This window comes from Acrocarpospora phusangensis, from assembly GCF_016862995.1.
GTDB classification, from domain to species: domain Bacteria; phylum Actinomycetota; class Actinomycetes; order Streptosporangiales; family Streptosporangiaceae; genus Acrocarpospora; species Acrocarpospora phusangensis.
On the sequence record NZ_BOOA01000043.1, the window covers coordinates 1 to 80,947 of the forward strand.

Below are 80,947 nucleotides of genomic sequence, written 5' to 3' on the forward strand. Positions count from 1 at the left end.
CCGCCACAACCCCACCCGCCCCCACCACCGAATCCACACCCGCGACAACCCCACCGGTTCCCATCAGCGACTCCACATCCGCCACAGCCCCTCCCGTCCCCACCCGAGACTCCGCACCCGCCACAACTCCACCCGTCCTCACCGGCGATTCAGTCGGCCTTTTGCTCGATCTCCCATTCGGGTCCGTGAATTCAATCCGCACAATCCGAGCCTCCGCTACTACGCGCACACCGGAACTGCCCGCACCTGGGCGAATTTTCGGATCATCCGAGAGCACGATCTCGGCTCGAACAACCGCGTTCCGATCTGCCAACTCGGCCACCGGCCCTGCCGAAACGCCATACACCTTCATCGCCACGACACCCGCCGCGATCCCCGCACAGCAAAGGCTGCCGACGGCGAAATTCCACCATCGTCTATCTATCCCGGCGCGCGCCCCGAACCAAGCAATCCAACCCCCGGCCGCCAAACAAATGATCCCTACGACGGCCCCCGTCACCGGTGTGCGCCCCAGCAGCACCAACGCGACAACCCACACAGCCACCGCCGGCCCGAGCAACACCAGCGAATGACCAGACTCGACAACCTCAGGCTCAGCCTCGGGCCGCGCCACTAGAACGCCCCCTTCATTCCAATCGAAGGAGCCACCGAATGGCTCCACAAGTGAGCGACGTGATCAGGAAGCTCGGCCCCAGCCTGGTGCAGGCGGTCGTCCGAGCCTGGTGCGGGCGAAACGTCGACCTAGAACTGGCGGGACGTCGATCCCAGGAACTCGCGGGACGAGAACGCCGCCGAGATCCTGTCGCGTACCCTTGCTGAGGCAGGGCGATTGGGCGGCCAATGCGAACAGTGGCCAATATGAAGCCGGGCTGATTACCGAAAATCCCTATCCTTGGGAACCTCTAACAGAATGAAGCCGGTCGCTCTTGGCACCGGTGCGGCGAGTGGCGTCACATGCGTTGGCGGCGCAAGATATCGGCGAGCGGCCAGCGCCTCGGGTCATTCTGTTAGGCGCGCTAAGAGCACCCAGCCGAATGATCCATGGTCGCTGGTTCAATCCAGATTCGTCACTTTCACCGTAATCCAGATTTAGCGCTAGTGCGGGAGACTGGCCCCTTCGTCAAGGATGCCGGATAACGTCCCTTCACACGGGCGTCTCCCCCATCGTCCGCGTCCCCGGACTCGACGCCGGACTCATCCAGCGCGTCCTCGAGGAGCGACTACCTCAGGTCATTCTGTTAGGTGCTCTAGGAACACTCAGCCATATGATCCAGGATCGCCAGTTTGATCCAGAGCCGCTGCTTTCCACCGTAATCCAGATTTGGCGCCGGTGAGGCGGGCGGCGTTGCCTGCGTTAACGGCGCCGGATAACGGCGAGAATCTGATGTTTGATCGGCTCCAACAGGCGCCCCCGAAGCCTACCTGTCGGGCTACGGGGAGACTTTGTCTTTGAGTTCGGCGTATTTGCGTTCGCCTATGCCTGATACCTCACGTAATTGTTCGACGGTTTGGAAGCCGCCGTGGGTGTCGCGGTATTCGATGATGCGTTGAGCGAGGACTTCTCCGACGCCGGGGAGTTGTTCCAGTTGGTCGGGGGTGGCCGAGTTGAGGCTGAGGATGTTGGTGGCGGTTGGGTCGGAGGGTGAGGCGCCGGGAGGGGATCGGAGGCCGACGATGATTTGCTCGCCGTCTACGAGGCGGCGGGCCAGGTTCAGGGTGCCGGGCTCGGAGCCCTTCTTCATGCCGCCGGCTGCGGTGATGGCGTCGACGACTCTTGAGCCGGTGGGCAGGGCCAGCACGCCTGGGTCGCGAACCTTGCCGGTGACGTAGACGGTTACGCGGGATGTGGGCGATGGGGTGATGGGAGTCGTTTCGCCGGCAGGGGTGGGTGGTGTCAGCGGCTCGGGAACGGGTTGCGATCGCCAGGCGTAGATTCCGGCGACTACGGCGGCCAGCACTCCGACGAATATCAGGAGTCGGGTGCCCGGACGGCCCGGGTCGAATCGTTCGCCATTGCCCAGCATTTCGCGGAAGCGCCTTCCGAGTGTTTGACTGCTGCTCTCCCACGTATGACCGCCGCTCTCCCGCTCGGCGGCACGGTGCAGGTGGCCTACATGTGCGCCCCCCGCTGTCACGTCGAGATCGTCGTCCTCGTGCGGCTTCGCTGAAGGGAAGCGGTCATCGTCGTCCCACCTCGCTGAGGGTGAGCGGTCAGCCTCCACCGGGTTGGAGTAAGTCGATCTCGGGGTGGGTCCGTCGTAGGGCCGAAGCCGATGCGCGGGGTCGAGGTGGCGTGATGGCTCTCGTGATGGCTCTGGGATGCCAAGTGCTGCCGGAAGGCCGAACGAAGGAGGTGGCCCTGCCGCCAAGGGCGCTAGGTAAGCGGAGGAATGTGGATCGTGGTGGACGGTTACGGCCGCGGCCACGGGTGCCGGGTTGGATTGGGCGGAGGCAGGACTTGCGGGGTCTTGAGATGTTGTGGGGGGATTGTAGAAAGGCGTGGTCGGGATCGCGTGGAAGGGGCGGGTAGTCAGCCGGTGAAGGCGGACTTCTATGGCGGCCTGGTCGGCCTTCTGATTCTCCCTGGTTCCCACGGCTGTGACATTAGGAGTCTGGGCAGCCGGACGAAGGGGCCGAACGCAGTTCTGTGGATAGAGAAGGGATATCCACAGAACCAGTGATGTTCAACGTGCCCATTGGAATGGGCCAATCGCCGGTTCCCGCCGGGTTCTCGTCGTTATCCGGCGCCGTTAACGCAGGTGACGCGACTCGCCGCACCGGCGCCAAGAGAGCGGCCCGCTCATTCTTGCGAGGACCCCACTAGCCCTGTCATGACCCATTTTGCTCTGTTAAAAGCATTTGCCCGTTCGGAGTCCCTATCATCCGTTCAGAGTTCGTATCGTCCGTTCGGAGTCCCTGTGGTCCGTTCGGAGCCCCTGTGGTCCACTTGATGTCCCTGTGGTCCGCTTGAGGTCCCTGTGTACCGTTCAGCGTTCCAGGGTTCGTTCAGGCCCTGGGGATCGTTCACACCCCGGGGGTCGTTCACGCCCTGAGATTCGTTCACGCCCTGGGGGTCGTTCAAGGTTGCTGGGGTCTGTTCACGGTTGTCAGGTGGGTTCAGAGGTTGCCGGAGAGATGGTTACGGAGAGCATGCCTGGGCCGGTGTGGGCGGCTATCGCGGCGCCGGCTTCGGTGATCGTCAGGTGGTTGAGGTTGGGGATGCGGGCGCTGAGGCGGGTGGCCAGGGAGGTGGCGTGGGTGGGGTTGGACAGGTGCTGGATGGCGACGTTTACGAGGGTTTCGCCGGCTGCGGAAGTCGCGAGGTCTTCCAGGTGAGATAAGGCACGGGCGGTCGTACGGACCTTTTCGAGGAGGGCGATGGAGCCGTCGGCGAGGTGGAGGAGCGGCTTGATGGCGAGGGCGGAGCCGAGGAGGGTGGCGGCGGGGCCGATACGGCCGCCCCGGCGGAGGTGCTCGAGGGTGTTGACGTAGAAGAAGATCCGGGTCCCCTCGGCGCAGGTACGGGCGGCGGCAGCCACCTCGTCGAGGGAAGCGCCCTGGGCGGCGGCGCGGGCGGCGGCGAGGACGGGGAAGCCGAGCCCCATGCCGATGGACCGACTGTCGATCACTTCGACGGGGATCCGGGCTTCCTTGGCGGCCAGCCGCGCGGCCTCGTACGTACCCGACATCTCTCCCGAAAGATGGACCGACACGACTCCGGTAGCCCCACGGGCGGCCGCACCCTCGTACGCGTCCCCGAAACGTTGCGGGGCGGGACGGGACGTTGTGACGGGTGTCCACTCCCGCAACGCCGCCGCAACCCCCTCAGCGTCGATCTGAGCGCCGTCGTCGAACTCCCGCCCCCCGATGATCACCTGCAACGGCACAACGGAAATCCCCCACCGCTCCACCGCGGCAGGCTCCAGATAAGCGGACGAATCCGTGACAACAACAACCGACATGTCGCGAGATTACCCACCAGAAGCCGGACGGCTCACTGAACAGGCGTGCCCCCGCGCCAGACCCGGCGAGGCTTGAGACCGAACGCCCACGCGAACGCGCCCTCGTGGTCGGCGTCCCACTGCACGATGTCCGCCAGCCGCCCGGGCGCGAGCACACCCCGGTCAGGAGCACCCAGAACCTGGGCTCCGCCGAGAGTCGCGGCCCGGAGCGCGTCGCCCACGCTCATCCCGAACGCGGCCACCGCCAGGCTGATCACCAGCGACATCGACGTGATCCCGCAGTGCCCCGGGTTGTGGTCGCTGCCGAGCGCGATCGGCACACCTTGCCCGATCAGGCGGCGCACCGGCGGGAGCGAGCCGCCGGCGAGGGCGGTGCCCGGGCAGACCACGGCGGGCACGCCGTAGCGGGCCATCAGCGCGATGTCCTCGTCGGTGGTGTGGTGAAGCAGGTCGGCCGAGGCGCAGCCCATCTCGGCGGCCAGCTGCACGGCCCCGCGCTTGCTGTACGCCCCCGCGTGCACCCGCGGCAGCAGGCCGACGTTGCGCCCGGAGGCCAGCACCCAGCGCGCCTCGTCGGGGCTGAAGTGGCCGTCGTCGCAGTACACGTCCACGCTGTCGGCCCCGGCCGCGGCGGCGTCGGCGCACCAGGCGGCGACGGCTTCGACGTAGTCGCGCTGGCGGCCGAAGTACTCCGGCGGCACGACGTGGGCGGCGAGGAAGGTGACGTGCACGCGCGGCATCATGGGTTCCTTCTCCAGCTCGCGGAGAAGGCGCACGTCGGCGAGTTCGCCGTCGCGCGTGAGGTGGTAGCCGGTCTTGGCCTCGACCGTGGTGGTGCCGCTGAGCAGCCATTCGCGCAGCCGCTCGCGGACGCCGTTGCAGAGCGTCCACGGGTCGGTGCCGCGGGTCACGGTGACGGTGGAGCCGATGCCGCCGCCGGCGGCGGTGATCGCCGACACGGAGGAGCCGCCCGAGCGCATGGCCATCTCGGCGTAGCGGTTGCCCGCGTACACCGGGTGGGTGTGGGCGTCGATCAGGCCGGGCGTGACGAGCGCGCCGCCGAGGTTCTCCACATGGTCCACGTCGGTGATGTCGTCGACGACGCCGGGCACCGACTGCGGCAGGTCGGCCGCGCGGCCGACCCAGGCGATGCGGTCGTTGTGGACCAGGATCGACGCGTTGCTGCACACGTCATGGCCGGTCCAGAGGCGGCCGATGTTGGTGAGAAGGCGAACGGTCATCCGACCACCATCCGTGACGACGCCCGTGAGGACGTCGCGGAAGCCCAGCTCGTGGGCGCCGCGCCCGCTGGGTCCGCTCCGTGTCCGGACGTCATTGGGGGGTCTCCTGCTCTCATCGCGCACCGGGTTGTGCGATGACCGGATCGCCGTGAGGGTCGCCTCGGCGATTTCAGTTCAGTTACGTTATTTCACAGGTCGGCTCGCTGTACAGGGTTATTGAGAAGAACGCCGGTTCGCCTCCCTGGCATCCGGTTGACCCGTCCTTCTCCCCCGTCACTTCCGAGTCCGTTATTCCAGCTCAGACCCGGCAAACGCACCCGCACCCCAGGTGTAACAGCACTCACAGGTGTCATCGTGTGTACCCGCGCAAGATTGTCGCGTAAGGCTTGGCTTATCCTAGCAACGCCGACCCCCGTGGGCCAGTGTCGTTTTCCTTCCGCTTTAGGGCTGGCCTCCCCAAATTCCCCGATTCGTCACCTTTCCCGCGACGAACGAAACCCTGTTTCCATGATCCATTGCGCTCTCTCGCCGCACCGGAATGGGCAGCTCACAGCGGCCACGGTCAGACAGGAGAACAGGGCGGGCGAATCACCGGATGGCGCAGTATTTCCAGCCTGGGCGTGAGATCGCCGCGTCCGTTTCTGGACACGGCGAGGAGCCCGGACCATCAAGCCCGGGCTCCGAAGCGCCCTCTAGACCGTTTCCACCGGTTTGGCGACCCGGTCCAGCTCGTAGAAGAGGCTGGCCAGCACCCGCGCGTGCAGCACGGTGCCGTCGCCGGTGTGCTCGACGGAGAGGACCTCCCCCTCCTTGTGCGCCCGCGCGACCAGATCTCCCCGGTCGTACGGCACCAGCATGTGCACCTCGTGGTCGAGATGCGGCAGCTCCCGCTCGATCAGCGCCAGCAGCTCGGGAATCCCCGACCCCGTACGCGCCGACACCACGATGCTGTGCCGCTCCCGCATGGTCAGCCGCGCCAGCACCACCGGATCGGCGGCGTCCGCCTTGTTGACCACCACGATCTCCGGAATGTCCCCCGCGCCCGGGATCTCCGAGAAGACCTCCCGTACGGCGGCGAGCTGGGACTCCGGATCGGGATGGGAGCCGTCCACGACGTGCAGGATCAGGTCCGCGTCCCCGACCTCCTCCAGCGTCGACCGGAAGGCCTCCACCAGCTGGTGCGGCAGGTGCCGGACGAATCCCACCGTGTCGGCCAGCGTGAACAGCCGGCCCTCCGGCGTCCGCGCCCGCCGTACGGTCGGGTCAAGGGTCGCGAACAGGGCGTCCTCGACCAGGACCCCGGCGCCGGTCAGGCGGTTCAGCAGCGAGGACTTGCCCGCGTTGGTGTAACCGGCGATGGCCACGGCGGGGACCTCGCGCGCCTGGCGGCGGTGACGCTTGGTCTCGCGGGAGGTCGACATCTCCTTGATCTGCCGGCGCAGTTTGGCCATCCGCTCGCGGATCCGCCGCCGGTCCAGCTCGATCTTCGTCTCACCGGGGCCGCGGCCGCCGATGCCGACGCCGCCCGCCGCGCGTCCGCCGACCTGGCGGGACAGGTTGCCACCCCAGCCTCGCAGGCGGGGCAGCAGGTACTGCAGCTGGGCGAGCTCGACCTGGGCCTTGCCCTCCCGGCTCTTGGCGTGCTGGGCGAAGATGTCGAGGATCAGCGCGGTCCGGTCGATGACCTTGACCTTGACGACCTCCTCCAGCTGCCGCAGCTGGCCGGGGGTGAGCTCGCCGTCGCAGATCACGGTGTCGGCGCCGGTGGTCGAGACGATGTCGCGGAGTTCGGTGGCCTTGCCCGACCCGATGTAGGTCGCCGGGTCCGGCTTGTCGCGACGCTGGATGAGGCCCTCCAGGACCTCGGATCCGGCGGTCTCGGCCAGGAGCTTGAGCTCCTGGAGCGAGTTCTCCGCGTCGAAGACCGTGCCGCTGGTCCACACTCCCACCAGGACGACCCGCTCCAGCCGGAGCTGACGGTATTCGACCTCGGTGATGTCGGTGAGCTCTGTCGAGAGACCCGCGACGCGTCTGAGCGCCTGACGCTCCTCAAGTTCGTAGTCGCCGATGTCCTCTGGCTCGTTGCGCATATATGTCATCTCTACTAGACCAACAGTCCGACACCGTGGTGTCTTCCCTTCGATGGTGGCATGACACCCGAAGATCGCGCACCCCGATAATCTCAGCGGAGCCTGGACGTCACACCAGGACCTTGACGTCGCCGGAACCGGTCTTGATGTGGATCTTCTTGGCGGCGGCCGGGTCCTGCGCGACCTCGACGGTCCGGTTGCCCGAGCCGGTTTCGAGGGTCACGTTGTACGCGCCGTTGGGGACGTACACGACACCCTCGCCGGAGCCGGTGGAGACCTGGGTCTGGTCGGGGGCGGAGTCGAAGCGGAGTTCGACGTCGCCGGAGCCGGTGTCGGCGACGGCGGTCCTGCCGCTCAGGTCGCTGGCCTCGATGTCGCCGGAGCCGGTGGAGACGTCGATGGGGCCGGTCAGGGCGCGCAGGGTGATGGTCCCCGAGCCGGTGTCCACCTTCACATTGAGGCCGCGGGGGACCTCCACCCGGTAGTCGACGGCGCAATCGGAGCAGTCGTACGCGAGTTCCAAGGTGTTGCCCGAGACCTGGTGGCCGTCGGTGGGCTTGTCGCCCCGGTAGTGGAGGGTCTCGGTGACCTTGATGCCGCTCCGGTCGGACTCGCTCACGACCACGTCGCCGGAGCCGGTGTCCACGGTGAGCACGGTCACCTTGTCGGTGATGTCGTACTCCTCGACGCTCTGCGCCCGGCCGAAACTGAAGTCCATGCCGCAACCGGTGAGAACCAGGGTCGATCCGATGACCGCACCCGCCAGGGTCAGGTTCCGCTTTATTCTCATGCCCCGATTCTGGGGATTTCCCGAGGCCGAGCCCATCCGGGATACCCCCGAGCACTCCCTGAGGCAACCCTCACGTTGACCCCCGAAAACGCATCAAGTAGCGTCGATTCCACGTGACAGAAGCATTTTTCCGCCTAGTGGAAAGGGTATGGACCATGGAGATCAACGGCCCGATGCTGCAGCGGTTCGACGAGATCCTCACGCCGGAGGCCCTCGCCTTCGTGGCCACCCTGCAGCGCGAGTTCGACGACCGCCGCCTGGACCTGCTGGCCGCCCGCGAGGCGCGGCAGGCGGAGCTGTCCGCCGGGGGCACGCTGGACTTCCTGCCGGAGACCGCCGGGATCCGGGCAGGGGACTGGCGGGTGGCGCCGCCCGCGCCGGGCCTGGCCGACCGCCGCGTGGAGATCACCGGCCCCGTGGACCAGAAGATGACCATCAACGCGCTGAACTCCGGCGCCAAGGTGTGGCTGGCCGACTTCGAGGACGCCAACTCCCCCACCTGGCCCAACACCGTCAACGGCCAGATCAACCTGCGGGACGCGCTCGATCGCACGATCGACTTCACCAGCGGCGGCAAGACGTACGCGCTGAAGGACGACGCGGAGCTGGCCACGATCGTGGTCCGGCCGCGCGGCTGGCACCTGACCGAGAAGCACGCGACCGTGGACGACCGGCCGGTCGCGGCGGCGCTGTTCGACTTCGGCCTCTACTTCTTCCACTGCGCGCAGCGGCAGATCGACAAGGGCCGGGGCCCCTACTTCTACCTGCCGAAGATGGAGTCCCACCTGGAGGCGCGCCTCTGGAACGACGTCTTCGTCCGCGCCCAGGACCTGCTCGGCATCCCGCAGGGCACGATCCGGGCGACCGTGCTGATCGAGACGTACCCGGCCGCCTTCGAGATGGAGGAGATCCTCTACGAGCTGCGCGACCACTCCGCCGGCCTCAACGCGGGCCGCTGGGACTACCTGTTCAGCGTGATCAAGAAGTTCCGCACCCGGGGCCGCGAGTTCCTGCTGCCGGAGCGGAACGCGGTGACCATGACGGCGCCGTTCATGCGCGCGTACACCGAGCTGCTGGTGCGGACCTGCCACAAGCGCGGCGCGCACGCCATCGGGGGGATGGCGGCGTTCATCCCGTCCCGCCGGGACCCCGAGGTGAACAAGGTGGCGCTGGAGAAGGTCAGGGCCGACAAGACGCGCGAGTCCGGGGACGGCTTCGACGGCTCCTGGGTGGCCCACCCCGACCTGGTCCCGATCTGCCAGGAGGTCTTCGACTCGGTGCTGGGCGAGCGGCCGAACCAGCTGGACCGGCTGCGCGAGGACGTCAGCGTCGGCGCCGCCGACCTGCTGGCGGTCTCCGAGACGCCGGGCGAGATCACCGAGGGCGGCCTGCGCAACAACGTGGACGTGGCGCTGCGCTACCTGGCGGCCTGGATGGGCGGCAGCGGCGCGGTGGCGATCCACAACCTGATGGAGGACGCGGCGACGGCCGAGATCTCCCGCTCCCAGATCTGGCAGTGGATCAGGAGCGAGATCAAGCTGGCGGACACGGGCGCGATCGTGACCAAGGAGCTGGTGGAGCAGATCATCACCGAGGAGCTGGCCCAGATCGCCCAGGACCCGGGGTATGACGAGAAGCTGTTCGCCCAGGCCACGGCTCTTTTCAAGGAGGTCGCGCTGGACGATGATTTCGCCGAGTTCCTAACCCTCCCCGCATATGCCCGTATGCCGTGACGTGAGCGAAGATGGCGGTATGACGGAGTTGCTCGCGGGGCGGTTGCGGGAGGTGCTGCCGGACGAGGCGGTGATCACCGATCCGGTCCGGCTGCGCACGTACGAGTGCGACGGCCTCACCTATCACCGGGCGACGCCCGGCGTGGTGGTGCTGCCGGAGACGGCCGAGCAGGTCGCCGCCGTGGTACGGCTCTGCCAGGAGTTCCGGGTTCCGTTCGTGGCCAGGGGCTCCGGCACGGGCCTGTCCGGCGGCGCGCTCCCCCGGTCGGACGGGGTGCTGATCGTCACCTCGCGGATGCGGCGCATCCTGTCCGTCGACCTGGCGGCGCGGCGCGCGGTGGTGGAACCGGGGGTGACCAACCTGGCCATCACCGAGGCGGTCCGCGACGCCGGCTACTACTACGCGCCGGACCCGTCCAGCCAGCAGATCTGCTCGATCGGCGGCAACATCGCGGAGAACTCGGGCGGCGCGCACTGCCTCAAATACGGCTTCACGGTCAACCACGTGCTGGCGCTGGAGCTGGTGACCCCGGACGGGGACATCGTCGAGCTCTCCGCCATGGACGCCGGCTACGACCTGCTCGGCGCGTTCATCGGCTCGGAGGGCACCCTCGGCATCGCCACCAAGATCACGGTACGGCTGTCGCGCGCGCCCGCCGCCGTCACGACCATGCTCGCCGCGTTCACCACGATCGAGGGCGGCGGGCGCGCCGTGTCGGCGATCATCGGGGCCGGGATCGTGCCAGCCGCCATCGAGATGATGGACGCGCTGGCCATCGAGGCCGCCGAGGCCGCGGTGCGCTGCGAGTACCCGGCCGGCGCCGGGGCCGTGCTGGTGGTGGAGCTGGACGGCCCGGAGGCCGAGGTGGAGGCGCAGTTCGCCCTGGTCGACCGGATCTGCCGGGAGGCGGGCGCGTTCGAGATCCGGGTGGCCGCGTCGGCGGAGGAGCGGCAGGCGATCTGGAAGGGCCGCAAGTCGGCGTTCGCGGCCGTGGGGCGGATCAGCCCGGCGTACATCGTGCAGGACGGGGTCGTGCCGCGGACCGCGCTGCCGGACGTGCTGGCCGGGATCGACCGGCTGCAGGAGGAGTTCGGGATCCGGGTGGCCAACGTCTTCCACGCGGGGGACGGCAACCTGCATCCGCTGGTCCTGTTCGACGACGCGGTGGAGGGCGAGGGCGAGCGCGCCGAGCTGGTGAGCGGGCGCATCCTCGACCTGTGCATCGAGCACGGCGGCTCGATCACCGGGGAGCACGGCGTCGGCGTCGACAAGGCCCGATACATGCCGAGAATGTTCACGGACGAGGATCTGGACACCATGCAGCTGGTGCGGTGCGCGTTCGACCCGAGATACCTGTCCAATCCGGGCAAGGTGTTCCCCACGCCCCGGCTGTGCGGCGAGGTCCCCCAGGTGCGCAAGGGACCGCATCCCCACGAGGCGGAGCTGTTCTGATGCCGCAGGAGGCGCTGGCCAAGACCGGGGTGACCGTCCGGGTGGCCGATGCCGGCGACACGGTCGCGGGGGTTCAGGCGAAATGGGTGGCTCTGCCGGAGTCGACGGAGGAGGTCGCCGCGCTGCTCCGGGTGGCGGCGGAGCACGATCTCGCGGTCACACCGGTCGGCGGGGGCACCAAGCTGGACTGGGGGCCGCCGCCCGAGCGCTGCGACCTGCTCGTCGATCTGTGCTGCCTCAACGAGGTCCTCGAATACGCCCCCGGTGACCTGGTCGTCCGCGTGCAGACCGGAATCACCCTGGACGCGCTCAACGAGCACCTCGCCGCCGAGAACCAGGAACTCGCCCTGGAGTCCCCCGTCCCCGGCACCACCGTCGGCGGCCTGCTCGCCACCGCCCTCTCCGGCCCCCGCAGATTCCGGTACGGCACGCCCCGCGACCTCGTCATCGGCGTCACCGTGGTGCTGGCCGACGGCACCACCGCGCGCTCCGGCGGCAAGGTCGTCAAGAACGTGGCCGGCTACGACCTGGGCAAACTCTTCGCCGGCTCGTACGGCACGCTGGGTGTCATCACCGAGGCGACCTTCCGCCTGCACCCCCTCCCGCCGGCCCGCCTCTGGGTGACGGCGACCTACCCGGAACTCGGGGACGCGCCCGGGGTGGATCTCGGCACCCTGGCCGTGCAGCTGGCCGCCTCGCAGGCCGAACCCGCCGCGGTGGAACTCGACTGGTCGGCGGATTCGCCGGGATACACGGTGTCCGCCCTGCTGGAAGGCACGGCCGCCCCCACCAAGGCCGAAACAATCCGACAAGTCATGACAAATCCTGAAATATCATGGTCTGAGTCGCCTGATGGGGCGGCGCGGGCCGAGGTGTCCGAGAGCCCGCCGGACTGGTGGGGACGGCTCCCCGAAGGCGCGATCCTGCTGGAGATCCGGGTTCCCCCGAGCAGCGCGGGCGCGGTGGTACGCGAGCTGGCCACCTCCCACCTGACCGGTCACACCCTGCGCGGCTCGGCCGCGAGCGGCGTCTTCCTCCTGGCTCTGCCGGCCGGAACACCGAAGGCCGGAACACCGGAGGCCGAGACGCCCGCGACGGCCGCGACGGTCATCGAGCGGCTGCGGGAGCGGATCGAGGCCCTGGACGGGCGGCTGCTGGCGGTCTCCGGGCCGGTCGGCGCGGCCGACCGGTGGGGCACGATCGGCGCCCTGGATCTGATGCGCCGGGTCAAGGCCAGATTCGACCCGGATCGCCGGATGTCTCCGGGGCGTTTCGTAGGAGGGATCTGATGGACCCGGAACTGATCAAAGACTGTGTGCACTGCGGGTTCTGCCTGCCCACCTGTCCCACGTACGTGCTGTGGGGCGAGGAGATGGACTCGCCGCGGGGCCGGATCCACCTGATGCAGCAGCACGTCGAGGGCACCCCGATCACCCCCGAGATGGCCGGGCACTTCGACGCCTGCCTGGGCTGCATGGCCTGCGTGACCGCCTGCCCCTCCGGCGTACAGTACGACCGCCTGATCGAGGAGACCCGCGCCGAGGTCGAACGCGTCCACGTCCGTACCCCGCACGAGCGGGCCATCCGGGGCATCGTGTTCACCCTCTTCCCGTACCCGCGCCGCCTGCGCCTCCTCAAGCTCCCGATGCGCCTGGCCGGCCGGCTGCGTCCGTTCCTGGCCCGGGTGAACCCGTCCCTCGGCGCCATGGCCGAACTCGCTCCCCCACCCGCCCGCCGCGTCCGCCTGCCCGCACGGGTCCACGCGCGCGGCCCCTGGCGGGCCACCGTCGGCCTGCTCACCGGCTGCGTCCAAGGCGAGTTCTTCCCCGGCGTCAACGCCGCCACCGCCCGCGTCCTGGCCATGGAGGGCTGCGACGTCGTCATCCCCGCGCACCAGGGGTGCTGCGGCGCGCTCTCCCTGCACTCCGGCTACGACGCCAGGAAGTTCGCCAAACGCACCATCGCCACCTTCGAACGCGCCGGCGTCGACACGATCGTGGTGAACGCGGCCGGCTGCGGATCCACCATGAAGGACTACGCCGAGATCCTCGCCGACGAGCCGGAATGGGCGGCCAGGGCCGCCGCGCTCAAGGTCCGCGACCTGGCCGAATACCTGGTCGAGCTGGGCCCGGTGGCCGAACGGCACCCGCTCGACGTGACCATCGCCTACCACGACGCCTGCCATCTCGCCCACGCCCAGAATGTGCGCGCCCAGCCCCGCGAGCTGCTCAACGGCATTCCGGGGCTGAAGCTGCGCGAGATCGCCGAGTCGTCGATCTGCTGCGGCTCGGCCGGGACGTACAACCTGTTCCAGCCGGAGGCCGCGCGGGAGCTGGGCGACCGCAAGGCGGCGCGGGTCCGCGCCACCGGAGCCGACCTGCTGGTGTCGGCCAACCCCGGCTGCACCATGCAGATCACGGCCTCGATGCGCCGCGGCGGCGAGGAGCCCATCCCGGTCGCGCACACCGCGCAGGTCCTGGACGCGTCGCTGCGCGGCACGGCGGTTCCCGGATGAGCGTGCAGAGCGTCGACCGGGCGCTGGACATCCTGGAGGCCCTGGCCGAGCGGGGCGGCGAGGCCGGGCTCTCCGAGATCGCCGCCAGGACCGGCCTGCCGTACGGGACGATCCACCGGTTGCTGCAGACGTTACTGGCGCGCGGCTACGTGCGGCAGGAGTCCGACCGGCGGTACGCGCTGGGCGGGTCGCTGGTGCGGACCGGCGGGGTGGCCCAGCGCATGGTCGGCGGCTGGGCGGAGCCGTACCTGGCCAAGATGGTGGAGCTGTCCGGGGAGACGGCCAACATGGCGGTGCTTGAGGGCGATTTCGTGGTGTACGTCGCGCAGGTGCCGTCGCCGCGGCGGCTGCGCATGTTCGCCGAGGTGGGCCGGCGGGTGCTGCCGCACAGCACGGCCGTCGGCAAGGTCCTGCTCGCGGACCGTACGGACGCGGCGGCCGTCTTCGGGCGCACCGGCCTGCCCCGCCGGACCGAGCACACGATCACCAGCGTGGACCGGCTCCTCGCCGAACTGGAGACCGTCCGCGATCGCGGGTACGCGCTGGATCTCGGCGAGGAGGAGCTGGGCGTGCACTGCCTGGCGGTGCCGGTCTCGGACGGGGACCGGGTCGTGGCGGGGATGTCGGTGTCGGGGCCCGCCGAGCGCATCAGCGCCCTCGACCGCGACGAGCTGGCCCGGGGGCTGCGGAAGATCGCCGACGACTTCGGCTCGGAGGCGTTCGGGTCCGGACGGCAGGGCTTCTAGAGAGCAGGGCCTCTCGTGGGCAGGGCCTCTCGTGGGCAGGGCCTCTCGTGGGCAGGGCCTCTCGTGGGCAGGGCTTCTGGGCGGCACGGCTTCCAGAGATCGCGCGGGTAGGCTCGCAGCATGTGCAGAAGCATCAAAACCCTGCGTCCCCCGTTCACCGACGAGGTCACCGACGACGACGTCCGGGCGGCGGCCCTCCAGTACGTCCGCAAGATCTCCGGCTTCCGCGCCCCGGCCGCCCACAACGCCGCCGCGTTCGACCAGGCGGTGGCCGCCATCACCGAGGCCAGTGCCGCGCTCCTGGCCTCCCTGGAGGTCCGCGGCTCCCGGCCCGCGCCCAGCGCCTGACCGATCAGGCGCACTGACCGATCAGGCGCATTGGTCGATCAGGCGCACTGACCGATCAGGCGCATTGGTGCATCAGGCGCATTGGTCGAGCATGGCGGCCTTGTCGGGCGCGGTGACGGGAAGGTCGTATTTCAGGGCGACCTGGGCGAAGCGCACGACGTAGGCGCAGCGGATCTTCCGGGTGGGCGGGAGCCAGGACGCCGGGCCCGAGTCGCCCTTGGACGAGTTCATCGAGCCGTCCACCGCGAGCAGGTTGAGCGGATCGTTGCTGATCTGCTTGCGTTTGGCGTCCGTCCACCGTGACGCGCCCATCTGCCAGTCGTAGGAGAGCGGCATGATGTGGTCGATCTGGATCTCGGACGCGTCCTCCTTCCGCCACTCGACGCTCGTGTCCGTGTACGGATCGAAGATCGTCATCTCCACGACCACACAATCCGACCCATCCCGATATTTCAGCTTTTCGCCGTCGCGCTGGAGGATGTCGTTCCGGGTGTCACACCCATTCCTCGCGTACGGAATGTCGTCGGCGTTGTCCGCCCAGGCGTACCCGAACTCCTCCCGGTCGTAGCCGGTCTTCGGACCGCGGCCCTTCGTGCCGACCTTCTCGATCAGCTCGCGGGCGGCCTTGCGGTCCTTCTCGGAGGTGATCGGGGCCAGTCCCGGCTCGGTGCCGTCCGGATTGTCCAGGGGATTGGTGCCCGTGGCCTTGTCGTCACCGCGCTGCGCCTTACGGTCGCCGGGCGGGTCGAGCCCGATCTCCTGACCGTCCAGCGGCGCACAGCCCCCCGCCAGGACAACCGCCATCAACGCCCCGACGATCGCCTTCCGCACCGCTACCCCTTAGGTCAAGAAATCACCAACCTAGGTATAGCAAATGCCCATAAATACGGAGATTATGGCTCGGTTTGGTCAAACGGTGGGAATGGGACAAGTCCCTCCCGTGAGTGATCGTCAGGTGATGAGGATGCCGCCGTCGACCGGGAGGACGGCGCCCGTCACGTAGCCCCCGGCGTCCGAGGCGAGGAAGATCGCGGCGGCCACCAGTTCGTCGGCGTCCCCCGGACGGCCCATCGGGACCCGCTGCGCGAGCATGCGCTCCAGATAGCCCTCCGGATACTCGTCGGTCATCTCGGAGGCGAAGAAGCCCGGCTCCAGGCAGTTCACCCGGATCCCGCGCCGGGCCGTCCACTGCTGGGCGAGGTCCCGCGTCAGACCGGTGATCGCCGCCTTGGAGGCGCTGTACGCGGCCTGCGGGAGCCCGGCCGTCGTCTCCCCCAGGATGCTGCCGATGTTGACGATCGACGACCCGGGGCGCATCACCCGGGCGCACGCCTGCGCCATCCAGTAGCTGCCGTGCAGGTTGACGTCGACCACCCGCCGGAACTCCTCGGGCGTCTCCTTCAGCGCGGGCACGGCCGTACCGACGCCGGCGTTGTTGATCAGGATGTCCAGCCGGCCGAACTCCTCGATGGCCGCGTCGGCCAGCGCCTGGCAGTCCGCCGGAACGCTCACGTCGGTCGCCACGGCGAGACAGCGGCGGCCGAGTCCCTCGACCATGCGCCGCGTCTCCGCCAGCCGGTCCACCCGGCGCGCCCCGACCACCACATCGGCGCCCGCCTCCGCGAAACCGCGCGCGAAGGCGACGCCCAGACCGGAGGAACCTCCGGTGACCACCACGACCCTGCCGTCCAGCCGGAACCGCTCAAGAATCACGCGGACACCATACCGAACGTCGTTCTAGCCGGTGTGGGCGATCCTGGCGGGGATCGCCCACTTCTGCGGTCTCGGCCTAGAGGCCGTACTCCTTGATGATGTGCTCGTGGCGTTCGGCCTCGACGCCGACCTCACGGGACAGGTCCAGCCAGGCCAGCGGGTGCACCCACTGCTCGGTCGCGTCGTCCAGCACCGCGTCCAGCTCGGCCGGGCTCACCGACGGCGGGATCGCGATCCAGCCGAACACGCCGGGCAGCGCGTCGCCGGTCCCGGGGTGGGTCACCTTGTAGTTGTCGTCGCTGTAGACCCACATGGGCCACCCGCGCTCGGCCAGCAGCTCGTTGAACTCCGTCCACTCGTGCTCGCTGGGAGCCGCGCCGTCGAAGAACCAGCTGGTGAAACCGCCGGGACGCAGGATGGACACCCCGGCGAACGGGATGACGAAGTTCTCCCGCTCCTGCTCGGTGTCGGGAATCGGCTCCAGCGGGCGCGGGTCCACCACGACGATGTCCCCGGCGTTGTACTCCATGCCGCGCGGCTGCGGGATGGCCAGGCGCGCGGTGGCCGGGCCGGTCCGCACGGCCAGCACCTCCCGCTGGCTGCCGTCGGGCGCGGGCAGGATGGCCCGGATGAGGTGCCACTCCTCCTCGATCGGCCCTTCCGACGACTGCAGCGGCATGCCCAGCTTGGCCGCGCCCTCGCGCACGGTCGCCCAGTCCTCGGTGGCGGTGGCCAGCACGATGACGCGCCAGATGTCCTCTTCCTCGCCCTCGGCGCCCTCCGCCAGGACCGGCTTGAGGATCTCCGCCGCGGCCGCGTTGTCGCCCAGGTGCTGGACGGCGCCCGACCACAGGCGGCGGCCCTCCAGACCGGCGCCGCCCTGGACCGCCAGCTCGGCCTCGGCCGCGGTCTCCTCCCAGCGCTCCCTGGCCCGGTAGAGGCGGGCCAGCGCCAGGTGGGAGGCGGGCGGGCCGAGCCGGGAGGCCAGTTCGAGCACCCGGTCGTCCTGCTCGGCCTCGATCAGCAGGCCGGTCAGGTAGGAGATGTCCTCCTCGTCGGCGTCCGCCGGATCGGCGTTCTCGACGATCATCTTCCAGTAGATCTCGGCCCCGACCGGCGCGTACCCCAGGAAGCCCAGGGTCGTGGTGTGCCGGCGGGTGACCTCCAGGTCGGTGCCGGACTGCGGCCAGAGCCAGCCCACCCAGCGCTCCGGGTCGGCCGTGCGCCCGTCGGCCGCGTCGAAGTAGGAGACCAGCTCTTCCTGCGGTCCCGGCGGCGTCACGGGCGGCGCCGCGTCCGCCGCGGCACGCAGCTCGGCGATCCGCTCCGCCAGCCCCTCGGTGGAGGCCAGCTGCGGCAGCACGGCCTCGGCCAGCTCGGCCAGCTCGCGCGCCTGCCAGGCACCCTGCCGGGCGATCGCCAGATGGCCGGCGGTCAGCGCCAGCTCCACCTGGGCCCGGTGGCCGCCCATCGTCTCGAAGTAGCTCATCCACTGCCGCATGATGCGGCCCAGCTGCCAGCTGTTGGCGATCGAGGCGCCCGCCGACAGCGTCCTGACGACCTGGGACCACTCCACCCACTCGCGCGGGTGCTCGCCGACCACGTCGAGGTCGGGCAGTGACTCCACGGCGTGCTCGATCCGGCCCAGCTCGGCCAGGATGCCGGCGTGCAGCAGGCCCTCCCGGCGCGCCTTGGCGACCGGGTCGTCGGGCTTGAAGCCGTTCGCGGCGTGCAGCGCGGCCAGCGCGTCCTCACCCCGGCCGGCCGCCAGCAGCGCCCGCGCGGACGCCGCGGCCAGCTCCCAGGAGGCCTCCTTGCCCGCGCCGCGCAGCCGCTCCACGGCCGCCTCCGCGTAGGTGACGGCCTCGCCCGGCTTGCCGTCGTCGAGCAGCGCCGCCACATACTGGGTGACGAGCCCGGAGAAGGCGAGCGAGTCGGGGCCGACCGTGTCGAGCGCGCGGCCCAGGACGGCCAGCCGCTCGTTCGCGTAACCTGGCCCGTCCGTGTTGGCCAGCGTGATGGCCAGCGCCTCCGCGGCGGCCGAGGCGGCCGGGCAGTCCCGGACGTCGGCCCGCTGGGCGAACTCGGCCAGCTCCCGGGCGTCGTCGAGCGCGACCGCGCCGTTGGCCCGGTCCCCCACCCGGCCGATCACATGCCAGTACCGTGCGAAGAGCTCAAGCCAGGGCTGTTCGAGCTCCTCCGCCTGCTGCGCGACGGCCGGTGCCACGACGTCGAGCTGGCCGTACCGCCCCTCCAGCGCCTGGGCGGGCACGTCGCCCAGCGCCATCGCCAGGCCGGCGTTTCCGGCTTCGTGCAGTTGCCGCTGGGTGCCACCGACCCATGACCAGATGTCCACGTCCATGGGCAGTCAGTCTGCCAGGTCAGCGACCATGCCCCAAACGCGCGCACCACCGCGTCGGACTCAGGAGCCACAAGAGATGGATACGCCCCCAATTGCCGTATTTCTCGAGGTTTTTAGGTCTAAGACCCGTGTTGAATCCTCGATTCGGCGCGGTATGTCTAGATCTCCGTGTCGTGGTACTCGCCGGAGGCGACCAGGGTGGCCGGACCGGTGAGGTAGCTCGTGTCGGCGTCGAGGGTGATCTTGAGGGTGCCGCCGAGCACGCGGACCTTCCAGACGCCCGTCGTCTCGCCCGCCGCGTGCGCCGCCGCGACGGCGGTGGCCACCGCGCCGGTGCCGCAGGAGCGGGTCTCGCCGGAGCCGCGCTCGTAGACGCGCATGGAGACCGCGTGGTCGCCGACCGGGTTGATGAGCTCGACGTTCACGCCGTCCGGGTAGACCGCGCGGTCGAAGCGCGGCTGGGCGGCCAGGTCGAGTTCGGTGACCGGGTCGTCGATGACGCAGGCCAGGTGCGGGTTGCCCACGTTGACGTTGAGGCCGCGGTACTCGCGGCCGTTCACCCAGGCGCGGCTCTCGCCGTACACCTTCGGGCGGCCCATGTCCACGGTGACGTCGCCGGTGATGTCGAGGCGCACCCGCTTCACGCCGTCCCGGGTCGCGACGCTGAACTCGCCGGGGGAGGCGAGCCCCGCGTCCACGAGGTAGCGGGCGAACACGCGGATGCCGTTGCCGCACATCTCGGCCAGGCTGCCGTCGGCGTTGCGGTAGTCCATGAACCACTCGGCCCGGGCGGCCTGCTCGTCGGCCTCCGGCGCGAACTTCGAGGGCACCACGCGCAGCACGCCGTCCCCGCCGATCCCGGCGCGCCGGTCGCACAGCCGCGCGACCGCGGCCGCGGACAGGTCCAGCCGCCCTTCCAGATCAGGCAGGATGACGAAGTCGTTCTCCGTCCCATGGCCCTTCACAAACCGCATGTGACCAGCCTAGCGGCCCGCTCGACAAGATCCGATGCGTCGTACGGCAGCCAGCGCACCCGCGGATCGCGGCGGAACCAGGACTCCTGCCGGCGCGCGAACCTCCGGGTCGCCCGGACCGTCTCGGCCCGCGCCTCCTCCTCCGACCAGGAGCCGTCGAGGAACCGCAGCACCTGCGCGTACCCGAGCGCCCGGCTGGCCGTCAGCCCGCCCGCGAGCCCTTCCTCCCGGAGCGTACGGACTTCGTCCACGAACCCGGCCGCCCACATGAGGTCGACGCGCAGTTCGATGCGCTCGTCGAGTTCGGGGCGGGGGACCTCCAGGCCGATCTGCACGCTCGGGTAGACCGAGTCGTAGGAGGGCATGGTGGCCGAGAACGGGCGGCCGGAGAACTCGATGACCTCCAGGGCGCGGACGATGCGGCGGCCGTTGGTGGGCAGGATCGCGGCTGCCGCGACCGGGTCGGCCTCGGTCAGGCGGGCGTACAGGGGGGCCGGGCCCGATTCGGCCAGTTCGCGTTCGAGGCGGGCGCGGATGCCGGGGTCGGTGCCGGGGAACTCCAGGTCGTCGAGGGCGGCCCTGACGTACAGGCCGGAGCCGCCGACCAGGATCGGGACCACGTCCCTGATCCGCAGGTCCTCGATCAGGGGGCGCACCAGCTCCTGGTACTCGGCGACGCTTGCCGTGTAGGTAATGTCCCAGATGTCCAGCAAATGGTGCGATACACCTTTTCGTTCGGGGATGGTCAGCTTGGCCGTACCGATGTCCATTCCTCGGTAAAGCTGCATCGAGTCGGCGTTGATGGCCTCGCCGCCGAACCGCAGCGCCAACTCCACGGCCAGATCGGACTTTCCGGCCGCCGTGGGCCCCACGACGGCGATCACTGGTAGTTGCCCCACTCGGTAAGTGTCCCAAGCTCCCGGGTAACAATTAGTCGTACGGTGCCACTTCGCGCCGCGGAACGGGGGATTCCACGATGTCGATCTTCGACAAGGCCAGGGCGAAACTCGGCGCTCACGCCGGAAAGGTCAAGGACGCGGCCAACAAGGGCGTCGACCACGCGGCCAAGATCGCCAAAGAGAAGACCGGCGGCAAGTACGACAAGCACGTCGATGCCGCCGCCAAGAAGGCCAAGGAGGCCACAGACAAGATCGACGGCAAGTCCGGCTGATCGCGCCCTGGCGGCGCCAATCACAAACGGGGGACAAATGTCGTTCTTTCACAAGGTACGGGAGATGTTCGGCGGCGCCGGGAACAAGCTGCAGAGCACCCGTGCCCAGCCGAAGAGCAGCGGCGGGAACGCCATGGGCACGGCCAAGGACATGGGCCGCGACATGGGACAGAACGCCAGGAGCACGACACCGGGCGCCAAGGGTCAGATGCGTCAGGGCGCGGACGGCGCCGAAGACACCCGGTCCGCGCAGGGCAGGTCCAACGGCATGCGCGACAAGATCGAGGACAAGGTCATGGACGGCATCGACAGCGCCGCCGCCGGAGCCGACCGCGCCACCGGCGGCAAATACCGCGACCAGATCAACAGAACCGCCGACGCCGCCCGCCGCGCCGCCGACAAGATCGACGGCGAACCCGGCTGACCCACCCGCCCAACCCCCACCAAACCCAGGAGCCGCCCTCCAACCAGGGCGGCTCCCAGCACAGGCGAACACGAAGAACCGACTCGCCGAACAGCGTCAAGCCGAGCGGTTCAGCCGGAGCAGTTCAGGCGCTGGCTCACAGAGCAATGTGAAGGATCGGCCCTCAAGTCCCTGATCGAACGACCGCCACCTCTTGGCGCCGGTGCGGCGAGAGGCCGCGACCTACGTGAACGGCGCCGGAGAACGGCGAGGACCCGGCCATTCGGCTCGTTGAGTCGGTGTCCTCAGAACAGGGCCAACGGCAGGTGGCCCTCGTGGGTCAGCAGCCACCGCTTCGATTCCACGCCGTCACCCCCGCTGAAGCCACCGAGCCCATCACCGGCCACGACACGATGACAGGGCACGATCACCGGAATCGGATTGCTTCCCATGATCGATCCGATGGCTCTCGCGGGAACTCCCGTCTCCGCGGCCAGATCCCCATACGTGACCACTTTGCCGAACGGCACCGACTCGTACAGCAGCCCGAGCACCCGCCGCCGGCTCCCCGACATCAGCCGCCAGTCGACCTCGACGCCGAACTCTCGCAGGTCCCCCGCGAAGTAGGCCGCCAACTCCGCCCGCACCTCGCTTACCCGGCGCTCGTCCTCGACGACCGGCATCCCCACCCGTGCGGCGATCCGCTCCCGATTGCGCTCCGAGTCCCGGAAGTGAACCGCCACCACCCCGACCGGGGTGACCGCGGCGAGCACCTCCCCGACCTCGGTGGGGACGCTCCCGAAAGCAACCGTCTCAGCCATGCCCCCATTGTCCGCCGCGCCACCGACAGTTTCGCGCGAACCCGGGACCCGTCGCCCGTACGGACACAGAGAAAGGCCCGTGCGGAATACCGCGCCGCACGGGCCCATCTGAAGCGTGGGCTTCCCCAAAGCTTCGCCCACGAAACCTGCTCAGATCACGACACGCATCGACCCTGCGTCAGGCATGGTCATCGACGCGTCCGATCCCGTGTGAAGCCTGGACGGTAATGGCCTTTCCCGACCGGGTGTCACACGAGTGGAGCGCGATCAGTAGCCGCCGACCGGGCCTCCCGGGTCGACCGCGCCGGCGCCGGAGCCCCGGTCGATCTCGTCGATGTTGTCGTTGGGCGCGGTGGTCGGCCTCGGCTTGGTGGTCGCGGGCGTCCTGGGCGTCGCCGCGGCCGGCTTGTCGTTCTTGGTGTTCGAGCTCTGGGCGGGGGTGTCGTCCTGGCCGCCCTGAGCCGTGTCGTTCTGGCCGCCCTCGGCCTGGTCCGCGCCCGAATCGCCGGAGTCGCCGGATTCGGCGGACTCGTCGGGGGCGGACTCGTCCGGGGCCGCGTCGGGGTCGTCGGCGAGTGGGGCCTCGCCGCTCTCGGGGGTGGTGGGGCCCGGAGCCGGTTGGGTGACGGGGGTGTCGTTGCCGGCCACGGCGTAGACGACGCCGCCCCCTGCCAGGGCGGCGGTCACGATCGCGGCGCCGATCAGGATGGCGCGGGGATTGCCGCGTGAGCGCGACCGCGCGGGCCGGCTTCGTTCGGTTGGCGGGTATCCGTCCATGGGGGTACTCCCTGCGGGTGGGCTGCTGCTCGGAACCTCAACGGCTTCCGAAGGGTCCCGCCAGACTAGCCAAGAATGCGAAAGAGATGCACATAAATGGCCTCAACGGCATCTACCGGGGCAAACCCACACAAGCCTGGCGTGTGATCACCGCCACCGAGCCCCGCCTCACCAAGATCTGGGCGAGCCCTCCGCTTCCCAGCCTCCCGTACGAACCCACGCGAGTCTTGACGAATCATCAGATTCCCCGGCAACCCCCAGGAAAGCGGCTCAGCGAGACCCGAAGTTCTGGGTCCACCACGGGCCTCCCGAGCCCAGGCGTATGCCGATGCCGATGGCTTTGAGGTCGCAGTTCACGATGTTCGCCCGATGTCCCGGACTGTTGAGCCACGCCTCGACGACCTCGCCGGGGGTGCGCTGCCCGCGGGCGATGTTCTCCGCGGCGGGGTACGCGTAACCGGCCGCCCTGATCCGATCCCACGGCGTACGCCCATCGAGAGAATCGTGGCTGAAGTAGTTACGCGCGGCCATGTCGGCGGAATGCGCCCTGGCGGCTTTCCGCAACCGCTCGTCCGTACGCAACGGACGGCACCCTTCCCGCTGCCGCGCCGAATTCGTCAACCGGACCGCCTCGTTCTCCAACGCCCGCACAGCCGCATCGGTACGGCTCCGCGCCTGCCCCGGAGATGTCGTCACCCGCTTCGAAACCCCACCTCCGCCAAGAGGCCCGGACTTGTCCTCGGACCCCACCGCATCGGCGACCGCCCCACCCGAAGACCCCCGTGCTTTACCACCGGAATCCCGCTTCCCCGCGCCGGACTCACCCCGTTCAGGAACCGCAACGGACTCCCCCGATCCGGGCGTCTCCGACTTACCGGACCCGGAGACGCCGGACCCAGGAACACCCGACTCAAAAACACCCGACTCAGGCACACCGGATGATTTGCCCGGCTTGCCCGTCGCATACCTGCCAGATTCAGGCCCGCCGGACGGCCCACGCGCGCCTGACCCCCCGCCCGAATCGCCCCATTCCGCCTTCGGCACCACATAAGAATCGACCGGCACCGGCGATTCCACACTCAGATCTCCAGCCAGCCGCCCACGATCCGCCCCACAAGCAGCCACCGCACCCACGACTACGACAAGACCCACTGCCAAACAAGCAGTACGTCGCCCAAATTGGGGCATCCGGGAACCCTCCTGCCGACGTGTTGGGAAAATCCACGCCGCCCGCGCGAATGAGCGACCACACTAGCCCCAATAACGAATTCGCCGCGCAGGAATCACGAAAGAATCACGACATTGCCGGACTTCTCCCCACCGCGTGTCAATTGGCCCCGCACTCTCCTGGCTACGGCAGGCGCCACCACCGTCATCGCCACCGCCGGTTTCGGGATCTGGCTGGCCGTCACCGTCAACGACACCGCCACCCCCCTACTCCCCCGCGAAATCCCCACCGCCACCCATCCCCCACACCAGAACGCCCTCCCCCACTCAGGCGGCCCAGTCCCTCTGGACGACCCCACACCCCCGCCACCGGCACTCCCGAGCCCACCCCCCGCAATCCCCGAAATCCTCATCAACCTCGGCGCCCTCGCAGGCGGAACGCTGGGATCCCACCCCCTCCCCAGCCCTCAATCCCCCGCACTCCCCGAAATCCACCCACCCACCCTCAAACCCCCACCACTCCCAAGAACCAAGATCAGCATCCCCGCGGACCCGATATCACCCCCGACTCCCCGCCCAGCAAAACCAAGATCAACCAAGCCCACCCCGGCCAGAAAATTCCCCGACCCCTGCGCCACTTTTCACGACATCCGCCGCACCTACTGCTACGAGGTCCTCGAATCCATCACCGGCAAACGTGCCCGGCAATGAGTCTTGGGCCGCTCAGATGTGGCCCTGGCCATCGGCGCCGATGACCAGCCCGAACCGGTCTCCAACCGGAACATGCCGATCTCTTCCGCCGATATACAGTTGAGGCACTCTGCTGGATTCGCCGACGGAGAAGCGGATGCTGCGCACGCCCAGCCTTGGAGAATTAGTCTCCAGCGAACCCAACTGGATCGTCGTCACCATAATCGGAGCCATTCTCGGCGCGACCATAAACTGGTGGTGGCTGCTGGCCAAATACATCGCCACCCGAACGTCACGGCATCCGCTCGAAGGCGAATGGCACGAATGCCATTACACGATCCGCAAGGGCCAAGAGCAGCTGATGCGCGGAATGGTCATAATCAAGCGTGGCCTGAAACATAATCTGGTGGTCCGTGTCCACGACGAGTCCCGGATCACGAACGGGCCTCGCCACGGGCTCGAATACCGAGGGCACGCGGCGATTGAGCGCGGACTGGTGCTCCACGCCAAGTGCGAGAGCCATCCCCACTCTCTCACCATGCGATTCATGGAGTACCTGCCCCTGAATCCGGACCCCCTGGTCGGGCTGTGGTTCTCCGTGGACTTCGACTACGCTCCGGCCTCGGGTCCGACCGTCCTGACGCGCAGACGCCTGTCCGACGAGGAGGCGAAGGCGCTCCTCTACACCCATAGCGCCACCACCAAGAGAACGGTCCGGCTGAGAATCCAGGGCCATTCGCGCATCAAGCAGACAGGCAATACGACCGCACCTGACGTCCACCGATGAACACGGCCCGGCGCGCCGCCCCGGTAAGCCGCGCGCTACGAGCAGGCGAGAGGTTCCGGAGTCGCCGGGGGGCGGCCGATCGTGGGCATGCCGAGGCTGACCGCTGACGGAGCCGAGGGCTGGGACTGGCGGGCCTGCCAGGCGTCGCCCGCGCGGGTCGCGCGCACGGAGAGGACCTTGTCCGCGACCAGGTGGTGCGGAGCCGCGTAGGTCACCTCGACGGTGACCATGTCGCCGGGGCGGGCGTCGGCGGGGGCCAGGTGCACGAGCCGGTTGTCGGGCGCGCGCCCGGAGAGCCGGTGGGTCGCGCCGTCCTTGCGGCCCTCGCCTTCGGCGATGAGCACTTCGAGGACCTTCCCGACCTGCTGCTTGTTCTCCGCCCAGGCGATCTCCTCCTGGAGGGCCACCAGCCGCTCGTACCGCTCCTGGACGACCGCCTTGGGCACCTGGTCGGGCATGGTGGCGGCAGGCGTACCGGGGCGGATCGAGTACTGGAAGGTGAAGGCGTTCGCGAAGCGGGCGGCGCGGACCACGTCGAGGGTGCCCTGGAAGTCCTCCTCGGTCTCGCCGGGGAAGCCGACGATGATGTCGGTGGAGATGGCCGCGTCCGGCATGGCGGCGCGCACGCGCTCGATGATGCCGAGGTAACGCTCGGCCCGGTACGAGCGGCGCATCGCCTTCAGCACCCGGTCGGACCCGGACTGCAGCGGCATGTGCAGCTGGTGCATGACGTTGGGCGTCTCGGCCATGGCCGCGATGACGTCGTCGGTGAAGGCGGCCGGGTGGGGCGAGGTGAAGCGCACGCGTTCGAGGCCGTCCACCGTGCCGCAGGAGCGCAGCAGCTTGCCGAAGGCGAGGCGGTCGCCGAACTCGACGCCGTAGGTGTTGACGTTCTGCCCGAGCAGGGTGATCTCCAGGACGCCCTGGTCGACCAGGGTCCGGACCTCGCTGAGGATGTCGCCGGGGCGGCGGTCCTTCTCCTTGCCCCGCAGCGCGGGCACGATGCAGAACGTGCAGGTGTTGTTGCACCCGACCGAGATGGCCACCCACGCCGCGTACGCGGACTCGCGCTTGGTCGGCAGCGTGGAGGGAAACGTCTCCAGGGATTCCTTGATCTCTACCTGGGCCTCTTCGGCGATGCGCGCCCGCTCCAGCAGCACCGGCAGCGAGCCGATGTTGTGGGTGCCGAACACGACGTCCACCCACGGCGCCCGGCGGACGATCTCGCCCTGGTCCTTCTGCGCCAGGCAGCCGCCGACCGCGATCTGCATGCCGGGGTCGCTGAGCTTGCGCGGCCGCAGGTGCCCCAGATTGCCGTAGAGCCGGTTGTCGGCGTTCTCGCGCACCGCACAGGTGTTGAACACGACGACGTCGGCGGGCTGCCCTTCGGGGGCGCGCACGTATCCCGCGTCCTCCAGCAGCCCGGACAGGCGCTCGGAGTCGTGGACGTTCATCTGGCACCCGTAGGTCCGTACCTCGTACGTCCGGGCGCTCTCCTGAGTCGTGGCAGTCATCTCAACCCACAAGCGTAAGCGCTCCCGGGACCGCACAACGCCCGGGACACTGTCCCATGTACTCGGGCAAATACCTCGACACCCTGTGACCTGGACATGCATTCCGGGAGGTCAGGTGCGATTCGCGGCCTGGGCCGTCTGCGTGGCGACCCTGCTGCTCGCCGCCGCGGCCGCCGTCCTGGGCCACCGGAACGGCGTCGGCCCGATCCAGCAGAGCCACCTCGTCTACGTGGCCGCGAGCGCCGTCATCGGCGGACTGATCAACGTGCGCCGCCCGGGGAACGTGATCGGCCTGCTCGTGGCCACCACCGGCCTCTCCTTCGCGCTGCTGGACGCCTGCGCCCAGGTCGCCCTCGCCGTCCCGCACGCCACGGCCTTCGCCTGGCCGCAGACCTGGCTCTGGATCCCGGCCAACCTCGCCGTCGCCGCGATCCCCTCTACTTCCCGTCCGGACGACTCCCGTCGCCCGGCTGGCGCGCGGTCATGGTCTTCCACGCCGCCGACGACCTGCCCCTCTCCGTCGCCGCCGGACTGGTCGCCGTGGTCTTCGCCCCGCTGCGCGCCCGCGTCCAGCGCGCGGTCAATCTCATGTACGGCAGGCGCGACGACCCCTACGCCGCCCTCGACCTCCTCGGCCGCCGCCTCGAAGAAGCCGCCGACCCCGGCACGGTCCTGGCCACCGCCGCCGATTCCGTGGCCGAAGCCCTCAAACTCCCGTACGCGGCGATCGAACTCGACGACGACCCCGTGGACGACCCCGTGCCCGCCGGCCGTCTCGCGATCCCGCTGGTCTACCAGAACGAGCAGGTCGGCAGGCTCGTCCTCGCCCCCCGCCCGGGCGAACGCGACCTCGGCGAGAAGGACCGCCGCGTCCTGGCCGACCTGGCCCGGCGCATGGGCATCGCGGTCCACGCCGTACGGCTGGCGGATGATCTGCGGAGGTCGCGGAGCGGCTGGGGCTGACCCACAAGACGGTGCGCAACCACGTCTCGAACATCTTCGCCAAGCTCCAGGTCGGGGATCGGGTGAGCGCGGTCAGCCGCGCGCGGGAAGCGGGGTTCTGAGGGTGCGCAACGCCGCCCAGCCGTACGCGACGAGCTGGCAGAGGGCGCCGGTGGACTGCGCGGCGGGAGGCTGTTCGGCGGTGAGGAACGGGATCGCGATCCCGACGGTCACCAGGACGGGGAGCCACCAGGGCGCCACCCGGGTCGCGGCCAGCGAGACCGTGAGGATGAGCGCCCCGGCGTGGGAGAGGAAGGCGGGCAGCAGGATGCCGTACACGAAACCGGGCAGGTCCGACGCGGCGGCGGTGGCGGCCACCGCCTGATCGGCGGGCAGGTTCCTGGCGAGCGCCAGGTCGTAGAAGTCGGTCATGAACAGGCTCACCGCGCTGGCCGAGCCGACCATGCCCACGGCCGCGCCCAGGTTGGCCGTCCGGGGCGCGCGCTCCCGCAGCAGCCCGGCCAGGGCCAGCATGCCCGGGATCATCGCGATCGTGGCCCAGTGGAAGAGCACCGCGCTGACCTGGACCTTCGTCTGGTTGGCCAGGTAGAGCGCCGGATGTGGTCGGTCCCCGGCGGCGAGGTGAGGAACGCCAGGAAGAGCAGGACGGGCCAAGCCACCAGAGATCCGGCGGCGACGGTACGGCGGAACGAATCGGTCATACGGCCAGCCAATCCGGCGCGTGTCCCGGCCCGCATGGGCCACCGACCAGGACGATTCCGGGATAAGACGTGATGGGATCGGTACCGGTCGGTTAGTGACTTGGTAATTAGACCCCTTTACTTTGGTTGACCATGACGGAGGCCGACAGATCGACTTCACTTGTCAACCTAGCGAAGGTGAACAAGCACTTCGGCGCGTTGCACGTGCTGCGGGACATCGACCTCGACGTCACCAGAGGCGAGGTCGTCGTGGTGATCGGCCCGTCGGGCGGGGGCAAGTCCACGCTCTGCCGGGTCATCAACCGGCTGGAGACGATCGACTCGGGGTCCATCACCTTCGACGGTCAGTCCCTCGCGGTGGAGGGCCGGGCGCTGGCGAAGCTGCGCTCCGAGGTCGGCATGGTGTTCCAGCAGTTCAACCTCTTCGCGCACAAGACCATCCTGGAGAACGTCACCCTCGGCCCGGTCAAGGTCCGCAAGATCGCGCGCGACCAGGCCGAGCGCCGGGGGATGGAGCTCCTGGAGCGGGTGGGCATCGCGTCCCAGGCCGCCAAGTACCCCGCGCAGCTGTCCGGCGGGCAGCAGCAGCGGGTGGCCATCGCGCGGGCCCTGGCCATGGACCCGAAGATGATCCTCTTCGACGAGCCCACCTCCGCGCTGGACCCCGAGATGGTCCAGGAGGTGCTCGACGTGATGATCTCCCTGGCCCGGGACGGCATGACCATGCTCGTGGTCACCCACGAGATGGGCTTCGCCCGCCGGGCCGCCAACCGGGTGGTCTTCATGTCCGACGGCCAGATCATCGAGCAGGCCGCGCCCGACGAGTTCTTCACCAACCCGGGCACCGACCGGGCCCGGGACTTCCTGAGCAAGATCCTCACACACTAGATCTCCGCTAGATCCCACTGAATCGCACTTGATCGCACCGTTTTGTCCGCGAGCCGAGACCCGGCTCAGCGAATTGGAAGAAGAGGTGGCAGTTATGCGAGTCCGCCGAATCGGGGCCGTCCTCATGGCCGCCGCGGCATTGGCCACGAGCCTTGCCGCCTGCAGTGGCGACGACAAGTTTGTGATCGGCGTCAAGTTCGACCAGCCCGGCCTCGGTTTGAAGCAGACCGACGGCTCGGTGAAGGGCTTCGACGTCGACGTGGCCAAGTACATCGCGAAGGAACTGGGCTACACCGACGACCAGATCGAGTTCAAGGAGACCGTTTCCGCGAACCGGGAGCCGTTCATCCAGCAGGGCCAGGTCGACATCGTGGTGGCCACCTACTCGATCACCGACGCCCGGAAAGAGGTCATCTCCTTCGCCGGGCCGTACCTGATCACCGGGCAGGACATCCTCACCCGGGCCGGGGACACCGCGATCGCCAACGTCGACTCGCTGGCCACCAAGAAGGTCTGCGGCGCGCAGGGCTCCTCCTCGCCCGCGCGGCTGGTGGAGAAGTTCGGCGAGCCGTGGAAGGGCCAGTACCTGACCGAGCAGCAGGGCTACGGCGCCTGCCTGCCGCTCCTCGACCAGAGCCAGGTGGACGCCATCTCCACCGACGCCACCATCCTGGCCGGCTTCGCCGCCCAGCAGCCCGGCAAGTTCCGCCTCGTCGGCCAGCCCTTCTCCGAGGAGAAGTACGGCATCGGCCTGAAGAAGGACGACAAGGAAACCCGCGACAAGATCAACAACGCCATCGACAAGATGTTCAAAGACGGCTCCTGGAAGAAGTACGTCGACGCCAACTTCGGCGAGTTCGGCCAGTTCTTCGCCTCGCCCCCGGCGCTGGAGCGGTACTGATCGATCGCCGGTCGCGGAGGTAGGTAGGCGGTGTCCGCCCTCATCGAAGAGTTGCCGGTCATCCTGGGCGCGTTCTGGCTGACCGTACGGCTCACGCTGGCCACCGCCGTGGCCGCCCTGGTGCTCGGCACGGTGCTGGCCGCGATGCGGGTGAGCCCGCTGGGTGTGCTGCGCAACGTGGCCGGCGCGTACGTCAACGCGCTGCGGAACACGCCGCTCACGCTGGTGATCGTGTTCTGCGGGCTGGGGCTCGGCCTGGTCCTGGACGTCTCGTTCTCCGAGAGCCTGTCCGTCAACTATCTCTGGCTGTCCATCATCGGCCTGTCGCTGTACACGGCGGCCTTCGTCTGCGAGGCCATCCGATCGGGGATCAACACGGTCCCGATCGGGCAGGCGGAGGCCGCCCGTGCGCTCGGGCTGACCTTCACCCAGAACCTGCGGCACATCGTGCTCCCGCAGGCCTTCCGCGCGGTGATCGCGCCGCTGGGCAGCGTGCTGATCGCGCTGATCAAGAACACCACCATCGCCGCCGCGATCGGCGTCGCGGAGGCCTCGCTCACCATGAAATCCCTGTTCGAACGGCATCAGGAGGCGGTGGTCCCGATCTTCCTCGGGTTCGCGCTCGGCTTCCTGGTGCTCACCCTGCCGGTCGGGCTGCTGTTCGGCTGGCTGGCCAAGCGGCTGGCGGTGGCCCGATGAGCCAGACGAGAGCGAGTGTGCTCTACGACGCGCCGGGCCCCCGCGGGCGGCGGCGCAACCTGCTGCTGACCGTGCTGTTCGCCGTGGCGCTAATCGTGCTGGCCTACCTCGGCTACCGGAAGTTCGCCGAGAAGGGCCAGTTCGACGCGGCGCTGTGGGAGCCGTTCCTCCAGGCCGACGTCTGGATCAATTTGATCCTGCCCGGCCTGTGGAACACGCTCAGCGCGGCCGCGACGGCGGCGCTGATCGCGGTGCCGTTCGGGTTCGTCTTCGGCATGGCCCGGCTGTCCGAGCACCGCTGGATCCGCATCCCGGCCGGCGCGGTGGTCGAGTTCTTCCGGGCCATCCCGCTCCTCATCATGATCTTCTTCGCCCAGTACGGCGGCAGCGCCGTCTTCGGCCTCACCGTCACCTCCTTCAGCGCCGTGGTGTTCGGCCTGGTCATGTACAACGGCTCGGTGCTGGCCGAGATCGTCAGGGCGGGCATCTCGTCGCTGCCGCGCGGGCAGACCGAGGCCGCGCTCGCCGTCGGCCTGCGCAAGGGCCAGGCGATGCGGCTCATCCTGCTCCCGCAGGCGGTCACCGCGATGATGCCGGCCATCGTCAGCCAGCTCGTGGTGCTACTCAAGGACACCGCGCTCGGCTTCATCGTCGCGTACGAGGACCTGCTGAACGCCGGGGCGCGCATCCTGCCCGCCAACTTCCGCAACCTGATCCCCGCGGTGATCGTGATGGCGGTCATCTACATCCTGATCAACGTGGGGGTCGGCCTGGTGGCGACGTGGCTGGAGAAGCGCAGCCGGCGCAGCCGCAAGAGCACCGCGGCGCCGGTCGCGCCGCCCGATTCCGTGACGGCTCCGGCGACGCTGTAGCCACCGGCTGGAGATCGGCAGGGCGTCGGCAGGACAAGGTTTGACGTGTCATTGCGGCACATAGGGCGCGCCTGATCTGATGCTGATCCAGTGTGGCGCGTGGTGTTGCTGGGTATGGCGGCTGTCCTTCTCACCGGATGCGGTGGCGGGAGCCTCGTGATCGGGGTGCGCGCGGGGCAGCCGGGACTGGTGGACAAACTGCCCGGCGGCGGCTGGGCCGGGTTCGACATCGCCGTGGCGCACTACGTGGCGCGCGAACTCGGCTACCGGGATGACCAGATCCGGTACACCTTCGACCCCGAGGAGGCCGACCTCACGCTGGGCGCGGTCGGCGGGCGCTACGCCGGGCCGTACCTGGTGACCACCAAGGACCTGCTGGTGCGGGCGCAGGACGTCGGCACCCTCCGGCGGCTCAGGTCGGCGCACGTCTGCGGGACCAGGGCCGACCTCGCGCCGCTGATCAAACGCTTCGGCGAGGCGTGGCAGAACGTCTTCGTGGCCGAGGCCAACGTGCCCGCCGCCTGCGGCCCGCTCCTCGCCGACCGGAGCATCGACGCGATCATCGCCGACGCCCCCGTTCTGGCCGGCCTGGCCGCCCAGCATCCCGGCCGCTTCCGGTTACTCGGCCGCGATCTCTCCGAGGTCCGGTACGGCATCCGCGTCGCGCCCAACGCGGTCGGGCTGCGGGACGACGTCGAGGACGCGCTGCGGCAGATGTACGAGGACGGGTCATGGCATCGGGCGCTGATCGACTACCTGGGGCTGCTGGCCACCCGGTACCTGTCGCCGCCCGTCCTGGAAAAGGGATAACCGGCCACACTCGGGCCCGCTTATCCGGCAGGATGCCGTCATGCCCCCCGAGCGAACGCCGATCTCCACCAGCGACGTGGCCAGGTCAGGGCTGCGCCTCGGCTACCCCACCGTGCTCGGCGACGAGGTCTGGTGGGAGGAGGACCGGCCGGCCGAGGCGGGCCGCCGCACCATCGTGCACCGCGCCGCCGGCGGCGCCCGCCGCGAACTCCTCGGCGCGCCCTGGGACGCCCGGTCCCGCGTGCACGAGTACGGCGGGCGCTCCTACGTGGTCGTCCCCGGCGCGGGCGTGGCTTTCGTCAACAACGCCGACCAGCGCCTCTACCTGACCCACGGCGGCACCCCCCGGCCCCTCACGGCCGCCTCCTCGTACCGGTACGGCGACCTGCTGTGGGGCGGCGGGGCCATCTGGTGCGTCCGCGAACACCACGACGGGGACGACGGGAAGGTCCACCGCGCGCTCGTCTCGGTGACCCTGGACGGCGAAGTCCGCGAAGTGGTCTCCGGCAGCGACTTCTACGCCTCCCCGGCGCTGTCCCCGGACGGGGAGCATCTCGCCTACATCTGCTGGAACCACCCGCGGCTGCCGTGGACGGGGACGGAACTGCGGATCACCCGGCTGGAGGACGGCAGCTCGTGGACCGTCAAGGGCGGCATGAGCGAGTCCGTGCTCGCGCCGCAGTGGCGGGACAACCGGAACCTCTACCTCGTCTCCGACTGGTCCGGCTGGTGGAACCTCTACCAGATCGGGATCTTCGGGACGTCCTCGCAGGCGTTGTATCCGGCCGAGGAGGAGTTCGCCTGGCCGTTGTGGGAGCTCGGCGGGGCGCCGTACCTCGTGCTCGGGGACGGCAGGCTGGCGGTCCTGCACGGGCAGGGCGACCTGCGCCTGGGCGTGCTCGACCCGGAGACCGGGACGCTCACCGACCTCGACGTGCCCTACACCGGATGGCGTCCCGCCCTCAGCGCCGACGGCACCACCCTGGCGGGCATCGCGTACGGATCCGACATTCCCCGCTCGGTGGTACGGGTCGACACCGTGACCGGGCGGGTCGAAGGGCTCCGCCGCGACATCGCCGAACTTCCGGACGTCGCGTACCTGCCCGAACCGCACGCCGTGGAGATATCTGGAAGCTTCGGGCGTCGGGTGCACGCCTACCGGTACGCGCCCTACGCAGCGGAGGGGCCCGCGCCGTACGTGGTGTTCCTGCACGGAGGTCCGACCGGTCACGCGACGACCGAACTGAGCCTGGAAAAGGCGTTCTTCACCACCCGGGGCATCGGCGTCCTCGACGTGAACTACGGCGGATCGACCGGGTACGGGCGGGCCTACCGGGAGCGGCTGCGCGGGCAGTGGGGCGTCGTCGACGTCGAGGACACGGTGGCCGCCGCCCAATGGCTGGCCGCCGAAGGCTACGCCGATCCGGCCCGCATCGCCGTACGCGGGGCCAGCGCCGGCGGCTGGACCGTCATGGCCGCCTGCGCCTCCTCCACCGTCTTCCGCGGCGGCGTCTCCATCGCCGGCATCAGCGCCCTCGCCCCCCTCGCCGCCGCCACCCACGACTTCGAATCCCGCTACGTCGAATGGCTCGTCGGCCCCGAATCCCTCTACCCCTCCCGCGAACCCCTCTCCCGCGCGGGCGAAGTCTCCTGCCCCATGCTCCTCATGCAGGGCCTGGCCGACCCCGTCGTCCCCCCATCCCAATCCGAAGCCTTCGCCACCGCCCTCACCGACCGCGGCATCCCCTGCACGTACCTCTCCTTCGAGGGCGAAAGCCACGGCTTCCGCCGCCTGGAAACGAAAACGGCGGCCCTCGCCGCGGAACTAGCCTTCTACGAACAACTCTTCCGCCCCGATCCCAGCGACTGACGGCCGCTCCTGACGCCGGTGCGGCGAGAACCTGGCGTCTGATGAGCGCGTTCAGCGGGCGAATTCGGTGGCGCGGGACTCGCGGACGACCGTGATGCGGATCTGGCCCGGGTAGGTGAGTTCCTCTTCGACCTGCTTCGCGACGTCGCGTGCGATCACCTGGGCCTGGATGTCGTCCACGTTGTCCGGACGCACCATGACCCGGATCTCCCGGCCGGCCTGCATGGCGAACACCTTGTCGACGCCCTCGTAGGACTGGGCGATCTCCTCCAGGCGCTCCAGCCGCTTGACGTACGCCTCCAGGGATTCACGGCGGGCCCCGGGACGACTGCCGCTGATCGCGTCGGCGGCCTGGGTCAGGACGGCCTCGACGGTGCGGACCTCGACCTCGTTGTGGTGGGCCTCGATGGCGTGGACCACGTCCTCGTGCTCGCCGTACCGACGGGCGATCTCGGCGCCGATGAGGGCGTGGCTGCCCTCCACCTCGTGCGTGAGCGCCTTGCCGATGTCGTGCAGCAGGGCACAGCGCTTGACGAGATCCCGATCCAGCCGCAGCTCCGACGCCATGATCCCGGCGATGTGCGCGGACTCGATCAGATGCTTCAGCACGTTCTGCCCATACGAGGTGCGATAACGCAGCTGCCCGAGCAAGGTGACCAGTTCCGGGTGCATGTCGGTGATGCCGAGTTCGACCAGCGCATCCTCACCCGCGCGTACACAAAGATCTTGAACTTCGGCCTTGCTGCGCTCGTAAGCCTCCTCGATGCGCTGCGGGTGAATACGGCCGTCGAGCACCAGCTTCTCCAGGGTCAACCGTGCGGTCTCCCTGCGGACGGGATCGAAACACGACAACAACACCGCCTCCGGCGTGTCATCGATGATCAGATTGACCCCGGTGGTCGACTCGAACGCCCGGATGTTCCGCCCCTCACGCCCGATTATCCGCCCCTTCATCTCATCACCGGGCAGATGCAGCACACTCACCACAGACTCAGCCGTCTGCTCCGTCGCCACCCGCTGAACCGCCAGCGTCACGATCTTGCAGGCTCGCTTCTCGCCTTCCTTCCGGGCATCACTCTCGATCTCCCGGACGATCAGCGCCGCCTCCCGCTTGGCCTGGTTCTCGATCTCCTTGACCAGCTCGTTCTTGGCCTGCTCCGCCGTCAGCCCGGCGACCCGCTCCAGGATCTGCCGCCGCTTCTCCGCAACCTGATCAAGCTCAACCCGCCGATCGGCCAGCTCGGTCTCGGTCTCCGCCAGCTTCCTGGCCCGCTCGGCCTGCCGGCGCGCCTCCTCGTCGAGCCGCTGCTCCCGCTCCCCCAGGCGGTTCTCCCGCCGCTCCAGATCGGCGCGCAGCTCCTTCAGCTCGTTCTTGAGGATCCGCGACTCCTCCTCGACCTCCCGCCGCATCAACGCCGCGTTCTCCACCAGCGCCTCAGACTTGCGGACGATCTCCCCGGCGTCGCCCTCGGCCTTCACCCGGATCTCGTCGGCGTCCCGCCGCGCCTGCTCCAGCTCCTTCTCCGTCAGCTCCGCCTTGAGCTGAGCGATCTGCTCGGCGGTCGGCCCGGTCTCCTTGGGAGCGGTACGGCGCAGCAACATGACCAGGAGGGCGGCAATCGCTACGAACGCCGCCAGCAGCACCGCCACTGCCAGCACGATCACGATCGTCATATCCATTGCGCGCCCACCCCTCCTAGCGTCAGCCGGTAAAGGGGTCACAAGCACAGCACGGCAACGCCTGGTGGCGTAACACTGGCGTCACCAGGGCAGATATCGCACCCAAGAGCGGTCAGGGTCCGTATTTCACCGTTATGGCAATCCGCGCTGCGCGGAGTAACTCCTCACTGCGGTCGAGATTAAGCGTCAGAGAGGTAACGAGCAAGCAAAGACGCTCTGTCAAGCGACTTTTCCTCGATCATCTCCACAACCTGCAACCCCTGGAGCCCCAGCCCCTAACCCACAGCCCTCCCCCGAAAACCCCAACCCCTAACACCACATACACCTCACCCCAAACCTCCCCCAACCACCCCACTTCCAACCCTCCACCCCATCAACACCACACCACCCTCCATCACCCGATTAGGACACCTCGCCGACACTCAGTGACCGTCCGTAGCCGACCGAGGCAATCGTCGTAAGTCCCGGGTGGGATCAGTCGTCGCAAAGTTCCGGGTGGATCAATCGTCGTAAGCCTCGGGTGGGATCAGATCGTCAGTCTGAGGCGGGATGAAGTCGTCCTCGTCACTGTCGGGGTAAGCAAGGCTTTCCTGTTCGAGGGCTTCTCGGACGACGCGGAAGGCCAGAGCCGGCGAGTACCCCTTGCGCGCGAGCATGCCGACCAACCTGCGCGTCCTCGCCTGAGGCTCCGCGTTCCTCGTCCCAGGAAGCTTGCGCGCCACCAAACGCCGAGCGGTCTCAACCTCCTCGTCCGGATCGAGTTGCTCCACGGCGTCCTTGACCGTGTCCTCAGACACCCCACGATGACGCAACTCCTGAGCCAACGCCCGCCGGGCCAGACCCCGCCCCGCATGCCGCGAACTCACCCAGGCGGCGGCGAACGCCTCATCATCGATCAGGCCCACCTCCGAGAACCTCTCCAGCACGGCCTCGGCCACATCATCGGGAATCTCCCGCTTACGCAACGCCTCCGCCAACTGCGCCCGAGTCCGAGGCGCCATCGTCAACAGCCGCAAACAAACCGCCCGAGCCCTAGCCTCAGGCCCATCCCCCTGCCCATCTCTCCCCGAACCACGACCACCCTCACGCCCACCCGCCCCCGAGTCACGCCCACGACCACCCCTGCCCTCATCCCATCCCGAGCCCTGCGCATGACTGTCGCCGTGCCCATCCCGTCCCGAGCCCCGCGCATGACTGTCGCCGTACTCATCCCGTCCCGAGCCGTGCACATGACTGTCCCCGTACTCATCCCGTCCCGAGCCGTGCACATGACTGTCCCCGTGCTCATCCCATCCCGAGGCATGCGCACGGTCATCACCGAGCCCGTCAGATCCCAGGCCAAGACCTTCCCGATCCCCGCCCGATCCCGAGCCGCGAGCGCCCCCGCGCCCACCCCATCCCGAAGCACGCGCGCCACCATCCCCACGCCTGTTCATTCCCGAGGAACGCGCGCGGCGACCGCTGCGCTCCTGACGGCTCTCTTCGCCACTCCCGAAACGCGCACGCCCGGAACGCCTGCGCCCTTCAGCCTGACCTCTCTCGCGCGACCCGTCCCCTTCGCCGGGTTCCGGGGCCCAGCCAGGACCGGAAGACCAGTCGGCGTCAGAAAACAAACCGCTCGGAGACGACCGATCGTTCGGCTTGGCAAGCTCGGAGAACCAGTCGTCCGCGCTGTCCTCGGACTTGGCGCCCTGTCCGCCCTCATCTCCTGCGGACTGTCTGGATCGGCGACCGGAGCGCCCTCTGGCGCGCGGAACCTGTCGGCCGGATCCGTCGGCGTCTTCCCAGGCGTGGCCTCCGGCGTGAGTCTCCCCATCTGAATCCATAGTCCTGACCTACCGTTCCTCGAACCAAAGCACCTGGAGCGCGTCCCTCAACCAGCGGAACCGTCACTCGGCCAGAGCGGTCCGGAGCCGTCTGGCCAGGTTGGTCGCGTCGTTGATCGTCCACGGGATGACACCGTTCTCGGTCATCAACGCGTGATACTGCTGCTGCTCATAAGGGATATCCGGCGGCAAGGCCGCGATATGCCAGTGAAGATGCGAATTGCCCTGCTGACTGCCCAGCGATAACAGGTAGGTGCGCTCGGACGAAACAACCTGCTCCACGGCAAGCGCGACCCGACGAACAACCGACATCAACTGGAGATAGGCGTCCTCATCCAGATCACGCACCACGTGCTCGATATGCGCCTTGGGGGCGACCAAGACCTTGCCGGGCATCGTCGGATGCCGATCCAAGAAGGCGATATGCCGCGCATCCTCATACACGACCTGCTCAAGGTCATAACCAGGCTGATCATCGACGACGGCACACACGAAGCAGGTCCCAAGCTGAGCACGCCGAACATACGCATCAAGATCGAACGCTACGTTCCGCAGAGGTGCGGACCCACCGGGCCCCGACGGCCAGCCACCGAATTCAACCGGGGCCGCACCCTGTCCGCCCAGCTCGGACACACCCGACTCCGTGTTCTGAGGATCGGTCGTATCCATGAGCACTCTCCGGACCAGCTTTAGCCAATATCAATTTCAGCGTTCGAACGGGATCGACAGAACGACCACCATCCTCGCAAGATCCCCCGTCGACCCAAGCCGAACGCATGCCCCCAAGCACAGGATTCCCGAATCCAACACCCGAGCGACGACATCCGCAACACCGTAACCACAACGCAGGCCCAACAGAGACTGCGTTTGAAACCCTCAACCCCACTCCGGCGTTCGCCCGCCCGGCACCCGACGAAGCGCCGATAAAGCAACGACTGGCGCGCCCACCGCCCACCTCGGCATGCACCTGCACGAACCACACGTGCTGGCGGTCGCCCAGCACGTGTGGGCAGCAGGACCGCGCCACGCGGTCGGCGGGAACCAGCCGAAGGGAGAGTTCCCCTCCCGGTCCATCCGGCCGCAGCTGGACAGACCGCACAACGAGGCCCGACGCCTCGGCGTGCACCTGCACGAACCCACACGTGCTGGTGGTCGCCCGGCACGACGGGCAGTGGGACCGCGCCGCACGGTCGGCGGGAACCAGTTGGACCGAAGGGAGAGCCCTCCATCCGGTCCGGAAGGTTGGTGGGAACCTGCCGGACCGGATGGGAGGGTCCCCTCCGGCCCAGGAGGTCGGTGGGGACCAGCGGAGCCGGAGGGGGAGGGAGGGTCTAGACGTCGCCGGGCTTGGGGGTGGCCGACTTGGTGCGGCCGGTGGCGGCGGTCGCGGGAGCAGGAGCGGGGGCAGCGGCGGCCGGGGGCGCGTCGATGCGGGGTCCGACCCCGAGCTTCTCCTTGATCTTCTTCTCGATCTCGTTGGCGATGTCGGGGTTGTTCTTGAGGAAGTTGCGGGCGTTCTCCTTGCCCTGACCCAGCTGGTCCCCCTCGTACGTGTACCAGGCGCCCGCCTTGCGCACGAAGCCGTGCTCGACACCCATGTCGATCAGGCCGCCCTCGCGGGAGATGCCGAAGCCGTACAGAATGTCGAAGTCGGCCACGCGGAAGGGCGGGGCCATCTTGTTCTTGACGATCTTCACTCGCGTGCGGTTGCCGACCGGCTCGGTGCCGTCCTTCAGGGTCTCGATCCGGCGCACGTCAAGGCGCACCGAGGCGTAGAACTTCAGCGCCTTACCGCCCGTCGTGGTCTCGGGGCTGTTGTGCACCATGACTCCGTCGACGAAGTAGTTGTGCGTACCTTCGACCTCAAGGTCGAACTTCTTCATCGAACGCGTCCTGGGCTTGATGTGCACATCGAGGATCGCGGCCGGAACCAGCCGGTTCTCGGGCTCGGCGAACTGCGGCTCGGCCGCGAAACGGTCCTGGAAGCGGGGCAGCAGCTTGTGAGCCATCGACGGGTGTACGTAGGGGGCGACCAACTCCTGGAACTTCGCCGACGACTCGGTGCTGAACTGCAGTACCGCGATCTGGCGTGTGCCCGCGTGCCGGAGCTTGACGTCGAGCCCGTGAGTGTCGCGCAGGTAGTCCACCAGCCGATCCCGCGATCCCTCGCTCATGGCCTCGACACAGATCTCGATCCGCCCGGAACCGCCTTCAGTGCGCGTCTGGAGGCCCTTGGAGCGAACCGTGAACCCGCCATCGTCCATGTACCAGACAGCGAGGGCGAGCGGGCTGAGCGCCTTGAGGAAATCCCACGTCAGGTGCTTCTTGCCATCACCGAAGTAGACCACCTGGCGAAGCTCGTCTAGTTCGGGCAGCGGTGTGAAGTCGGCGAACACCGCACCCTTGGCGTTAGTGCTCCTGGAATGGCCGATGTTGCCCAGCAAGGCGCATTTCCAGCCGAGATACGCCTCCTGCTCGGCCCCATGGCCCATCCGGAAGCGAACGCCGGACCGCCCCCGGCGGTTGGGCGAAAGATTGCCGTCGCCCATGACCGAACCGAGGATCACCTGCCACTGCGAGTCGCTGAGCCGATGGGTTTCCGAGATCATGACACGGTCACCGGCGATGAGCTCACCGGCTTCGGCCCAGCCGCCGGGGGTGCGGACCAGGTGGTTCTCCGTGGCCGCGAACTGCGCCTTGCCATTACCACCCGACTTGGCGACGGTGAACTGCAGGAAACGCTCCGCGTTGCCGTTGTCGAACCAGTTCGCGATGCGGCGCGGCACCACCCGGTCGGTCTCCGGATCGTAGGAGAGGACTTCGACGTCCAGTCGCTGGTTGACGATCTTGCCGATCTTCTCCTGGGTACCGTCGGCAAGCGTCACCCGAGTGCCATACGAGAAGCAGCCGAACATCACGCCGATCTTCTCGCGGAGCTGGTTGATGAAGATCGCGGTGGTGCCGGTGTTGTTGAGGGCGCCGGCGACCTTGCGCAGGGCCTGGGACATCAGGCGGGCCTGGAGGCCGACGTGGCTGTCGCCCATCTCGCCCTCGATTTCGGCCTTGGGGACCAGGGCGGCCACCGAGTCGATGACGATGATGTCCACCGCGCCGGAGCGGATCAGCATGTCGGCGATCTCCAGCGCCTGCTCGCCGGTGTCCGGCTGGGAGACCAGCAGCGCGTCCACGTCGACGCCGAGCTTCTTGGCGTATTCGGGGTCGAGCGCGTGCTCCGCGTCGATGAAGGCGGCGATGCCGCCCTGGCGCTGGGCGTTGGCCACCGCGTGCAGCGCGACCGTGGTCTTACCGGAGGATTCCGGGCCGTAGACCTCGACGATCCGGCCGCGGGGGAAGCCGCCGATGCCGAGCGCGACGTCAAGCGCGATCGCTCCGGTCGGGATCACTTCGATGGGGGCACGGGCATCATCGCCGAGGCGCATGACGGAACCCTTGCCGAACTGTCGCTCGATCTGGGCGAGGGCGGTCTCAAGGGCCTTCTCGCGGTCGTTGATTGCCATTGGGGTGCCCCCTGTGAGGGTCGTGGTTTTCTCGGTCACCGGAAAGCTACGGGGTGCCGCCGACATTTTCCGGAGCCTCACAGTAGAGGCGACGTACCAAGGCGGCAGGTCAAATATAGCCGAACGACTGTTCGATCTCACCCGGAACCGGTGGATACTTTCCCCCGAGGGCCGCGTACGCACCCGGGAACGCCGCTCGCCACCCCAACCTCAGAGTCACATTCCCGGGCATTCTCTCCGAGCTGTTGCCACGTCACTGACCTGCAGCGATCCTTGAAGAAACGGGCCGTTCGCGCGGCCGAGGACTGCGAACCCCTAGGTGGCGACGTGGCGAGCACTAGCGCGTACGCCCGGCAACGCCGTACCCATCTGGAGGCGCTGGCCGAGCAGTTACCGGAGCGCGGGCTCGTGAGCCGCATGCTCGGGGGCGACGATCCCGTCCTGTGGGTCTGGCATCCGCACACGGGCAGGCAGACGATCGTCTTCGCCACGCCCGCGAAGGACGGCTGGCTCTTCCTCTGGTCGCCGGACGGGCAGGAGAGCGCGGAGGACCTCGACCTCACCGCGGACTCGGTCAAGAAACTCCTGGCCGAATCCTGAACCAGGCGGGGCCAGGGCGGGGCTCAGCGCAGGCGCGTGTCCACGTCGACGGTCTGGCACACGGCTCGCCAGACCTGCTTGGCGCCCACGCCGTCGGCCAGGGCCTGCTCCACCGTACGGCTGCCCAGGTCGGCGATGACGTAGTCACGGGCCCACGACTCCGCGTACCCCTCGCCGAAGTGGGTGTTCATCCGATCCCAGAATTCAGTGAGGCGCATGGGTTCAAGTATGGCCGGGACTGGGATAGGAAGAATCCACGACGGAACGGGCGTGACCCGGGGGACGCGCCGAAGCGCAAGCACTGGGAGGCCCCCATGCCCAAGCTCACCCCTGCGGTACGTCACGCGCGCAAGGCCAGGAAGAAGCTCCTGCGTCACCAGCTTCGCCAGGCCGTACTCGCGCAGAAGGCCGAACGCGCCGAGCGGCATGCCGCCATCGCTCCGGTCCCCCGCGAGGGCGTCCCCAGAACCCGCCGGGCCTCGCGTCGCTGAGGTTTATCCCGGTCCGTCCGGTCAGAGGACGCGGGAGCCGTACATTTCGCCGAGCGGGTCGGCGAGGAGTTCCAGGCGGGCGCCGTCGGGATCGCAGAAGTAGATCGAAGCACCGCTTTCCAGCACATGCGGTACGCCTGCCGCTTCCAGCTTGCCCCGGAGCCGTTCCCAGCTGACGGGATCGACGGAGATCGCGATGTGGTGCAGCCCGCCGAGCACTTCCTGGTACGGCCCGAGGTCCAGGCCGGGGAAGTCGAAGAAGGCGAGCAGGTTGCCGTTCCCGATGTCGAAGAAGAAGTGGTTGGAGCCCTTGTAGTCCCGGTTCTCGAAGATCTCGGTCAGCGGGAACTCCAGGAGGCCCTGGTAGAATTCGATGGTACGTTCGACGTTGGAGGAGAGCAGGGCGAAGTGGTGGAGGCCCCGGGCGCTGCTCGGCGGTCGCCGCTCTTTGAGGTAGCGGTCGCGGATTTCTTCACGCGTTGACTCGATGGCCGCGTAGTCAATGTCCATAGTTCAGGTGATTGTCCCCCAAAAGGGGCGATCAATCCGTCACGACAGCCACAATCTCCTCCTTACGCGGAGTCTGTGCCCGCTCCTGTGATCGCACGTCGCAAGCCGTGCCGGGAGGAGGGTGAATCGGCGATGCGTTGATATATGGGCACGGATCGGTGCCGCAGGATTCTGTCGGTGCGGGGATGCATGATGGGTGGCAGACCGAGACCGGCATCGTGGCGGGTTAGGGGGAACGATGAGCGGTGGCGCGTTGGCGCGCTTCGACCCGGTGACCAGGGAATGGTTCACCGGAGCGTTCGCTGTGCCCACCGCCGCTCAGGAGGGCGCCTGGACCTCGATCGCGCGTGGTGACAACACCCTGGTCGTGGCTCCCACCGGCTCCGGTAAGACCCTGGCGGCCTTTCTCTGGTCCCTCGATCGGCTCGCCGCCGAACAGATGTCCCCCGTGGCTCTGGACACGCCCCCCAAGAAGGACGCGTCCAAGCGTGGGGGCAAGCCCAAACGGCTCTGCCGGGTTCTCTATGTGTCGCCGCTGAAAGCGCTGGCGGTCGACGTCGAACGGAACCTGCGGGCGCCGCTGACCGGTATCAAGCAGACGGCCCGACGACTCGGGCTGCCGGTGCCGGATATATCCGTCGCGATCCGGTCCGGGGACACCTCGGCCGAGGACCGGCGTCGTTTCGCCGCGAACCCGGCCGACATTCTGATCACCACTCCGGAGTCGCTGTTCCTGATCCTGACCTCGCAGGCCCGGGAAGCCCTGCGAGGCGTCGACACGGTGATCATCGACGAGGTGCACGCGGTGGCGCCGACCAAGCGGGGCGCCCACCTGGCGCTCAGCCTGGAGCGTCTCGACGCCCTGCTCCCCCGGCCCGCGCAGCGGATCGGCCTCTCGGCGACGGTCCGCCCGGTCAGCGAGGTGGCCGCCTTCCTCGGCGGCTCCCGTCCCGCCACGATCGTGCAGCCGCCCTCCGACAAGGTCATCGACATCGATGTGATCGTCCCCGTCGAAGACATGACCGAAGTCTCCGGCATGCCCCCGGAGGGCCACGGCGAACCTCCGCAGCGCAGTATCTGGCCCCACGTCGAAGAGCACCTCCTCGACCTCATCGAGTCCCACCACTCCACGATCATCTTCGCCAACTCCCGCCGCCTCTCCGAACGCCTCTGCACCCGCCTCAACGAACTCGCCTGGCAACGCCGGACCGCCCCTGCCTCCCTGACCGCAGAAGCGGACGATCCAGACTTGGCGGGCTCTTGGAACATCGCCGATGGCTCGAACACGACACGGAGTTCGGCGGCAGGAGGCGAGACCGGTGGTCGACGGGCGGCTGAGGGCCTGGAAGCGTCTGATGACCCAGACGTGCCCGGCGGCTTCGGTGGCGAGAGCGCGGCAGACGGTGAGGCCGGGCAGGAGCCGGTGCATTGGTCGACGGGGTTCGCGGAGTTGCTGGGACGTGGGCGGGAGGAAGCAGGGCGGCCGAAAGGAGCCAGCGGGGAACCTGAGGGGTCTTCGGAGATGCCGTCGAACCCTCCAGAGGGTTCGACGGCACAGTCGCGGTCATCAGAGGGCTCGGGGGCGCAACCGCAGTCGTCCGAGGGCTCGGGGATGCTGTCGGATTCTTCGGGAAGACCGGCGGGGTCCTCGCGGACGCCGGCGGAGATGATGGCGATGGCGGGGGCGTCCAAGGGGGCCGTGCCCGAGGTGGTGCGGGCGCACCATGGGTCGGTCTCCAAGGAGGAGCGGTCGCAGATCGAGGAGGCGCTGAAGTCCGGGCGTCTCCCGGCGGTGGTGGCGACGTCGAGCCTTGAGCTGGGGATCGACATGGGGGCCGTCGATCTGGTGGCCTGTGTGGCCGCGCCGCCGAGTGTGGCCAGCGGCCTGCAGCGGATCGGCCGGGCCGGTCACCAGGTGGGAGCCGTGTCGCGCGGGGTGATCTTCCCGAAGTATCGGGGGGATCTGGTGCAGACGGCGGTGGTGGCCGAGCGTATGAAGAGCGGCCAGATCGAGGAGATGCGGTATCCGCGCAATCCACTCGACGTGCTGGCCCAGCAGATCGTGGCGATGACCGCCGTGGACGAGTGGACCGTCGACGAGCTCGAAGAGCTGGTGAAACGCGCCGCGCCCTACGCGACCCTGCCGCGGTCGGCGCTGGAGGCGACGCTGGACATGCTGGCCGGCCGCTACCCGAGCGAGGAGTTCGCCGAGCTGCGACCCCGGCTCGTGTGGGACCGGGTGACGGGCACCCTCCAGGCCCGTCCGGGAGCGCAGCGCCTGGCGGTCACCAACGGAGGGACGATCCCCGACCGCGGGCTCTTCGGCGTGTTCCTCGTCGGCGAGAAGTCCAGCCGGGTCGGCGAACTCGACGAGGAGATGGTGTACGAGTCCCGCGCGGGCGACGTCTTCGTCCTGGGCGCGACCTCCTGGCGGATCGAGGAGATCACGGCCGATCGCGTGCTGGTCTCGCCCGCCCCCGGGCAGCCGGGGAAGCTGCCGTTCTGGCATGGCGACGCGCTCGGCCGCCCCGCGGAACTGGGCCGCGCGATCGGCGCCTTCGTCCGGGAGCTGTCGGCGGGCGGCACACCTGCCGACGAGCGCGTACGGGCTGCCGGGCTGGACGCGTTCGCCAGCGCGAACCTGCTGGCGTATCTGAAGGAGCAGCGGGACGCCACCGGCTACGTGCCCGACGATCGCACCCTGCTGGTCGAACGGTTCCACGACGAGCTGGGCGACTGGCGGGTGGTGATCCACTCGCCGTACGGAGCGCGGGTGCACGCGCCATGGGCACTTGCCTTGGGCCGGCGGCTGCGCGAGCGGTACGGGATGGACGTGCAGGCCGTGCACTCCGACGACGGCATCGTCCTGCGGGTGCCGGACACGCTCGACGACGCGCCCTCCGACCTGGCCGCGTTCGACGCGGACGAGATCGAGCAGATCGTGGTGGAGGAACTGGGCGGGTCCGCGTTGTTCGCGTCCCGGTTCCGGGAGTGCGCCGGGCGGGCGCTGCTGCTGCCGCGCCGCATGCCGGGCAAACGGAGCCCGCTGTGGCAGCAGCGGCAGCGGGCGGCGCAACTGCTCGGCGCGGCCAGTAAGTATGCGAGTTTCCCGGTCGTACTGGAGACCATGCGCGAATGCCTGCAGGACGTGTTCGACGTCCCCGGGCTGGTTCAACTGATGCGCGACATCGCCGCGCGCCGGGTCAGAGTGGTCGAGGTCGAGACCGGCCAGGCATCCCCGTTCGCCGCGTCGCTGCTCTTCAACTACGTCGGCGCGTTCATGTACGAAGGGGACGCGCCACTAGCCGAACGACGTGCGCAGGCTTTGGCGCTGGACACGTCGTTGCTCGCCGAACTGCTCGGCCAGGCGGATCTGCGCGAGCTGCTCGACCCCGACGTGATCGCGGAGGCTGAGCGCGAGCTGGCGCGGCTGGATCGCCCGCTCCGGGACGTGGAGGATCTCGCCGACCTGCTCCGCTCGCACGGTCCGCTGCTGACCGAGGACGTGTCGATCCGGGAAGGCGACCCGGCCTGGCTGGTCGATCTGGAACGGACTCGCCGGGCGATCCGCGTCCGGGTGGCAGGCCAGGAACAGTGGGCGGCGATCGAGGACGCCTGGCGACTCAGGGACGCCCTGGGCGCGCCGCTTCCTGTCGGTGTGCCACTGGAGTTCCTGGATCCGCCCGACACATCCGTCCGTGGGGAACGATCGTCAGGGCCCGACCCCATAGGCGATCTCGTCGCCCGGCACGCCTGCACCCGCGGTCCCTTCGACGCCGGTACGGCCGCCGCCCGCTTCGGCGTCGGCATCGCCGTGATCAACGACGCCCTCCGCCGGCTGGCCGCGTCAGGACGGGTGGTGACCGGCGAGTTCCGCCCCGGCGGACGCGGCGAGGAATGGTGCGACTCCGGCGTACTCCGCCTCCTCCGGCGCCGATCGCTGGCCCGCCTCCGCAAGGAGGTGGAGCCGGTCCCGCCCGAGGTCCTGGCGGCGTTCCTGCCGCAATGGCATGGGATCAGTGCCCAACTGTTCGACGCCTCGGATGGCCGGGACGCCGGTCGGGGCTCAGCACCCCCATATGGGCCGGAAGGCCGTGGAGCCCTTCCAGGCCGAAGCCCCGCGGATGTCTATGGGTCAGAAGATCGAAGCGGCCGGGGACTCGCGGATGCGTACGGGCCGGGAAGTCAAGGCAGTCGGGGGCCCACGGACACGTACGGGCCGGGCAGTCGAGGTGGCCGAGGTCCGGCGGATGCGTACGGGCCGGGAAGTCAAGGCAGTCGGGGGCCCACGGACACGTATGGGCCGGGGAGTCGAGGCGGCCGAGGGCCGGCGGATGCGTACGGGCAGGAGGGGCGGGGGCTCTTCCAGGGGGGCCGGGGGTCGATGCAGGCGATGGACGCCCTGGTTCACGCCATCGAGCGGCTGCAAGGGGCGGCGGTTCCGGGTTCGGCGCTGGAGACGCTGGTGTTGCCGGGGCGGGTTCCGGGTTATTCGCCTGCGCTGCTGGATGAGCTGACGGCGTCGGGTGAGGTGATCTGGGCCGGGCAGGGGTCGTTGCCCGGCGGGGACGGGTGGGTCTCGCTGTATTTCGCGGACACCGCGCCGTTGCTGCTGCCGGAGCCTGCGGAGATCAGCATGACGCCGCTGCATGACCTCGTGCTGGACGTGCTCGGGGGCGGTGGGGCGCTGTTCTTCCGCGATCTGTCCAATCGGGTGACGTCTGGCCTGGGAACGGTGCCGGATGACCAGACGCTGGCGGCGGCGTTGTGGGACCTGGTCTGGTCGGGACGGGTGACCGGGGACACGCTCGCGCCGCTGCGGGCGACGTTGGGGACGGGGAGGCCCGCGCATCGGCCGGCGACCACGCGGCGACGGCGGGCGGTGCTGCCGACGCGTACGGGGCCGCCGACGGTCGGCGGGCGGTGGTGGTTGTTGCCGGAACCCGCCCGGGACGGGACCCAGCGGGCGCATGCCCAGGCCGAAGTGCTGCTGGAACGTCACGGTGTGCTGACCAGGGGCGGGGTCACCTCCGAACGGCTACCGGGCGGGTTCTCCGCCGTGTATCAGGTGCTCCGGGCGTTCGAGGAGAGCGGCCGATGCCGACGCGGCTACTTCGTCGAAGGTCTGGGCGGGGCGCAGTTCGCCAGCCCGGGCGCGGTCGATCGAATGCGGTCCATGGCTCCGTCGGGTCCGCCCGAAGCCGAGGCCGTGAATGCGGGTGCGGGTCTGTCGCGTGGGGCGTCGCCGCTTGACGCGTTGTGGCAGGCCGGCGTTCAGGCACACGGCTCTGGGCGAGCGCCCCGGCGGACGGTGGTGCTGGCTGCCGCTGATCCGGCCAATCCTTACGGAGCGGCGCTGCCTTGGCCGGATCGGGCGGAGGATGTCACGCATCGTCCCGGGCGCAAGGCGGGGGCGCTGGTGGTCATGGTGGATGGGCGGCTTGTCCTTTATGTGGAGCGTGGGGGCAAGACGTTGCTCTCGTTCGGGGCCGAGGAGGATCTCCGTCCTGCGGTGACCGCGCTGGCAACCGCCGTACGGGAAGGGGCGTTGGGCAAGCTGACCGTGGAACGCGCGGACGGCACGGCCATCACGTCATCGCCGCTGGCCGCCGCCCTGGAAGCGGCAGGGTTCCATCCCACGCCTCGAGGGTTGCGCATCCGCGGATAAGCGACTGGACCTCTCTCGCCAGAAGCTCTCGCACAGATCACGGCGAGAAACGGCGGCCTCGGGTGCTCTTATGCCGGTATGCGGGCGCGTAGGGCCGTGGTGAACCAGGTCAGAGAGGGTGCCAGGGTTTCTGGGGGTGGCCAGTTGTTGATCACTGCGAGGAGCTGGAGGTAGCGCTCTCTGCGGGGGTCGTTGGCGGTTTCCAGGGTGGTTAGGAGGAGGCGTTGGAGGTTCTGGTCGTCGGGTTGGTTGTAGATGTGGGCGTATTGGGATGTCACTGCGGCGACGATCGGGTCGGCTTCGGGTGATGTCGGGGCGATGCCGGTAGTCAAAGCTGGGGTGACCTGGTCGCGGACGATGGCGGCGGCGTGGCGGCGGAGGCGTGTGCTGTCGCCCTGGGCGCGTTCGGCCGTGTGGTGTTCCGCGAGGCGGCGCATGGTGGCGCGAAAATCGGCGTCCTGGGACAGTTCGGCCAGTTCCAGCCATGCCTCGACCTGCTCGGGTTCGGGGTTGTCGGGGAGTTCGGGGGTCAGCGAGTGCCTGATCCCCGCGAGTTCGTCGTTCAGGCCGTCGAAGGCGGTGTCGAGGAAGTCGCCGATCAGGCGTCGGCGTTCGTCCTCGGAGAGTTTGGCCAGTTTGTGCATGAGATCCGTCTCCTCGGGGGTGGAGCCGCGCTTGGCCACCGCTGTCAGCACCGCGCGCCGCAAGCGCAGCGTCCGGATCTGCGCCTCAAGTGCCTCCGCGTGCGCCGCGGCGACCTCGGGAAGCGAGATCTCCCGGTTCACGACCTTCCGGATCGTGGGAAGGTCCAGCCCCAGGTCGCGCAGTGTTCGTACGAGATCCAGGCGGGCGACGGCGTCGATGTCGTAGCGGCGGTAGCCGGCGGGACTGCGGTCGGTCGGCGGCACGATGCCCTCGTCGGAGTAGAACCGGATGGCCTTGACCGTCAGCCCGGTCCGCCGGGCCAGATCACCGATCGAGTAGAGCGTGTCGCCGTCCATGCCCCCACCTTCGCGTCTCCCCTTACCGGAGACTCAAGCCCGCGCCCCATTGTGCGCACCGCAGTCGACGCCCATGCTCCGCCCGAGAGCGCCACTTAGAACGCCGCGCCGGTGCGGTGAGCAGCTCCACCTGCGTTAACGGCGTCGGATAACGGCGAGAGGCGGTTGTCTTGGATCATTCTGTTGGGTGCTTTAGACCAGAATGACCCGAGGCGCCGGAGCACCGGTCTAGCGGGTTCATACGGGAAAGGTGACGCCGGTCAGTTCCTCCGAGGCGGACCACAGGCGGCGCTGGGCGGCCAGGTCGTGGGAGCGCGCGCTCGATTTCACCACCTTCGGGTAACCCCGGCTCTCGGCGAGCCCGTGCGGGCCGTAGTACTGGCCGCCCTGGACGGCGGGATCCGTCGCGGCGCGCAGCGTGGGCAGCGCCCCCATCTCGGCCGGTTGGATCAGCAGCGGCCGGACCACGGCGAACGCCGCCCGGAAGAGCGGGGACTGGCGTGACACCGACGCCCTGGACCCGCCGGTGTCGGACCCTCCGGGATGTGCGGCGACGGCCATGGTCCCATTCCTGCCGGAAAGCCTGCGCTGGAGTTCGTAGGTGAACATCAGGTTGGCCAGTTTGGACCGTCCGTACGCGGCGGTGCGGTTGTAGTCGCCGCGGGACCAGTCGAGGTCGTGGAAGTCGAGGTCACCGCTCTGCCGGTGAGCCGCGCTGCTGACGGTGACCACGCGGGAGCCGGGAACGTCCGCCATCAGGTCGAGCAGCAGCCCGGTGAAGGCGAAATGTCCCAGGTGGTTGGTGCCGAACTGCAGCTCGAATCCGTCCTCGGTGAGCTGGCGCGGGACGTACATCACACCGGCGTTGTTGATCAGTAGATCGATCCGGCTGTGGGCGGCGCGTAGTTCGCCGGCCGCGGCCCGGATCGAGGTGAGCGAGGCGAGGTCGAGGCGTTGCACCCTGACGTCCGCACCGGGGACGTCGGCGGTGATCCGGTCCGCGGCCTGTTTGCCTCTGTCTGCGTCCCGTATGGCCAGCACCACCGACGCCCCGCGCGCGGCGAGCACCTTGGCGGTCTCGAACCCGACTCCGGTGTTGGCGCCGGTGATCACGGCGACTCTGCCCTTCTGGCCGGGTACGTCGGCGGCGCTCCAGCGTGATCGGGTCATGGCTCCTCCAGATAGAATCGGGGCGTGCGTTCCGGTTAGTACCATAACGGAACGCTCGCCCCGTTTAGTCCAGGAGGCCCGTTGACCGACAGACCCCGGCCGCTGCGCGCCGACGCCGCCCGCAACCGGGCACGCGTCCTGCAGGTCGCCTACGAGACCTTCGCCGCGGAGGGCGCCGCGGTCCCCATCGACGAGATCGCCCGCCGGGCGGGCGTCGGCGCCGGCACCGTGTACCGGCACTTTCCGACCAAGGAGTCCCTGTTCCAGGCGATCGTGGCCGACCGCCTGCACCAGGTCGTCGAGCGGGCCCGCGCCCTGGCCGCCGCCGACCCCGGCGAAGGGCTGTACGCGTTCCTGTTCCTGCTGGCCGAGCAGGGCGCGACCGATCTGGGGCTGACGGAGGCGTTCGCCGGGACCGGGTTCGACCTGACGGAGGCGCTTCCCGAGGCCGAGCGGGAGTTCATGGGCACCGTGGCCGAGATCCTCGCCCAGGCCCAGCAGGCGGGGACCGTACGCCCGGATGTGGACGCGGCCGACATCAAGACCCTGATGGTCGGCCTGCAGGCGATGCATCGCTTCCGGGGGGACAGCGAGCACATGCGCCGCGTCTATCCGCTGATCCGAGCCGCTCTGGCGGTGCAGAAAGCCGAGGGGTAGATCAGGCCCGTACGAGACCGTCGAGCAGGGTCTCGACCGCCTTCGCCTGGATTTCGGGGCTGCCCGTGGTCAGGGTCATGCGGACGAACACGGCGATGTCCTGAACGGTGATGCCGGGACGCGGCCGGCCGGCGCCTCGGGTCAGTCTGGTAGGCGCTCCAATTCGGCGATGGTGTTCTTGAGGGCGCGGAGAAAGAGAGCGGCTTCGCGGCCGTTGATCAGGCGGTGGTCGTAGGCGAGGCCAATGTTGGCGACCTTCTTGGTGGTCAGGGTTCCGTCGTTCAGGGTGAGGACGGGCTGAGGAGTTGTGATGGCGAGGGCGCAGGCGTGGCCGGGAAAGATGAACGGGATCGCCAGGGAGACGTCCGCGTCGTGGTGGAGGGTGACGGCGATGTTGGCGTCGGCGAGGTCGGATTCGCGGAAGTCACCGGTCGTCGAAGCCAGGCGGTATTCCATCAGCCGGGTGGCGACGTCCTTGAGCGAACGAGACGCCGCATCGTGAATCACCGGCACGTAGAGACCTTCGCCGGTGTCGACCGTGACCCCGACATTCGGACTTCTGGCCAGTCGCGCTGTTCTGTCGTCCGTGAGCGTGGCGAAGAACATCGGAAACTCGTCATGAAGCCGGGCCACCGCCAGAACGAACAGCTCCGCCAACCCGACAGGACGACGAACCTCCCGGGTCATCCGGGCCGCGACCTCAAGCGTGCCGTCCATATCCATCGCCATCACGGTGTACGCCGCCGGAATAGTCGCATGCGACACCTGTACGGCTCTCGCCACCGCCCGCTGCACCCTCGGCAGCTCATACGTGGCTGCGGACGCTCTCTCCACCAGACGTTCGACGTCAGCACGTCTGATCACACTCAGCCCCAGCGAGTTCACCCGCTCGGCGGGAATCCCCAGTTCATCAAGGAGCGCCTGCGCCGGAGCAGTGATCAGCGGCGAGCGCCCGCCCGCAGCGACAGGCGAGGCAACTCCGCCGCGAGCGTTCGGGCCAGTCACAGCGGCCGCAGCATCTCCAGTCGCGGCGTAACGAGTGGAGGAACCCGAAGCAGCAGTTTGCGCAGAGTCAGGCGGCCGAGGCTCAGCAGGAGTTGTGGTGTTCAAGGCGGCGGGTGTTCCGGAAGAAGTCGTGCCTGGGGGCCGGCCATGGGCGTCCGCCTTGCTCAGGGAGTTCGTCGCCCCGGGCGGTTCGTAAGACGTCGGAACATGCGCCAGCGGTTCATTCGAAGCCCGCTCGGCGTCCAAGGGAATGGAAAGCTCGGGCGGTTCGGGTGATGTGGTGAGGTGGGCCAGTCGTTGGCCTGGGGCGCAGTCGGCGTTGAGGGGGATGGACTGCCAGAGGTAGCCGTCGGATTCCGCGGCTATCTCCTCGGCGGCTTTGGAGGTTTCGATTACCGCGATCGGGTCGCCGGACTTCACGGGGGTACCGTTTTCGACGATCCACTCGACCAGGATGTAGGTCGCGTCGTTGTTGTTGAGTTTGGGGACTCTGAGTTCAATCATGGAGGGCCTCCAGGATGGCGGCGTAGATGGTGGACTCCTGGAGGAGAACTCGTTGTTCCAGGTGGGCGGCGGTGGGGATGACACTGTCGGCGGAATGCACCAGGGCGACCGGGCGGGAAAGGTTCTTCCACATGTGCTGGTGGATTCGGTGCGCTACCTCGGCTCCCCATGTCCCGCCGGCGGTGCTCTCCTCGGCGATGACGATGGCTTTCGCGTTCCGGAGCGTGGACAACAGGGGTTCGACGTCGAACGGGTAGAGGCGAGAGGGAACGAGCAGACAGCAGGTCACCTCACGCTCGACGAACATGCGCCGCATCGCCGCCAGAGCCCGATCCGCGACCCCGCCAGGCGCGATGATCACACAGTCGGACTCGGCGGGATCGTCGATAAAGACCCGAACGACTTCGTCACGAACGACCCCAACGTCACGGAAGCCTCGAACGCCGTAACCGTCAGATTTGTCACACTCGCCACCGCCCACGTTTTCATCGCCAGAAATGGCGTCACCGCTCGACAGGCCGTCGCCACCGGACAAGGCGTCGCGGCTGAACAGGGGATCGAGGTCGTGCATGCGGCGCGTGTACAGCACCTTGTCCTCGAAGAAGACGCACGGCTGCGCGGAGGCGAGCATCGACGCCAGGACCGTGCGGTTGTCGTGCAGCGCCGACATCTCGTACACCGCAAGGCCGGGTACGCCGATGAAGTGCTTCTGGAGGCTCTGGCTGTGGGTGGGGCCGTAGCCGCGTCCGCCGCCGGTGGGACAGCGGACGATGAGGCGCATCGGCACGCGGGAGCCGTACATGGAGACGGATTTGGCGGCGAAGTTGGTGATCTGGTCGAAGGCGAGGGCGACGAAATCGCTGAACATGATCTCGACGATGGCGGTGTCGCCGCAGAGGGCGAGTCCGGCGGCGAGGCCGGACAGGCCGGATTCGCTGATGGGGGTGCCGAGGACGCGGTCGGGGAACCTCGTGGACAGGCCGCGGGTGACCTTGAAGGCGCCGCCGTAGGGGTCGAGGACGTCTTCGCCGATCACGTACGCCTTCGGGTCGCGTTCGAGCAGGTCGCCCAGGGCGGCGTTGAGGTTCTCCCCTACCCGCACGGGGACCACCGGGAGAGCGGACGGGCGGCGACATCGCGGACGATTCCCGCGACTCGGGCGCGGGCTGCCTCGTCGGCGGTGGCGAAGACGAGCGGGTCGGGCTCGGCGGTGCGGTACCAGTCGGGCAGGGCGCGGACCTGGTCGGGCGGGCGGGTGTCGTCGCCCTTGCTGTGCGGGCCGAGGCGGTGGGTGACGAATTCGACCACGAGGGGGTGCGAGTCGGTGCGTACCGACTGGAGGAGGGGGGTGAGGTCGGCGCGGATGTCGGTGAGGTCGAGGGAGGTGACGCCGTGGTGGCGGATGCCGAAGCCGTGGGCGCGGTCGCGGATCGTGCCGGCGAGCTGGCGGGTGGTCGGGGTGGATTGGGCGATCCCGTTGTTCTCGACGATCACCAGGAGGGGAAGCCGCCACAGCGCGGCCATGTTGAGCGCCTCGTAGACCGAACCTTCGCCCCACGTGCCGTCGCCGATGTAGACGCAGGCCAGCGCGCCGGAGCCGCGTAAGTGCAGGGCCGCGCCCGCCGCGACGGGAAGGCTCTCTCCCTGTACGCCGGTGGAAAGATACCGATCGCGAAGAATGTGCTGGCTGCCCCCGACACCCGCGCAGACGGCGCCCTCCCGGCCCATGATCTCGGCGAGGAGCCCTTCCGGATCCTCATATCGGGCGAGATAGTGCCCGTGGCCGCGATGGTTGCTGAACACGTAGTCGTCGGCCTGGAGCAGCGGCGCGAGAGCGACGGGCACGTACTCCTGGCCGAGGCAGGTGTGCGTGGTCCCGTTCAGCTCGCCGCGCGCGAACAGGTCGAGCAGGGCCAGCTCGAAATGCCGGATCAGCAGGAGCAGATCCAGGTCATGCCGGGCGATACCCGCTTTCGGCGTCGAATCAGTGCACAGGTCGGTAGCCGTCATGAACCGCCGGCCTCCATTCCTAGATCGACCTCGATCGTCGCCAGCCGGAAGGCACGGTCACGTCGTGCTGACCGCTGGTTCGGAGTCGCGGACGGCGGTGACGACGCCGGCGATGGTCGGGGTGTCGAAGAAGACGTCGAGGGACACCTCGATGCCGAGGCGTTTGCGCATGCGGGCGATGATCTGGGTGATCGTCAGGGAGTGCCCGCCCAGGTCGAACAGGTCCTCGTCGTCGCCGATCTCGTCGATGCCGAGCACTTCCTGCCAGATCTCGCGGATGGCGTCGGCGAGGTCGGGCGTGGCGTCGTTTTCACTCCGGAGGTCAAGAGACACAGAGCTATCCGGATTTTTCATGATGGTGAGAAGGTCCTCCGCTATTCGAGCGACTTCCGGGATCTCGTCGGGCGAGCCGGAATCTGAGCCGTATTGCATGGTCACGAAGAGGCCGTCCGGGGTGTCGACGGCCTGGAAGTGCAGCAGGCTGCGGACTGCGTGATTGAAGACCGCCCAGTCCACGCGGGTCCGCAGACCGGCGAAGCCGGGTTCCTCCCGCCGTTTCCGGTAACTCACCGATACGGGAGCGAGCGCCGTTCGCGGCCGAAGTCCCCGTACGGCACGGGCGACGGGCACCGCGCGGAACCGATAGATCTCCCGCAACTCCCCCCGAAGCCAGCGCGCCAGATCGACGACGGACATGTCCGGAGACGGCCGCGAAGCCACGGGAAGCTCGTTGACGAACAACCCGATGTTGTCCCGTACCGCTTGAGTACGCGTGGACACATCCACCGCGCACACCGGCTCCACGTTCCCGTACGAGTACAGCAACGCCTGCACACAAGCCAGAAACAACTCGAATCGCGAAATATCCGAAATGTCGGGTAGTTCGGCGCGGAACGTGTACGCCCGGCCGAAGGCCGCTCCACGCCTCGGCGCGCCCGTCCCGACCTCGGGCAGCCCAGAACGCTGCTCGGGAAGTCCCCGGACGATCACGTCCCCCGGCTCGCGCCACCGCGACCGCCAGAATTCCCGCGCCGCGCCCAGCTCGTCACCCACCCGAACCCGCTCATCGGCCGCGAACCCCGCGTACGGCATCGTCAGCCGCGGCAACGTCCGCCCGTCATAGAAGGCCGCCAGATCCCGGACGAACACATCCTTCGACTCTCCGTCGAACACCAGATGGTGGGCCACGAAGACCAGGACGTGCCGCTCCGGCGCGAGCCGTACGAGGGTGAAGCGCGCCAGCGGCCCTCGCTCCACATCGAACGGACGAAGCGTCTCCTCCAGCACAAGAGCATCCAGATCATCAGATGTCGTGACACGGATCTCCGGATGCGTGCCCCACACCTCCACCGGCAGGCCGTCGTCGTCCTCGACGATCGCGCTGGACAGCACCGGATGCCGCCGGATCACCGCCTGACACGCCTGAATGAGCGCACACGCGTCCAGCGCCCCATCCATCCTGATCAGGACGGGCATGTGATACGCCGACCCCGCCCGCCCCATCCGCTCGGTGATCCACATCCCCACCTGCGCGAATGACGCCTCCGCACTCATGCCAGCGCCCGCAGCGCACGTTTGTCCACTTTGCCGCCCCGGTTGCGCGGCAGCGCCTCCACCGTCAGCAGCCGCGCGGGAATCTCGTGCCCGGCCAGGCGCTCCCCCAGGAAGGCCCGCATCTCCTCCGGCGCGACCGAGTCCCGCACCACCAGCGCCGCCACCACGGACGTGCCCAGAACGGCATGCGGCACCCCGAAAGCGGCGGCCTCCTTCACCAGCGGATGCGCGTGCAGCGCCTCCTCGATCTTCAAAGTCGAGATCTTGTACGCCCCCGACTTGACCACGTCGCTCTCCCGGTCGACCAGGTAGAGGTATCCCTCCTCGTCGAGGTAGCCGAGATCCCCCATGCGTACCCATCCGTCCCGGAACACCGGGGACGCGGGGTCGCCGAGGTACGCGCGGGGCGCGGCCGGGGACCGCATCCACACCTCGCCGGTCTCGCCCGCCGGGACCGGTGCGCCGTCCGCCGAGGTGACCCGCACGCCTCCCCCGGCGGCCGGCCGCCCCACCGAACCGGGCCGCTCCGGATCGAACAGCATGATCGTCTGAGCGGGCGCCGCTTCGGTGGAGGTGTAGTAGTTCGTGATCATCGCCTTCGGGAACAGCCCGGTGAGCTCGGACGCGACCGCCGACGGCAGTGGTGCGGCGGCCGATCCGAGCAGCAGCACGCTCTCCATCGGCTCGACCCCGGCATTGATCAGCTCGATCGCCATCGCCGGAACCAGGAACACCGACCCCGCCCGATATTTCCGGATCAATCCGGCGAAGCGTCCGGGCGTGAAGCGGGGGGACGTCACCACGGCGGGATGGGCCGACAGGGCGTTGACCAGCATCATCTGGCCCGCGTTGGTTCCGATCGGGAAGGCGTGGACGAGGTGTTTGGAGTGGCGGAACGGCTGGTGGCGGGGCTCGGGCCGTACTCCGTAGGCGAGGTTGGCGTGGGTGGCGGTGACGCCTTTGGCGGTGCCGGTCGTGCCCGAGGTGTAGAGGATCTGGGCGGGATCGCCAGGCCGAGAGATCACCGGCGGAGGGGTCGTGTCCGTACCGGACGCCCATTCTTCGCCGGGGCGCAGGATGGCCGCCATCGAGCAGTGCACGGCCAGTTGTCCGACCTCTGCGTCCGGGAGGCGGTCCGACAGCGGCACCGCGACCGCCCCGGCGCGGAGCACGCCCATGAAGGCCACCGCGTAGTCGATCCACCCCGAGGCGGGAAATATCAGCCCGATCCGGTCGGCGGGCGCGATCCCCTGGCCGACCAGCTTGTTCGCGACCGCGTTCGCCCTCGCGTCCCAGTCCCGGTACGCCAGCTCTCCGACGCCGTCCACGATCATGGCGACGCCGTCGGGATCGGCGGCGGCCCGTGCCGCCAGCAGCTCCGGAAGCGTCATCAAAGGATCCTTAATGATCGGATGAATGTCTTCAAACCCACGTAGAGGATGTTCCCCTGAACACCCTTATTGAAAACAATCTTTCCAGTTAGCGACGCGGCCAGTGTTGCATGTGGCATATGTCAGCCACAAGGGGGACGGCTCGCGGCAAGCCCTACCAGCAAAGGGATTGTTGGGGTTGTGGCGGACGCGGTGCCGTGCCAGACTGACGCCGTACCTAATTGCAAAGAATCTTTCCAGTTAACCGGCCGAGCTCCACGCGGCTCGGGCCCTTCGTGCTGCATTCGTCCGATCAATGAAGGAAAGATGTTTGCCGTCACGGCGTCCGGCCAGATCCCGCTCTCGCTTGGCCAGGAGCGTCTCTGGTTCCTGCACGAGCTGACCCCCGACGACGCCTCCTACAACATCTGCGTGACCGAGCGCCTGCTCGGCCCTCTCGACACGGACGCCCTGGAACGCGCGCTGCGCGCGGTGGTCCTGCGGCACGACATCCTGCGTACGCGTTATCCGGCGGTGGACGGGCGGCCCTTCCAGGTCGTCGGCGAGACCGTGCCCGCGCTCGAACGGCTGAGCGCCCCGACGCCGGAGCACGCGCGGGCGATGGTGGGCGAGCTCACCAACCTGCCCTTCGACCTCGCGACCGGACCGGTTCTGCGGGCCGCGCTCATCGCGGCCGGGCCGGAGGAGCACGTCCTGGTCATCGTCCTGCACCACATCGCCGGGGACGGCTGGTCGCTGGGGCTGCTCTTCGAGGAGATCTCCACGCTCTACGCGGGTGGCGAGCTTCCCGTGCTTCCTCTTCAGTACGCCGAGCACGCCAGGCGGCGGCAGGATCAGCCGGCCGACACGTCGTACTGGCGGGAGCGGCTGGCGGGGGCGGCGACGCTCGATCTTCCGGCGGATCGGCCGCGCCCGAGGGTCCGTACCTCGAAGGGGGACTGTGTCGCGCGGCGGCTTCCCGCGGAGCTGGTCGCGGAGGCCGGCCTGCTCGCGAGGCGCGAACGGGTGACGCTGTTCATGCTGCTGCTGGCCGCCTTCCAGACGCAGCTGTCGCGCTACACGGGCGCGGAGGACTTCTGCGTCGGTACGCCCGTCTCGGCACGCGACAACGAGGACGTCGAGAAGCTCATCGGCTTCTTCCTCAACACGGTCGTGCTCCGGGCCGATCTCGCCGGTGATCCGTCCTTCCGCGACCTGCTCAGAAGAACCCGGCGCACCGCGATCGACGCGTTCGTGCACGCCGACACCCCGTTCGACCAGCTGGTCACCGAACTCGGCGTCGCCCGCGACCTCAGCCGCACCCCGGTCTTCCAGACCCAGTTCAGCTTCCGGAACGAGCGCAACGCCGGGCTCGCCCTCCCCGGGATCACGGCCGAGCCCTACGATCCCGGCTTCCACCAGGCGAAGTTCGACCTCTCGCTGGAGATCAGCCCGAGCGGCGAGGCGTTCTTCGTCTACAGCGCCGACCTGTTCGACCGCGAGACCGTCGAACGATTCGCCGCCAACTTCGAAACCCTGCTGCGATCGATCGTCGCCGACCCCGACCGGCCCGTCTCCGAACTCGACCTGCTCACCCAGGACGAAACCGACCTCCTGCTCACGTGGAGTCGACCGGCGTCGCCTCCGCCCCCCGTCCCGGCGCGAACCCTGGCCGAACTCGTCGAAACGACCGCCCGCCGCGTCCCGAAGACCACCGCCATCCGGTACGGCGACGCCTCCCTCACCTACGCTGACCTGAACACACGCGCGGACGCCCTGGCCGCACGGTTGCGCGCCCTCGGGGTCGGACCGGACGTGCGGGTGGCGATCTGCCAGGAGCAGTCGGTCGAGATCGCGGTGTCCATCGTCGCCGTCATGAAAGCGGGCGGCGCCTACGTCCCGCTCGACCCGGACCAACCGGAAGAGCGCCGCGCGTACATGCTGGCGGACTCGGGCGCCCTGGTCGTGATCACGGATTCCGGCCCGGCTCCGCTGAGCCCCGCCATTGAAACGCGGCCGGGTAATGCCGCTCAAGGCGACCCCGACCGGTCCGGAGAAGTCACGCCCCGCCGATCCGCGCACGGAGCTGGTCCCCGCGACGGCGAGGAGACCAGGCTGAACAGACCCGGAAAGTCCAACCCGCCAGCCGATCCCGGCGACGCCGAGGAGACGTTCCCCGGCGAACCGGTAAGCGGAGAGGCGACGGCGGACAGCCTCGCGTATGTGATCTACACGTCGGGGTCGACCGGGAGGCCGAAAGGGGTCGCTGTTCAGCATCGGCAGGTGCTGAACTATCTGGCCGACGTGCGGGAGCGGTTCGACGTCGGGGAGGGCGCGAGTTTCGCGCTGTTGCAGTCGCTCGCGTTCGACTTCGGCATGACGGTGTTCTACCTGTCGCTGATGACCGGCGGGACGCTGCGGCTGCTGCCGTCGAAGATCTCCGGGGCTGAGCTGGCCGGGCACATGGGCGGGATCGACTACCTGAAGATGACGCCGTCTCACCTGGCGGCGCTCGCCGCCGACGCGGACGTGCGGAGCCTGCTGCCGCGGCGGCTGCTGATCCTCGGCGGCGAGGGGTCGAGCTGGGAGTGGACGCGGACGCTGGCCGGGTACGGGCAGGTGGTCAACCATTACGGGCCGACCGAGGCCACGGTGGGCGTCGCCACGTACCGGGTCTCGGCGGAGGTGGAGCCGGCGGGGCCGATCACGCCGATCGGGCGGCCGTTGGGGCACGCGGAGCTGTTCGTGCTGGACCGGCTCGGGAAGCCGGTGCCGGTCGGGGTGGCGGGTGAGCTGTGCATCGGGGGCGATCGGCTGGCGCGGGGATATCTCGGGCGTCCGGACCTGACCGCCGAGAAGTTCGTCGAATCCCCGTACGGGCGGATTTATCGCACAGGGGACCTCGCTCGATGGCTGCCCACCGGAGATCTGGAGTTTCTCGGGCGTCGCGATCTTCAGGTGAAGATTCGCGGGTACCGGGTGGAGCTCGGGGAGATCGACGAGCATCTGCGCCATCTTCCGGCCATCGCCCATGGCGTCGTGGACGCACGCGACGGCGAGCTGGTCGCCTACCTGGTCGCGGCTCCCGACGTGCAGCGCCCGAGCGTGGGTGAGTTGCGCCGGGAGCTGGCGGGCAGGCTGCCGGAGTACATGGTCCCGACCCGCTATGTCTGGCTTGCCGACCTTCCGCTGAAGGGCCACGGCAAGGTGGACCGCGCCGCGCTTCCTGCGCCCGAGGACACGCGGCCCGACCAGGACGTGCCGTTCGAGCCGCCCGCCGACGCGATCGAGGAGATCGTCGCGGCGGCCTGGTGCGAGGCGCTGGGGCTCCGGCGGGTGGGCGTGCTGGACGACTTCTTCGACCTGGGCGGGCATTCGCTCCTCGCGGCGAGGATCATCGCCCGGCTCCGCCGGGAGCTGCCCGAGGGCAGCAGTCCGGTGGGATTGATGGACCTGTTCCAGCATCCGACGGTCCGCGAACTGGCCGGCGTGGCCAGAGCGGCCACGGTCGTGCGAGGGTTGCTGTACCGGCTGACGAAACCGGGCGCAAGGGGACCGGTCGCGCAGGGACCGGACGGCCGGTCGGGCACGCGGAACTTGGTGTGTGTGCCGTACGGGGGCGGCAGTGCCGTGGTGTATCAGCCGCTGGCCGACGCGTTGCCGGAGGGGTGGGGGCTGTATTCGGTAGCCGTACCCGGGCATGATCTTGGGCTGGCCGAGGAGCCGCAGCCGCTGGCGGAGGTGGCCGCGCGCTGCGCCGACGAGATCATCGCGACCGTCCAGGGACGGCTCACCCTGTACGGCCACTGCGGCGTCGGCGGCGCGCTCACCATCGAGATCGCCCGCCGGCTGGAGGCTCAAGGCCGGGCGATCGACGCCATCTACCTGGGCGGGATCTTCCCGTTCGCGCGCCCGACCAAGGGGTTGATGGGCCGCTGGGCCAAGCTCGCCCGTCTCGAACGCCTGCGCAGCGACCGAGGGCAGATCAACTGGCTGACCGCCCTCGGCGCCGACCTCTCCGGCCTCGACGACGAGCAGAAGACGTTCGTCATCCGCAACATGCGCCACGACGCCCGCGCGGCCGAGGACTACTTCACCGCCCTCATGGACTCCGGCACGGCCAAGCTCTCCGCCCCGATCACCTCCGTCGTCGGCGAGTACGACCCCGCCACCGACTACTACGAGGAGCGCTACCGCGAATGGGAGTTCATCACCGATGACACCCACCTCGCCGTCCTCGACGAAGGCGGCCACTATTTCCTGAAATATCGCCCCGAAGAACTGGCCGCGATCGTCACCCGGCCGGTACCGGGAGTGACTGCTGGCGGCGAGGAGAACGGCCGGGACCCGCTCGGCACAGCTGGCCACTCGGCGAGCGGCGACAGCGTGGCCGTCGGCATTCCGGACAATGTCTCAGCGGCACAAGCGGTCAGCCCCGAAGAGAGCGTCGGCCCGGCATCTGGCGGCGGCGACACGGCCGCGCTGCCGAAGACGGCCGGAAACCCGGCGAGCCGGAGGACGCGCGGCGGCCCGGAGCCGACCGTGCGCCGCTTCCTCGCCGTCGCCTCGGGCCAGATGATCTGCCTGGTCGGGTCCACCCTGACCGAGTTCGCGCTTCCTCTCTGGGTCTACCTCCAGAACCGGTCGATGACCCAGCTGGCCATCCTGCAAGTCCTCGCCGTCATCCCCGGCATCCTCGTCGCCCCCCTCGCCGGCGCCCTCGTCGACCGCTCCAGCCGCCGCACCGTCATGATCGCCGGAAACGCGGCCGCGCTCGCCGTCCAGGCCGCCACCGCCGTGCTCATCTGGACCGCCGCCTTCCAGGTCTGGCACCTGTACGTCCTGCTCCCCTGCCTCTCCGTCGCCCTCACCTGCCAGCGCCTGGCCTTCACCTCGGCCGTGCCGCAGCTGGTGCCCAAGCGCTACCTCGGCCATGCGAACGGCGTCGCCCAGATGACCCTCGGCGTCGCCCAGTTCATCGCGCCCCTGGCCGCGGTCGGCCTGCTGTCGACGGTGGGCCTGAAGGGCATCCTCATCCTGGACGTGGCCGGCCACCTCGCCACGCTGGCCGTGCTCGCCGTGGTCGCCTTCCCCGCCACGATGGCGCATCGCCGCAGGGAGCCGGTGCTGCGCGAGATCGCCGAAGGGTTCCGCCTGTCGATCGGCGACCGCGCGTTCCGCGCCATGGTGGTCTTCTTCGCGCTGCTCTCGCTCGGCCTGTCCCCGGTCTTCCTGATGTACTCCCCGCTCGTGCTCTCCTTCGGCACGCTCGCCGACGCGGGCGCGATCGCCCTGACGGCGGGGGCGGGCGCGGTGGCGGGCGGCCTGACCATGGGCCTGTGGGGCGGCCCGGCCCGGCGCCGCATGCGCGGCATGCTGCTGGCCACGCTGCTCATCGCCGCCTCCTGCCTGGTGGTCGGCGCGAGCGAGGCGCTGCCGCTGATCGGGCTCGGCGCGTTCGGCGTCTCCTTCGGGCTCGCCCTGGTCAACGGCGTCTACGCGACCATCATCCAGACCAAGGTGCCGCAGCGTTTCCACGGCCGGGTGTTCGCGCTCAACCAGATGGTGGCGTGGTCCACGATCCCGATCGGCGTCGGCGTCGTCGCCCCGCTCGGCACCCGGCTGCTCGGCGACATCGGCGTCATGTACCTGGTCTTCGGCGCGTTCATCGCGGTCGTCGCGGCGGGCGCGATGGCCACCCGCACGCTCGCGCGCTTCGACGACGAGGTGCCCGACGCCACCCCAGACGATCTCGTGGGCCTGGAACGGAAGGTGCGCTATGAAGCAGAGACTGGCGGAGCTCGTGTCGGAGTCGTGTGACGGGCAGCTGACCCCGGCCGAGGTGCTCGCCGCGTCGGTGCCGCTGTCCTACCTGGGGGTGACCTCGCTCGCCCAGATGCGGCTGATCGACGCGATCGAGCGCGAGTTCGAGGTGGAGATCGACCTCGGCGGAGACGTGTCGTTCCTGGACAGCGTCGGAGGGCTGGCGGACTGGCTGGCCGCTCGATGACGGCCACCGGGACCATCGGGACCATAGCGTTCGCGGGGGAACGGTCGGGCGACGCGCCGCTCACCTGGGGCCAGCGCGCCATCTGGGAGGCCATCGAGCGGACCGCACCGGACGACCACTACTTCAACTTCGGCCGCGTCGTACGGCTCGGCGCCCGCCCCGCCTCCGTGGACGGCGCCCGCTGGGCCCTGGCCCGGCTGGTGGAACGGCACGAGTCGCTGCGCACCCTGGTGGTGGACGGCCGCCAGCGCGTACGGACCTGCGGTGAGTTGCCGGTGGCGGTCGGGGACGATCCCGACGTGCTGCTGGCCGAGCTGACCGCGCCCGCGTTCGACTACGCGCGGGAGTGGCCGCTGCGGGTCGGCCTGGTGACCTCCGGGGCGGACGTCACCCACATCGTGATGGTGTTCTGCCATCTCGCGGCGGACGGCCTCGGCGCCGAAGAGGCCGTCAGGGATCTGCGCCTGCTCCTGCTCCGCGGGGAGCCGCGCGGATCCCGCCCGCCGCAGCCGATGGACATCGCCCACTGGCAGCAGGCGAGGGACGGCCGCCGGGTGGCGGCGGAGGCGGCGGCGCACTGGGATCGCGAGCACCGCAGGATCCCGCAGACCATGTTCGACGTGCCGTCCGGGGCCGGGGAGCGCCCGCCGATCTGGCGGGCCTCGCTGCGTTCCCCGGCGATCGACCTGGCCGCGCAGCGCCTGGCGGTCAAGCACGGCACGAGCACCTCGAACGTGCTGCTGACGGCGGTGACCGCGATGGTGGCGCGGACGACGGGCCACGAGACGGTGGCGATGCTGCCGATCGTGAGCAACCGGTTCAGGGCGGACACCCGGGGGGCGGTCAGCACGATGTCGCAGGAGGGGCTGTTCACGCTGGACGTGAGGGCGGACGTGGGGAAGGTCAGGTTCGGCGAACTGCTGGGGCTGGCCCGGCCGGCGGCGCTGCGGGCCTATCGCAGCGCCTACCACGATCCGGCCGACCGTACCCGGGTGCTGGACGAGGTGGCGCGGGACCGGGGGATGCCGGTGCATCCGTACTGCTGCTTCAACGACATGCGCTTCGCCGACCACGCGGTCTACCGGGACGACGTGCTGATCCGGCGGGCGCTGGCGGAGACGTCGCTGACCTGGCCGATGAGCCAGGAGCAGCTGAACTGCCGGTTCTGCGTGCATCTGAGCGGGACGATGGACGTCTCGGTGACCGCGGACACCCGCTGGCTGTCCCGGCGGGAGATGGAGGAGTTCCTGCGCGGTCTGGAGGATCTGCTGGTCGAGGCGGCGCTGCGGTGATCGCGGCGTACGCGACGGCGCTCTCGGTGGTGCAGGGCGAGCCGCTGGAGTTCCGGTTCGGCGGCCGGGCCGGGGTGGCCGTACACGACGCGACCGATGACCGGCTGATGCTGACCGCGCGGGTCGAGGGGCCCTCGTGGGTCCTGGACGTTCCGCCGGACTGGCCGAGTTCGCTCTACCGCGCGCGCTTCACCGAGGGGGAGCCGGAGCCGGACGTCCTGGTGCCGCGTGCCACCGGCGAGCTGCCGGGCGCGCCACGGGAGCAGGACGACGAGGTGTACTTCGTGGTCCGGCCGGCCGAGCCGGTGGCGCCCATCCTGGTGTCGATCCCGTTCGCGACGTGGCAGGCGTACAACCGGGGCGGGGTGCCCGGGGAGAGCATCTACTGGACCGAGCAGCCCGACCGCGCCGCGCGCGTCACGTTCGACCGGCCGGGCGGCGGGCCGCCGCCGGAACGCTGGGAGGACGGGCTGCTGCGGTGGCTCGCCCCGGCCGGTTACCACGTCGATTACTGCTCCGGCTTCGACCTCACACTCGATCTGCTGTCCCGGTACCGGCTGCTGGTCGTCAACGGCCACGACGAGTACTGGACCGCGGACATGCGCGACGCCTGCGAGGAGTACGTCCGGCGCGGCGGCAACATCGCCTTCCTGTCCGGCAACACCTGCTGGTGGCAGATCAGGCTGGAGGGCCGGGAGATGGTCTGCTACCGCGACGCCGCCACCGACCCGGTGGAGGACCCCCGGCTGACCACGGTCGAATGGTCCAACGCGCCGGTGCTGCGCCCCGAAAACACGCTGACCGGGACGAGCTTCCGGGCGGGCGCGGGCACCTGGGGGCCGCACATGCGGCTGATGCGGGAGGAGTCGTACACGGCGCGTTTCGCCGACCACTGGGTGTTCGCCGGGACGGGCCTCACCGACGGCGACAAGTTCGGCCAGGGCTCGCTCGGCTACGAGACCGACGCGGCCGAGTTCAGCGAGGTCCTGGGCGTGCCGAGGGCGACCTGCCGGGACGGCACGCCGCCGTCGTTCGTGGTGCTGGCCACGGCCGACCTGCGCCACTGGAGCGCCGGCGGGCAGGGCGGCTGGGCCACCATGGGCGTGTTCACCAGCGGGCTCGGCACGGTCTTCAACGCCGCCACGGTGAACTGGGGCAACACGATCCACGACCCGGTCGTGGAGCGGATCACCCGGAACGTGCTCGACCGGCTGTCGCGGCCGGCCGTACCGGGCTGGGAGGTGATCGGGCCCGCCGCCGACATCCGCGCGCTGGCCGCCGCCGGTTCCGTCCTGTACGGCGTGACCGCCGACGGCGTCCTCGTCCACCGCGAACTGTGCGCCCAGAACCTGCCCTGGCAGCCGCTCGGCTGGGCCGGCGACGTGATGTGCCTGGACTCCCCGCGCGAGGCCGTCGCCGGACTGGGCACCAATCTGTACGGCGTCACCCCCGGGGGCACGCTGCGCACCCGCACGAGCCACTGGGCGGACGTGGCCACCACGCCGGCGGGCACGATCGCGATGGCCGTCTCCGACGGCACGTTCTTCGCCGCGACGACCGCAGGCCGCCTGTGGGCGCTCCCGTTCGCCGAAGCCGTGACTCCCGCGACGGCCGCGTGGCGGGAGATCGGCTCCAGCGCCGGGGCGATCGCGATGAGCGGCATGAACGGCCGCCTGTACGCCCTGGACGCCGGCGGCCGCATCCACGCCTGCCTGCCCTTCACCGACCGCGAACCCGCCTGGACCGCGTTCGCCCACGCGCCCGGCGCGATCGCCCTGACCGCGCACGCGGGCCACCTGGTGACCGCGGACCCGGCCGGGCGGCTGCGCCGTCGTCAGGCGGGCCGGGGCGACTCGATCGGCCCGTAGAGGGCGGCCGGGGCCCGCCGGACCATCGCCCAGTACCGGTCCCCGTACGACCAGTGCCACCACTCGGTCGGGTAGTTGACCAGGCCGGCCCCCTCCAGCGCGGCGATCAGGACCTTGCGGTTCTGCCGCGCGTCCGCGGAGATGCCGGGCGCGGCCGTGTAGCACGCGCCCGCGCTCTCCTCGGGGTTGGCGTTGACGTGGGTGCCCATGTCGTACTCGACGCCGGCGTCGTCGCAGAGCGTCAGGTCGACGGCCGCGCCCGCGGTGTGCGGGGCCACCTCGATGGGCGACACGTACCGGCTCGCCGCTACAAATAACTCATCTGCCGACTTTTCCGGAAATTTCGCCCGAAGGTCGTTGAGGTACTCGGAGAAGTACGCCCGCTGCAACGCCGCCGGCCGGTACCCTTCCACGACCACGATGTGGTAACCCGGCGGCAGCGACGCGTCCGCCGCCTCCAGCCGGGTCACCAGACTCTCCCGCAACAACGCGTACGCCCCCGCGGAATCGGCCAGCCGGTCGTCCACCCGCAGCCGCCCCCGGACGTCGCTCAACCCTTCCCCGCACTCCTCGACCGGAACTCGCGCCACCCGGGGATCGGAGATCAGAACCACGCCATCCATAGCGTCAGACCGTATCGGACGCGTCAGACCGTTTCGGAGAACACCTGCTCCCTGGCCTGGTCGAGGGCCGCCAGCAGCGCTCCCCGCAGCACGGGGTTGCCCGCCACCTCGGTCACCGCCACCCGCGGCCGGCTCGGGCACACCCGCGCCACGGCCTCCTCCACCAGCGCGGCCAGGGCCGGGCCGCCCGCCCTGCCCACGTCCCCGCTCAGCACGATCAGCCCGGGGTCCAGCACCACGGCCACCGCGGCCACCCCGACCGCCAGCCGGCCCGCGAGCTCCGCCAGGAAGCCGTCCTGGCCGGTGGCGACGGCCGTACGGACGAGGTGGGCGACGTCGAAGCCGGGGGGCGCGGCCGAGGGCAGGAAGGCCCCGCCGTCGATGCCGTGCGTGGCGGCCATGCCGGACAGCGCGTTGCCGCCGACCAGCCGCTGGAAGGAGCCCGACTGCGGCTCGGTGACGTTGGCCGGCAGCGGCTCCCCCGGCACCGGCAGCCAGCCGATCTCGCCCGCGCCGCCGGTGATCCCCCGGTGCAGCCGGCCCCCGAGCATGACGCCGAGGCCCTGCCCGACGCCCGCCCAGAGGATCACGAAGTCGTCCTGGCCGGCCGCCGCGCCGTACGCCTGCTCGGCCAGGGCCGCCAGGTTGACGTCGTTCTCGATGCGTACCGGCTGGCCGAGGCTGGTGCGCAGCGCGGCCAGCACGCCGATGTGCCAGGCGGGCAGGTCGAAGGAGTAGCGCACGTCGCCGCTGCGCGGATCGACCACGCCCCGGGTGCCGATGACGAACGAGCGCAGCTGCGAGAGGGCCACGTCGGCCGTGGCGCAGGCCCGCTGCACCGCGCTGTGCACGATCTTGACGGGATCGGCGGCCTCGGTCGGGTCGACGGTCACCTCGGCCACGGTGTGCCCGGTGATGTCGGCCACCCCGGCGGTGACCCGGTCCGGCAGCACCTCCAGCCCGGCCACGTACGCGCTGGACGGGTTGACCGTGTACAGAGCGGCATTGGGACCACGCCCTCCGGCCCGTTCCCCCGCCGTGCGCACCAGCCCGCGATCCTCCAGCCTGGACAGCAGCTGGCCGGAGGTGACCTTGGAAAGCCCGGTGAGTTCGCCCAGCTCAGCCCGGGTGAGCGGGCCTTGGGCCAGGAGGAGCTCCAGGGCCGCACGGTCATTGATCTGGCGTAGCAGCCGGGGCGTTCCCGGTCGTTGGGACACTCGCCGCTCCTCTCGTCACGATCCGCTAACACTGGTTTCTTTTAAGAAAGTTTCTTGTTAGTTTAGCCGCAGACATCCCGTAGGCAAGCGATCAAGCCCCCGGGATGCCACAGACGCCGACCGTCAGGAACCCCGAGGTGCGCGGTTCCCCGACCGCCCCCCTACGCCTCGACGTGAAGCCGGGAAGGGAGAACCCAACGTGAAGATCGTGAAGATCGCGGGCCTCACCGCAGCTCTAGCACTGGGTGTCGCCGCTTGTGGTGGTGGCGCCGAACCCGCCAGCACCGAGCCCACGGCCGCCGCGGCCCCCTCCGCGACCGGGCCCAAGTTCGCCGGACAGACCCTGACGATGTGGCGCCTCGGCGACACCAACCCGCCGTCGCAGGCGTACATGGACGACCTGATCGCCGAGTTCAAGACGCAGACGGGCGCGGACGTCAAGCTGGAGTGGATCCCGTGGCCGCAGGTGAACGACAAGTTCACCGCGGCGGCGGCCGGCGGCGCCGGCCCGGACGTGACCGAGATCGGCAACGACCAGGTGCCGCTCTGGCAGAGCCAGGAGGCGCTGGAGCCGGTCACGGCGCTGGCCTCCGGCGGCGAGCAGGCGCAGATTCCGAAGAACCTGCTCGGCCTGGAGACCATCGACGGCGAGGTCTACGCGCTGCCCTGGGGCGCGGGCACCCGCGCCGTGCTCTACCGCAAGGACTGGTTCGACGAGCTCAAGATCGAGGTGCCCAAGTCCTGGGACGACCTCGTCGCGGCGGCCAAGAAGATCCAGGCCGAGAAGGGCAAGGACGTCGACGGCTTCGCCTTCAACGGCGGCTCCGACGCCAACCACCTGCTCGGCGCCCTGGCCTGGTCCGAGGGCGGCGAGTACGCGGTCAAGGAGGGCGACAAGTGGGTGGGCAAGCTGGCCGACCCGACCTTCAAGGCCGGCTTCGCCACCTACACCGGCCTGGTCACCGAGGGACTGTCCGGCAAGGCCCGGCTGACCCAGAACACGGTGGACATCCGGACCCGTTTCGCCAACGACAAGGTCGGCATGTACCTGACCGCGTCGTGGGACATCCCCGGCATCGAGACCGACAGCAAGGGCAAGGTGAAGGCCGACCAGCTGGCGTTCTTCCCGCTGCCCGCCAAGTCCGGCGGTGAGGCCCCGGCGTTCTTCGGCGGCAACGACATCGCCGTCTGGGGCAACGCCCAGAACAAGGAGCTGGCGACCGAGTTCGTGAAGCTCGCCACCAGCAAGCAGTGGGCGGACCGCTACGCCAAGGACGGCGGCCTGCTCCCGGTCTACCCGGACACCCTGGCCGCGCTCTCCAGCGACCCGGTCCAGGCCCCCTTCGCGGCGGCCTTCGCCAAGGCCAAGGCGTTCCCGGCCGACCCCAACTGGACCGAGGCCAACGAGACCAAGGCCGTCCTGCAGAACGCGGCCCGCTCGGTCATCGAGGGCAAGGCCACGGCCGACGAGGCGCTCGCCGCGGCCAACAAGGAACTCGAAGAGATCCTGAACCAGTAGCGACATGACGAACGCGTCAACGATCGCCCGGGGCGGAGGCACCCCCTCCGCCCCGGAGCGGCGTCGCAGAAGTGCTCAGCGCCCCACGAAGGCGAGTGGGCTCCCCACCAAGGCCATCCCCTACGTGCTGCTGATCCCGGGCATCCTGGTGATCGCCGGTCTGCTGCTCTACCCGATGATCCAGGTCGTGGTCATGTCCTTCCAGAAGGTGGGACTGCCGCAGATCAGCGGGAAGCGGCCGGCGGAATGGCTGGGCTGGGAGAACTACACCAAGATCTTCGAAAACGACATCTTCTGGTCGTCGCTCCGAAACACCATCGCTTTCGCCGTGATCACCGTGTCCCTCACGCTGATCCTCGGCACCGCCGTGGGCGTGCTGCTGAACAGGCTCAGCAAGCGGATGTCCACCTTCGTCATCGTCGGCATCATGTCGGCGTGGGCCGTGCCCCCGGTCGCGCAGGGCGTCATCTGGCGCTGGCTGTTCGACGCCGAGGCCGGCATCATCAACTGGGCGCTGAACCTGCTCCCCGACTGGCTCTCCACGCTGCTGTTCGGCCGGGCCGACTGGACCGGCGAGCCCTGGCTGAACGACTCCATCACGGTCTACCTGGTGCTCATCCTGACCGTGCTCTGGGCGTCCTTCCCGTTCATCGCGGTCTCCGTGCTGGCCGGCCTGAAGGGCATCCCGCACGAGCTCTACGAGGCGGCCAGGGTCGACGGGTCCGGCGCCTGGCGCACCTTCTGGAAGATCACCTTCCCGCTGCTCAAGCCGGTCTTCGCGGTCCTCACGATCCTGTCGATCATCTGGGACTTCAAGGTCTTCAGCCAGCTGTACGTGCTGATCGGCGGCCCCACCAACCGGGAAGCGTTCAACCTGTCCATGTACTCCTTCGCCGAGGCGTTCCGCAGCCCGCCCAAGATGGGCAGCGGCGCGGCCATCGCCGTGGTGCTGACGGTGATCCTGCTCATCGTCACCGCCTTCTACATCCGGCAGATGGTGAAGTCGGAGGAGGTCCTGTGAACCCGCTCCGCCGCAAGCGCCTGGGCAGGATCGCGCTCAACGCCACCGCGACCCTGGTGTTCCTGTTCGCGGTGTTCCCCGTGTACTGGATGATCGCGACGTCGTTCAAGGAGAACGACCAGATCTTCACCACCGAGTTCATCCCGTTCCCCACCCATTTCACCTTCGACCACCTGGAACGGGTGCTCTCCGAGGGGGTCGCGGGCAACTCGATCTGGCTCTACCTGCGCAACAGCGCGATCGTGGCGCTCGGCACCGTGCTGATCGGCTCGGTCTTCGCGCTGCTGGCCGCCACCGCCGTCGCCAGGTTCCGGTTCAGGGGCCGTACCAGCTTCCTGATCGCGCTGCTGCTGGCCCAGATGATCCCCGCCGAGGCGCTGCTCATCCCGCTCTTCCTCAGCGTCAAACGCCTCGGCCTGTACGACCAGCTGCTCGGCCTGATCGTCGTCAACGTCGGCCTGACCCTGCCGTTCGGCATCTGGATGCTGCGCACGTTCGTGGCCGCCGTGCCCAAGTCGCTGGAGGAGGCGGCCTGGATCGACGGCGCCTCCCGGATGACCACCTTCTGGAAGGTGCTCTTCCCGCTGGTGGCGCCCGGCCTGGTGGCGACCAGCATCTTCTCCTTCATCACCGCGTGGAACGAACTGATCTTCGCGTTGATTCTCATGTCCGACTCGTCGGGCTACACCATGCCCGTCGCCCTGCAGTACTTCTTCGGGCAGCGCGGCACGGACTGGGGCGCCATCATGGCCAGCTCCACCCTGATGACCATCCCGGTCGTCATATTCTTCCTGTTGGTGCAGCGGCGCATGGTCTCGGGCCTGGTCGCGGGCGCCGTCAAGGGCTGATCCCCGGAGCCGGTGCGGCCGCCGCTCACGAGGCGCCGGCCGTACCCGGACATCTATTCCATCCAAGGAGCATGAGACAGCCATGCCTGAACACAGCGCGAGCATCGGCGATCGGGGGCTGCGGCGTCTCGCGGCCGCGTCGCTGCTCGTCTCGTTCCCCGGCACCACCGCGCCCGACTGGGTCCTGGCCGACCTGGCGGACGGCCTCGGCGGCGTCACCCTGTTCGGCTTCAACGTCGAGGACGCCGGCCAGCTGGCGGACCTGACGCGGCAGCTGGGCGGCGCCGGCCGGCCCGTCGTCTCGCTGGACGAGGAGGGCGGCGACGTCACCCGGCTCGCCTACCACACCGGCAGCCCGTACCCGGGCAACGCGGCGCTGGGCGCCGTGGACGACGTCGAGCTGACCGAGCGGGTCTACCGGTCCATCGCCGCCGACCTGGCCCGATGCGGGGTCAACCTGGACATGGGGCCGGTCGCCGACGTGAACACCGCCGACGACAACCCGGTCATCGGCACCCGGTCGTTCGGGGCCGACGCGAGCCTGGTGGCCCGGCACACGATCGCCGCCGTACGCGGGCTGCAGTCGCTCGGGGTGGCCGCCTGCGTGAAGCACTTCCCCGGCCACGGCGCCACCCGGGAGGACTCGCACCTGGAGATCCCGCTGGTGGACGCCTCGCGGGAGCTGCTCTGGGAGCGCGAGCTGACGCCGTTCCGGGCCGCCATCGAGGCGGGCGCGCGGTCGATCATGACGGCGCACGTGTCGGTGCCGTACCTGACCGGGAACGATCCCGCGACGCTCAGCCCGGCCGCGCTGACCGGGCTGCTCCGCGACGAGCTGCGCTACGACGGGGTGGTGATCACCGACGCGCTGGACATGCACGCGATCACCAAGAGCGTCGGGCTGGGCGGCGGCGCGGTGCGCTCCCTGATGGCCGGCTCCGACCTGCTCTGCCTGGGGCCGGTGCCGACCTGCGACGACATCCGCGGCGTGCTGGCGGCGATCGTCGAAGCGGTTCGCGACGGGGTTCTCCCGGCGGCCAGGCTGGAGGAGGCCGCGCACCGGGTGGACCGGCTGCGGGACTGGTTCGCGCTGGTCCGGGACTCGGCCGACGACAACGTGGTGGGCCTGGACGCGGCCCGCCGCGCGGTCAGCCTGACCGGGGCCGCCTCACCGCTGGTCGATCCGTACGTGGTGGAGGTGGACACGCCGCCCACCATCGCGGTCGGCGACGTGCCGTGGGGGGTCGCGCCCTGGCTGCCCGAGGCCGAGATCGTCCGGGTCAAGCCGGCCGAGGCGAGCAGGGACGCGCTGCTGGCGGCCGCCGCGGGGCGCTCCCTGATCGTGGTGGTGAAGGACGCGCACCGCTACCCGGAGAGCCGCGAGCTGATCAGCGCCCTGCTGGCCGCCCGGCCCGACACCGTCGTGGTGGAGATGGGCCTGCCCATCTGGCGCCCCGAGGCGGCGGCGTACATCGCCACATACGGCGCGGCCCGCGCGAACGCGCAGGCCGCGATGGAACTCCTGACCGCCTAACCCCGGCCGGTACGGCTCCCGCGCCCTCCCTCAAGGGGGGAGCCGTACCGGACAGGGCCCCGATCAGGGAGAGGTACAGGTGTAACCGGACGGCGTCGCGGTGTTGCCGTTGGGACGGCTGACCTGGAAGCCGAACTGCTGGTTGCCGCCGGCCGCGATGGTCCCGTTGTGGCCGACGTTGCGGGCGGTCACGTTCTGCCCGCTGACGGTGAGCGTGGTGTTCCACGACCCGGTGACGGTGTGCCCGGCCGGGAGGGTGAACGAGACCGTCCAGCCGTTGATCGTGGTGGTGCCGGAGTTGGTGACGGTCAGCGGCTGGATGACGTAGCCGTTGCCCCACTGGGTCTGCACCGTGCCGGTCGCCGTGCAGCCGCCGGTGCCGGTGCCGCCCGTGGTGGTGAAGGTGACCGCCGCCGAGTTGCCGGACAGGTTGCCCGCGCCGTCCCTGGCCCGGACGTAGACCGTGTACTGCGTGTTGGGGGTCAGGCCGGTGAGCGTCGAGGAGTTGCTCGTGGTCTGGGCCAGCAGCGGATCGGTCGCGCCCTGCTCACGGTAGACGTTGTAGCCGGCCAGGCCGCTGCCGCCGCTGTCGGTGGAGACCGTCCAGTTGAGCGTGGCCGCGTTGTTGGTGACGTTGAACGCGGTGGGGGCGCCCGGGGTGGTGGGCGGGATGGTGTCGACCGGCGGGCTGAAGCTGGCCGACGGCGACGGGGAGGATCCCGCCGGAGGAATCCGGATGATCCGGTCGTCCGCGGCGACCGGGGTGCCCCGGCCGTCCCGGTTGCTGGTGGCCACCCAGAGCCAGCCGTCGGGGCCGACGGCGACCGTGCGCAGGCGGCCGTACGCGCCCTGGAGCTGGGCCAGCGCGGAGGCCGCGCCGCCGGAGCCGTTCAGGGTGACCGTCCACAGCCGGGTGCCGCGCAGCGCCGCGGCGAACAGCGTGTTGTTGGCGTACGCCAGGCCGCTCGGCGACGCCTCCGCCGTGGTCCACGAGATGATCGGGTTGCGGAACGAGGGGTTGTTGCAGGAGCCCTCGCAGGTCGGCCAGCCGTAGTTGCCGCCCGCCACGATCTGGTTGATCTCGTCCAGGTTGTTCTGGCCGAACTCGGCGGCGTACAGGCGGCCCTGGTTGTCCCAGGCCAGGCCCTGCGGGTTGCGGTGGCCGTAGCTGTAGACGCGGGAGTTCGCGAACGGGTTGCCGCTGGCGGGCACGCCGCCCTCGGGCGTCATCCGCAGGATCTTCCCGGCCATGGAGCTGGTGTTCTGGGCGTTGGCGGTGGTGCCCGCGTCGCCGGTGGTGACGTAGAGCATGCCGTCCGGGCCGAAGGCGATCCGGCCGCCGTCGTGGATGGTGGCGCGCGGCACGCCGGAGAAGAGCACGTTCTGGGTGGTGGGGGCGCTCAGGCGGAGGCGTACCAGGCGGTTGTCGCTGGCGGTGGTGAAGTACGCGTAGACCCACTGGTCGGTGGCGTAGTTCGGGGAAACCGCGATGCCGAGCAGGCCGCTCTCACCGGACGCCGACACCCCGCTGATGGTGGCCACCGCGGTCGGCGTCTGACCGGGACGGACCTGCATGATCCGGCCGGTGTTGCGTTCGGCGACGAGCGCGCTTCCGTCCGGGAGGAAGGCCAAGCCCCACGGCACCTGAAGCCCGGTGACGGACACCTGGGCCCGATCGAAATCGAAGCCGCCGACGACGGCCGCGGTGGCGGGCGTCGCCACGGTCACTCCGATCGCCCCCAGCAGCGCGGTCAACGACAACAAGACAGGAAACAGCGGAAAACGTCTGGCCATCACTAGCCTTTCGAAAGGAGGCCCGAAACGTAACCAGTGGCCGTACGCCCAAGCAATCGACCGACCGTGCGGACGGCGCTGACCTGGGCGTACGGGATCATCGCCTCGAAAGTTTCAGACGTATGGCTAAAGTTTCAGCCCGCGCCGAAGCAGAGGAAGGCGGACTCCCGGCCCCGGCCGGCCTCGGCCAGCGCGGCGGCCGGTCCCACGCCCCGGGCGATCGCCCGGTGGTAGCCCGTCATGACCTCCGCGGCCACCTCGTCGGGGACCGGGGTGACGCTGGAGATCACGGTCGGCGTGCCCAGGTAGAGCAGGGCGGCGGTGAAGCCGAGGATCTCGTCGCCCGAACGCACGACCGCCTGGCCCAGGTCGCACGCGGAGAGCACCACCTGGCGGGGCGCGCGTTCCAGGCGTTGCAGGTCGTAGGCCATCAGCGGGCCGTCCCGCAGGTCCAGCCGGGAGAACAGCACGTTCTCGTGCTCGTGGTGGCCGTGCGCGGCCAGGTGGGCGAGCGGGGCGCCGCCGAGCGCGGCCAGCGTGGCCTCCACGGTCGCGTCCGCGCCGACCAGAGCGCGGCTGCCGTGGTGGATCGCGGCGACGCTCCGCACCTCCGCCTCCGCGTACGCCAGGTCGGGACCGGCCACCAGGACCGGCGGCCCGCCGGGCGAGGGAGCACGGCGGGCCCGCTGCGCGGCCACCCAGGCCGACGCGGAGGGCGCCACCACCACCGGCAGGCCCGCCAGCTCCGCGCACAGGGACCACGGCACGCCCGCGAGCACGCCGGTGGGCACGATCACCACCCCGCCCGTCAGCGCGGGCAGGAGCGGCCCGAGCAGGGTTCCGCCCAGCAGGGCGCGCTGCCGCCGGGCCGAGGCCTCGACCACCTCCCTGATCCTTCGCGGGCGATTCCGCCCGGCCAGCACGCCCAGGTCGGCGGCCAGCCTCCGGGCCGCCTCCGCCATCGGCGCGTAGTCGCCGAGCGGGTGCAGGCTGATCCGGTGGTCCCGGACGACCAGGCCGAGCAGCCGGCCGTCCACGTTGAGCAGGCTGATCATGGTCAGCCCGGCGGCGGCCAGCTCCTCGGTCACCGCCCGCACCGGGACGAGCGCGTCCTCGCCCCGCTCCCCCGGCGACTGCCAGGCCTTCTCCCGCAGCGACCGCTCCAGCTCCAGGCAGCGCTCCCGCAGCCGGGGCTCCCGCCTGGCCTGCGCCGGGTTGGTCCTGATCCACTGGCTGAGCTGGCGCAGCTCGGCGAGGCACTCGGCGCTGGCCTCGTCGTGCGGCGGGCGGACCGGGCGGTGCCGGAACGCCTGCGCCCGGCAGCGCTCCGACCAGTCGAACACCATCCGGGGCGAGCCGCGTCCGAGCGCGGCGGCCAGTCCCGCGCGGGCCAGGTCGAGGCCCAGCCCGGCGGCCCCGGTACGCATGTCCAGGCTGCCCAGGCGGGCCCGGCGCGAGTGCACCAGCGCCAGGCCCGCCCGCAGGTCCGCCAGGGCCCGCCCGCCCCTGCCCTCGGCCTGGGCCAGCTCGGCCGAGGTCAGCCGCCGCATCAGCCGGACCTCCAGCGAGGCGTTCCGGTCGCCGCGCGGCCACTCCGCCCGCCGCGCCCGCGCCGTACGGCCCGAGGCCAGCAGCGCCCGGATGGCGAGCAGACGCGCGAACTCCGCCTCCTCGGCCAGTCCCAGCTCCCCCAGCCGGCCCGCCAGCCTGCTCGCCCGGCCTGCCGCGGTGCGCGCCGGTCCGGCCTGGGCGAACTCGGCGCGCAGCCGCATGAGGGCGGCGCGCAGCGCCCACGGCAGGCTGCCGCGGCGGCGGAACCGGGCTTCGGCGCGGCGGGCCCAGGCGATCGCGCCGGCCGCGTCGCCCGCGTCCAGCGCGGCGTGGGCGCGGGCCAGTTCGGCCTCCGCGTAGTCCTGGATGAGGCGCTGGCGGCGGAACCGCGGCAGTGTCTCGTCCAGGCGGCGCCCGGCCTCGCCCGGCAGACCGGCGGCGAGCAGGGCGCGGGCCTGGTCCAGGGCCAGCAGCGGGAGCAGTCCCGGCAGCAGCCGGCGGTAGGCCGGCTCGACCTCGGCGAAGACGGCCAGGCAGCTGGGGATGTCGCCGACCAGCAGGTCGCAGTAGCCGGCGTTGTGCATGGCCTTGACCGTGAGGATCTCGTGCCGCCGCGCCCGCGAGAGCTGGGCGCTGCGCCGCAGGTCGTCGCGGGCCTGCGCGATCCCGCCCAGGTCGATGTGGATGACGGCCCGGTTGAGCAGGATCCTGGCCAGCTCAACGGCGTCGTACCTGGCCAGTTCCGGCACGGCCGCGTCGAGTTCGCGCAGGGCCGCCACGGTCCGGCCCAGGCGCAGCAGCATCAGGCCGCGCTGGGCCCTGACCACCGGGCGGTCGGCCGGGGCGGCCCGCTGCTCCGCCGTCACCAGGAGGTTCAGGCCCAGGGTGGTGTGGCCCTGCTCGGCCTCGGCGTGGGCCAGGCTGATCAGGATCCGGCCCGCCAGCGGGTCGTCCTCGGCGAGCAGGCCGAGGCCGCGGCGCAGGTGCCTGGCCGCCAGCGCGGGGTTGCCGGCCGAGGTCGCCGCGGTGCCCCGCGCGTGGAGCCGCTCGGCTTCCTCCCGGAGTGCGTCCCCCATGGCGGCTCAGAGCATGATCGCGGGAGTGAGGGCGAGCGGTTCGCCGCCTGCCGCGGCCCGGACGACGATCTGGCACAGGCCGCGGGGGACCTCGTCCAGGACGAAGCGGCCGTCGTCGTCGGCCCGTGCCGTACGGGTGCCGTGGGGGTTGCGCAGTTCGACCAGATGGGCGCCGGGCGGCGCGAGCCAGCCGTCCACCCGTACGGCGCCGGCCGGCGTCCCCGCGATGTCGATCATGACGCTGAGGCCGGCGCTGTCGAAGGTGATCGTCCGGGTCTCGCCGCCGCGCACCCCCGCGGTCAGCTCCTCGCGCGAGCTCAGGATCGCGCAGTCCCCGGACTCCAGCTCCAGGGCGAAGGCGATCCGGTCCACCAGCCCGGGAGGCACCGGGTCGAGCAGCGAGCAGAGCTCCCCCAGCTCCGCCACCACGAACGCGTCCTGGAGTTCGAATCCGGTGAGCTCCACGGGCTCCTCCTCGCTCACGGAGTTCTCCAGTCGGGATTCCAGGACGGGTCGGCGGCCAGCGTCACGCGCAGCTTGGCCAGGCACCGGCCCCGGGTCGGGCCGATGCTGCCCATCGGCATCTCCAGCGCCTTCGCCACCGCGTCGTAGTGCGGGCGCGGCGCGAAGGCGACGACCCGCAGCAGGACCTGGCAGCGCCGGGAGAGCGAGCCCACCGCCCGCCACAGGGCCAGGCGGCGCTCGTCCGCCAGCAGCAGCTCCTCGGGCAGCGCCACCGGATCGGCCACGTCCTCCAGGGCGTCCTCGCCGAGCAGGTCGGCGGAGCGCTCGCGGGCCCGCGCCCGCCACGCCTCCCGGCGGGCCGTCGTCACCAGCCACTCGATCAACGCCCCCGGAGTGCTGACCGAGTGCTGGCGACGGACCAGGACGAGCCAGGTGGTCTGCACCACGTCCTGGGCCGATTCGTACCCGAGGCCCTGGGCGCGCACGGTGTGCCAGAGCATCGGGGTGAGTTCGGTGACCAGCGCGTCCCAGGCGGCCCGCTCGCCCTCCTGGGCGCGTGCCAGCAGGCCGGCCAGCCGGTCGCGGCGCTCATGACCGCGGTCGGCCGTTCCGACGGAGGGCCCGGGTTCCGGCTGGCTGGTCATTTCTGGAGTTTCTCCACGATCGCCTTTCCTCTCGTCAGTGCGGCGTCCACGCTCACGTCCGCGAGCTGCGAACCGTGGTCGCCGATGAGATGTGCGAGCACCTGGCCCGCGACGACGGGCGCCGCGAAGGAGGTGCCGCTCCAGAGCGCGAATCCGCTGCTGAAGTCGTCGGGGTCGTACGACGCGCGGATCCACGGCCGCCCGTTCCGCTTCCCCCTGATCTCCATCTCCGGCCCGGCCGACCCCCGGATGTCCGGCGGGAAGGTGCTGACCAGCATGGCCCCCGGCGCGAAGTACTTGATCGCCTCGCCGCCGTTGCTGAAGATCGCGATAGTGCCGTTGGGGTTGGCCGCCCCGACCCCGAAGATGGGCGCCCGTTCGTACGTCCTGGGCTCCTTGTCCGGGATCCCGGCCAGGCCCGACGGGTAGAAGGCCCGCGTGGCCGCATGGTTTCCGGCCGCCGCGACCACCATCACGCCCCTGGACCGGATCTCGTCCACCAGCCGCTCCACCGACTGGGTGTAGACCCGGTCGTCGCTGCTCTCGTTGAAGTAGCCGCAGGACAGCGAGACCACGTCCACGAAGAGCCCGGTCGCCGGGTCCCGCTGGCTGGCCACGACCAGTTCCAGCAGGTACTCCAGGGCCAGGTGCAGGGCGTGCTCGGAGACGAGGCCGTCGGGGAACATCGCCCGCAGGTTCAGGATGCGCGCGTCGGGCGCGAGCTGGTGGATCAGCCCCGCCTCGAAGGTGGCGTGGCCCACCTGGGCGTTGACCAGGCCGAGCAGCGGCCTGCCGGTGACGGGCTCGTCCTCGTGGCCCTCGATGACTGGGATGGGCGTGTTGCGGGCGGTGTTGACCGGCGTGCCCTTGATGATCTTCTGCTGCGCCTCGGAGCTGACCATGAACTGGGCGTCCCGCCACGGCTGGTCCCGCCAGTCGAACCAGTCGTGGCGGGCGCTG

The 80,947-nt window shown here is 69.6% G+C and carries 65 protein-coding genes; 29 read left to right on the forward strand and 36 right to left on the reverse strand.

Translation table 11 applies throughout. The features are described from left to right. Nucleotides 1–1,430 precede the first annotated feature (1,430 nt). From Aph01nite_RS24370 to Aph01nite_RS24390, 5 genes are all read right to left on the reverse strand, one after another. Nucleotides 1,431–2,024, reverse strand: a complete 594-nt coding sequence (locus Aph01nite_RS24370; RefSeq protein WP_204043298.1) for a ComEA family DNA-binding protein — start codon at nucleotides 2,022–2,024, stop codon at nucleotides 1,431–1,433. 1,083 nt (nucleotides 2,025–3,107) lie between these two features. After that, nucleotides 3,108–3,962, reverse strand: a complete 855-nt coding sequence (locus tag Aph01nite_RS24375; RefSeq protein ID WP_204043299.1) for a DegV family protein — start codon at nucleotides 3,960–3,962, stop codon at nucleotides 3,108–3,110. Nucleotides 3,963–3,994: 32 nt separating this feature from the next. Then, on the reverse strand, nucleotides 3,995–5,203 hold the full coding sequence (hutI, locus tag Aph01nite_RS24380) for an imidazolonepropionase (RefSeq protein ID WP_204043300.1): 1,209 nt from the start codon (nucleotides 5,201–5,203) through the stop codon (nucleotides 3,995–3,997). Nucleotides 5,204–5,895: 692 nt separating this feature from the next. Next, nucleotides 5,896–7,293, reverse strand: a complete 1,398-nt coding sequence (hflX, locus tag Aph01nite_RS24385; RefSeq protein WP_239161924.1) for a GTPase HflX — start codon at nucleotides 7,291–7,293, stop codon at nucleotides 5,896–5,898. Nucleotides 7,294–7,402: 109 nt separating this feature from the next. Beyond that, on the reverse strand, nucleotides 7,403–8,083 hold the full coding sequence (locus Aph01nite_RS24390; RefSeq protein ID WP_204043302.1) for a DUF4097 family beta strand repeat-containing protein: 681 nt from the start codon (nucleotides 8,081–8,083) through the stop codon (nucleotides 7,403–7,405). 155 nt (nucleotides 8,084–8,238) lie between these two features. Here Aph01nite_RS24390 and aceB point away from each other — a divergent pair, with 155 nt between their 5' ends. The 6 genes from aceB (at nucleotide 8,239) to Aph01nite_RS24420 (ending at nucleotide 14,878) form a co-directional block, all read left to right on the forward strand. Next, entirely contained in the window at nucleotides 8,239–9,816 is a 1,578-nt protein-coding gene (gene aceB / locus Aph01nite_RS24395; RefSeq protein WP_204043303.1) for a malate synthase A, read from the forward strand. A 19-nt stretch (nucleotides 9,817–9,835) separates the two neighbouring features. Continuing rightward, on the forward strand, nucleotides 9,836–11,269 hold the full coding sequence (locus tag Aph01nite_RS24400; RefSeq protein ID WP_204043304.1) for an FAD-linked oxidase C-terminal domain-containing protein: 1,434 nt from the start codon (nucleotides 9,836–9,838) through the stop codon (nucleotides 11,267–11,269). After that, on the forward strand, nucleotides 11,269–12,558 hold the full coding sequence (locus Aph01nite_RS24405) for an FAD-binding oxidoreductase (RefSeq protein WP_204043305.1): 1,290 nt from the start codon (nucleotides 11,269–11,271) through the stop codon (nucleotides 12,556–12,558). Before Aph01nite_RS24400 ends, Aph01nite_RS24405 begins: the two co-directional genes overlap by 1 nt. Further along, a complete protein-coding gene (locus Aph01nite_RS24410; RefSeq protein ID WP_204043306.1) occupies nucleotides 12,558–13,784 on the forward strand; it encodes a (Fe-S)-binding protein in 1,227 nt (408 codons plus the stop codon). The genes Aph01nite_RS24405 and Aph01nite_RS24410 overlap by 1 nt, the downstream gene beginning before the upstream one ends. Then, nucleotides 13,781–14,530, forward strand: coding sequence for an IclR family transcriptional regulator (locus Aph01nite_RS24415; RefSeq protein WP_204043307.1), 750 nt, complete (start codon nucleotides 13,781–13,783; stop codon nucleotides 14,528–14,530). The genes Aph01nite_RS24410 and Aph01nite_RS24415 overlap by 4 nt, the downstream gene beginning before the upstream one ends. A 120-nt stretch (nucleotides 14,531–14,650) precedes the next feature. Further along, nucleotides 14,651–14,878, forward strand: a complete 228-nt coding sequence (locus tag Aph01nite_RS24420; protein WP_204043308.1) for a DUF2277 family protein — start codon at nucleotides 14,651–14,653, stop codon at nucleotides 14,876–14,878. Nucleotides 14,879–14,950: 72 nt separating this feature from the next. Here the strand turns inward: Aph01nite_RS24420 and Aph01nite_RS24425 are convergent, their stop codons facing one another. The 5 genes from Aph01nite_RS24425 to miaA all read right to left on the reverse strand — a co-directional run bounded on the left by Aph01nite_RS24425 (nucleotide 14,951) and on the right by miaA (nucleotide 20,826). Next, on the reverse strand, nucleotides 14,951–15,709 hold the full coding sequence (locus tag Aph01nite_RS24425) for an HNH endonuclease family protein (protein WP_239161925.1): 759 nt from the start codon (nucleotides 15,707–15,709) through the stop codon (nucleotides 14,951–14,953). 120 nt (nucleotides 15,710–15,829) lie between these two features. Beyond that, nucleotides 15,830–16,591 (reverse strand): SDR family NAD(P)-dependent oxidoreductase, encoded by a 762-nt coding sequence (locus tag Aph01nite_RS24430; protein WP_239161926.1) that lies wholly within the window; start codon nucleotides 16,589–16,591, stop codon nucleotides 15,830–15,832. A 76-nt stretch (nucleotides 16,592–16,667) separates the two neighbouring features. Further along, nucleotides 16,668–18,953, reverse strand: coding sequence for a tetratricopeptide repeat protein (locus Aph01nite_RS24435; protein ID WP_204043309.1), 2,286 nt, complete (start codon nucleotides 18,951–18,953; stop codon nucleotides 16,668–16,670). A 158-nt stretch (nucleotides 18,954–19,111) separates the two neighbouring features. Beyond that, entirely contained in the window at nucleotides 19,112–19,927 is an 816-nt protein-coding gene (dapF, locus tag Aph01nite_RS24440; RefSeq protein ID WP_204043310.1) for a diaminopimelate epimerase, read from the reverse strand. After that, nucleotides 19,915–20,826, reverse strand: coding sequence for a tRNA (adenosine(37)-N6)-dimethylallyltransferase MiaA (miaA, locus tag Aph01nite_RS24445; RefSeq protein ID WP_239161927.1), 912 nt, complete (start codon nucleotides 20,824–20,826; stop codon nucleotides 19,915–19,917). Before miaA ends, dapF begins: the two co-directional genes overlap by 13 nt. A 77-nt stretch (nucleotides 20,827–20,903) precedes the next feature. On the opposite strand from miaA, the gene Aph01nite_RS24450 reads away from it, so the two are divergent. Beyond that, a complete protein-coding gene (locus Aph01nite_RS24450; protein ID WP_204043311.1) occupies nucleotides 20,904–21,098 on the forward strand; it encodes an Rv0909 family putative TA system antitoxin in 195 nt (64 codons plus the stop codon). A gap of 37 nt (nucleotides 21,099–21,135) precedes the next feature. Then, a complete protein-coding gene (locus Aph01nite_RS41665) occupies nucleotides 21,136–21,522 on the forward strand; it encodes an antitoxin (RefSeq protein WP_239161928.1) in 387 nt (128 codons plus the stop codon). Nucleotides 21,523–21,806: 284 nt separating this feature from the next. On the opposite strand, the gene Aph01nite_RS42250 is transcribed toward Aph01nite_RS41665, so the two are convergent. The 3 genes from Aph01nite_RS42250 to Aph01nite_RS24470 form a co-directional block, all read right to left on the reverse strand. After that, nucleotides 21,807–22,322: a methylated-DNA--[protein]-cysteine S-methyltransferase gene (locus tag Aph01nite_RS42250; protein ID WP_204043312.1), complete on the reverse strand. Its 516-nt coding sequence runs from the start codon at nucleotides 22,320–22,322 to the stop codon at nucleotides 21,807–21,809. Between the two features lie 267 nt (nucleotides 22,323–22,589). Next, nucleotides 22,590–23,099, reverse strand: coding sequence for a hypothetical protein (locus tag Aph01nite_RS24465; protein ID WP_204043313.1), 510 nt, complete (start codon nucleotides 23,097–23,099; stop codon nucleotides 22,590–22,592). 270 nt (nucleotides 23,100–23,369) lie between these two features. Next, a complete protein-coding gene (locus Aph01nite_RS24470) occupies nucleotides 23,370–23,795 on the reverse strand; it encodes a CAP domain-containing protein (protein ID WP_204043314.1) in 426 nt (141 codons plus the stop codon). 1,318 nt (nucleotides 23,796–25,113) lie between these two features. Between Aph01nite_RS24470 and Aph01nite_RS24475 the strand changes: the two genes are divergently transcribed. Next, nucleotides 25,114–25,743, forward strand: a complete 630-nt coding sequence (locus tag Aph01nite_RS24475) for a hypothetical protein (RefSeq protein ID WP_204043315.1) — start codon at nucleotides 25,114–25,116, stop codon at nucleotides 25,741–25,743. Nucleotides 25,744–25,778: 35 nt separating this feature from the next. On the opposite strand, the gene miaB is transcribed toward Aph01nite_RS24475, so the two are convergent. Continuing rightward, entirely contained in the window at nucleotides 25,779–27,257 is a 1,479-nt protein-coding gene (gene miaB, locus Aph01nite_RS24480) for a tRNA (N6-isopentenyl adenosine(37)-C2)-methylthiotransferase MiaB (RefSeq protein WP_204043316.1), read from the reverse strand. A gap of 225 nt (nucleotides 27,258–27,482) precedes the next feature. Then, entirely contained in the window at nucleotides 27,483–27,671 is a 189-nt protein-coding gene (locus Aph01nite_RS24485) for a hypothetical protein (RefSeq protein ID WP_204043317.1), read from the reverse strand. A 69-nt stretch (nucleotides 27,672–27,740) separates the two neighbouring features. Here Aph01nite_RS24485 and Aph01nite_RS24490 point away from each other — a divergent pair, with 69 nt between their 5' ends. Both Aph01nite_RS24490 and Aph01nite_RS24495 read left to right on the forward strand, forming a co-directional pair. Further along, nucleotides 27,741–28,220, forward strand: a complete 480-nt coding sequence (locus tag Aph01nite_RS24490; RefSeq protein ID WP_204043318.1) for a GAF domain-containing protein — start codon at nucleotides 27,741–27,743, stop codon at nucleotides 28,218–28,220. A gap of 11 nt (nucleotides 28,221–28,231) precedes the next feature. Next, nucleotides 28,232–28,321 carry a hypothetical protein gene (locus Aph01nite_RS24495; protein ID WP_307836798.1) on the forward strand — a complete coding sequence of 30 codons (90 nt, stop codon included), beginning with the start codon at nucleotides 28,232–28,234 and terminating at the stop codon, nucleotides 28,319–28,321. Here the strand turns inward: Aph01nite_RS24495 and Aph01nite_RS24500 are convergent. Next, entirely contained in the window at nucleotides 28,293–28,874 is a 582-nt protein-coding gene (locus Aph01nite_RS24500; RefSeq protein ID WP_204043319.1) for a hypothetical protein, read from the reverse strand. The genes Aph01nite_RS24495 and Aph01nite_RS24500 overlap by 29 nt on opposite strands. Nucleotides 28,875–29,053: 179 nt before the next feature. Here Aph01nite_RS24500 and Aph01nite_RS24505 point away from each other — a divergent pair, with 179 nt between their 5' ends. The 6 genes from Aph01nite_RS24505 (at nucleotide 29,054) to Aph01nite_RS24530 (ending at nucleotide 34,961) form a co-directional block, all read left to right on the forward strand. Next, nucleotides 29,054–29,809, forward strand: a complete 756-nt coding sequence (locus Aph01nite_RS24505; RefSeq protein WP_204043320.1) for an amino acid ABC transporter ATP-binding protein — start codon at nucleotides 29,054–29,056, stop codon at nucleotides 29,807–29,809. Between the two features lie 94 nt (nucleotides 29,810–29,903). Further along, nucleotides 29,904–30,710 (forward strand): glutamate ABC transporter substrate-binding protein, encoded by an 807-nt coding sequence (locus tag Aph01nite_RS24510; RefSeq protein WP_204043321.1) that lies wholly within the window; start codon nucleotides 29,904–29,906, stop codon nucleotides 30,708–30,710. Between the two features lie 30 nt (nucleotides 30,711–30,740). Further along, nucleotides 30,741–31,409: an amino acid ABC transporter permease gene (locus Aph01nite_RS24515; RefSeq protein WP_204043322.1), complete on the forward strand. Its 669-nt coding sequence runs from the start codon at nucleotides 30,741–30,743 to the stop codon at nucleotides 31,407–31,409. After that, on the forward strand, nucleotides 31,406–32,281 hold the full coding sequence (locus Aph01nite_RS24520; RefSeq protein ID WP_204043323.1) for an amino acid ABC transporter permease: 876 nt from the start codon (nucleotides 31,406–31,408) through the stop codon (nucleotides 32,279–32,281). The genes Aph01nite_RS24515 and Aph01nite_RS24520 overlap by 4 nt, the downstream gene beginning before the upstream one ends. A 156-nt stretch (nucleotides 32,282–32,437) precedes the next feature. Then, on the forward strand, nucleotides 32,438–33,091 hold the full coding sequence (locus Aph01nite_RS24525) for a type 2 periplasmic-binding domain-containing protein (protein WP_204043324.1): 654 nt from the start codon (nucleotides 32,438–32,440) through the stop codon (nucleotides 33,089–33,091). 40 nt (nucleotides 33,092–33,131) lie between these two features. Next, nucleotides 33,132–34,961, forward strand: a complete 1,830-nt coding sequence (locus Aph01nite_RS24530; RefSeq protein WP_204043325.1) for a S9 family peptidase — start codon at nucleotides 33,132–33,134, stop codon at nucleotides 34,959–34,961. Nucleotides 34,962–35,012: 51 nt separating this feature from the next. Here Aph01nite_RS24530 and rny read toward each other — a convergent pair whose 3' ends face one another. From rny to recA, 4 genes are all read right to left on the reverse strand, one after another. Then, nucleotides 35,013–36,641, reverse strand: a complete 1,629-nt coding sequence (gene rny, locus Aph01nite_RS24535; protein ID WP_373872319.1) for a ribonuclease Y — start codon at nucleotides 36,639–36,641, stop codon at nucleotides 35,013–35,015. A gap of 500 nt (nucleotides 36,642–37,141) precedes the next feature. Next, nucleotides 37,142–38,467, reverse strand: a complete 1,326-nt coding sequence (gene recX / locus Aph01nite_RS24540) for a recombination regulator RecX (RefSeq protein ID WP_307836799.1) — start codon at nucleotides 38,465–38,467, stop codon at nucleotides 37,142–37,144. Nucleotides 38,468–38,530: 63 nt separating this feature from the next. Then, nucleotides 38,531–39,100, reverse strand: a complete 570-nt coding sequence (locus tag Aph01nite_RS24545) for an HIT family protein (RefSeq protein ID WP_239161931.1) — start codon at nucleotides 39,098–39,100, stop codon at nucleotides 38,531–38,533. A 698-nt stretch (nucleotides 39,101–39,798) separates the two neighbouring features. Continuing rightward, complete coding sequence (recA, locus tag Aph01nite_RS42690) at nucleotides 39,799–41,985, reverse strand: intein-containing recombinase RecA (RefSeq protein WP_204043328.1); 2,187 nt, start codon at nucleotides 41,983–41,985, stop codon at nucleotides 39,799–39,801. Nucleotides 41,986–42,312: 327 nt separating this feature from the next. Between recA and Aph01nite_RS24555 the strand changes: the two genes are divergently transcribed. Then, complete coding sequence (locus Aph01nite_RS24555; protein ID WP_155350245.1) at nucleotides 42,313–42,585, forward strand: hypothetical protein; 273 nt, start codon at nucleotides 42,313–42,315, stop codon at nucleotides 42,583–42,585. A gap of 23 nt (nucleotides 42,586–42,608) precedes the next feature. On the opposite strand, the gene Aph01nite_RS24560 is transcribed toward Aph01nite_RS24555, so the two are convergent. Beyond that, nucleotides 42,609–42,803 (reverse strand): DUF3046 domain-containing protein, encoded by a 195-nt coding sequence (locus Aph01nite_RS24560; protein ID WP_204043329.1) that lies wholly within the window; start codon nucleotides 42,801–42,803, stop codon nucleotides 42,609–42,611. Between the two features lie 96 nt (nucleotides 42,804–42,899). Between Aph01nite_RS24560 and Aph01nite_RS24565 the strand changes: the two genes are divergently transcribed. Continuing rightward, a complete protein-coding gene (locus Aph01nite_RS24565) occupies nucleotides 42,900–43,076 on the forward strand; it encodes a hypothetical protein (RefSeq protein ID WP_204043330.1) in 177 nt (58 codons plus the stop codon). Between the two features lie 21 nt (nucleotides 43,077–43,097). Here Aph01nite_RS24565 and Aph01nite_RS24570 read toward each other — a convergent pair whose 3' ends face one another. Beyond that, the gene (locus tag Aph01nite_RS24570) at nucleotides 43,098–43,586 is read right to left on the reverse strand and encodes a VOC family protein (RefSeq protein WP_204043331.1); all 489 of its coding nucleotides are present in this window, start codon (nucleotides 43,584–43,586) and stop codon (nucleotides 43,098–43,100) included. Between the two features lie 238 nt (nucleotides 43,587–43,824). Here Aph01nite_RS24570 and Aph01nite_RS41675 point away from each other — a divergent pair, with 238 nt between their 5' ends. Then, on the forward strand, nucleotides 43,825–49,254 hold the full coding sequence (locus Aph01nite_RS41675) for an Lhr family helicase (RefSeq protein WP_239161932.1): 5,430 nt from the start codon (nucleotides 43,825–43,827) through the stop codon (nucleotides 49,252–49,254). Nucleotides 49,255–49,322: 68 nt separating this feature from the next. Here the strand turns inward: Aph01nite_RS41675 and Aph01nite_RS24590 are convergent, their stop codons facing one another. Together Aph01nite_RS24590 and Aph01nite_RS24595 are read right to left on the reverse strand one after the other, a co-directional pair. Beyond that, nucleotides 49,323–50,255 (reverse strand): MerR family transcriptional regulator, encoded by a 933-nt coding sequence (locus Aph01nite_RS24590; RefSeq protein WP_204043332.1) that lies wholly within the window; start codon nucleotides 50,253–50,255, stop codon nucleotides 49,323–49,325. A 237-nt stretch (nucleotides 50,256–50,492) separates the two neighbouring features. Further along, a complete protein-coding gene (locus Aph01nite_RS24595) occupies nucleotides 50,493–51,425 on the reverse strand; it encodes an SDR family NAD(P)-dependent oxidoreductase (RefSeq protein ID WP_204043333.1) in 933 nt (310 codons plus the stop codon). An 81-nt stretch (nucleotides 51,426–51,506) separates the two neighbouring features. Here Aph01nite_RS24595 and Aph01nite_RS24600 point away from each other — a divergent pair, with 81 nt between their 5' ends. Beyond that, nucleotides 51,507–52,082: an SbtR family transcriptional regulator gene (locus Aph01nite_RS24600; protein ID WP_239161933.1), complete on the forward strand. Its 576-nt coding sequence runs from the start codon at nucleotides 51,507–51,509 to the stop codon at nucleotides 52,080–52,082. A gap of 141 nt (nucleotides 52,083–52,223) precedes the next feature. Here Aph01nite_RS24600 and Aph01nite_RS24605 read toward each other — a convergent pair whose 3' ends face one another. Genes Aph01nite_RS24605 through Aph01nite_RS24625 form a run of 5 tightly spaced genes read right to left on the reverse strand, consistent with a single transcriptional unit; the run spans nucleotide 52,224 to nucleotide 58,546 of the window. Continuing rightward, nucleotides 52,224–53,591 (reverse strand): 2-oxo acid dehydrogenase subunit E2, encoded by a 1,368-nt coding sequence (locus Aph01nite_RS24605; protein ID WP_204043334.1) that lies wholly within the window; start codon nucleotides 53,589–53,591, stop codon nucleotides 52,224–52,226. Beyond that, the gene (locus tag Aph01nite_RS41680) at nucleotides 53,584–54,693 is read right to left on the reverse strand and encodes an alpha-ketoacid dehydrogenase subunit beta (RefSeq protein ID WP_239161934.1); all 1,110 of its coding nucleotides are present in this window, start codon (nucleotides 54,691–54,693) and stop codon (nucleotides 53,584–53,586) included. The genes Aph01nite_RS24605 and Aph01nite_RS41680 overlap by 8 nt, the downstream gene beginning before the upstream one ends. Continuing rightward, entirely contained in the window at nucleotides 54,684–55,601 is a 918-nt protein-coding gene (locus Aph01nite_RS24615) for a thiamine pyrophosphate-dependent dehydrogenase E1 component subunit alpha (protein WP_204043335.1), read from the reverse strand. The genes Aph01nite_RS41680 and Aph01nite_RS24615 overlap by 10 nt, the downstream gene beginning before the upstream one ends. 57 nt (nucleotides 55,602–55,658) lie before the next feature. Further along, nucleotides 55,659–57,155, reverse strand: a complete 1,497-nt coding sequence (locus tag Aph01nite_RS24620) for a condensation domain-containing protein (protein WP_204043336.1) — start codon at nucleotides 57,153–57,155, stop codon at nucleotides 55,659–55,661. Beyond that, nucleotides 57,152–58,546, reverse strand: a complete 1,395-nt coding sequence (locus Aph01nite_RS24625; protein ID WP_204043337.1) for a class I adenylate-forming enzyme family protein — start codon at nucleotides 58,544–58,546, stop codon at nucleotides 57,152–57,154. Before Aph01nite_RS24625 ends, Aph01nite_RS24620 begins: the two co-directional genes overlap by 4 nt. Before the next feature lie 306 nt (nucleotides 58,547–58,852). On the opposite strand from Aph01nite_RS24625, the gene Aph01nite_RS24630 reads away from it, so the two are divergent. The 4 genes from Aph01nite_RS24630 to Aph01nite_RS24650 are packed head-to-tail and all read left to right on the forward strand — an operon-like array spanning nucleotide 58,853 to nucleotide 67,695. Next, nucleotides 58,853–64,345 carry a non-ribosomal peptide synthetase/MFS transporter gene (locus tag Aph01nite_RS24630; RefSeq protein ID WP_239161935.1) on the forward strand — a complete coding sequence of 1,831 codons (5,493 nt, stop codon included), beginning with the start codon at nucleotides 58,853–58,855 and terminating at the stop codon, nucleotides 64,343–64,345. Continuing rightward, the gene (locus tag Aph01nite_RS24640) at nucleotides 64,305–64,535 is read left to right on the forward strand and encodes an acyl carrier protein (RefSeq protein WP_204043338.1); all 231 of its coding nucleotides are present in this window, start codon (nucleotides 64,305–64,307) and stop codon (nucleotides 64,533–64,535) included. Before Aph01nite_RS24630 ends, Aph01nite_RS24640 begins: the two co-directional genes overlap by 41 nt. Further along, nucleotides 64,532–65,827 (forward strand): condensation domain-containing protein, encoded by a 1,296-nt coding sequence (locus tag Aph01nite_RS24645; RefSeq protein ID WP_204043339.1) that lies wholly within the window; start codon nucleotides 64,532–64,534, stop codon nucleotides 65,825–65,827. The genes Aph01nite_RS24640 and Aph01nite_RS24645 overlap by 4 nt, the downstream gene beginning before the upstream one ends. Further along, on the forward strand, nucleotides 65,824–67,695 hold the full coding sequence (locus Aph01nite_RS24650) for a N,N-dimethylformamidase beta subunit family domain-containing protein (protein ID WP_204043340.1): 1,872 nt from the start codon (nucleotides 65,824–65,826) through the stop codon (nucleotides 67,693–67,695). The genes Aph01nite_RS24645 and Aph01nite_RS24650 overlap by 4 nt, the downstream gene beginning before the upstream one ends. Here Aph01nite_RS24650 and Aph01nite_RS24655 read toward each other — a convergent pair. Both Aph01nite_RS24655 and Aph01nite_RS24660 read right to left on the reverse strand, forming a co-directional pair. After that, nucleotides 67,662–68,318 carry a M15 family metallopeptidase gene (locus Aph01nite_RS24655; protein WP_204043341.1) on the reverse strand — a complete coding sequence of 219 codons (657 nt, stop codon included), beginning with the start codon at nucleotides 68,316–68,318 and terminating at the stop codon, nucleotides 67,662–67,664. The genes Aph01nite_RS24650 and Aph01nite_RS24655 overlap by 34 nt on opposite strands. 23 nt (nucleotides 68,319–68,341) lie before the next feature. Then, the gene (locus tag Aph01nite_RS24660; RefSeq protein WP_204043342.1) at nucleotides 68,342–69,535 is read right to left on the reverse strand and encodes an ROK family transcriptional regulator; all 1,194 of its coding nucleotides are present in this window, start codon (nucleotides 69,533–69,535) and stop codon (nucleotides 68,342–68,344) included. A gap of 199 nt (nucleotides 69,536–69,734) precedes the next feature. Here Aph01nite_RS24660 and Aph01nite_RS24665 point away from each other — a divergent pair, with 199 nt between their 5' ends. The 4 genes from Aph01nite_RS24665 to Aph01nite_RS24680 all read left to right on the forward strand — a co-directional run bounded on the left by Aph01nite_RS24665 (nucleotide 69,735) and on the right by Aph01nite_RS24680 (nucleotide 74,457). Beyond that, the gene (locus Aph01nite_RS24665) at nucleotides 69,735–71,054 is read left to right on the forward strand and encodes an extracellular solute-binding protein (protein ID WP_204043343.1); all 1,320 of its coding nucleotides are present in this window, start codon (nucleotides 69,735–69,737) and stop codon (nucleotides 71,052–71,054) included. A 4-nt stretch (nucleotides 71,055–71,058) separates the two neighbouring features. After that, on the forward strand, nucleotides 71,059–72,075 hold the full coding sequence (locus Aph01nite_RS24670; RefSeq protein ID WP_204043344.1) for a carbohydrate ABC transporter permease: 1,017 nt from the start codon (nucleotides 71,059–71,061) through the stop codon (nucleotides 72,073–72,075). Further along, nucleotides 72,072–72,923, forward strand: coding sequence for a carbohydrate ABC transporter permease (locus Aph01nite_RS24675; RefSeq protein WP_204043345.1), 852 nt, complete (start codon nucleotides 72,072–72,074; stop codon nucleotides 72,921–72,923). The genes Aph01nite_RS24670 and Aph01nite_RS24675 overlap by 4 nt, the downstream gene beginning before the upstream one ends. An 82-nt stretch (nucleotides 72,924–73,005) precedes the next feature. Further along, a complete protein-coding gene (locus tag Aph01nite_RS24680) occupies nucleotides 73,006–74,457 on the forward strand; it encodes a glycoside hydrolase family 3 protein (RefSeq protein WP_204043346.1) in 1,452 nt (483 codons plus the stop codon). A gap of 63 nt (nucleotides 74,458–74,520) precedes the next feature. On the opposite strand, the gene Aph01nite_RS24685 is transcribed toward Aph01nite_RS24680, so the two are convergent. The 5 genes from Aph01nite_RS24685 to Aph01nite_RS24705 all read right to left on the reverse strand — a co-directional run. Next, nucleotides 74,521–76,212, reverse strand: a complete 1,692-nt coding sequence (locus tag Aph01nite_RS24685) for a PQQ-dependent sugar dehydrogenase (protein ID WP_239161936.1) — start codon at nucleotides 76,210–76,212, stop codon at nucleotides 74,521–74,523. A 173-nt stretch (nucleotides 76,213–76,385) separates the two neighbouring features. Further along, nucleotides 76,386–78,878, reverse strand: a complete 2,493-nt coding sequence (locus Aph01nite_RS24690; protein WP_204043348.1) for a CHAT domain-containing protein — start codon at nucleotides 78,876–78,878, stop codon at nucleotides 76,386–76,388. Between the two features lie 6 nt (nucleotides 78,879–78,884). Then, nucleotides 78,885–79,361, reverse strand: a complete 477-nt coding sequence (locus Aph01nite_RS24695) for a carboxypeptidase regulatory-like domain-containing protein (RefSeq protein ID WP_204043349.1) — start codon at nucleotides 79,359–79,361, stop codon at nucleotides 78,885–78,887. Next, the gene (locus Aph01nite_RS24700) at nucleotides 79,358–79,987 is read right to left on the reverse strand and encodes an RNA polymerase sigma factor (protein ID WP_204043350.1); all 630 of its coding nucleotides are present in this window, start codon (nucleotides 79,985–79,987) and stop codon (nucleotides 79,358–79,360) included. The genes Aph01nite_RS24695 and Aph01nite_RS24700 overlap by 4 nt, the downstream gene beginning before the upstream one ends. Next, a partial coding sequence (locus Aph01nite_RS24705; protein WP_204043351.1) for a S8 family peptidase occupies nucleotides 79,984–80,947 on the reverse strand: 964 nt, incomplete at its 5' end. The genes Aph01nite_RS24705 and Aph01nite_RS24700, both read right to left, overlap by 4 nt.

What these genes read in the sequence shown, in the direction of transcription:
- dapF (WP_204043310.1), bottom strand. Translation starts at nt 19,927, where the DNA reads ATGCGGTTTGTGAAGGGCCATGGGACGGAGAACGACTTCGTCATCCTG.
- Aph01nite_RS24400 (WP_204043304.1), top strand. Translation starts at nt 9,836, where the DNA reads ATGACGGAGTTGCTCGCGGGGCGGTTGCGGGAGGTGCTGCCGGACGAG.
- Aph01nite_RS24680 (WP_204043346.1), top strand. Translation starts at nt 73,006, where the DNA reads ATGCCTGAACACAGCGCGAGCATCGGCGATCGGGGGCTGCGGCGTCTC.
- Aph01nite_RS24670 (WP_204043344.1), top strand. Translation starts at nt 71,059, where the DNA reads ATGACGAACGCGTCAACGATCGCCCGGGGCGGAGGCACCCCCTCCGCC.
- Aph01nite_RS24530 (WP_204043325.1), top strand. Translation starts at nt 33,132, where the DNA reads ATGCCCCCCGAGCGAACGCCGATCTCCACCAGCGACGTGGCCAGGTCA.
- Aph01nite_RS24420 (WP_204043308.1), top strand. Translation starts at nt 14,651, where the DNA reads ATGTGCAGAAGCATCAAAACCCTGCGTCCCCCGTTCACCGACGAGGTC.
- Aph01nite_RS24565 (WP_204043330.1), top strand. Translation starts at nt 42,900, where the DNA reads ATGCCCAAGCTCACCCCTGCGGTACGTCACGCGCGCAAGGCCAGGAAG.
- hutI (WP_204043300.1), bottom strand. Translation starts at nt 5,203, where the DNA reads ATGACCGTTCGCCTTCTCACCAACATCGGCCGCCTCTGGACCGGCCAT.
- Aph01nite_RS24590 (WP_204043332.1), bottom strand. Translation starts at nt 50,255, where the DNA reads ATGGACGGCGACACGCTCTACTCGATCGGTGATCTGGCCCGGCGGACC.
- aceB (WP_204043303.1), top strand. Translation starts at nt 8,239, where the DNA reads ATGGAGATCAACGGCCCGATGCTGCAGCGGTTCGACGAGATCCTCACG.
- hflX (WP_239161924.1), bottom strand. Translation starts at nt 7,293, where the DNA reads ATGCGCAACGAGCCAGAGGACATCGGCGACTACGAACTTGAGGAGCGT.
- Aph01nite_RS24570 (WP_204043331.1), bottom strand. Translation starts at nt 43,586, where the DNA reads ATGGACATTGACTACGCGGCCATCGAGTCAACGCGTGAAGAAATCCGC.
- recA (WP_204043328.1), bottom strand. Translation starts at nt 41,985, where the DNA reads ATGGCAATCAACGACCGCGAGAAGGCCCTTGAGACCGCCCTCGCCCAG.
- Aph01nite_RS24390 (WP_204043302.1), bottom strand. Translation starts at nt 8,083, where the DNA reads ATGAGAATAAAGCGGAACCTGACCCTGGCGGGTGCGGTCATCGGATCG.
- Aph01nite_RS24465 (WP_204043313.1), bottom strand. Translation starts at nt 23,099, where the DNA reads ATGGACGGATACCCGCCAACCGAACGAAGCCGGCCCGCGCGGTCGCGC.
- Aph01nite_RS24415 (WP_204043307.1), top strand. Translation starts at nt 13,781, where the DNA reads ATGAGCGTGCAGAGCGTCGACCGGGCGCTGGACATCCTGGAGGCCCTG.
- Aph01nite_RS42250 (WP_204043312.1), bottom strand. Translation starts at nt 22,322, where the DNA reads ATGGCTGAGACGGTTGCTTTCGGGAGCGTCCCCACCGAGGTCGGGGAG.
- Aph01nite_RS24605 (WP_204043334.1), bottom strand. Translation starts at nt 53,591, where the DNA reads ATGATTGAACTCAGAGTCCCCAAACTCAACAACAACGACGCGACCTAC.
- Aph01nite_RS24435 (WP_204043309.1), bottom strand. Translation starts at nt 18,953, where the DNA reads ATGGACGTGGACATCTGGTCATGGGTCGGTGGCACCCAGCGGCAACTG.
- miaB (WP_204043316.1), bottom strand. Translation starts at nt 27,257, where the DNA reads ATGACTGCCACGACTCAGGAGAGCGCCCGGACGTACGAGGTACGGACC.
- Aph01nite_RS24520 (WP_204043323.1), top strand. Translation starts at nt 31,406, where the DNA reads ATGAGCCAGACGAGAGCGAGTGTGCTCTACGACGCGCCGGGCCCCCGC.
- rny (WP_373872319.1), bottom strand. Translation starts at nt 36,641, where the DNA reads ATGGATATGACGATCGTGATCGTGCTGGCAGTGGCGGTGCTGCTGGCG.
- Aph01nite_RS24490 (WP_204043318.1), top strand. Translation starts at nt 27,741, where the DNA reads ATGGTCTTCCACGCCGCCGACGACCTGCCCCTCTCCGTCGCCGCCGGA.
- Aph01nite_RS24450 (WP_204043311.1), top strand. Translation starts at nt 20,904, where the DNA reads ATGTCGATCTTCGACAAGGCCAGGGCGAAACTCGGCGCTCACGCCGGA.
- Aph01nite_RS24370 (WP_204043298.1), bottom strand. Translation starts at nt 2,024, where the DNA reads ATGCTGGGCAATGGCGAACGATTCGACCCGGGCCGTCCGGGCACCCGA.
- Aph01nite_RS24620 (WP_204043336.1), bottom strand. Translation starts at nt 57,155, where the DNA reads ATGAGTGCGGAGGCGTCATTCGCGCAGGTGGGGATGTGGATCACCGAG.
- Aph01nite_RS24410 (WP_204043306.1), top strand. Translation starts at nt 12,558, where the DNA reads ATGGACCCGGAACTGATCAAAGACTGTGTGCACTGCGGGTTCTGCCTG.
- Aph01nite_RS24475 (WP_204043315.1), top strand. Translation starts at nt 25,114, where the DNA reads ATGCTGCGCACGCCCAGCCTTGGAGAATTAGTCTCCAGCGAACCCAAC.
- recX (WP_307836799.1), bottom strand. Translation starts at nt 38,467, where the DNA reads ATGGATTCAGATGGGGAGACTCACGCCGGAGGCCACGCCTGGGAAGAC.
- Aph01nite_RS24625 (WP_204043337.1), bottom strand. Translation starts at nt 58,546, where the DNA reads ATGACGCTTCCGGAGCTGCTGGCGGCACGGGCCGCCGCCGATCCCGAC.
- Aph01nite_RS41675 (WP_239161932.1), top strand. Translation starts at nt 43,825, where the DNA reads ATGAGCGGTGGCGCGTTGGCGCGCTTCGACCCGGTGACCAGGGAATGG.
- Aph01nite_RS24405 (WP_204043305.1), top strand. Translation starts at nt 11,269, where the DNA reads ATGCCGCAGGAGGCGCTGGCCAAGACCGGGGTGACCGTCCGGGTGGCC.
- Aph01nite_RS24655 (WP_204043341.1), bottom strand. Translation starts at nt 68,318, where the DNA reads ATGGATGGCGTGGTTCTGATCTCCGATCCCCGGGTGGCGCGAGTTCCG.
- Aph01nite_RS24690 (WP_204043348.1), bottom strand. Translation starts at nt 78,878, where the DNA reads ATGGGGGACGCACTCCGGGAGGAAGCCGAGCGGCTCCACGCGCGGGGC.
- Aph01nite_RS24645 (WP_204043339.1), top strand. Translation starts at nt 64,532, where the DNA reads ATGACGGCCACCGGGACCATCGGGACCATAGCGTTCGCGGGGGAACGG.
- Aph01nite_RS24560 (WP_204043329.1), bottom strand. Translation starts at nt 42,803, where the DNA reads ATGCGCCTCACTGAATTCTGGGATCGGATGAACACCCACTTCGGCGAG.
- Aph01nite_RS24615 (WP_204043335.1), bottom strand. Translation starts at nt 55,601, where the DNA reads ATGACGGCTACCGACCTGTGCACTGATTCGACGCCGAAAGCGGGTATC.
- Aph01nite_RS24510 (WP_204043321.1), top strand. Translation starts at nt 29,904, where the DNA reads ATGCGAGTCCGCCGAATCGGGGCCGTCCTCATGGCCGCCGCGGCATTG.
- Aph01nite_RS24700 (WP_204043350.1), bottom strand. Translation starts at nt 79,987, where the DNA reads ATGACCAGCCAGCCGGAACCCGGGCCCTCCGTCGGAACGGCCGACCGC.
- Aph01nite_RS24505 (WP_204043320.1), top strand. Translation starts at nt 29,054, where the DNA reads ATGACGGAGGCCGACAGATCGACTTCACTTGTCAACCTAGCGAAGGTG.
- Aph01nite_RS41665 (WP_239161928.1), top strand. Translation starts at nt 21,136, where the DNA reads ATGTCGTTCTTTCACAAGGTACGGGAGATGTTCGGCGGCGCCGGGAAC.
- Aph01nite_RS24595 (WP_204043333.1), bottom strand. Translation starts at nt 51,425, where the DNA reads ATGACCCGATCACGCTGGAGCGCCGCCGACGTACCCGGCCAGAAGGGC.
- Aph01nite_RS24640 (WP_204043338.1), top strand. Translation starts at nt 64,305, where the DNA reads ATGAAGCAGAGACTGGCGGAGCTCGTGTCGGAGTCGTGTGACGGGCAG.
- Aph01nite_RS24630 (WP_239161935.1), top strand. Translation starts at nt 58,853, where the DNA reads ATGTTTGCCGTCACGGCGTCCGGCCAGATCCCGCTCTCGCTTGGCCAG.
- Aph01nite_RS24375 (WP_204043299.1), bottom strand. Translation starts at nt 3,962, where the DNA reads ATGTCGGTTGTTGTTGTCACGGATTCGTCCGCTTATCTGGAGCCTGCC.